Here is a 102,078-nt window from a genome sequence, read left to right on the forward strand (position 1 = left end):
AGACGCCGGTGTTGATCTGGCCGAGGCCCTCGCCGAGGTGGCTGCCGGGGAAGACAGCGACGCCAGCGGGGAGACTGAGGTTCTGCCGTGATTAGTCGGGCCGCAAGTGATAATCAGGGGGGAGTCCGCCAGGTTGCCAGCGAATTTCTGGACTACCTGCGGCAACCGGGGTTCAAGCGTTTCTGGGATGCTGTGCGCGCCAGGTATATCTCCCTGGGCCGGGTGGGAGGCCGTATTCAGCTGGCTGACCTGACTCCCACGGAGCAGGAAACCCTGGGAGGCTTCCTGGGCCGGGACCTGGCCGGCCATGACCGCCTGCAGGTAAGCCTGGCCACGGTAGAGGCGATTCTCCTGGCCAGCCGCTGGCAGGTCGACCTGGCGACCTGCTTGGCGGCCTATTATGGCGCTGCCGTCAACACCCGACCGGCGATGACCGCCGCCCGGGAGCGGGCCTGGGAGGATTTCTGTACCCGGGCCAGGGCACTGGCCGGGCAGGAGGTCAGCCGGCTGTGGCTGGAGGGATTACTAAACAGCCAGACAGCCGGTTACCGCACCTTGATCGGACTTTATCAGGAGGACCCGGAGGCGACCCTGGGCCTCCTGGCCGGCTGTTGCCGGGCCTTGGAGGCGATCGCCCGGGGCCTGCCCAACCAACCCCTGCCCGTCTTTGCCGCCTGGTTGACGGGCGACCCCCATGCCTTGGACCAGGACCAGCCCCTGGGGAGGCTTTTCTGGAACGCTCTCCTGTTTTACCTGGGAGTAAAGGATGCTGACGGCAGCGCTGAACAGCGGCGTGAATTTTTACGGCGGGTAGGCCTCCAGGATGACGACCTTTCCTCCAACGTCCTGGCGGCGGGCTTAAGGGTCAACGCCGGGGACCCCCTGGCCCCCCTCCTGGCGGCGGCTGGCAATAACCCCCTGATTTTACCCTTGCGTTATTTAAACCGGCCGGTAGCCTGGGAATCGGGCCCTGTCTATGTCATGGAAAACCCGGCGGTCTTCAGCGTCTTACTGGCGGCTGCCAGCCCGGACCGGGTGCCGGCCCTGGTCTGCCCGGCGGGGCAGCCCAGCGTGGCTGCCTGGACTCTTTTGGACCAGCTGGCGGTCGCCGGCTGCCGGCTTTACTACAGCGGCGACTTTGACCCGGAGGGCCTGGCCATTGGCCTGGCCTGCCAGCGCCGTTACGGCGCCGCTTTTAGCCCCTGGTTTTTTGATACGGCGGCCTACCGCCTGGCAACCCGGGGGTTGCCCCTGACAGCCCGGCAGCGCCGCCAGCTTGCCGGTATGGAAATCCCCTGGGATCAGGGGCTGGTACCGACCATCCTGGACCGGGGCCTGGCCATTTACCAGGAGACTCTGGTGTCGGCCATGGTAAACTTCATGAACCCGAAAGAGCAGCAGCCGGCCTAAGATAGCCTGCTGCTGCTATTTTCTTCCTCATCCCGGACGATCAGGCCGCCATCACCCGCCGGAACGCCGAAGGCCGCCGGATAAGCGGAAGAACCGGTCAAGGTCCGGTAGGGGAAGCGGGCCGGGATAACCCGCAGGTTCGGGCGGACCCGGTAGGGCTCCGCCAGGCTAAAAGTGTGGTGCTGGATTTTTTATTCCCCCTTGCGATGGTTTGTCTATAAATTCCTCAGCTGCGGGATGGCAGGTACAGGCGGAAGGCGACTTGGTTCGAGGTGTAAAGCAAACTCAGCGAAGCCGCATCGAAGCGGCGGTGAACGGGATGGGGATTATAACGTGGCTTCAGGAACGAGAAGTAGCACGCCCCATGTACCGCCATATCGCCCATCCTAAAGGGTTAAACCAGCTGCCGCCAGCCCTGGCGAGTAAAGATGACGTTGACGGGTGGGGCACCTTCCCGCGGCTCGTTTGCCCGGGTGATGGTGCCGTTAAAAACAAAGGCATCCAGGCAAGGAAGACTCTCGACAATCCCGGCAGCCGCTTCGAACTCCAGGGAATACTCCCGGGGTTGTAACATAACCGCCGGGTTAAAGGGTTCCAGGAGCTGAAGCTCGGCCTCGTAATCCAGGTAGAGCTGCCACATCAGGTCCTCCAGGCGCTCCGAAGGCGTCACCACCGGCAGCTTGATCTCCTCCCGGGCTTCCCGGCGGGAGATCATATGGTTATGAGCGTAGAGCCTCTCCGTCAGGTTTTGAATGATATCCTTCACCCGGTCCTGCTCCTGCGTCGGTAGGTGCATTTGCAGTAGTTTCCTGGCCAGGGAGCGGATGAGGGCGTAGTTGCGGTGGACGTTACCCAGGGCCAGGGGATGAACCCTGTTGACCAGCTGGTTAAAAATGGCCACCATGCTGCCTTCGCCCTCCAGGCCGGCGATTTCCCGGGCCAGGGCCAGGTAGGCGGTGACATCCTCGACGCTGACCGGCAGGCGGGCTGCCGGGTTGGCCGGGTCTTCCGGGTTAAAGGCGTTGGCCACGCTGGGGTCGATGGGCCCCAGCTCCCCCAGGCGGCCCATAACGACCTCGTCGGCCCCCAGGCAGAGGAGGGTGCCGGCGCTGGCGGCGCGAAAGGGCACCAGGACGCCCAACTGCGGGGTAAACTCCCGCAGCAGGTTGACCAGGCGCCAGGGAGTCAGGACATCACCGCCGCGGGTATAAAGGAAGAGATCCAGGCGCGGTCGCGGCCCCAGGGCCAGGAGGTGGCGGTAGAAGACCCGGATGACATCCGGGGCCACCCGCGTACCCAGGTTCTCCCGGTCACCGGTAAAATAGCAGATAACGGCAGATTGGCGTTCCGCTTCGATTTGCTGCAGTAAGGGCAAGCGTTCGGCCCTTCCCATGGTAGGCCCCCCTTCCGGCCGGGTTACAGTTATTATTTCCCGCCTGAAGGGGAAAAACACCGTATTGCTTATTGAGCAGGAATTTGTTATACTGTAAGTAATACAAAGAAGAGGTGATATATAATGGCCGGTGTTGCTGGCAGAGCTTCAAGAATGACCGCCATCAGGCTGCCTGTAAAGATTATTGATGAAATCGATACGATGGTTGGTAAAGGTAACCGCTCCCGGTTTATTGCCACGGCTATCGAAAAAGAACTGATGCGGCAAAAGCGCCTGGCCTATAGCCAGAATGCCGCCGGCCTATTTCCGGATGATCTGGTAGCCGCTAAAAAACCCGGCGAAGATGATACGCTGGCTTTTATAAATCACCTGCGGGCTTCAGATGTGAGGACGGAATAAATGGCTAGCAAAAAAACAAGCGGCGGTTTTTTACTTGATACAGATTTTTTAATTGATTTAAATCGCGGTAAAGGGAACAAATGGCGCAAACGTGCAAGTGAGCTGCTGATTGCAATTAATGCCCAGGATCTATTTATTTCCAGCGTTACCGTAATAGAATTTATGACTGGCATTCAGCCAGATGAGCAGGAGCAAGCCCAAAAAATGCTGCGCCAGTTATATTATTATACGGTGCCAACTTTTAATGAGGCCCTTTTAGCCGGACGACTGCGGCGGCAATGGTTAAACAAGGGCTACTCTTTGTCCCTTGCTGATGTCACCAATGCTGCTATTGTTATCTCCCGGCAGCTGGTTATGGTTACTAGAAACACGAAACATTATCCCTTTGAGCAGCTGACCATCAGGAGCTGGTAAACTCCCCCTCGCTGATCACCCTGTACCCCTGCTCCCGCAGTAAAGCCGCCGTGACGCCTGCACCGGGACGGGTGGTGCCGCTGAAGGTGCCGTCGTAGATTAGCCCGCTGCCGCAGGAAGGGCTTTTTTCTTTGAGAACGATTAAATCCGCATTTACCTCGCGCGCCTTCGCCAGGGTGGCCTGCGCCCCCCGCAGGAAAGCCGTCGTCACATCGCGGCCCTGGCGATCCACCACCCGTGCCTTACCGGCCAGGACATCATGGCCGTCGCCGCCCCGGATCTCCGCCGGCGGCCGGGGAATAGCCAGCCCCCCCAGGGTTTCCGGGCAGACCGGTACGGCCCGGCCCTGGCGTACCAGTTCGGCCAGGGCCGGTACCAGGTTATGGCCGCCGCTGTATTTGCAGTTAACCCCGGCCAGGCAGGCGCTAACGAGGATTTTTTCCATGTAAATTACCACCTCAATAGTTTTTAACTATTTAATTGCAAACTTGCCATTGATTATAATACCAAATCCTAGTATACTGTTCTACAACAGACCTGTATATCCTGAAAGTAACGCGCCTGACCATTTCGGGGAATAGATCTATGTAGAGCAAATTAATCAAGGATAAATTGAGTATAGGAGCAGGAAAGGAGTAACCAGAACGTGTATCTTGCCATCAATGAGCATCCCGGGGCCACTAACATCCTCCGGGATCTGGAGGCTACAGTAGATACAGGAAAACTCCTTGCTATGCAGGGCATGGAAAAAGGGCGCCGGTTGGACGCGCATATTACCGCAATGTATGATAACATCTGCCGGGAGGCTCGCACCCTGGCGGAACCCGCCTTTGCCTGGTCCTATCATGAAGTGACGGCAATTACCGGCCACGAACTCCACCTGGCCGGGGGGCAGACTATAAAAAGCCGTTTCCTGGCCCAGAAACTCGCCCCGGCGCAAGGGGTCATCGTCATGGCTGCCACCATTGGCCCGCGCCTGGAAGGGAGAATCAAAGAGTACCAGGCTACCGGTGATACCCTGGCCAGCTACCTCCTGGACCTGGCCGGCTCAGCCCTGGTAGAGAGTGCCTACTACAGCGGCTTTCAACAGGTGGAGATGGCGGCTGCGGCAGCCGGCCTGGAAGCTACTACACCCTTCGGTCCCGGCCACTCCTACTGGGATAACCTGGCCGACCAGGAGGTCCTCTTCTCCCTGGTGGATGCCGCCGGCCTGGAGATCATCCTGACCCCATCGTATTTAATGCTGCCGCGTAAGTCCGTTTCGGGTATCAGCGGCATTGGCAGGGGCTTTGCCACCGGTGAGTATCACTGCCAGTATTGCCACCTGCGCTGCACCTGCCCTTTAAGCCGGGCGAAAGAGGCGGCACCGGCATAGCACTGCCGCCAGGCTTGATTAACCAGGCCGCGGTATTGCAGCAAGCCTTCTCGCCAGGGTGGGTACACAAAGTTGACTAATGAGGTCACATAATGAAGCAAGTAACCATCTACACCGACGGCGCCTGTTCCGGCAACCCGGGCCCCGGGGGCTGGGGCGCCGTCCTCATTTACGGCGACAAACGCAAAGAAATCTCCGGAGGAGAGCCGCGTACGACCAACCAGCGCATGGAGATCACGGCGGCCATCGAGGCCCTGAAGGCCCTGAAAGAACCCTGCCAGGTGCGCCTCCATAGCGACAGCGCCTACCTGATCAACGCCTTTCGCCAGAGGTGGCTGGACCGCTGGCAAAGGAACGGCTGGCAGACCATCAACAAGAAACCCGTGGAGAACCAGGACCTCTGGCAGGAACTCCTGCAACTGACCACCTGCCACCGGGTAGAATGGGTGAAGGTCCGGGGCCACAGCGACAACGCTGAAAACAACCGCTGTGACGAGTTGGCCCGGGCCGCCATTACCCGGCTGCAAAGGTAGGAGTTTTTTTATCCTGTACCGGGCCAGGTCCAGGCATGAGCTTTGCTGCCTGGCGTCATATGGGTCCCAGCACAGTATCGTCCTGTACCCCGGCTACCCGCCGGGCACAGTATTACCTTTACGAAAGGAGGTTTACTTACATGGGTAAATGGTCCTGTACGGCCTGCGGTTATGTCTATGACCCCGCCGAAGGGGACCCCGAGGGTGGCATCGCCCCGGGGACGGCCTTTGAAGACCTGCCCGACGACTGGGTTTGCCCCAACTGTGGCCTGGGCAAAGAAAACTTCGAACCCCTGTAGGCAGTAAAGGGCGGCGCTACCCGGCGCCGCTTAAATTTTGCCCCCGGCACCTCTATTTACCCACTTTTACATAAATACTAGCAGGAAATGGGACATTTATGACGAAAAATTTAAGGCAATGTATTGAAAGGGGATTTCAGCTATGCTAATTGTAGGCATCAACGGTAGCCCTAAAAAGGAGGGCAACACCGCTTTTTTAGTCCGGGAGGGACTGGCGGCGGCTGCCGCAGCCGGGGCCGAGACGGCCCTGATCCAGGTAACTGAGGCCATGGCCGACCAGAAGATACCCTACTGCAACCAGTGCAGCAATCCCTGCCAGGGTGCCTGTTCCCGCCACAACCGTCTGGGGGAGGCCTATGACCTCCTGCGCCGGGCCGACGGCGTCCTCCTGGGCAGCCCCGTTTACTTCGGCAGCGTCGCGGCCCAGTTGAAGGCTTTCTGGGATAAAAGCCGCATCCTGCGTAAGGAAAAAGCCCTTTTAAACGTCGTCGGCGCCGGGGTTACCGTGGGCGGCGCCCGGTTTGGCGGCCAGGAGACGACCATTAAGGCCCTGTTCGATATGATGCTCATCCAGGGCATGATGATCGTGGGTGATGGTTTTATTGAGGCTGACTGTGGCCACCAGGGCGGTTGCGGCCAGGCCCCCGCAAATAGCGACGATTTCGCCATCCAGCGGGTGTGTCTCACCGGCCGGCGCCTGGCCGAAGTGGCGGCAGCCACTGCAACCTTGCGCCAGCACCGCGGTTAGCGTGTCGCCCTATCCTACGGTGCCTGTTATACGGGGTTATTGGACCACGTCCAGGTACAGCCCGTTTTTGGACCCAACCTGGCGTTCCATCAGTCTGTTACCCCCCGGGCAGACCCTGTCCGGGTAAAGCACTGCGCCGGTAACTATGGTCACGCCATTTGCTCAGAAGGAGGTCACTACGATGCTCCTGCGGGAGGAAGCGGAAAAGAAGGAAGAAATCCTCCTCAGCCCCCTGGCCAGTTTAAGCAGCCGCACCCGGGGCCGCCGGCAACCGGAGGAGCCTTGCCCCATTCGCACCGAATACCAGCGCGACCGTGACCGCATCATCCACTGCAAGGCCTTCCGGCGTTTAAAACATAAGACTCAGGTTTTCATCTCCCCTAGCGGGGATCACTACCGTACCCGCCTGACCCATACCCTGGAGGTGGCCCAGATCAGCCGGACCATCGCCCGGGCCCTGCGCCTCAATGAAGACCTAACGGAGGCCATCGCCCTGGGCCACGACCTGGGGCATACGCCCTTCGGCCATTCCGGCGAAGAGGCCCTGAACGAGGTCGTCCCCGGCGGCTTCAAACACAACCTCCAGAGCCTGCGGGTGGTAGAGATCCTGGAAGGCGGCACCGGCCTCAACCTCACCTGGGAAGTCCGGGACGGCATCGCCCATCATACCGGCCCGGAAAACCCCCAAACCCTGGAGGGCCGGATTATCCGCTTCGCCGACCGCATCGCCTATATCAACCATGATATCGACGACGCCCTGCGGGCCGGGATCATTGACCAGAAGGAGCTGCCGGAGTCCTGCCTGCGGGTCCTGGGGGACAGCCACCGCCAGCGCATCGATACCATGGTTACGGACATGATCTACTATAGCTGGCAAAAGGGCGAGATTGCCATGAGCCCGGAGGTCCAGCAGGCCACCGACACTTTGCGCAGCTTTCTCTTCGCAAAGGTATATATAGGTTCCCGGGCGAAAACGGAAGAAGGTAAAGCCAAAAAGCTCCTGCAGCAACTCTATCATTATTATATCGAACACCCGGAGGAACTGCCGCCGGCGCGCTGCGGCGACGACCTGGCCCGGCGGGCCTGCGACTACATCGCCGGCATGACCGACAGCTACGCATTGCTCCTCTATAACAGGCTCTTTGTTCCCTCCGGCTTTCCCACATAAAAATGGGAAGGTGGTGGAATCTCTTCGCCCGTCAAGCTATCCGCTCGCTGACGAAGCGGCGGCAGGATTCCTTCACCTTCCATTGCCTAGTATATCCGCTAGCCCTTAAACCTATACAACCAAATTTACCAGGCCGGAGCGTGAGCGTGCTCCAGGGGCAGGTATAGTGCGGCCTAGCGCCCCGGCAACCCGTTCCCGGCCAGAAAAAAGGGAGTACCGGGCGGTACTCCTTAAAAAATTAAAAAAGGGAGGTTTAAAAAGGATGAAGGTATTGCCCTTCAACATATAGTATAGCATAAGAATAAATAAAAGTCAGCCGGCCGGGGAAAAAACTTTAGGGTGCCAGCTGCGGCCGGTTACCCTGGTGCCGGTAGCTCCTAACGAAGTAGGGCTCGGGATTCACTGCCTGGTTTTAAAATAGGGCTGGAAAATCGGCAGGATAACCCCGCGGTAAAAAACGTAGAGGGTGCTGCCGCCAATGAGAGCAATGAGGATAAAAGCCAGGACCCTGGTCATCTTGCCACCTCCTGTACGCTAATTTTACCGCTTGCCAGGGCGTTATATGCAGCCCGGTGAAGGTATAATCTGGTAAAGCAGGACAAATAATAGGAAAAAGCGAAAATCAGGGCTGGAAAAGAGGATATTTCGTTCTGATAGCGAATTGTATATGAGCATCGGGTTAGATATCGAGGTGGTGTCCGTGACAACCGCCTGCAATCAGGATGTGGTCCATGAGGTCAAAGAGCGGGTAGACATAGTTGAAATTATCGGTGGCTACGTCCAGCTGAAAAAACGAGGTCATTCCTATGTCGGCCTGTGCCCTTTTCATAATGAAAAGACACCGTCCTTTACCGTCAGCCCCGATAAACAGGTTTTTTATTGCTTTGGCTGCGGTGCCGGTGGTGATGTCCTGACTTTCCTCATGAAGCGGGAAGGCCTTAGTTTTCCCGAAGCCCTGGCGGCCCTGGCGGCCAGGGCGGGCGTCGAGCTGGCGGTGAAAGAGGAAACCCCGGCGGCCCGGCGACAGCGGGAACAGCGGGAACGCTTGTACCGGCTGGGGGCAGTAGCTGCCAGCTTTTATTATCGCATCCTGGCCCGGCACCCGGCCGGGGCCCCGGCCCGGAGTTACCTCCAGGGGCGGGGTATAAAAGGAGCCACAGCCCGGCAGTTTGAGTTGGGCTACGCCCCGAACACCACCGGCGCCCTGGTGACCTACCTGCAGCGCCAGGGCTTCACACCGGAAGAGATCGCCCAGGCAGGTTTAAGCCTCAGCTGGCCGCCCCGAGGGTTGATGGACCGTTTCCGGGGGCGGCTCATGTTCCCCATTAAAGACAGCCGCAGCCGGGTTATCGGTTTCGGCGGCCGCGTTCTGGGGGAAGGCCAGCCCAAGTATCTCAACTCGCCGGAGACGCCGCTATTTCATAAAGGCCACCACCTCTTCGGCTTGCACCTCTCCTTGCCGGGCATCCGCAGGGAGGGCCGGGCCATCCTGGTCGAAGGTTATATGGATATGATCGCTGCCTGGCAATATGGCATCGACAACGTCGTCGCCTCCCTGGGTACAGCCCTGACGACTGAGCAGGCCCGGGAATTAAAAAAATACGCCCGGGAGGTGGTTATCGCCTATGACGCCGACACCGCCGGCCAGACAGCCACCCTGCGGGGCCTGGATATCCTCAGCGCTGCCGGCCTCCAGGTGCGGGTACTGCAGTTGCCTGCAGGTAAAGACCCTGACGAGTTTTTGGCTGCCCGGGGGCCGGAGGCCTTCCGGGAACTGGTATCCCGGAGTCTGGCCCTCATGGAATTCCGCATTTATCAAGCAATCCAGGAGCACGACCCGACCACGGCCGCCGGCAGGCAGGCCGTCATGGAGCTCCTTCTCCCGCATCTGCGCCAAGTAAAGGATGCTGTAGAACAGGAGAGTTACGCCCGGCTCCTTAACCGTTACACCGGTATTTCGGAGACAGCCATACTAAGGGATATACGCCACCAACCTGTAGCCCGGGTTAGGGTAGATAAAACCAGGTATACTAGGGACAGCCACACCAGGACTGTTACCGCCCCCCACCAGGCAGAATTCTTCCTCCTGCGGGCCTACCTGGCCAGCCCCGCCCTGGCGGCCCGGATCGACGCTCAGCTGGGTTCGGACTGGTGCCGGGATCAGGCCGCCCAGGGGCTGGTGGCCGCCGTCAGGGAACAACGCCAGGCAGTACCGGAACTGGCCGGTGCGGAACTAATCGCCAAACTGGATCTGCGGGCCGAACCGCAGCAGGAAGCCCTCTTGGCCGGGATGACCCTGGCCGAAGATCTAGGGCCAGTCGAAGAGCGGGCGGTAAATAAGGCTATCCGTCTGCTGAAACTCCAGCAGCTGCAAAGGCAAACAAAATCATTATGGCTGGAACTGGCCCGGGCGGAGGATGCCGGCCAGCCAGAACAGGCCCGGGAACTCCAGGGAAGAATCTTTCACCTCCAGCAAACCATAAACTCGTTAAAACTAGGAAGGGGGGAGTCATGGTGAAAGAAGAACAGCGCAAGCAGATGGTCAAAGAACTGATCGAAAAGGGCAAAAGCCAGGGATCCTTAACTTACGGCGATATTATGGATGCCCTGCAGGGAATCGAACTCTCCCCCGAACAGGTTGATGAGATCTACGAACAGTTGAATCACATGGGCATTGAAGTTGTGCCCGAAGCCGCCGAACTGGAGGCTCTGGAGAAGGAAGACGGCGAATCCGGGGAGGCAGATGCGGACCTCGACCTCTCCATCCCGGAGAATGTAGCCCTCGATGACCCGGTGCGGATGTACTTGAAGGAGATTGGCCGGGTGCCCCTGCTGACCCCGGAAGAAGAGATTGAACTGGCCAAGCGCATGGAGGCCGGCGATGAGGAAGCCAAGCGGCGCCTGGCCGAAGCCAATCTACGCCTGGTGGTCAGCATCGCCAAGCGCTACGTAGGCCGCGGCATGCTCTTCCTGGACCTCATCCAGGAGGGCAACCTGGGGCTTATCAAGGCGGTGGAGAAATTTAATTACCGTAAGGGATTTAAATTCAGCACCTATGCCACCTGGTGGATCCGCCAGGCCATTACCCGGGCCATCGCCGACCAGGCCCGGACCATCAGGATCCCGGTGCATATGGTCGAGACGATCAATAAATTAATCCGGGTCCAGCGCCAGCTACTCCAGGAACTGGGCCGGGATCCCTCCCCGGAAGAAATCGCCCACGAGATGGATATCCCCGTCGAGCGGGTACGGGAGATCATGAAGATCGCCCAGGAACCAGTATCTTTGGAAACACCCATCGGCGAAGAAGAAGATAGTCACCTGGGGGATTTTATCGAAGATGAAGACGCCCAGGCCCCGGCTGAGGCTGCTTCCTTTATGCTCCTGCGGGAGCAGCTGGAAGAAGTCCTGAATTCCCTCACCCCCAGGGAAAAACGGGTGTTGCGCCTGCGTTTCGGTCTCGACGACGGCCGTGCCCGGACCCTGGAGGAAGTAGGCCAGGAGTTCGGCGTCACCCGGGAACGGATCCGCCAGATCGAAGCCAAGGCCCTGCGCAAGCTCCGCCACCCCAGCCGCAGCAAAAAGCTGAAGGATTATCTGGAGTAATAGAGGTGTTAGCTACCTGGCCGGTTAGCCCGGCAGCGAAAGCCGGGTGGCCTACGTGGGTAGCGTGGTTGCGCAATAATGGCGGCAGGTAGCCCCGGAGCGTGTCAGGTAAGATAGGTTTAACTGGTTGTTGACCGGAGGGACATTCCGGAGTATAATATGAGAGGTGGTTTTCCTCGGTAGCTCAATGGTAGAGCGCCCGGCTGTTAACCGGGTGGTTGCAGGTTCGAGCCCTGCCCGGGGAGCCAGAAGGGGCCCATAGCTCAACGGTAGAGCTGCCGGCTCATAACCGGTTGGTTCCTGGTTCGAATCCGGGTGGGCCCACCAATATACGTCGGAGCAAGGTCAGAAGCTGGAGGTCAAAGAGGTGACCATAGCTTGCTGACCTTTTTCATTATCATGACAGGCAAACTTGTTTTTACCCTGCCGGTCCGCTTGCGGGCCGTGGCCGCCCTTGTCCCGGCAGGCAGTGCCGTAGCCGATATTGGCAGCGACCATGCCTTCCTGCCCCTATACCTGGCCGGCAGCGGTCGCTGCACCCGGGTCATTGCCGTTGAGGTGGCGCCGGGACCCTACCGCCGTGCTCTGGCTGCCGTCCAGGCTGCCGGCCTGGGTGACCGTATCGAGGTCCGCCGGGGTAACGGCCTGGCACCCCTGCAGCCGGGGGAGGTAGATACGGTGACCATGACTGGCCTGGGTGCCGTCACCCAGCAGGAGATCCTGGCCGCCGGGCCGGAGGTCCGGCGGCAGTTGCGCCACTTGGTCCTGCAGCCCCAGGGCAAAGCCGGACCCCTGCGCCGCTACCTGGCGGCCGGCGGCTGGCGCCTGGAGGACGAGGACCTGGTCCTGGCGGGCGGGCATTATTACTTTATCCTGGCCGCTGTCCCCGGAGAGAGCCCGGCGTATAGTGACCTGGAGTGGCAGTTAGGCCCCCTGCTGCTGCAAAAGCGGCATCCCCTGTTGGCTGGTTATATTCTGGATAAAATGGAAAAACTAACGGCAGCCGCCGGTCAACTCTCCCAGGCCCGGGGGGCGGTGGCCCGGACACGGCGGGGAGAATTAGACCGGCAACTGGCCCGGCTACAGGAGGTAGCAACATGGCTGCAAAATGTGGTGAAATCATAGCCATAATGGAAGCCCTGGCCCCACCGGAATTAGCGGCCGAATGGGATAATGTGGGCTTGATGCTGGGAACGCCGGAGGCCGACGTCCGGCGCGTACTGATCTGCCTGGACGTAACCCCGCCGGTGGTGGATGAAGCGGCTGCCCGGGGGGTCAACCTGATTATCAGCCATCATCCCCTCTTTTTCCGGCCGGTGAAGAGCCTGCGCTATGACGAGCCCCTGGGAGGGATGGTCCGGCGTCTCCTCCAGGAAAACCTCATGGTCTATTCCGCCCATACCAATTTAGACAGCGCCGACCTGGGGGTCAGCTACCACCTGGCCGCCAGGCTAGGGTTGGAGGACATCCGGGTCCTGGTCCCCACCTATCGAGAAAAGTATTACAAACTCGTCACCTTTGTCCCTGCCGACCACGAGAAGGTTGTCCGGGAAGCCCTCACCCGCGCCGGAGCGGGCTGGATCGGCAACTACTCCGACTGCACCTTCAGGGTGGCCGGCACCGGTACCTTTTTACCACTGACGGGAACCCAGCCTTACATCGGCGAGGAAGGCAAACTGGCGGAGGTAAAGGAATACCGCCTGGAGACCATTATTCCCACCAACCGCCTGCCGGAAGTCCTCAAGGCCCTCCTTAAGGCCCATCCCTACGAGGAAGTGGCCTATGACATCTATCCCCTGGCCAATGAAGGCCCGGCCCAGGGTCTCGGCCGTATCGGCGTCCTGCCCCAGGTCTTGGGCCTGGAGGAATTCAGCCTGCAGGTCAAAGAAACCCTGGGTGCCAGCCGGGTCAATGTAGTGGGCGCCAGGGAGCGCAGGATTAAAAAAGTAGCCGTCTGCGGCGGCGCCGGCAGTGATGTTATGAAAGCCGCCTGGGATGCCGGGGCCGACGTCCTGGTAACCGGTGACCTCAAATACCACGAAGCCCGCCAGGCGGAGAGCATCGGCCTGGCCGTTATCGACGCCGGTCATTTCGCCACCGAGAGGTTAATTGTCCCCGCCCTGGTAACCTATCTGCAAGAGCAATTGCAGGAGCGTGAGGTGATGGTCCTGGCCTCCCAGCAGGAGCAGGAACCCTGGTACCCATTATAAAGGGGGTATGAACATGGGCCTCAGTCAGCTGTGGGATTTGCAAGAGATGCATCTCCGCCGCCAGGAATTACAGCGCCAGATGCAGACGTCCGCCCTGGCCAGGGAACTCAAGAAGGAAAAGGAACACCTGGAAGCCATGCGGGAAACGCTGCGTACCAGGATGCAGGAACGGGAAGAGCTTTTACAGGAGGTCGCCGCCCGGGAGAAGATTTGTCACGAACTGCAGGCCAAAAGGAAGCATCTGGAGACCAGGCTCTATAGCGGGACGACCAATAACCCCAAGGAATTGAACAGCCTGCAGCAGCAGATGACAACCCTTGCCGCCGATTTACAGGCCGCAGAAGAAAAAACCCTGGCAGCCACCTCCCGCCATGAGGAACTGGACGACTGGCTGGCGACCAGCACCGCCGCGTTCCAGGCCGGTAGGGAAGCCTACCGGGAAAAACTGGCCGGCTACCGCACCTGGCTGGCGGGCCTGCAACAAGAGATTGACGTCCTGGCAGCCAATGCCGCCCAGCTGGAGGGAGAAATCGAGCCCCAGCTCCGGGACCTGTACTGCCAGCTACGGCGCCGCCTGGGGGGTAGGGCCCTGGCCCGGGTGATCAAAGGCAGCTGCAGCGGCTGCAACCTAATGCTTCCTTCCTTCACGCTGCGGGAGATTCGTTCCGGCAAAACGGTCTACTGCGAAAGCTGCGGCCGCCTGCTGCTGCCGTAGGGACGTAAAACAACCCCGCATCGTGACATTTTCTCAGTCCGCTTATAGGGTGACAATATCACTGTCCGGCGACAAGAGTGATCGCGAATAGTTGACAGCCGGGGTCCACGGTGTTATACTGAACATCCACAGAAAAAGTGCATATGGTGCTTTTGAGTAAACCGGATGGTCGCGGGCGTAAAGGCGCGCATAGCGCGCCGGCGCCTGAGGAAAGTCCGAGCTCCGCAGGGCAGGGTGCTGGATAACGTCCAGTGGAGGCGACTCCAAGGATAGTGCCACAGAAACAGACCGCCCGGCACCTTATGGTGCCGGGTAAGGGTGGAAAGGCGAGGTAAGAGCTCACCAGCGGTTAGGCGACTAACCGGCTCGGTAAACCCCACCTGGAGCAAGACCGAATAGGGGGACAAGAGGGGTGGCCCGCCCCGTCCCCGGGTAAGGTCGCTGGAGGCGCCAGGCAACTGGCGTCCAAGATAGATGACCATCTAAGACAGAACTCGGCTTACAGGTTTGCTCAAAAGACCTTTGGCTACACTTATAGGTTATCACCTCTTCTTATGGGCCACATTTTAGGACCTGGAGGAGGTGATAATCTTTTTCATTTAGGGATGGTTGCTTTTTTGCCCCTTTACCGGACCGCGAAACCATTGTTGATCACCGCAAGCACTCCTGTTATCATATTATTTAAGACCGGAAATAAGACTAAACTCTACTATAGGGCATTGTTTTACGGTTCAACGTGGGACTACTATCGAGTCAAATGGCTTGCGGGAGGCTTTTTGCAGTAGAAACATAAATAGATTTAGAAATAGTTCAAGTAGGAATAAGTACAAAAAAGAATGCTTGGGGGGAGGGTAACCGGTATTGGGCAGCCTGGCGGTGGCTTTGACGGGACATGAATTAGGCGAGTTTTTCCGGCAAAAGGGCAAAGTCTTTACTTTTCGCGCCGGTCAGGTGGTATTTATGGCCGGAGAGGAAAGTAATCGCGTGTTTTTTATTTTAAGAGGGCGCGTCAAAATATATCGCTTAACACCAAGCGGCAGCAGTGTTACGGTATCCATCAGGCATCCGGGAGAAATCTTTGGCCTGGCGGAGGTACTCGGCGGCAGCGAACGCGTTTGTTTCGCCGAAGCCTTAGAGGAACTAGAAGTAGCAGGGCTTAAAAATAAAGATTTTGAAACCATGTTATTAGATAACCCTGTCTTTGCCGGAACAATAGCCATTATCCTGGCGAAACGTTTAAGGGAAGCAGAAACGATTATTTACGAGATGGTTTGCTATCAAGCTCCCAGCAGGTTGGCCCATTTGCTTTTAAAACTGGCCGGCTGCTGCGGCCAGGCTGAACCCAACCCCGCGGTGTCCCAGCTAAAATCCCAGAGAATTAAGTTGGGAATACGGTTAAGTCACCGGGAAATAGCGGAAATGATTGGCTCTTCGCGCCAGACGGTGACATCTATACTTAATGCTATGGTGCGGGAAAAAGCCATTGATATGAGGTATAAGGAAATTATCGTTCTTGATCGTAAAAAGCTTGAGAGATGGCTAGTTGTTTAAAGGGGTGAGTTTTTACTGGCATAAAGGCGCGGCAGTGGCCGCTTTTATTTTTTTGTCGCGAAGAAGACAGTTTTTTTGACCTTGACCAGACAATTCCGTGAGATGTTAGTTGCTAAAATAAAAGCAGTGAAAAGTACCACAAACATTTAATTAAAGGAGGTTGAAAATCGAAAGTTAATGTTTTTTGAAGGGGGGTTGAAAGGCGGGATGAGTTTGTTTCGTTTTTGTTAACAGTTAACAAGTGATAATGAGCTTTTTTGTAAGCGAGAGGAGGGAAAAAATGAGTTATTTTATTGATAATGCCCGCCTGGCGGAAATTGATTTTAAAAAGTGTATGGGAAGTTTAATTATTGCTTGGCTGGCCTTTGCCGCTATTATAATTTTCGTCCCTACCGGCAAAGAACTGACGGCGGCGGGGAGAGCTACCCTGGCGGTACTTGTCTGGGCAGTAATTATATGGCTAACTGATGCCGTCCCTAAAGGTGTTTCCGGATTGGCAATCCCGCTCCTCCTCGTTCTTACCGGTGCCCTGAAAAAAATTCCGGAAGCCTTTGCGGGCTACACGAGCAATGAGGCCTTCTTGGTCCTGGGCGCCTTTCTTTTTGCGGCAGTGATCCAGCAAGTGGGGTTGGATCGCCGCATTGCCTTGACAATGGCAGCCCGCGCCACTTCCAAGGCCAGCGGCCTGCTAAAAGCTTTCTTTTCCGCCCACATCGCCTCAGCCCTTATTATACCTGCCACCATCGCCCGCGCCGCGACCTATTTTCCCCTTATCAAGGGGATGAATGCCCTTTTTCCAGCAGGCGAAGAGGGAGCGCGGGCGCGCAAGGCCCTTTCCATGGCGGGGATAGGCTTTGGGGCCACTCTGGCTGCACCCCTGTTCCTGACTGCCCACATGCCCAATGTCATCATGGCCACCCTTTTCAATACCAAATTTAATGCCGGGTTTACATGGTTCAAATGGTTCTGGCTGCACTGGCCGCTGATCGGGTTGATGCCGCTGGTGTACGGGTGGATGACCTGGCAGTTCCGGCTGGGCCGTATTGAGGTGCCGGGAGGAAAAGAGGAGCTCGTCGAGATGAAGGAAGCCCTCGGGCCAATGTCCCGGGCTGAAGGCTCGGTGCTGGCGTGCTTTGGCGTAGCCGTTCTGCTCTGGGCCACTGAACCTATCCACCACATCCAGACCGGGCCGGTAACCCTGATAGCCGTCTTGCTCCTTTTTACTCCTGGTTTAACTCCTGTCTCCTGGCGCAAGGCCCAGGAAAAAACTATCTGGGGAACATGGCTGATGCTGGTCGGCGCCCTTTCCCTGGCTGCGGCCGTGGGCAAGACCGGCCTTGATAAATGGGTTGCCGCCACGGTTTTCGGCTCTTTCCCTCACTGGCATTGGATTCCCTTGTTGTTAGTAGTCACTATAATCGTGCAAATACTGCGCCTCGGCATTTGTGCCAATGTGGCTGCAGTAGCCCTCATGGCGCCGATGTTGGTCGCTATCGGCCCGAAATTAGGCTTAAACCCCATTGCCTTTACCCTCGCCGTCGCAAATGTCGATACCTATGCTTTTTTGCTGCCCTATGAAGTAGCCGCCTGCCTGATAGCCTATGGTTCCGAAGAGTTTACCTTCCTTGAATTCTTTAAAGCGGGGGCACCTATAACCCTCTTGGCCCTTCTTTATATGACCTTCGTGATGGTTCCATGGTGGGCACTGAATGGCTACCCCATCTGGGTACCTTGATAGTTTAACAGTTTTTTGCTAAAAAATACTAAATTACGAAAGGGGAATAACAATGGCAGGGAAACTACCGGGCAAACTTGACGAGGTCGAGCAGTTAATATTTAAAACAGACGTCCTGGTAATCGGCGCCGGTAACGCGGGCTGTTTTGCCGCTATTGAGGCCAAAAAGCTGGAGCCGAATCTACAGGTAACCTTAATGGAGAAGGCCCATATCGATAGGAGCGGCTGCCTGGCCGCAGGGATGGACGCTATTAATACCTATATTAAGAAAGGGCGGACAATCGAGGAATTTGTGCGCTGGAGCCGTTCCCAGGCTGGCGGCCTTATTCGCGAAGACCTGACGCAGAGCTTGGCTGAGGTTCTCAATCAACCCGCTGAGGAGTGGGAAGAATGGGGGCTGCCTATCAAAAAGGACGAAGATGAAGAGTATCATACCCGGGGCAAATGGGATATAACCATTAGAGGCTCGGAGATGAAAGTTATCCTGGCAGAAAAGGTGCGGGAATATGGTTGCCAGATCCTTAACCGAGTAGTAGCGACGAATTTGTTGGTCGTAGACGGCAGGGTTATCGGGGCTGCCGGCTTTGGGGTGCGGGACGGCAAAATGTATATCGTCCTGGCGCGGGCCGTCATTGTCTCTACCGGGGGCTGCGCGGGGCTTTATAAGCCGTACACCAACGACGGCGTGGACAGCCACCACCATCTCTGGTATTGTCCCTTTAATACCGGCGCCGGTTACGCCATGGGCATCCGGGCCGGGGCGGAAATGACCACCTTTGAAATGCGTTGGTGCGCTACCCGGACCAAGGATTTTAACGGGCCCATTGACACCATTTCCGTAGGTTACGAGACACCGATGATCAATGCCAAAGGGGAAAAGGTTTTACAAGAACGCTACGCCCATTTAGGGGGCGAAGCGGCCCCGCGTTTTATCCGGGCCAATGTGCCTATGGAAGAATGGCTTAACGGTAGGGGGCCGTGCTTTGTCGATACCAGGAGCATGAATGATGAAGATATCAAAGACATGAAAACGGATTACCTTAATGAACGACCGGCTTTCGTCCTTTACCTGGCGGCTCGCGGGCAAAACCTTAAGGAAGAACCCATTGAACTATATGGCAATGACCCCTACATTGTGGGCGGGCACACGGCCAGCGGCTACTGGATTGATATAAAGCGGGCGACAACTTTGCCCGGCCTGTTTGCTGCCGGCGACGTGGCCGGCGGCACGCCCAACAAATTTGTGGGCGGCTGCGCTGCCGAGGGAATGCTGGCAGCGCGCGGCGCCGTGGAGTATCTCCAAACGCTTTCTACCTTGCCGGAAGTCAGCCAGGAGCAAATCATTAAAGAACGGGACCGGGTTTTTGCCCCGGCCATCCGCCAGGCAGAGACAGGAGACGGCATTACGCCACGGGAAATGGAAGAGCGCATGCAGCGGTTGATGGATGAATATGCCGGCGGTATTCACCAATTTTACCGTATGAATGGTACCCAACTCCAGTTTGCCTTGAAAAATATCCGCATCCTCAAAGACCAGACCAAATACCTGATTGCCCGTGACCTGCATGAGCTTATGGAAGCCCATGAGGTGATTGACCGTTTAGATGTGGCTGAGGCGCTGTTGCACCATCTACTTTTCCGGGAAGAGACGCGCTGGCCGGGCTGGCAGACGCGCACTGATTTTCCTGAGCGCAACGATGCAAAATTCGACTGCTTTGTAAACTCGCGGCGCAATCCGGATACAGGAGAGATTGAAGTATTCACCCGCCCCTATGAGCAAATAGTGCCAGGAGATCGTTACTTGCCCTAAAATGACTAAAATGACTAAAATGACTAAAATAAGGAAGCAAGGAGGAATGAGCAATGCCGCCCAGAGTAAACCTCGCCAAATGCGACGGCTGCAAGGCCGAAAAAGAACCCTTGTGCGAACAGATTTGTCCAGGGGACCTGATGACCCTAAATCCGGCAACCCAAAAAGCTTACTGCCGTTCTCCCAGGGACTGCTGGGACTGCATGTCCTGCGTGAAATCTTGCCCCCAGGGGGCGATAGAAACCAGGTTACCGTACCAGATCGGTTATTATGAAGCCAAACTAATACCCCTTATGGGCACGAACCGCATTACCTGGACCTGCATCGACATCAACGGCAAAGTAGAACGCTTTTCCTTTAAAACCCGCAACGACTAACCACTAAGGGTTGCCTGTAGGGGCGCCCCAAACCGGTGCCCTTGCAGGCTAGTGGAACAAAGAGAGGTTCACGCTATGTCGGGACCGCAAATCGGCCTTTACCTCTGCCAATGCTGGGGCGAGATCGGGCGCTGGGTAGATATGGAAGGCCTAGCCAAAACAATGGGCAAGAAAAAAGGAGTCAGTGTCTGCCGTGTTCACGAAGCCTGGTGCAGTAGAGACGGTCTAGAGGTCATCAGTCAAGACATCAGGGAAGGCAAGGTGGACAGGGTAGTCCTGGCCGGCTGCTCGCCGAGGGAAAAAGAGGGTATTTTCCGCCAGGCAATAGAAGCGGCCGGGTTAAACCCCTACCTCCTGGAGCGTTGTAACTTGCGCGAGCAATGCGCCTGGCCTCATCGCGACGACGTTAAGACGGCTTACCTGAAGGCGGTAAACCTGATCAATATGGCCCTGGCCCGCTCGCGCCGGGGGGAGCCATTAACACCCCTGGACTTCGCGGCCCGCAAGACCGTCCTGGTGGTGGGTGCCGGTATTGCCGGGTTGAGCGCCGCCCTGGATCTGGCGGCCGCCGGGGTAGAAGTAATGGTGGCCGAAAAGGAAGCCTTTATCGGCGGCAAAGTAGCCAAATTTTACCGTTATTTTCCCCGCCAGTGCCCGCCGTCCTGCGGTTTAGAATACCTGACGGCGGAGATCAAGAAAACCCCCCTGATTACTATTTACACCCTTACGGAAGTCAGCGACATCGCCGGCGGGCCGGGCAACTTCCAGGTACAACTGCGGCAGCGGCCCCGCTACGTTGACATAGGGGCCTGCACCGCCTGCGGCAAGTGCGCCGAGGTCTGCCCGGCAGAGGGCTCCTGGAACGGCCCGTTGCCGGCGGCGGGAAAAGCCATCAGCCTCCCGGGAGGCTTCGCCTATCCTCTGGCCTATGTTTTGGATAAAGAAGCCTGCCGCGGGGCGGATTGCAACCTGTGCGCGGCAGCCTGCCCGGCCGGGGCCATCAATTTAAACGCCGTCGAGCAGGAGTTCTCCTGGGAAGCGGGGGCTATTATTTGGAGTACCGGCTGGCGGCCCTATGATGCTAGGCTCCTGGATATATTTGGTTACGGTCGTTGGGCCAATGTAATCACCAACCTGGAATTTGAACGCCTGGCAGCGCCCGACGGCCCGACAAAAGGGAAATTATTGCGCCCTTCAGACGGCAGGCCGGTAAAGCGCGTGGCCTTTATCCAGTGCGCCGGCAGCCGTGACATCAACCACCTGCCGTACTGCTCCCAGGTTTGCTGTGCCGTAACCCTTAAACAGGTCCAGTACGTCCGCGAGCTGGCGCCGGAAGCCGAAAGTTATGTTTTTTATATGGACCTGCGGGCAACCGGCGAATATGAAGCCATGTACCGGCGTGTCCAGGAAGAAGGCATGGCCACCTTTATCAGGGGCAATCCGGCGGCGGTAGAGGAGGAACCTTCCAGCGGCCGCCTTACCATCTTGGCCGAAGACACCCTGGCCGGCGAGGCAGTACGCCTGGAAGATCTCGACTTGGTAGTACTGGCGGTAGGTATGCAACCTGAGGCGGGGCCGGAAAGATTTATTGAAAATATTGCCGGCTGGGAGTTTCCTTCCGGCCACGTCCAGTGTTTCCCCTTTGAGACCCAGCGCCGCGGTATTTATGTTGCCGGTTGCGCCCATAGTCCCATGGACGTTTCCGCCGCCGTCCGCAGTGCTGCCGGGGCGGCCATGAAGGCCATGACGGTAATAGGAGGCGATTTCACCGTAGCCCCTACCGTTCCAGTGGTCGATAAAAATAAATGCGATAAGTGTAAGCGCTGTATGGAAGAATGCCCCTTCGATGCCTGGGGTTGGGATGAAACCGAGTACCCTGCCCCCGATTTACGTAAGTGCCGCCAGTGCGGTATCTGTGAGGGCGGTTGCCCGTTAGGAGTTATTTCTTTACGCAACTTTACCATAAAGCAACTGACGGCCATGGTGGAAGCAATAGATATGGGTTTTCTCGGGCGGGAGGAACCAGTAGTTGTTGCTTTCCTATGCGCTAATGACGCCTACCCGGCGGCCGACCAGGCTGGGCGCAAAGGCCGGCGGTACCCCCCCAACATCCTGGCTATTCCGGTACCCTGCGCCGGGGCGGTTAATATGAAAGTGGTAGTGGAAGCCCTGACGGCCGGGGCCGACGGCGTGCTGGTGGGGGGCTGCCCTTCGGACCAGTGCCATTACCGGCAGGGCAGCGACCTGGCCGCAACGCGGCTGGCCAACGTGGGCGAGACGCTGCAGCGGATGGCCATTGAACCGGAGCGGGTACGTTTAGTGCGCCTGAAAGCAGATGACGACAGCTTGTTTGTAACGGAAGCGGAGCGGTTCGTGGCCGAGTTGCGGGCCTTAGGGCCCAGCCCTTTGAAGCCTTAAGGGGGCGGGAAGATGGCTATCAACATCTCGCAATCTGCCCCGCCGGAAGCCGGGGAACTTTGGCAGGCGGCAGCCGCCTGCTTTCAATGCGGTCGCTGTACGGGCGGCTGCCCGGTAATCTTTGCTGCCAGGGAAACGCCGCGGCAGGTAATCCGTTTCCTCCAGCTCGGCGCTTGGGAAAAGGCCCTGGCTTCTCCTACCATCTGGGTTTGCGCGGGGTGCCATTTTTGTACCGTCGAGTGTCCCCGGGGTGTGGATCTCCAGGGGCTGATGGTACGGTTGAAACAGCTTGCCCTCAGCCAGGGAAAACATAAAAAGGATGCTGCTTTTTACCAGGCCTTTCTGATGGGCATCAAACGAAAGGGCCGCATCTTTGAACCGGAACTGCTCCTGGCTTACGTTTGGCAGGCCGGGGTCAATGTTTTGCGGCCCCAGGTTAAGGCAGGGATCCAGATGCTCCGGCGGGGACAGGTTACGCTGCGCCCGTCGCTGGTAGAGGACAGGTTGAAACTACGCGCCTTACTGGAGACGCTAACGAGGGGAGGGAGGGAAGGATGAAATGGGCCTTTTTGCCCGGCTGCTCCCTCCACGGCACGGCGGCCCAATATCGCACCTCATTCTTGGGGGTGGTAAAGGCCCTTGGCATTGAAGTACAGGAGGTGCCGGACTGGAACTGCTGCGGGGCCACGGCGGCGAAACATTTTAACCGGCAGGTGGCGCTGGTATTGTCCGCCCGCAACCTGGCGCTGGCAGAAAAAGTGGCGCCGGTGCTGGCGGTTCCCTGTAATCTCTGCTATAATAATTTAGCCCTGGCGGCCCGTGCCTTGCAGGAGGAGGCCCAACGGGAGCAAATCAACAACCATCTCCGCCCCCTTGAACTTCGCTGGCGGGGCGAAGTGACCGTCTCTCATCCCCTCAAGCTCTTCCTGCAGGAAATAGGGGTGGAAAAAATCCGGCAGGCAGTTGTCCGGCCCTTAGAGGGGCTGAAAATAGTTGCCTACTATGGTTGCCTGCTTACGCGGCCCCAGGAAGCCAGTATTGGTGACAGCAACAGGTGGCCGGCCTGGCTGGATATGCTGGCCGTTGCGGCCGGTGCCGCCCCCTTGCCTTTTAACGCGGCCACCAGGTGTTGCGGCGGTACCCTGGCCCTCACCCACCCGGAAGTAGCCCTTCGGGCGGCAGGAGCAATACTGGCCGAGGCCCGCGCGCGGGGAGCGAAGGCGGTCCTGGTTACCTGTCCCATGTGCCAGCTCAACCTGGAGAGGGCCCAAATCGAAGCAAGGGGGAGAGAGGAACGTCTCCTGCCGGTACTTTATTTCACCCAGCTTCTTGGCCTGGCTTTGGGGTGCGATCCCGCAACCGTGGGGTTAAAGAAAAATTTGATTCCATTCTCTCAAGGGACCATACGGTGAAAAGATGGGCAGTGAATTCTACTACCAGCAGGCAGCCGCCGGGACCAAATAAGAAACTATGGGCGAATGCCGGAGCAACATCAACTCAGTTTTAAGGCCTACCTTAAAAGCATCCTGGGATCGTGTATCCAATCAGAGTCCCTCCCGGGCAATACTCATCAACTGCTTCAGATTCGCGCATTCCCGCACGGCATGGCAGAAGGGGGCATACAGGGCCATATTGCTATCCGCTGTATTCCAGGAGGCCTCCGGTTGCGGGTTCAGCCATACAACCTTTCCTGCTTGACGGCAAAGGGCGGCAAAACTCTCCACCTCGGGTTGCCGCCAGTTGTTACGCGCGTCGCCCAGTACTAAGATTGTAGTCTTAGGGGTGAGCAACTCCCCATAGCGTGCCAGAACCAGCTTGCAGACCCGCCCGAAGTCCGAATAACCGCTAACCGAGCAGCGGGCGAAACGGGATACCTGCTCCATGGCCCTGGCGGCCGGCGCTTCCCTGACGGCGCCGGTAACTTCAGCCAGGTCATCAACAAAAACAAAGGTCCGGACCTGGCGAAAAGCGTGTTGCATGGCGTAGATCAATTCCAGCATAAAGACGCTAAAGGGCGCCACCGAACCCGAGATGTCACCCAGGACCAAAAGGACCGGCTTCTCCCGGCGGCGGCCGCGGTAGCGGAGTGGCCAGGGTACGCCGCCGTGCCGGCAGGCCTCTTTAACGGTGCGGCGCAAGTCGATCTTCCCCCGGCGAGCGGGCCGGTAACGCCAGGAATACTTATTTCCCAGGTAGCGGCCCAGCTTTTTTAAATAGGGCCGCATAACGGCCAGATCCCCCTCGGCCAGCTCGCTCCATCCCTTTTCGGCCAGGTTGTAGGTACGGAGGACGGCCGGCATGGCTTCAGGACCAAACCCCTGTACCAGGCGCAGCTCCAGGTTCCGGCGAATAAGCGTTTCCAGCAGTTGCAAACTTTGCAGGGCTATCCGGGCCTCCTGCCGCCCCTCATTTTCCATGACCCTTAACCTGTAGCGGACCATATGCCAGTTTAAAGCCAGCCGGGCTTCCCTTACCTTGCCCTCTAGGTGGTCCATAACGCCGGCATCCAGCTCTCCCAGCAGGTCAATAGCCTGCTCAGCCAGGTCGTTGAGGCCCCCTTCTGAACCATTAAAAAGAGCTGCCAGCACGTCCAGGACCGGCAACCGCCCGCCCGCGTGCCGCGTAGCCTGCCCGGAAACCACACCCCTGTTCTTACAGGCCGCCTGTTCCGGCCGACCGTAACTGCCGGTGAGGGCAAGCAGGGCCGCCAGGGGCTTTAAATCCTCGTATCGCTTGACCAGGGTGACCTGCAAAACCTCGGGCCAGTAGGCCGGCGGGGTAGCCTGCCAGCCCCGTACGGCATCCATCATTTCCGCCAGGGTCACCTCTATGCCCCCGGCCCGCAATAAGTTAGCCATCTCCTGCAGGGCTTCCGGAATTGTAGCCATTAAGCTTGCCATCAAGCATACCACCCCGGCCGGGACTGGATGAGGGCCAGGTCTTCCTGTTTTTTAATCAAAACCGGCAGGGTGGAACTAATGACTTCCTGGTTTAAATCCTCCACCTTGAGGGCCTGCAACACCTGCGCCCATTCCAGGGTTTCCGCGATGCCGGGCGGCTTTTTTAAACCCCGGCCCCGCAGGCCCTGGATAAAACCAACGATGCGGGAGGCCAGGGAAGGCGGCAGGTGCGGTAGCTTCAAGCGCAAAATAGCCAGTTCCTCCTCGCGACCGGGGAAGTCTAGGTAGAGATAGAGGCAGCGCCGCCGCAGGGCATCGCTCAATTCGCGGGCACGATTGCTGGTAATAACCACCATGGGCACGGCCCGGGCTTTGACGGTACCGTATTCCGGTATCGAAACCTGGTAATCGGCCAGGGCCTCCAGGAGGAAGCTTTCAAACTCTTCATCGCTTTTATCCAGCTCATCAATGAGGAGGGTAACCGGTTCCGGGCTCAAGAAGGCCTTGAGGATGGGCCGGGGTAATAAAAACTCCTCGCCGAAGAGGTCCTTCTGGACTTCCGGCCAGGCACCGTGCTGCGCCTGCAAGTAGAGGAGTTGCTTCTGGTAGTTCCACTCATAAAGAGCCCGGCTTTCGTCCAGTCCTTCGTAACACTGCAGGCGGATTAAGCGGGTAGCGGTCGTCCGAGCCAGGGCCCGGGCCAGTTCCGTCTTACCCACCCCGGCTGGGCCTTCTACCAGCACCGGTTTCTGCAGGATATCCGCCAGGTAGATCGCCACCTCAACGTTCTTGCCGGCCAGGTAGCCGACCCGGGACAACCTTTCCCCAACTTCGCCGGGACCCTTAAAAAACAATGGCAACAACCCCCTGGTCTATGTTTTAAATACCTTCGGCAAACCATCGCCTGCCATAATTCTACCAATGCATTACAGTGATAACAAGGGTGTCTAGCCTGAACTACCACCTGGCTGTGATAGTGTCACCCCGTAAACGACTGGCAATATGCTATAATTTAATCAAAGGTGGTAAATATGTCCGGGTTGAAGTGTTCGGCTATCTTGCTGTTCCTCTCGTCATCAGAAGAATTCTCGGAGCAGCTAATCGTGGAACATCGGCTCCAAAAAGCGTAGGCCCATGCCGGGTTTTTTTCATGATATTTTTACCCGCAAATGGTCGATTGTCCGCTTACTCTCGTTAAGCATTGGATTTTTCGACACTATGAGTGTCTACCGTGGCGATGCGCTTTAACACTTGCCGTCCAATTAAAGCTCTTTCTAAAGCAGGTGATTAGCATGGGTATGCAGGGGGTTTCCCTCTTAAAAATCTTAACTAGTACGGAAATGCTTGGTGCGTCGGTGGTTGCCGGCTGGGAGGGTTTGGGCCGCCGGGTTACTTCCTTAGCTGTAGTTGAGGCGCCAGTAGCTATGGAATGGCTTAAAGGGGGTGAGTTAGTTTTAACTACCGGTTACTACTTACATGGGGATAAGGTAATATTTATTAACTTTATCAATAAACTGGTGGAAATAGGAGCCGCTGGGGTGGCGATACCGCCCCGGAGCTTTATTGGTATCATTCCCGACGAGGTTATTCATAAAGCTGATGAATTGATGTTCCCGGTTATCTCTTTGCCCATTAACTCCACCTTCTGGAAAGTGGCTCAGACATTAATAATGGAACTGGCTGTTAATGAGCCGCCGCGCGACTTGACCTGGAGCGGGACATACTGGATATCTTGGAGGACGGCCTGGGGATACCGGCCCTCATTAATTACTTGGCCGCCAGACTAGAAGCCATTATAATCCTGCAGGATAAGCACCTGGCTACCCTGATGGTAGCGGCCCACGAATGGGAATTATATGATGGGATAAAGAAATACCGGGAGCTCTTACGAGAAAAAATTGTTGCCGCTTGGAAGCAATCACCTGGACAACCCAAGAAGAGTTTTTCCTGGGAGCTAGATGGACGGCGCTGGCAGGAGCTGATTTTCGCAATCCCTGGGCAGGAAACTGAAGATTCTCTGTTACTTTCTTTTATTGTCCCTTTAGAGCAATCTGTGGCTGGTACTGTTTATGAGGAATTGCAAACAGTCATCGGTTTTATTGCCATATGCTACGGAAAACTGGCCGCCAGCGTTGATAACCTTAAGGGCAGGAAAAGGTTTGCCTTTCGCAATGTCCTGACCGGCGATAATCCCCACCGGATCGGAGAATTTGTTTCCATAGCGCCGGCCTTTGATCTGCCGGGCCGGTTGCTGGCAGTACAGGGTCAGGGGATCCTAAGGAGCTCGCAACAGTATAAAAGAATACTTGACATTATTGAAACCCACTGCCAGGCCCAGGACCCGCAGGTCCTGGTAACCGATCAAGAAGACACCATAGTCATCCTGTTCCATAACGAAAGCCAGGATCGTAGCGCCATAGAAGTACTAATCAAGGGTCTGGAGGCGTATCTTGAACCAATCACCAAGCCGGCTGTTCTTTACTGGGGGATAGGCAATAGCGCTCGTACCGTCATGGAGTATAAGCTGGCCCTGGATCAGGCCCGCCGTGCCCTTTTACTGGCGCAACGGGATGGGTCCACTAGCCGGATCAAGTTTTACGAGGATTTAGGCATCTACCAGCTGGTTAAGGATAGCCAGACCCTGGAGTTTTACCGGCAGTATACCAGGCAATTTTTAGCCCCCATCCAGGCCCTGGAGCCAGCTTCACGTCAGGATTTACTCCTTAGCCTGGTTACCTTCTTTAACTGCGGTTGCTCTTATGCCGATGCTGCCAGAAACCTTTTCATTCATGAGAATACCCTGCGCTACCGCCTGCAAAAAGTGGAGGAATTATTAAAGGTTGACCTGCGAGATCTAGAACAACGCTACCTTACTTTTTTCACCATCAAGATCTTGATGCTTGACCATTCCTGGCTCTAACCTCTTTTTGGACAAAACCACAAATTAGCCGGCGTCTTATTTCGGGGTAACCCCTAAAGGAGGTGGCCCCGTTTTTGTATAATCTTTTATTAAAATGAAGTGGAGGGGTATTGCTTTGGGTTACCTGCTAGTTCACGGAACCATCATTACCGTCGATGACCGGCGCCGGATCATTGACGACGGCGCCATTGCCATTGAGGGCCGGGAAATAGTGGACATCGGCAAAAGTGAAGATCTCCTGGGCCGGCACAAGGATAAAGAAATCATTGATGCCAGCAACAGCATTATCATGCCGGGTTTGATTGACTGCCACGTCCATCTAGCCCAGGCCTTAATCAGGGGCTGCGCCGACGACCTGGCCCTGGTCGACTGGCTGAGCAAAGGGTCTGGGTGCTGCAGGGTAACTATAGCGAATATGAGGGGCGGGTGAGCGCCGAACTCTGCATGCTGGAAATGCTCAAGTTAGGGAAAACGACCTTTGCCGAAACCCTGCTGGCTTCCCGTTACGGCTTTGATGGCATCGCCGCCGCTGTCTTGCAGTCGGGTATGCGCGCTGCCCTGGCCAAGTCGATTATGGATGTCTCCACCTACGCCGATCGGTAAAATGTCATGTACCCTGGCATGGTGGAAGATAAAAAAGCCTGCCTGGAGCAAGCCCTGGCCCTACATGCCCGCTGGGAAGGCAGCGGCGACGGCCGCCTGTCGGTATGGCTGGGCCCGCGCCCCCTGGGCAGCAGTAGTGCCGCTCTGCTCAAAGAAGTAGCCACCCTGGCTAGGGAAAAACAAATGGGTATCCACATCCATTTTGCCGAAGTGCAGGAGGATATCGCTTTTATCCAGCAGAACTTCGGCCAGCATCCGGCACAATTATTGGCGGAACTGGGCCTGCTGGGCCCTTGCACCCTGGTGGTCCACGGGGTGTGGTTAACGCCGGAGGACATAGACATAATCAAGCAGAGCGGGGCGACGGTGGTTCATAACCCTTCTTCTAACTCCAAGTGTGCTTCCGGTATTTGCCCGGTGCCTGAGCTGCTGGCGGCTGGCGTTGACGTGGCCCTAGGCTGTGATGGCGCTCCCAGCAACAACACCTACGACATGTTCTGGGAGATGAAACTGACGGCCTGCCTCCATAAGGTTAATAAACTCGACCCACGGTGGTGCCGGCTGAAAGGGTCATTGAAATGGCAACCATTAACGGCGCCAGGGCACTGGGCCTGAATCATCTGATAGGCTCCCTGGAACCCGGCAAAAGGGCTGACCTGATTGTTATTGATTGCAACAAGCCCCATATAGTTCCAAATTTTAATCCGGTATCGACGATGGTTTATGCTGCCCAGGGCCAGGACGTGGATACGGTCTTTATCGATGGTCGACCTGTCATGCGGCACCGCCAGGTGTTAAATATGGATGAAAACAAGATTTTGGCCGAAGCAACCAGGGCGGCCAGGGATCTGCGCGCCAGGGTAGGCCTGGACCTGGGACCGCGCTGGCCGGTATACTAAACTAAATTGTGAGGGAGGGCGATGGATGTGAGGAAATTAGGGTTAAAAGCATTAAAGGTGATAATGGTGCGGGCCGCACAAATGGTTCCCGGTCAGATTTCTACCAAAATGGTAAACCTTAGCCTGCCGGTCAGGAATCATTATATTGAACCAGATCCGCAGCAGGATATTAATAAACTCATCCTGGTAGAACGTCACCGGGCGAGCGGAAAAATTATCATAGGTTTTATTCAAGGTTTTGGATTAAGGAGAGGGGCAATAGCTTCGTCCGTAGCCCACGACCATCATCACCTGGTCGCTTTAGGCATAGATGATGAAGATCTTGCTTTGGCTCTAAAGACGTTAATAGATCTGGACGGTGGCCTGGTTGCAGTCGCCGGGGGCAAGGTTCTTGCCTACCTGAGCTTACCTATTGGCGGCCTGGTTTCTGATTTACCCCTGGAAATAGTTGTAGCCAAGTTAGAAGAGTTGAATCTGGCAGCCAAAAAGTTGGGCAACACCCTGGATAGCCCCTTCGCGACACTATCGTTAATTTGCCTCCCGGTTATACCCGAAGTTGGTTTTAGCGACCAGGGTATGATAGATGTATATAAGCAAAAAGTGGTAGATATAATTGTGGAATAAACATTTGTTCTAGCAGTCAAAACTGTTCCGCAGCGTCCACAATTAGGGGATGCTTTTGTTTCGACCTGGCAATATGGAAAATCCGTGTGTAAAACCAAGCCAAGTAGATCGTTAAAAATCAAGGTTTTCAGGTATTAAATCGGCGCTTTTGATGACTCCCTTCGGCTGTAGCCGAGCCAAGTAGGCCAGGGCTGCCTGGTGGGAATCCTGCTTCGCTCCAGCCACACAATCGGCAATAACATGAACATGGTAACCTAGCTGGTGGGCGTCGACGGCCGTGGCTCTGATGCAGCCATCGGTTGCCACTCCGGCTATAATTAAGGTATCAACTTGCATACCATGTAATAGTAAGTCCAGATCAGTACCCAAGAAGCCGCTGAAACGTCGCTTGATAACTATCAGATCCTCAGGTTCAACCTTGATCTCTTCAATAATGCGGGCACCGGTCGTGCCTTCAAGGCAATGGGGTGGTGAAACATCTAGTTCACGACCGAAATCTGCCATTTGACGCCGGTGCTCTTGAATTATATGGATTATCGGTATATCGGCTTGCCGTGCATTGGATATGAGCTCTAGGATTGACGGTATAATTTCTCGCCCCCCTTCACACTGCATAACAGGTTGGGGACCGACAAAGTCATTTTGCATATCAATTATTAAAAGAGCTTTTTTAGCCACGTCCCATCTTCCTCCTTCAAAGGTTAAAAATACATTTCGCTTTTTATTTAATAATTCCTGCTCTAATTTCATGATTTTTAAAGTTGAGTTAAACAGAGGTTTTTATTTATGAGTGGAGAATATTAAATAGAGCATAGTTAAAATAAAAGGGGAAGGAAAAATGGTTTTAGATTTTCCAGCCTACCCGGGCGATATATTGGCTGTGGAGGCTTTTAAACGGGTGCCTCAAGAAAGCCTCTACCTGTCTGAGCCGGAAGCCATCGCGGTTGTCTTGGGCCGGGGCACAAAGGCGGAAAAGGAGATAAATCTCCACGCCTGCCGGGATGATCATGTCCCGGTCTTACGCCGCCGGGGTGGTGGCGGAGCTGTAGTCTTAGCCCCGGGTATGATGGTTATTACCGCCGTTTTTTTACCTACCCCGCCATGGTTGGCGGAAACTTGGCTGTTGAATTTAGCCTGGGAATGGGTAGAGGTTTTAACCGCTTTGGGGATCAAGCAGGTACAGGTTCGGGGTTATGGCGATGTTTGTATCGGCGACCGGAAAATTTTAGGAGCCAGTTTGTATATTAGCAAAGAAATGGTGTTATATCAGGCCTCCCTGCTGGTAAATTGTGATTTAAATCTCTTGCCTAGGTACCTGGCCCATCCATTGCGGGAACCTATTTACCGTGCCGGTCGGGGACACCTTGATTTTGTTACTAATTTAACTGCCGCTGGTTATCAATTAAAGTGGGCTGATCTCGTGGAGGGATTAACCAGCTGGTGGGCAGAAAGAGATTATAAAGAAACATTAAATGGCTAGTTTAGTTATCTCCTGTTATTTACAAAGACGATAGGGGCTCTTAAAATCTGCCTAAATTGGCGAACAGTATTGTCAATGATAATTTGGTAAGAAAATTATAAAACTCAGCAGGAGTTTATTAATAAGCGTCGAATATATGTAACATGTAACATGGAAAAGGTGACGTGAATTTTATGGATTTTAACCTCGCCAATAAAGTAGCTATTATTACCGGATCTGGGCGTGGTGTAGGCCAGGTCCTGGCAGAATATTTTGCGGCTGCTGGTGCATTAGTTATTTTAGCTTCCCGTAGCAAGATGGATATTGAACGAAATGCTACTTTAATTAAGGAAAGTGGTGGTCAGGCTTGGGCCTGCCCTGTCGATATAAGTACAGAAACTGGGGTTAAATGTTTAATGGCAGAAACAAATAGATTATTTGGGAGGGTAGACATCTTAATCAATAATGCTGCCATCTATAAAGCGAGTCCTTGCTGGGAGACCAGTCTAGCAGACTGGGAGGAAATGATCCACATTAATCTGACAGGGACTTTTCTCTGTACCCGGGCTGTTTTACCGCAGATGATCGAAAGGCGTTCCGGTTGTATTTTAAATATTTCCTCGACCGCGGCCAGTCATTTTTTTCCTGGTTTCAGCGCTTATGGAGCCTCCAAAGCTGGTGTTTTAGCTTTTACTAAGATTGCCGCCGAGGAAGTGAAAGAATATGATGTTCGGATTAACGCTTTAAACCTGGGACTCATTAATACGGCTTCTACCCGGGCACGGATCCACGATAGTGATCCGGCTACCTGGGTTCAACCGGAAGAAGTAGCCACCGTCGCGCTTTTCCTGGCCAGTGACGTTGCCAGAGCTATCAACGGGGCCGTTATTGATGTGACCGGCAAGCGGTTGTAAGGGGGATTATACGTGCCAGGATTAAATGATTTAGCCCATAAGCTGTTTATCCATGGCAGGGAAAACGCCGCGGGGTTGGGTATTGAAGTTCATTCCTTGCCTAATGGCACCAACGTTCTCGATATGGGTCTGGCCTGTCAAGGCAGCCCAGAAGCTGGTTTGTTGTATGCTGCTATCACCATGGGGGGCTTAGGGAAATTAAGCCTGGGGGAAATGCGTATCAGCGGTTATAGCTTTACTAGAGTCGATGTTTTTACCGCGGAGCCAGTACTGGCCTGCCTGGGCTCCCAGGTAGCTGGTTGGCAATTATCTAGCGGGGGGAACAATGCCCTGGGTTCTGGCCCGGCCCGGCTTCTGGCGCGATTACCGAAAGATGAGTGTGTTAGTTATGTTGGCAGTTATCATGAAGAAGCCGATAGTGCCGTACTCTGTTTGCAAATGGTTACCATGCCGACGGTAGCCATCACGGAAGAAATTGCTGCCAGGTGCGGAATCAAACCCGAAACTCTCTATCTTTGTGTAGCTCCCAGCCAGAGCCTGGTCGGTGCGATCCAGGTAGCGGCCAGAAGTATTGAGGCCGCCATCTACCAGTTAAGCCGTAAGGGGTTTCCGGTCCAAAAGATCACCTTTGCCCGAGGTAGCGCCCCCCTGGCACCACTTATCAAGGATGAAATACAGGCCATGGGACGGATTAATGATAGCCTTCTTTATGGAGCTACAGTCGAATTCTGGGCGGATGTGGAAGATACCGTCCTGGAAAGGATAAGCCCGCAGGTGGTAACCTGCAACAGCCCGGCCTGTGGTAAAGGTTTTACCACCATTTACCGGGAAGCAGGCTGTAACTTTTATGCCATAGACCATAATGTCCATACCGTGGCTCGGGTGGAGATGCGCAACATCAATACGGGACGTACCTTCGCCGCTGGTGTACTGGATAGCGAAATGTTGTTAAAGAGCTTTTTAAGTTAAAGTAAAGTTCTAAGGAGGGAAGCATTATGGCGATTAAAGTTCTAGGTATCAGCGGCAGCCCCCGGCGCCAGGCAACCCTATTCCTGGTGGAAACAGCTTTGGAGGCCTGTCGCGAAGCAGGTGCAGAAACGGAGCTAATCGCCCTGGCCGGCAAAAAGATTAACCATTGTCTGCACTGCGATCGTTGCCTGCGTTCGGGAAACCTTTATTGCCCTGCCCATGAGGATGATATGCGCCAGTATTATGAGGCCATCCTGGCGGCCGATGCTTATCTGATCGGTACCCCTGTTTACCAGATGAATATCAGCGGTTTGCTGGCCAATTTTTTAAATCGCTGGCGGCCTTTGTGGGCAGCTATTAAAGAAGGGGCTTTATTAAACAAAACAGGCGGCGCCATTGCTGTTGGCGGCGAACGCAATGGCGGTCAGGAATTTGCCCTGGCGGCCTTGAATAACTTTTTCCTGCTCTACGGCATTACGCCGATAACCCCCGGCCAGCCAGCCTATAACGGCGTGGCGGCCTGGAACCACGACCGCGGCCGGGCCGGAGCGGAAGAAGATGCGGCGGGGGTGTCTTTAGCCAGCAAGATGGGTACCCGTCTGGTCGAGGTGACTGAAAAATTGCGTCGGGTTGATGAAAAAAAGCTGGGGGAATAGCCCTTTGCTGAGGAGCCCCTCATGGGGGGCTAACGCCCCCCTCCACGAACAATGAAATCGGTGGTAGCCCGGGAAGGGGGGCGGCCGCCCCCATTCCCGGGCTACCAAATAAGTGATAGCATAGATAAAACTCTGCCATGAAAAGGCTCGGCTTCGCTCTGGTGCCCACAAGGAGCCCGTGGAGGAGTCTGAGCCGGACACCTTTAGGAACCACGAACTGTAAAAGCAGACGTCAAAGTAGAGTACAACAATACTCAATTTGGAGTTGAGCACGTGGAGGAGATTCTTTAAACCATCGAGGTGTCCCATGGCAGTAGTTTAAATAAGACGAAAGAAGAAGGAAGGGAAGTAAAGAAACCGCAAGATGGAAGTAGCATACGAACGCTGTTGTGGACTGGATGTCCACAAGAAAAAGGTAGTGGCGTGCCTGCTTACGCCAGGAGGAAAACAACCAAAACAAGAAATAAGAACCTTTGGCACCATGACCGAAGACTTAAAAGGGTTACTGGAATGGCTATTAGAAAACGAAGTTACTGCTGTAGCCATGGAAAGCACGGGAGTGTACTGGAAACCGATATACAACATTCTTGAAGGCCAAATACCCGAATTAATCCTGATCAACCCTGAACACTTTAAAGCCTTAAAAGGGAAGAAGACGGACTGCAAAGACGCAGAATGGATAGCTGACTTTTTAAGGCATGGCCTTTTAGAAGGAAGCTTTATACCGCCAAAAGAAATAAGGGAATTAAGGGAGCTAACGCGGTATAGAGCGGCATTAGTAGCCGAACACAGCCGTGAGGTTCAAAGGGTCCAAAAACAGCTTGAAAACAGCAACATCAAATTAGCATCGGTAGCCACAGATATAATGGGCAAATCAGGGCGCGATATTTTAAAAGCGATGTTAGACGGGAACGAAGACCCCAAAGCACTGGCCCAGATGGCTAAAGGGAGATTACGCAATAAGATACCGGAACTAGAAAAAGCCCTGGAGGGGAGAATAGGAGAGCATACCCGGCTCTTGCTGAGACAACAACTCGAGCACCTGGAGTTTTTAGAGCACCAAATCGAAGAACTAAGTGGCGAAATCGAAAGAAGGATGGAGCCTTTTTTCGCCGAAGCGGGGAGACTGGCTAAGGTAACCGGTATAAAGAAGGAAGCAACCCAGGACATAATCGCCGAAATAGGCGTCGACATGACCCCCTTTCCCGATGCTGACCATATAGCATCGTGGACGGGGTTATGTCCCGGGAATAACGAAAGTGCCGGCAAACGAAAAAGCGGGAAAACCCGTAAAGGAGATCAATACCTACGGTCGACCTTAATCCAATGTTCCTGGGCCGCGATACGCACCAAAGATAGCTATCTCTCCGCAAAATATCATCGATTGGCGCCACGACTAGGTAAGAAAAAAGCCCTGATAGCCATCGCCCATAGTCTGATTAAAATCATCTACCATATTCTAAGAGATGCAACTGAATATCAGGATCCAGGACCAAACTACTATACCAAAGAAGAACGAGAACGTAGAGTAAGGCGGTTAAAAAAGCAAATAGAAGCCCAAGGTTATGTAGTAACTCTGGAAGAAAAGCCTTCTGTAGCCTAGCTAGTTTTAAAAAAGCCAAAGGAAAGATAGAGGTTAGGTGCAACTATATAGTGGTAGAAAGCAACATTTTAGTATATCTATACCGAAAGAGTCAGGTCTATACAGCAAATATGCATACTAAATGTTTCCAACAAAGTAAAGCGTGGGCAAAACTGTAAGCCCGCGTGATTTCGGAGGAGGAATTGTACCGTGGGGTTAAGTACAGAAGCACTTTTATCATTGTATTATGATATGGTCCTGGTGCGCCGTTTTGAAGAAACGGTAGATACTTATGCTAAAAAAGGCCTGATCCCGGGTTTTCTGCACCTGAGTATCGGTCAGGAAGCCTGCCAGGTAGGCGCCATTCGCGCCCTTAAGCAGGCGGACTATAAATTTCCTGACCATCGCAGCCACGGTATCTGCTTGCTGGCCGGCTCACCGCGGGAAAGGGTAATGGCCGAGATCTTCGGTAAAAAAACCGGTCTCTGCGGCGGCAAAGGTGGCAGCATGCATATTGCCGATGTCATGGTGGGGAATATGGGCAACAACGCTATCCAGGGCTCGATTATGGCGACCGGGTTGGGAACGGCCGTGGCGGCACAGATCAAGGGCACCGAACAGGTAACGGCGATTTTCATCGGTGATGGCACCGTAGGCCGGGGGGAATTTCACGAAAGTTTGAATCTGGCAGCTACCTGGAAGTTGCCCATTGTTTATATCTTGGTTAATAACCATTACGCTATTTCCACCCATACCGAGCGGGCCCACCCGGTTAAGGATCTGGTCGAAATGGCTGGGGGGTACCATATTCCTGGCGTAATTATCGATGGCAATGATGTAGAGGCCGTTTACGATGCCGTCACTGCAGCCGTGGCGCGGGCCCGCCAGGGAGAAGGGCCGACTTTACTGGAACTAAAAACTTACCGCTGGCAGGGCCATTTCTCCGGGGATCCGGCCGCTTATCGGCCCCAGGAGGAGGTAAAGACCTGGAAAGACAGATGTCCATTGAAACGCTGCCGGGAGAGACTTTTAAACACCCATCAAGTGGCGGAGGCTGAACTCCAGGCGCTGGAACGCAAAGCGGAAGAAGAAATCACAGCTATGTTAGCATTTACCCTCGCCAGCCCTGACCCGGCACCGGCAGACGCTGTACAGCATGTTTACGTGGGAAGGGAGGTTGCCGGCCGATGAGGACGCTCTCTTTTCGCCAGGCCATTAACGAAGCCCTACATGAGGAAATGGCTCGCGATGAACGGGTCTTTATCCTTGGTGAGGATGTGGCGCGTATGGGTGGCGACTTTGGTGTCACCCGGGGGTTGTGGGCAAAATTCGGCGACCGGCGGGTTAAAGATACCCCCCTTTCAGAAGCGGCTATCCTGGGGGTGGCCAACGGTGCCGCATTTGCAGGCCTTAGGCCCATCGCCGAAATCATGTTCGCCGATTTCATTACCGAGTGCTACGACCAGTTAGTTAACAATTCGGCTAAGGCCCACTATATGTACAACGGCCAGCTGCAGTGCCCCATAGTTGTCCGGACAGCCTGCGGCGCTGGATTCCGAGCGGCTTACCATCACTCCCAGGTCGTTGAAGCCTTTTTTATGAATGTTCCGGGACTGACCATCGTGGCCCCAGCCACGCCTTATGACGCTAAAGGTTTACTCAAAACCGCCATTCGTGATGATAACCCGGTGATCTTCCTGGAACATAAACTTCTTTACGACTTGAAAGGGGACGTACCGGCGGAGGATTATTGCCTCCCGATTGGGGAAGCAATAATCAGACGTCCAGGTCAGGATATTACAATTGTTAGCAGTATGAAAATGGTCCATGAAGCCCTGCGGGCGGCGGAACAACTGGCTGCCCGGGGAATCATAGCGGAAGTAATCGATCTCAGGACTTTAATTCCCTATGATCACGAAACCATCGCTGCTTCCGTGTCCAAAACCGGCCGGGTGATCCTGGCCTTTGAAGGGCCGCAAACCGGCAACTACGGGGCGGAAATTGCTGCGTTCCTGGCGGATAGCTGCTTTAATGACCTGAAGGCGCCCATTAAACGAGTATGTTCCCTGGATGTACCCGTGCCCTTTGCCCCGGTAATGGAAGATTATGTCTTGCCGGAAGCAGCTGACATTGTTTCGGCAGCCATGGCTTTAATTGGCGACTAAAACTTACTTCGGGGGTAACAACGTTGGAAATTGCCATCAGCATGCCTAAATTAGGCTTGACCATGACTGAAGGAACTGTAGGGGAGTGGTTAAAGGCAGAAGGAGATCGCGTGGCCAGGGGTGAACCGGTAGTGGAGGTGATGACGGAAAAAATAACCAATGTTGTTGAAGCTCCGGTGGATGGTATTTTGAGCAAGATTTTAGCAGCCAGCGGCGAGGTCTTGGCTGTCGGGGCGCAATTAGGTACAATTAATACAGCTATGGGGGCACAGGAAAACATTCGGGATAATGCGGTGCCGGTGCCCTCGGAAACGGCACCGCCAGGCAGCCTCCTCACTCCCATGCGCCAGGCTATAAGCCGGCGGATGCTGGCGAGCTGGCAGGTGCCCCAGGTTACTATTTTTGCCGAGGCGGAAGTAGCGTCCCTGGAGGCTGCATACCGGGCGCAAAAAGCAGAGATACCGCAGCTTACCTTCACGTCCGTACTACTAAAAATCTTGGCTTCCGTCTTGAAAGAGCAGTCGTTATTTCGTAGCTATCTTCAGGAAGACAGGGTTTACATTGCCGAACACATTAATATCGGTGTGGCCATAGCCTTACCTGAAGGTCTGGTCGTACCGGTGCTGGCGGATGCCGATCAACTGTCCCTGGCGGAGATAAATGATGCCTTGCGGCAGTTAGTGAGTCGGGCGCGGGGAAAACAATTGACTGAAGCCGATTTAAGCGGTAGTGTTTTTACGTTAAGCAACTTGGGCGGGTATGAAATCACCTATTTCACCCCCCTCCTCAACCCGCCGGAAGCAGCCATCCTGGGAGTAGGCCGGATTAAGACCATGCCGAACCTGGAAGCGGGGAAACTGGTAACCAAAAGGATATTGCCGCTGAGTCTCACCCACGATCATCGCCTTATTGATGGAGCTACGGCGGCGCAATTTTTGCAGCGGTTACAGGAATTGTTGGCCGATAAGGAAACTATAACTATTGAATAGCAGGAGCTGGATATAATTGCCGTCAGCAAACAGCAAAGGACAGATCAACTTTTATACCAAAGGTCAACTTGTTTACGAAACCCTTAAGGAGCAAATTACCTCGGGAGAATTAAAACCGGGCCAGCGTTTCAGTGCTGCGGAAATAGCAGCCCAACTGGGAGTTAGTCGTACACCGGTTAATGAGGCGGTCAAACTCCTGGTGGAGCAAGGTCTGGTAACTTTACTGCCCAACGTAGGGTTTGAAATTAAAACCTTGTCCTGGCCCGAAATCAAGGAGCTGATGTACATCCGGCGGGAGCTGGAAAAACTGGCGGTTACCTGGGCTATTGCCCGAGCGCCGCAGGAGAAAATCACTGCCCTGCGGCGATTGTCCAGGGAGATCCGCCGCGTCGTTAAAGAAAAAGACAAAGAGTGCTATTACACCCTGAATAAAGAGTTTCATTTCAACCTTTACGAAGCTGCCGCAGCACCGCGCTTGTTAGATTTACATTTGCGTATTTGGGACTATGAAGGCTGGTATGCGGCTCAACTGCGCAATGTACCGGAAAAGTTAATCCTACTTTGCGATGACCATGATCGTTTAGTTGATGCACTAGGCCAGCGCGATAAAGTTAAAGCTCGGCAAATACTTTACGAACATGTAGAACATTGCCTGCAGGTCCTGGCAGAGAATCTGCAGGTCGCCGGTTACCCGGTAGAACCAGGGGGCATGGAGGTCGATAATTAATTTAAATTGGCAGGAGGTAAGGGCATGGGGAAATCAAAGATAAGGAGTATCTTTGTCATCGTTTTTATCTCAATGCTTTTCGTTTTCAGTGGTTGTGGGCAGAAAACGGATAAAAACGTATCGGCAAACCAAACTGCTCCACAGGAAAATAAACCGGTTTTAAAGGTGGCCTTACTACTATCCGGCCCTATTAATGATAATGGTTGGAATGCTATTGCCTATGAAAGTTTGCAAAAGGTAAAAGAAGGTGGGGCACAAACCTCTTACCGGGAAAATGTAGCCCAGTCGGATCAACTTGAAGCCTTCCGGGCCTATGCTACCCAGGGCTATAATATTATCTTTGCTCATGGTTATGAATTTACAGACGCCGCTAAAAAGGTAGCCCCGGAATTCCCGCAAATAAAATTTGTAGTAACTAGTAATAACTTTAGCCAGGAACCGAATGTTGCTTCGATTTACGCTAACACCTACCAGGCTGGTTTTTTTGCCGGTATGGTAGCGGGAGCAATAACTAAAACTCACCAACTGGCTTATATTGGCGCCATGGATATCCCGGCAGTAACCGAACCACGGGACGGTTTTATCGCCGGTGCCAAGTATATCGATTCCGAGGCTAAAGTTACGACTGCTTTCATTGGTAGCTGGGATGATTCGGCCAAGGCTAAGGAAATAGCTAATGCCTTAATTCAGAAGGGCGTTGATGTTATTCTACCAAACGCCGATCAGGCCGGCCTGGGAGCAATTCAGGCAGCCGCCGAGAAAAAAGTTTATGCCATCGGTATCTCCCGGGATCAAAGTCAGTCCGCTCCGGAAACGGTGGTTGCCAGCAGCAAATACTATTACCCTTTGGAATATGTTGCTAATTTAGTGAAAGAGGGAAAATTTGAAGCCAGGTGTTACCGTGTCGGCATTAAAGAAGATGCTACCGGCTTGATTTGGAACAACAAATTAAAAGATAAAGTTTCAGCTGAGGCCATGTCTAAAATAAATCAGGCTATTGAAGATGTCAAAAGCGGCAAATTGGATGTTGCTAAACTTGTAGAAGAGAGTAAAAAATAACATATATTTAGCGTGGCTAATATACTAGCTTGAATAAGGATTTAAAGCTAACCAATTTCGGAGGTGAAAGGAATAATGAAAAAGGTAAAAATTTATGCTTTTATTTTGGCATTGATGTTGATAGTGGTTTTTACAATAAGCGGTTGCGGTTCCAAAACTTCCAATGATCAAGTAAAACAAAATGGGGATTCCAAACCTAATACCAGTCAGGCAACAAAACTAAGGGTTGCTTTAATACTACCTGGACCAATAAACGATAACGGGTGGGATGCTATTGCATATAATAGTTTAATGAAAGTCAAGGAAATGGGGGTTGATGTCTCTTACCGGGAGAATGTTGGTCAATCGGACCAGTTAGAAGCATTTCGTGCTTATGCCACCCAGGGATATGACATTATATTTGCCCATGGTTATCAATATAAAGATGATGCTAAAAAAGTAGCCCGGGATTTTCCCAAGGTTAAATTTGTGGTCACCAGTAATACCGATAGCCAACCGCCTAATATGGCTTCCATTTTTGCCTCGACGCACCAAGCAGGCTTCTTTGCTGGCTTGGTGGCTGCTGCAGCAAGTAAAACCGGGAAAATAGCTTATATCGGAGGTTTTGATATCCCGGCAGTTAGTGAACCACGGGATGGTTTTGTTGCTGGTGCTAAATATTTCAATCCTAAAATTGAGGTAACTACGGCTTATATCGGCTCCTGGGATGATGTGGCTAAAGCTAAAGAAACAGCCATGGCAATGATCCAGAATGGTGTCGATGTTATTTTACCCAATGCCAATCAGGCTGGTTTAGGAGCTTTCCAGGCAACCAAAGAGAAGGGTGTTTACGGGATCGGCATAGCAACTGATCAAAGCCAGTATGCTCCAGAAACAGTAATTGCCAGTAGTAAATACTATTATCCTATGGAATATGTCACCCAGGAGATACAGACAGGGAAATTTGAAGCCAAATGTTATAGTGTAGGCATTAAAGAAGATGCTACCGGATTGATTTGGAACAACAAACTAAAAGATAAAGTATCAGCAGATTCCACAGCTAAAATAAACCAGATTATCGCAGATGTTAAAGCGGGTAAAATCGATGTTGATAAACTAGCCGAACAAGCCAAGGCAAATAAATAAGAATCCTTGATGTGAGCAGTTCCTGGAGAAGGCCCCAAAAAAATTTCTCCCCGAATAGTGACATTTTTGCAGTCCGCTTACAGGGTGACAATATCACAGTCCGGTAACACAGTTCACTATACTGCTGTTGACAACGACCACCTTATACTATATACTAAACTTAATTGAAATAAGCCAAGCAAGGTTGTTGCGAAGAAGGCAAAGAAGCCATCTTTTCTCGCAGAAGGGAAGATGGCTTCTTTATTTAAAAGTTATGTTACGGCAATGTAAATTTTTTAAGAAGACGAGAAGGATTTTTTAATAATGTGTAGAACTATATTGATAAAAATATAACCCTCAATAATATTGGGTAATAGGGGCGTCATGATTGAATAACTTTCTTGGCGAGAATCTGAAGAAGCTGCGCAAGCAAAAAAACATCACTATGGTTGAATTAGCCCAAAAAAGTGGGCACTCCCAGAGTTATATTAGCCAATTGGAACGGGGCCTGATTAACCCCACAGTAGGGGCGTTGCAAAAAATCGCCTCTGTTTTGGGGGTACCAACCGCCTTTTTTTTCCATGATGAGGAGCATATGGTGGGTTCTAATAATCAAATGACTGACCCTGATGAGCCAAGGGTAAAAATAGTTCATCCCAATAGGCGAAAAGAGTTAGTTTATCCTAGCTCTAATATACGTTATCAATTATTATCTCCGGACCTAAAAGGCCCGGTCGAATTCATGTTAATTACTGCCCCCCCCAAGGCATCAACAGGAGACGAGAACTTTATTCACGACGGTTTCGAATACGGCTTTATCTTAAAAGGTTCAATGCAAGTTTGCATTAATGATAACGAAGTTTATTTATTAAATAAAGGGGATTCCATTCTGTTTAGCAGTTCAACACCCCATAAATGGTGTAACCCAAGCGATACCGAAGAACTTCAGGCTGTATGGGCCGTTTCACCACCCTCATTCTAGAGCAAAGGGAGGGATAGGATTTAATTATCGGGGGTTGCAACGGTACCATATAAATAAAAAGCAAAGGAGCAAGGATATTATGGAGTTATGTGATCTCACCTGGGTAGAAGCCCGCGAATGGCTCCAAAGGGATCCGGTAGTCATTGTCCCCCTGGGCTCGACGGAACAACACGGTCCTCACTTGCCACTAAAAGTTGATATTGCAGCTGCCGATTATATTGCCCGCAAAGTGGCGGAAAAAACTAATATGTTGGTGACTCCTCCCCTCAACTTTGGTTTTTCAGAGCTTTGGCATACGTACCCCGGGACAATAAGTTTTTCAGCAGAAACGTTTCGTAGGGCGGTCCATGATATTTGCTATAGTTTAATCAGATGCGGATTTAAAAAGTTCTTCCTGTTAAATGGTCATAACCCTAACTTGCATTTAATGCAGTCGGTTGCCAATGATTTAGTGGATCGTTATGAAAAGGAAGGAATTGCAGTCGCAGCGGCAACATATATTTTCATGGCGCCTGAGGAATGCAATCAGATAGGGGAAAACTTCAGGGATGGGACCCATGCCAATGAAATGGAAACTTCCATTATGCTGGCCCTCGATCAGGAACATGTAAAAATGGATTTAGCCCAAGAAGTATCCAAACGTTATCGCCCTCGACGGGTAATAGCCTTTGAACAAAGTGCAATGATTTTAAACCGGTGGCCAGATTCTAATCTTTATGATGGCACGTATGGTAATCCAGGGTTGGCGACGGTGGAAAAAGGTAGGGCCTATCTAGAGGTATTAATCGAAAAGATTTCCAGGTTTGTAATAGAATTTAATAATGGCCAATTTAACCCCAGCCAAAATAATGGCAGTCCAAAAGAATAGAGCAAGGATGGTGAATCATCGATGCCATTCAATGAGAATGACAAGATCAAATTAACTAAAGGGTTGGACTTCATTCTTTTACCGCGTCCGGTAGTTCTCGTAACCTGTCTGGATGATAATGATAACCCCAATATTATTACTTTAGCCTGGGCTACCCCGGTGTCCCATCAACCTTTAATTGTAGCAATTGCCGTGTCACCTAAAAGGTACTCCCATGAATTAATAAATAAGCGCCGGGAATTCGTGGTCAATTTTCCGGATATTAGCCTGGCAGAAGGAGCTAATTGGTGTGGTCGCAAGTCAGGAAAAAAATATAACAAGTTTCATGAAACCGGCTGGACCTCTGTTCCGGGCAAAACCTTAAAAACCCCCCATATAGCTGAATGCTACGCTTATCTGGAATGTAAAGTAACCCAACAGATTGTTTCCGGAGATCATACGACGTTTTTTGGAGAAGTTGTGGATGCTTACGCGATTGAGGAAGCAGTAAAGAAAGTAAAGCAGGGAGGTCCACCACCTTATTACTTTGATCCTGTAAAAATAAAAACCCTACAGCATTTAGGTGGCGATATGTATCTTAGTAATGATGAAAGTTATGTCGAGTTTGAAGTTAGTGGGGTCATCGATGTATAGAAAAAGGGCCCTAATTTTAGCCTGCACTTACTCCGCCCAGAGTAAAGACTATTTTAGGACCCTCAGCTAAATTATAACAAGTATTTAGCGAAAAGAAAACTGGTTTCTGGCGCGAACGGCTGTGACATGAGCCTCACCAACGTGTTTCTAATGGTTTAGGGGGGAGGCCAGCTAATCGCTAGCTTTCCCCGTCGAAACCGGTTTACACAAGTTGTCGATGCTCAAGGGCTGCTTTTGTTTAAGAAGGATAGTCAAAAAATGTAAACCCACGAAACGGTGAAAACCATAAAACAGTAATAATAAAGGAGGGCAAATTAATGACCGGTACGCGGTATCGCTACGTTATATTGGTGACAGTTTGGCTTTTGTATGTAATAAATTATTTTGATAAAATAGCGGTCCTAAATTTATTGCCTTTTATCCGGAATGATTTAGGGCTATCCCACGAGGTAATAGGTTTAGCTGCCTCCCTTTTTTTCCTGGCCTATGCCATCATGCAGATTCCCGCTGGCATAGCTGCCGATAAATGGGGACCGAAGATCGTTATGGGCGTGTCAATTGTGGCCTTTACCTGTTTTAGTTTCTTGACGGGAGTGATTAAATCCTTAACCCAATTTATCATTGTACGCCTTGGACTGGGGGTAGGTGAGGGGTTACACTTCTCCCCCAGTATTCGAGCCATTGGTGACTGGTTTCCACCTCAGGAAAAGGGCCGGGCCACCGCCTTTTTTACTACTTCCTGGACGATAGCCCCGGCTATTATCCCGGTTGTTGTCGCTTTTATTACCGCAGCTTGGGGTTGGCGGATGGTATTTTACCTGTTGGCTATACCCGGCATAGTAGGAGTCCTGGTATTGAAGTTCTATATGTACAATAAACCCGAAGAAGCTTTACAGGCCGGAAGGATCAATCAAGAGGAATATAATTATATTAAGAAACAGGACATGGTTAAAGCTAATACAAATACCGCGGTCAAAGTGAAACCAGATTTTAAAGAAGTGGCGGGTGATCCTTATTTATGGGTCATTACAGCTATAGTTTTCTGTAAAACTAGTGTTTATTGGGGAACAACCACCTGGCTTACTTCTTACCTGGTTGAGCAACATGGATTTAATATTAAGGCTATGGGTTTCCTGGCAGCTATTCCCTTCCTGGTAGGTTTATTGGGACAGATGTTGGGCGGGACTTTAATGGATAAAGTATTTAATTCCAAAGCACGCCCAGTACTATCCCTTGCCTTTTTCGCTTTGGCAGTGGTTCTGTATGCTGTTAACCTTATTCCTAAAGGGAACATCCCCATCCTGATCATTGTTTTTGGCTTATTAGGGATGTTTGTTGTTATGTATGATGGCCCAATTTATGCTTTTGTCCAATTGCGTTATCCTAATGAAATGGTAGGCACAGTTACCGGGATAACCCAGGGTATTGGGCAATTCGGGGGGTTTGTGGCCCCGATCATTGCTGGCTTTCTTATTGTTACCAAAGCTACCGGTATCAGTTATCATAATGTATTTCTATATTTTGCAGGCATGGCTATTATTGGCACGTTACTCTCCCTTTCTTTAAATGAAAAGCCGATTATAGTCAGGCCGGCTAAAAATTCTTCCATGGAGGGGTAATAAATGCTTATTAATCCTGAACAAAACAAGACCAGTTGGGGCAAAGAGGTAATATTTATTAACAAGGAACTACCGGCTAGAACCCCGATAGAAGCAGGTATTTTCGAATGTGAACCGGGAGCCTCCCTGGAGCTGCATGTCCACGAAAATGGTGATGAGTACTGCTATCTGTTTGCAGGGCAAGGTGTTTTTGTTATTGCCGGCCAGGAATATAAAGTGGAAACGGGGCAGGCGATTAAAATCCCGCGCGGTATCAAACACCTGTCTTATAACAACGGTGACCAGACCTTCAGGAGTTTCTTTATAGTTTGCCCCTAGGTTATGGCTTACCATAAGGCGTGGGCCTTAGCCCACGCCTTAAAATAAGAAGAAGGAGATTTCTATGGCGGGAATTCAGGAAAGGCTGCTTCGAATCGATTTAAATCAGAGCAATGTTAGTGAGGAAAGACTACCACGGAAATGGTATTCGCAATACTTAGGCGGCTTAGGATTAGGTTTACGTTATTTACTCGAAGATCTTCAAAGTACCAGTTCCTTAGATGAACCTCTGTTAATCATGGCCGGTCCCTTCGCCGGTACCCCTATCCCCGGCAGCGCTCCAGCGGTATTAATATCTGTTTCTAAGAAAGGCTTACATTATGATATGTTATATGGTAATGTAGCTGCTGCCATAAGGCTGGCCGGGTTTGATGGTATGGTGTTGAATGGCAAGTCTCTGGCGCCGGTATGGGTGGCTATAGCCAGCCAGGGCATCGCTCTTAAAGCTGTACCCGATTTAGAACCAGAAAATGCTTTGGATACAGAAGCCAAAATAAGGGACCTTACGCCGGAAGCCCTTACCGTCCTGGCAGTAGAGGAAGACAAGAGCCGCAGTAATGAATATTTAGAAGTAGATATGGGTGGGCAATTGCTTTCAAAAGGGGTAAAGGCAATATCAATAGTAGCTGACGGCAAATTTGATAGCGAAAGAAATGTTAAAGATCTTTTACGGGATGTAAATCTCTACCTTTTTAACAGTATAAAGCAGAAAAGCGAACGGGTAAATCAAACCGCAATGCCGGGAAGAAAATCGTGCTTTGGTTGCCCGGGAGGATGCATTGATTATCAACGGGATGGTCAAGAAGCCAACTTTGTACTAACACCATCGTTTAGTTCTAAGCAATTGTCAGTTGAGGCTCTGGTTAGGGAAGAAAATAATCGGTCCCTAAAATACTGCTTGCCTTCCTGCCCTAAATGGACGCTGCCACAAAAGAAGATACTGGAATGGCTCGAGGCTATTACCGGCTTTGTAATTACTGCGGATGAGCTAGAAATTACCGGGGCGAGGGTGTTTACGCTTTATAAAATATTAGATATGTACTATGGAGCCAAACCAATTTCACCTGCACAACCGGAGTATCTTAGACAAAGGGGTTTTAACGAACGGGGAGCTCTTATCATAGATAAGCTGGAGCAATTATCCCTTCCAGCCTCAATTACAAATTTATTTAACCCTAAATAGTATGGAGGAAAGATTATGCGTCTCCAGGTGCGTGTGAAAAAGTGCACTGGTTGCCAGAACTGTGCCATTGTGTGTGCGGCTGAACATAAGGGGATTTTTACTTTAAATGGGTCAAGGTTAAAGATAACCTCTGAAGCCGGGAGTGCTCAGCAGCAGATCGGTGTTTGTAGACTATGTAGAAATTGCCTTTGTGTAACTTCTTGCACCTATAAAGCTTTTAAAATTGATACCCGGACCGGGGTCCGTTATATTGATTATGACCTCTGTCAAAATTGCCAGGTCTGTGTCCAGGTCTGCCCCTTCAAGGCTGTTCACTTGGATTACACCCTGGATTTTCCGGTTGTTTGCGATTTATGCTCCGGTGAACCCAAGTGTGTACAATTTTGTTATTTTGGGGCCTTGCAGTTAACCACTGATTAATGATTCGGGAGGGCATAAAAAAGAATGGCTGTATTTCCCGACGCGAAGATCCTTGAGGTAGATCTAAACAATTTGGCGATTCATAAAAAGATTATTCCCGGCGAAACTTATAAACTTTATCCCGGAGGGTCGGCCCTGGCCCTGTATTTAATTCTCCGAGATATGCCACCTGGTATTAACCCTCTGGGCCCGGAAAACATGTTGGTATTTGCCGTATCGCCCTTGACCGGGCTCCCGGTAAGTGGTCAAAGCCGGATGGTGGTGGCAGCCAAAAGTCCCTTAACCGGGACGATTGGTGATAGCCAGGGAGGAGGTTTTTTACCGGCCGAATTAAAGGCTAATGGCTGGGACGCCCTCGTTTTTAAAGGTAGGGCGGTAGAGCCGGTATATCTTTATATTGAAGGAGAAAAAGTAGAACTACGCCCGGCACGACATCTCTGGGGGAAAGTTACCGGGATAGTGGAAGATTTAATAAGAGAAGAGTTAGGCTCTAAAGATCTCGAGATTGCTCAGATAGGTCCGGCGGGTGAAAATTTGGTACGTTTTGCCTGCATTATTAATAAATGCAGCCGCGCCAATGGACGTACAGGTTTAGGGGCCGTAATGGGCTCGAAAAATTTAAAGGCCGTGGTGGTGCATAAAGGTAAACCGAGGTTACCGATGGACCCGGAGGGCTTTCGTTCTTTAACTCAAGGGATTACCCAAAGGATAACTGCCAACAGTACTCTCACTTCTTTAGGGGAGTATGGTACCGACGGGGATTTAATTGGCAATCACGAAGCGGGATTTTTGCCTACCAGAAATTTTTCTTCCGGTTGGTTTCCGGAAGGAGCAGAAAATCTTAGCGGCGCAACAATGAAGGCCACTATTCTGAAGAAAAGGGATACCTGTTACGCCTGTGCCATAAGATGCAAGCGGGTTGTCAACATACCAGGTAAAGTGGAAGGCCGTTATGGTGGCCCTGAATACGAAACCTGCGCTGCGATGGGATCTTATTGCGGAGTTACCAGTCTGGAACCGGTGGCTATCGCCAACCAACTCTGCAATATGTATGGCCTGGACACCATATCGTGTGGGGCAACTATTGCCTTTGCCATGGAGTGTTATACCAGAGGACTAATAAACAACACTGATACCGGCGGTTTGGATCTCAATTTTGGCAACGAAGAAGCGGTAATACGATTAATAGAGATGATTGCTAAAAGAGAAGGTCTTGGTGATTTATTGGCGGAAGGAAGTCTCCGGGCTGCTCTTAAATTGGGGGGGGGAGCACCAGATTTAGTAATGGCCGTGAAAGGTTCAGAGATGCCAGCGCATATGCCGCAGTTTAAACCGGCGGTTGGTATAATTTATGCTGTTAATCCTTTCGGTGCTGATCATCAATCAAGTGAACATGATCCGCTCTTAGTCTTGCCCCCCGATAGTATCGAGGGACAGCGTCTGGCTCAAATTGGTGCCTGGAGGGGTTATGATAATCCCTGGGATTTAGATGAGGAAAAGGCACGTTTTGCCTTTCGGACACAATGTTTTTATTCAGTTACTGATATACTCTGCCTTTGTCAATTCGCCTGGGGGCCCTCCTGGCAACTTTACGGGCCGGATGATTTATTAACCCTCTGTCGTAGCGGTATTGGCTGGGCAACATCTTTGCCTGAATTAATGCGTATTGGGGAAAGACGCATTAATATGATGCGCTATTTTAACGCCCGGGAAGGATTTAATAAAGGCCAGGATCGCTTACCCCTACGCTTCTTTGAACCCTTGCCTGATGGTCCATCAAAGGGAATGAGTATTAATGAAGAGAAATTTAGCAAAGCCCTTGCCCAATACTACCGTTTGGCCGGTTGGGATCCGGTAGATGGCAACCCGACTGTTACCAAATTAAAGGAACTATCCCTTGACTGGCTTTTAGAATGACGTCATTTGTCGGCCCTTCATTGCGATCAATAAGGTGGGTGCACGAATGGAAATAGATATTAACAATAAGAAATACACAGTAGCCCCTAATTCTACCATCGAGGATGTATTAAGGGAAATAAAACTTCCTCTCCAGGTCGCCGTTTGGGTTAACGGGCGGAAACTTTTGCAACAAGAATATCTAACTTATAGATTGCAACCCGGAGACCAACTTAAGATTATTAAGCCTCTGGCGGGAGGTTAGAACCAGGATAAAAGGTTATTAACCAGGGGACGGCCCGGGGCCACGATCCAGTTGGTGCTGTCAGTCCAGCCCTCTTTGTTAACAGTCCCTATCTACTATGGAAGCCTGGCAGCAATTGGACTCTTCAAGGCAGCACTGGCCTGATAGCCATTTGTTGGCCCTTAAAGGCCCAGCAATATCTTCAATCACATTTCCACGGCGGCCATAGATTCTGGTAAAATAGCGCCCCACGCCAGGGCCAGCAGCTTAAAATGGGCATAAGAAAAAGTGGGCTACCAAAGCCGGAAGGTACGTATTTGTCGCAATAGACACGACGGCCATTGCCGCGGGGAAGAGAATATATAGCGGCTAATATTGTCGACTTATTCCAAAGATAGTTTAAAGATTTTTTTAAATCAACCTGGCTAAGCAAGCAGGAATCTTCGACGCCGTGGCGAATAGAATTAAATATTTCAAGACACACAACCGGCGACCTTGGGATTGCCCAAGGAAGGGCCCGGGGCGCAAGGAAGGTCTGTCACGCGTACATAAGTACGTTGAAGCCCCACTTTACCCACTACTTAATAAAACCACTGCAAAAAGTATGGAGAATAGGTTATGAAAACGAACCGGGGACCGGCAGACTTAAAATTGTTGCAAGAAATGAACCGGGCGAAGGTGCTGGAAACCATTCGCGCCTCCGGCCCCATTGCCCGGGTGGACATCGCCCGCCAGACCCACCTCAGCCCGACTACGGTTGCCTCCCTGGTGAGTGACCTGATTACCGATGGCTGGGTCCGCAGTGTAGGAGAAGGCCGGTCGCGGGGTGGGCGCAAGCCGACCCTGCTGGAATTCAACGCCCGGGCTGGGTACATCGTAGCGGTCGATGTCACCGATTCTTATCTCACCATCGCCCTTACGGATTTGAATGCCCAAGAATTGGAGCAGGAACGAACCATTCCCCACCAGCTGGCCGGCGATGCCCTGGCGGAGTTCATCGGTGCGGAGGTGGGCCGTGTATTGAGCACTGGAGGGGCGCGGGAATTGCCGGTGGTCGGCATCGGGATATCGACCCCCGGTTTGGTGGACGCTGGCGCCGGGGTAATCCGCTACTCCTTGAAGCTCAACTGGATGGACCTGCCCCTGGGGCCGACGCTGGCGCAACGCTTTCATAATCTAGTATATGTGGAAAACGACACCAATGCTGCGGCCATCGGCGAGAAGTGGTTCGGGGCCGGGCGTCCCTTTGCTAACATGGTTTACGTGTCTATAGGCAGCGGCGTGGGGGCGGGGTTGATTTTAAACGGTGAGGTTTTTCGCGGTTTTACCGGCAGCGCCGGCGAACTGGGCCATATGAGCATCGACAAGGGTGGGGAAAGGTGCGAGTGCGGCAATATCGGCTGCCTGGAAAACCTGGTGGCCTGGCCGGCCATCTGGGCGCGGGTGACCAAAGCGGTAAAGCGGGGCGTTCCCACGGTAATTACGGAGATTGTTGACAATATCGACCAGGTGACGCCGGAAATCTTGAACAAAGCCGCCCTGGCTGGTGATCAGCTGGCGGTCAATGCCCTGACGGAAGCCGGGGTCAGCCTGGGGATCGGCCTGGCCAACCTTATTAACCTTCTGAACCCCGAAGCCATTATCCTGGGGGGCAGCCTCCTCGGCGAAAAGAGTTTTATGCTCCAGCATGTCCGCAAAACCATGGCCACCCACGGGCTGAAGGTACCCGGCGCCGCCGTGCGCCTGATCCCCAACCAGCTGGGCGAGAAGGCCCGCTTGTTCGGGGTGGCCAGTATCGTGCTGCATAACCTTCTGGCTACCAAGTTCTGGCCCTCCTTTGCGGAACAAAGCGCCGAACCCTCCTTGGCGGGTGAAAACCAGCGCGCCGGCAGCATTGCCGCCCCAGATAGTACGCCGCCACCGGCGAACTAGAGAAGACCAGGAGCCTCTCATGGGGCCTCACTCCCCAGCTTTACCAGAACCCTTTTCCAGGAGGTGATTTTTAATATAGATGGTAAAACACGCCATTTTTGGTCTTAGGTAGAAAGTATAACCGAAAGAGGAATTAAGTGGAGGTCGTACATTTTTTACTTATTTGGCGTTAATGCCACTAAAGGGAGAGATGGATCAATGGCCAATTTTCCCAACCTGTTCAAACCAATTCGCATCGGCGATCTGGAGTTAGCCAACCGCATTGTCCACGTACCCACCGATATCAGTTCCTCCCATGCCGACGGTTCCGTCAGCGAGCGGGATATCCTGCATCACGCCGAAATCGCCAGAGGCGGCACCGGTTTTATCATCGTCGGCGCCACCAGCCCGGACGGCAAGACCGGCCGGCCGACGGTAACCTCTCTGGTTGCCGACGGCGACAACCACATCCCCGGCCTGGCCCGCCTGGCGGAAGCCATGCACCGTTACGGGGCCAAATGCGCCGTCCAGCTGCAGCACCCCGGCCGCCAGGCCGCCATCCCGCGTTACAACACCATGTCCACCAACGACATGGTCATCAAGGTCCCCTGGTCGGCGGGCCATGAGGTCATTTACGCCAATGCCGAAGAGAAGGGCAAACAGGCCCGGGCCATGACGGTCGAAGAGGTCCTGGACATGATCGAACTCTTCTCCGAGGCCGCCTGGCGGGTTCAGCAGGCTGGCTTTGACGCTGTGGAACTCCACGCCGCCCACGGCTACCTCCTGGCCCAGTTTATGAGTCCCTACACCAACCGCCGCAACGACCGCTTCGGCGGCTCCCTGGAGAACCGCCTGCGCTTCCCCCTGGCCATCATCGACCAGATTCACAAGAAGTGCGGCCGCGATTTTCCCGTCCTTGTCCGTTACTCGGTAGACGAGTGGATCCCCGGCGGCCGTGACCTGGAAGAAAGCAAAGCGGTGGCTCGCATGTTCGAGGAAGCCGGGGTGGCCGCCCTGGACCTCAGCCAGTGCATCACCGAAACCCCGGGGGCCGGTTTCGACCCCATGTATTATGAGCAGGGCTGGACCATTTACGCCTCCGAAGCTATCAAAAAAGTTGTCAACATCCCGGTCATCAACAGCCACACCCTGCGCGATCCCGAATACTGCGAGCAGATCCTGGCCGCAGGTAAGACCGACCTGGTCGGCCTCTCCCGCCAGCTCCTTGCCGACCCTTACTGGCCGGTCAAAGCCCGCCAGGGTAAAACCCAGGAGATCCGCCGCTGCATCTCCTGCCTGGTAGGTTGCTGGCAGGAATCCATGCTGGCCAAGAAAGAGATCCGCTGCGCCATCAACCCGGCGGTGGGCGATGCCCGCTACGCCCGCATGCAAAAAGCAAAACAGAGCCTGAACATCGCCGTCGTGGGCGGCGGGCCGGCCGGCATGGAGGCCGCGCGGGTAGCCGCCATTCGCGGCCATAAAGTGACCATCTTCGAAAAGACCGGCGAACTGGGCGGGGCCATCCTCGGCTGCTGCCTGGTACCGGGCAAAGAAAAGATGAAGTGGTACGCCGACTGGATTCGCCACCAGATCAAATCCCTGGGGGTGGCGGTCCGCTACCGCACCCAGCCCACGGTGGACGACCTGCGTACTTACGATGTCGTCGTCAACGCCACCGGCGCCAGTTCCTATGTCCCCGACCTGCCCGGGGCCAACGGTAGCAATGTAGTAAGGTTTGAAGAAGTCATGGCCTGCCCGAAACGGACCTGCGAGCATTACCCGGGCGACCGCCAGATGACCCGGGTCGGCGAGCGGGTAATCGTGTGGGGCGACCATTTCCAGGCCGTCGATACGGCCCAGTTCCTGGCCTCCATCGGCAAGCAGGTGACTATCATAACACCGAACCGGGAACTGGGGGCCACCATCGAGCCGGTGCACATGTACGTAGTACGCAAGCGCTTTAACCAGACCGATGCCGAAGCCTTAACCTCGAAGCCGTACAAGCACCCGGTCCGGGTCATCACCAGCGCCACGCTACTGGAGATTCGTGCCGACGCAGCCGTCATCATGGACCGGGAGTTCAACCGTATCACCATGCCCGCCGATACTGTCGTCCTGTGCCAGGTGCAGCCAAATAGCGGGCTGTTCAATGAACTGCTGGCCGCCGGCCTGAAAGTAGTCAATGTCGGCGACGCCGTCCGCGCCCGCAATTTAAAGGCGGCCGTAGCCGAGGGCGCCAACTTCGGCCTTATGATTGACCGCGACACCCCCTTCAACACCAACGGCGCCCTCATGGACGACATCCCCCTGGATGTCCGGTTGGAACTCGGATTGTAGAGGAGGTGAGCAAACCGCCTTTAATGTTGTTGTCCTGAATGAGGTTAGAGGCAGGAAAGGAGTGAGGGCGCCCACCCATAGAAATAGCTGGCCGGGACTGACACGTCCGGCCCCAGGCAAGTCACCTTCAGGTAGTAGATCACTCATCATCCTTTAACCTTAATGGAGGGAGGACCATCAATGTTCAGTAAAGGCAGCAAGAAAACCAGGCTCACCAGGGGTTTGTTCCTCATCCTGGCGTTAATCCTGGCAGTATCCCTATCCCTGGCCGGGTGCGGCGGCAGCAAGAGCGCATCTTCGGAGGCCGGTAAAAGCGGCCAGAGCGGCCAGGCGGAAAAAACAGCGAAGAAATCAGGTTTCAACATTGCCCTCCTGGACGGCACCAACAGTAACGCCTGGCGCATCCAGATGGAGCAGAACATGCAGCAAGTGGCCGATAAGCTGAAATCCCAGGGGCTAATCAGTAACTACTCCGTCTATGAGGGCAACAACGACGCCACCACCCAGGCCCAACAGATGGACCAACTGATTAATTCCGGCGTGGACGCCATCCTGATCAACCCAGTATCGGCCACGGCCTTGGCCCCGGCCATCGATAAAGCGGTTAGCAAAGGCATCCTCGTCATAGCCATTGACCAGCATATCAGTCATCCCAAGGTCATCAGCGTCACCACGGACCAGTACGAATGGGCCCGTATCCAGGCCGAATGGCTGGCCAAGCAGTTGAACGGCAAGGGCGACATCCTGCAGTTCGACGCCATGGCCGGCGCGCCGGCCAACGAAGTCCGCCACCAGGCCTTCGCCGATGTCCTGGCCAAATACCCCGGCATCAAGGTCCTGAAGCAGGTCAACATGGACTGGGACGAAGGCAAAGCCAAGCAATTGATGACCAGCCTGCTGGCTACCTACCCGAAGTTTGACGCCATTTTAAACCAGGACGGCGCGGCAGTAGGGATTATCAATGCCCTGCAAGAAGCCAAGCACCCGTTACCCAAGGCCATGACCAGCGACGAATGGATAGCTTACTTGCGCCTATGGTATGACATCAACCAGAAGAACCCCAACAATCCCCTGAACGCCATCATCGTGGAGAATCCTCCCGGTATCGGCGCTGATGGCCTGATGATCGCCGTCAACCTGCTCCAGGGTAAAAAGCTGAAGGATGGCGTCCTGACCTCCGATCCTCTGGATAAGGAAAATAAGAATGCCATCATGATCAAACCCACCCTGATCATCACCAATGATAATCTCAAAGAATGGTATGATAAGACTAAGGATAAGCCCGATACCTATTATATCGACAGCGTCCTGTCCCAAGCAGACATCGATAAAATGTTCCAGTAGGGGTTGAGCCCTTGTTACAAGCACAACAGATCAGCAAGCATTTCGGTGGCGTGACCGCCCTGAAGGATGCTGCCCTGAGCCTGGCGCCCGGAGAAATCCGGGCGCTCCTCGGGGCCAATGGTTCGGGGAAGAGTACCCTGGTCAAGGTCCTGGGGGGCCTGGTGGCACCCGACAGCGGCACGATCCTGCTGGACGGGAAGCCCCTGGTCATTAATTCCCCTACCGACGCCCGCCGCCACGGTATTGCCGTCGCCTACCAGGACCTGAGCCTGGTGCCCAGGCTGTCCGTGGCCGAAAACCTCCTCCTCGGCCGGGAGCCCTGTCGGCCCCTGGGCTTTGTGGACACCCGGAAGGTTCGGGCGCGGGCGCTGGCATTACTGGAACGCCTGCAGGTAGACGCCGGCCCTGACGCCCTGGCGGGCGACCTGGAACCGGCAGCCCAGAGCCTGGTGGAAGTGGCCAAAGCCCTGGCCTGGGAACCCCGCATCCTCATCCTGGACGAAGTGACGGCCTCCCTGCATCATGATCAGGTACAGCATCTCTTTACCATCCTCCGGGAGATGAGCCGGAAAGGCCTCGCCATTCTCTTCGTCTCCCATCGCTTCGACGAAGTCTTTGCCCTGTGCCGGACGGCCGTAATCCTGCGCGGCGGGGAAAGCGTGGCCTCCGTCCAGTTGGACCAGGTGGATGAGGCGGAGGTAGTCTACCATATGACCGGCACCAGGCCCGAGAAGTGCCAAATTGCAACCGCCGGAGCAGGGGAACAGGAGCAGCGAGAGGTAGTCCTGTCCGTTACCGACCTCCAGGTGCCACCCCGGGTGCGGGGCGTCACCCTGACGGCCCGGGCCGGCGAGATTATCGGCCTGGCCGGCTTGCAGGGGCAGGGGCAGGCGGAATTTTTGCGGGCCGTTTACGGCCTCCTTCCTTTTACCAGCGGCCGGGTGAAGTACAGCGGGGCAGCGGTTGCCTTTCACTCGCCGCGGGAGGCGGTACGCCGGGGTATCGGCTTTATCTCCGGGGACCGGGAGCGGGAGGGCCTCCTGCCGGTACGCTCCGTGACGGAGAACCTGTTCCTGGCGCGGCTGGCCAAAAAACGGTTGGTTAAGGCCATCAACCCTCGGGTGCTGCAGGACGAAGCCCGCCGGCAGATAAAAGAGCTGCGTATTGTCGCCGCCAGCCCCGGGCACCCGGCCAACAGCCTTAGCGGCGGCAACCAGCAGAAGCTGATTATCGGCCGCTGGCTGGCGGTAAAGCCCAGGCTGCTGTTGCTTGATGACCCGACGAAGGGCGTTGATGTCAACGCCCGCCGGGAAATTCACGACCTGCTGCGCAGCATGGCCGCGGCCGGAACGGCGGTACTTATCTCCTCCAGCGATAACGAAGAACTCCTGGCCATCGCCGAGCGCATTTACGTTTTTTATGAAGGGGAAATAGTGGCCGTGATCCAGGAACACGAAAAAACGGAAGAATGCCTGGTGGCGGCCATGCTTGGCATGGAGCGGGCCAAGCCGAAGGAGGGAGCGTAAATGATGCACTTGTGGCGCCGGCTGCGCGCTACGCCGGCTGCTCCGGGCTACCTGCTCTTACTTTTAGGAATCATCATCAACATCCTGGTGCAGGGTCCCGGCTTTTTCAGCAGTTCCAATTTCAATTCCCTCCTGGCGGTAAATGCGCCCCTGGTGCTGGCGGCCATTGCCCAGACGGTAGTGGTGTTGACGGGGGGCATTGACCTCTCCATCGGTAGCAACATGACCCTGGTTAACACCCTGGCCATCGCCCTGGCCAACCAGGGGCACTGGCCGGTCGGGGTGAGCTGGACCGTAGCCCTAGTGGCCGCCACCCTGGTAGGGATGGGTAACGGCCTGATGGTGGCCTACCTCCGCATTCCGCCGTTGCTGGCTACCTTTGCTTCCATGTCCGTGGTCGGCGGTGTAGCCCTGTGGGTATGGCCCAAGCCGGGCGGCATGGTCCCATCCGCCCTTTATACCGCTTACGGCTCCTCCTTCCTGGGCATTCCTGTGGCCGGTTGGATTATCGTGGCGATGGGGTTGCTGTGGCTGGTAGTCTCCCGGCAGCGAGTAGGAATCTACCTTCGCGCCGTCGGCGGCCGTGAGCGCAGCGCCTACGCCTCAGGGATCAACACAGCCGGAGTGAAGTTCTTCGCCTATACCTTCAGCGGCTGCATCACCGGCGTAGCCGGCCTGTGCCTGACGGCCCTGACCGCTTCCGGCGACCCCAAGATCGGCCTCCTCTTCGGCCTCAATTCCATTGCCGCCGTGATCCTGGGGGGCTGCAGCCTTTCCGGGGGCTGGGGCAGCGTCGGCGGTTCCATAGCCGGGGCCCTCTTCCTGGGGCTCATCAATAATATCGTCTTTTTCCTCTTCCGCAATTTCGTCAACAATATTCCTGGCCTGACGAGCCTGGCCTCCTTCTACCAGCAACTCCTGGCCAATCTGATCGTAATCCTGGGCCTGGCCAGCGCCGCCCTGACCCAGCGGAGCGAGACCGGCGTCGGCGGGCGCCGGCGTCGCCGGGGAGGTACCCAGCATGCCTAAAGTCAGTCAGAACTTGCGGCAAAACCAGCTTTTCATGGCCGGCCTTATCGCCATCGCCCTCTTTGTCGGCGGCGGCCTGGTCAACGCCAGCTTCTTATCGCCGGCCAATATCGGCAGCATCCTCGCCATGGCGGTCCTCCTGGGCTTCGCCGCCGCCGGCCAGACCTTGGTGGTCATTGCCGGCGGGGAAGGCATTGACCTCTCCGTAGGGGCGGTCATGTCCCTGGGCGCCGTTTTGGCGGCCCAGACCATGGCCGGTCAAAACAGCAATATCGCCCCGGCCCTGGTGTTGGTAATCCTCGCCGGGGCGACCATCGGCCTGTTTAACGCCGCCGGCATCCTCTACGCCCGGGTGCCGCCCCTGGTAATGACCATGGCCATGGCCAACGTGGTGACCACCATCCAGCTCATCTACACCCACGGTTCGCCGGTGGGCATGCCGGCCCCTATCATCGCCTACTTGGGCTCGCGCCGGCTGTTTCCCTTCCTGCCCTGGCTGGTGGTCCTGGGCCTCATCATGATTATCCTGATGCAGTTTATCCTGCGCCGGACTGTCTACGGCCAGCAGGTCTACGCCATCGGCAGCAACTACAACGCCGCCTACCTGGCCGGGGTGCGGGCCGCCACGGTCAAGGGCATCGCCTATATCTTGAGCGGCATATTAAGCAGCCTGGCCGGCTTCTGGCTTATCGCCTACAATAACTTTGTTTTCGTCAACATGGGCGCCGCCTACGTCTTGCCGTCAGTGGCGGCGGTGGTCATCGGCGGCACTTCCCTGGCCGGGGGTGAAGGCTCTTACACCGGCACAGTGCTCGGCTCGATCATCCTTACCGCCCTGGCAAGCCTGCTGGTGGTGCTGCATACCGACGAAGCCGGGCGGCAGATCATCAACGGCCTGGTCCTGATCCTGCTCCTGGCCCTGTACACCCGGCAGCCGGCCATCCGGCAGTAGCACCTTTTATCTCTCTTGACGGAGGCTAAGTAAGATGAGCAGAACAGAAGTAATAAATATCGGTATTGTCGGCGCCGGGTTTATCGGGGAGATCCACGCCGCCGGCTACGCCCATAATCCCCGGGCGCGGCTGGCGGCCGTAGCGGATATTCGGACGGAAAAGGCCGGCGCCCTGGCGGCGCAATATGGCCTTAAATCCTATGCCACCCTGGACGAGATGCTGGCTGCAGAAAAGCTGGACGCCGTCGATGTCTGCTTGCCATCCCCCTTCCATCGTGAAGCAGTAGTCAAAGCCGCTGCCGCCGGGAAGCACATCCTGGTAGAAAAGCCCTTCGCTATCAGCCTGGACGACATCGACGCCATGATGGCGGCCGTCGCGGCCGCCGGCGTCCGTTTGATGGTCGCCCACGTCTGCCGGTTCATGCCCGAATACATGGTGGTGAAGTCCCTGGTGGCGGCAGGGAAGCTGGGCCGGCCCCTTTTCTTCGGCGCCTGGCGGGAATCCGCCACCCCGGGTTGGAGCTGGAACAACTGGCTCCTGGACCGCAATCAGAGCGGCGGCACCATTATGGATCTGCAGATCCACGACATCGACATTAGCAACTGGCTGCTGGGAACGCCAACCTCCTTTTCCAAGCACGAAATCATGGCTCCCGGGCGGCCGGGTCCGGCCCACGTGGTATCCAACCTGGTCTATACTAACGGCGCCCTGGCCAGCCTGGAGGCCGGGCACTTGATGCCGGCCTCCTACCCCTTTACCACCGGCTACCGCCTGGTATGCGAGGAAGGGGCCGTTGAGTTCCTGAGCCCCAGGGAGGGCGAAAAACAGGTCCTGGTCTACAACGGGGATGGAATGACGACCCTAAAGGGCGCCGACCTGCCGCCGGTGTTGGCCGGCGATCCCTACGCCGAAGAACTGGCCCATTTCGTCGACTGCCTCTTGACGGGCGCCCCCTTCCGGGTCAGCCCGGCTGAAGCGCGGCTGGCAGTGGCTACAGTGTTAAAATGTACGTAAACATCATTGTAAACATCAACTTATGGCGGGCCATAATCTAACTTCCACTGCTGGAAGGTGAAAAAGCATGACTCTACGGATAGGTCTCATCGGCTGCGGCGCCGCCGGCCAGGCCCATGCCGCCGTCTACCGGGGCATCGAGGGAGTAGAACTCCGGGCTGTGGCCGATACCGACGTCGCGGCCGCCACCCGGCTGGCTGCAGCTGCCGGCTGTCCGGCCCTGTCCCCGGAAGAACTCCTGGCTGCCGATTTAGACGTAGTTGCTATCGCGACCCCGACCCCTACCCACGCCGCCCTGGTGCAGGAAGCCGCCCGCCGGGGTAAGGATATCCTCTGCGAAACCCCCCTGGCCCGCACCCTAGATCAGGCCCGGGAGGCCGTGGCCGCCTGTCGGGAGGCGGAGGTCCGTCTGATCCCTTTACACCTCAACGCCTTTATGCCCCCCCTGCGCCGGGCCGGAGAGCTCCTGGCCGGCGGCAGTTTGGGCCGGGTCGGGGTGGTGCGGATCACCAGGCGCCGGCCCGGCGTCCCGGCCGGCGCCTGGCACCGCAGCCTACCAGCGAGCGGCGGCGTCATCCTCGACCTCCTCGCCCAGGATATAGCTTTCCTGATTGGCTGCTGCGGCCGGGTTGAGCGGGTTTACGCCGCTTCCACCGCCTACCGGGAGCTCCTGGACGGTGAGTACGCCCAGGTTTCCCTTCGCCTGCAGAACGGGGTTATCGCCCACCTGGACGGGAACTGGCTGCCGGGGGACCAGGGCGGCGACGAGCTGGAGATCGCGGCCGCCAACGGCCTGATCGCCTGGTCCACCGAAAACACGGCGCCCCTCAGGTTAACCCTCAACGCCGAACCGGGGAAACGTATCCTGACAAGCCCGGTGGACGAGGATATGTATATTGCCGGCTTAAGGGCAGCCTTGCGGGCCCTGGAGGATGATGCCGCCTCTCTAGCCGCCGCACCTTCAGCTAGTGTTACATCTCCAGCCGGTGACGCACCGCTTCCCAATGTTACACCTCCGACCGGTGTCGAGGTGGCCCTCCATACCCTGGAGGTGGCCCTGGCGGCCCTGGAATCGGCGGCCACCGGCCGGGTTTTCACAATAGCGTAGTCAGGAGAGATGACGGGTATGAAAATTGGCATTTTAAGTTTCGCCCACATGCACGCCTACAGCTACGCCGCCGCTCTTACCCGCCTGCCCGGGGTGGAATTCACCGGCCTGGCCGACGACGACGCCGAGCGGGGCCAGGCCGCGGCCGCAGAGTTTGCCACCAGGTACTTCCCCACGGCGGCAGACCTGTTAGCTACCGACATCGACGGGGTCATTATCTGCTCCGCCAATGTCGAACATGAAGAACTGGCCCTGGCCGCCGCGGCCCGGGGTAAACATATATTATGTGAAAAACCCATCGCCACTACCATCGCCGCCGCCAACCGCATGATCGCCGCCTGCCGGGAGAACAACGTCCAGCTGGGCGTCGCCTTTCCCTGCCGCTTGCACCCGGCGGCGCGCCGGTTGCGGGAGGAGATCCAGGCCGGCAAGCTGGGCCGGGTCATGGCCATCCGCGCCACCAACCACGGCTCGCTGCCGCCCGGTTGGTTTTTAGACCGGGAAAAGGCCGGCGGCGGCGCCGTCATGGACCATACCGTCCACGTCGTCGACCTCCTGCGCTGGTTTTTGGGCCAGGAAGTGACCCGGGTCTACGCCGAGGCCGGCACCCTCCTCCACGATATCGCCATCGACGACTGCGGCCTCCTTTCCCTGGAACTGAGCGGCGGCGCCTACGCCACCCTGGATACCAGCTGGTCACGGCCCGAGGGGTTCCCCACCTGGGGGGACGTGACCATGGAGATCGTGGGCACCGGCGGTACCGCCTACCTGGACTTGTTTTCCCAGAACCTGGCGGTTTACGGCCCGGGTGAACTGACCACCCGCTACGAAAACTGGGGCAGCGACGCCGATTACCTCCTGGTGCAGGATTTCGTAACCAGCATCGCCGCCGGCCGCCAGCCCCTCGTTTCCGGCCAGGACGGGCTGAAGGCCCTGGAAGTGGCCCTGGCCGCCTACCGCGCGGCCGCAACCCAGGAACCAGTTGCGGTGGGAAACTGACATGGGGGAAGAACGTGATTGCAAAACCAACCAAGGGGCCTTGATAACCAGCAAAGGAGGAACCAATATTAGTGAGAAAGGCAGTTATGTCCTGGGAGTAGATCTCGGCGGCACTAAAATCGCCTTTGGCCTGGTGGATCAGGCCGGTCAGGTCGTCAAAGATCTTATTATACCTACCTGTCCCGGGGATGGCGCTATGGGAGTCATCCAGCGAATCATCGCCGGGCTGCGCCAGGTGGCGGCGGCCGCCGGCGACCGGCAGGGGATCAAGGGCATCGGCATAGTCGTGCCCGGTGTCCTCGATATTGACAGTGGCAGGGTCGTCCTGGCTTCCAACTTGAACTGGCGGGACGTCCCCATCAGCGCCATCCTGGAAAAGGAACTCAACCTCCCCCTCTTCCTGGAGAACGACGCCCGGGCGGCGGCCTGGGGGGAGAAGTGTTTCGGCCAGGGGCGGCGGGTCGAAGACCTGTTGTATATCGCCATTGGCACCGGTATCGGCGGCGGCCTGATCCTGGGCGGCCGGATCTATCGCGGCCATCACGGCAACGCCGGCGAAATCGGCCACATGGTCATCGACCCGGAAGGGCCCCTCTGCGGCTGCGGTAACCGTGGCTGCTGGGAGGCCCTGGCCTCGGGCCGGGCCATCGCCAATCGGGCGGCGGCCCTCCTCGCCGCCGGCCGGCCCTCGAGCCTGGGGGCCCTGGCGGGCCGGGGCGAGGAAGTCACCGCCCTCCACGTCGCCACTGCCGCCGCAGCCGGCGATGAGCTGGCCCTGGAGGTTATGGGGGAAGCGGCCCGGTATATCGGCCTGGGCATCGCCTCCCTGGTGACCATCTTCGACCCGGAGCTGGTGGTCCTGGGCGGCGGCGTCAGCCGTAACGGCAGCCTGCTGCTTGCCACGGTAACGCGAGTGGTGCGCCAGCGCGCCCTGCCCCCGGCCGCCGGGGACGTGCCAATAGTGCTATCCACCTGGCCGGAAATGGCGGGGGTCGTCGGCGCCGCCGCCGTAGCCTTTTCCCGGCTGGGCCTGCTGGACGAAGGAGGTAGGGCCTTATGTCGCGCATGTTAACGGAAATCCGGGAACAACCCGGGGTTTTACGCCGGTTGCTCCAGGAGGAAGCAGAAAACATCCGCTCCCTGGCCGCCCGCATCCGGGAGCGGCAGTGCCGCTACGCGGTCATCGCCGCCCGGGGCACCTCCGACCATGCCGCCACCTTCGCCAAATACGCCCTGGAGGTCTACACCGGCCTGCCGGTGGCCCTGGCCGCCCCTTCGGTAATTACCCTCTACCAGGGCCGCCTGCGGCTGCAGGACGCCCTGGTAATTGGCATCTCCCAGTCCGGTGAGGCGGCCGACGTGGGGGAGATCCTGCGCCAGGGCCGGGAGAGCGGCGCGGTGGTGGTCACCATCACCAACGAACCGGAATCCACCATGGCCCGGGAAGCCGACCACCTGCTCCTCTGCCGGGCCGGCAAGGAGACGGCCCTGGCGGCAACCAAGACCTATACCAGCGAGCTGGCCCTCCTGGGGCTGCTGGTGGCGGCCCTGGCCGGACGTGACGACCTGGCCGCCGCCATGGCCGGGGTGCCGGACGCCCTGGAGGCCTGCCTGGCCCTGGCGCCCCGCATCAAGCAGGCCGTGGAGCGGTACGCTTATATGGGTGAATGCGTGGTCCTGGGCCGGGGGCTGAACTACCCCACCGCCCTGGAGGCGGCCCTGAAACTGCAGGAAACCTCCTACGTCCAGGCCCAGGGCTTCTCTGCCGCCGACTTTCTCCACGGTCCCATCGCCATTGTCGACCGGGGCTTCCCGGCCATGATCGTAGCCCCGGCCGGCAGGAGCTACCAGCAGATGCAGGCCCTAGCCGGCCAGCTCCTGGCCCGGGGGGCGGAACTGATTATCCTCTCCGACCAGCAGGAGCTCCTGGGCCTGGCCCGCACCGGCCTGGAGCTGCCCGCCGTGGACGAGTTCGCCTCGCCCCTCACCAGCATCGTCGCTCTGCAGCTCTTCGCCTGCTTCCTGGCGGAAGCGAAGGGGCTGGACCCAGACCTACCGCGGGGATTGCGCAAAGTAACCGTGACCCGTTAGAGGATGTGCTGACTGACGCTATGACAGCCACTAATTTTTCCCTGCAGGGCGGTACCATCGTCCTGCCGGACCGGCTGCTGCTCGGGGGAACCCTCACCATCAGCGGCAGTAAAATCGCCACCCTGGCCGGCCCCGGCGCCGTTAGGGAGGGTGCGACCAGCGGCACGCCCGGCAACGCAGCCGGTAATGGTGACCTGGCCGGCCCTGCTGGGGTGCCCCCGGGCGTAACCATCGATGTTGCCGGCCGTTATATCTGCCCGGGGTTCATCGACCTCCACGCCCACGGCGGTGGTGGCCACGGTTTTGACTGGCAGCAGCCGTGGGCGGAATGGGAGCAGGTGGCCTGCCTTCACGCCCGTCACGGCGTCACCGGCCTCCTGGCCACCGTCCCGGCCCCCCACGGTGAGTGGCACCTCCTCGAGGCCTTTCGCCGGGAGGTGGCCAGTAGGGCCTGGAGGGGGAGTACTATCCTCGGCCTGCACCTGGAAGGACCATACTTAAGCCCGGCGCGCCGCGGCTGCTGGCCGGAATCCTCCCTGCGGCTTCTCCGACCTGACCAATGTCGCACCCTCACCGAAGCCGCCGGTCCCGCCCTGAAAATCATCACCCTGGCCCCGGAACTGCCCGGAGCCCTGGAGTGCATCAACCTGCTGGCCGCCGCCGGGGTAGCGGTCGCCGTCGGCCACACGGACGCCACCTACGACCAGGCCGTCAAGGCGGCCCGCGCCGGCGCCCGGCGGGTCACCCACCTCTACAACGCCATGCGGGGGCTGCACCACCGGGAACCAGGGGTAGTAGGGGCCGCCCTGGACCTCCCGGAGGTCACGGTAGAAATAATCGCCGACGGCGTCCACGTCCACCCGGCGGCCCTGCGCCTGGCCCTGCGGGCCAAAGGCAGCGATGGCATCAACCTGGTCACCGACGCCAGCCCCCTGGCCGGGTCTACCGGCCGGCAGCCCAAGGTGCAGTTCGGCCAGTTCCCGGTGCAGATTATTGACGGCGCCTGCCGCACCCCCGACGGCGCCCTGGCTGGCAGCCTCCTCACCCTGGACCGGGCCGTGGCCAACGCCGTCCGGTTGCTGGATGTCCCCGTCTGGGAGGCGGTACGCATGGCCAGCCTGGTCCCCGCCCGCTCCCTGGGCATCGATGACCGCAAAGGGACCCTTGCCTCCGGCAAAGACGCGGATATCGCCGTCCTGGACGGCGATATCCAGGTCGAAGCCACCTTCATCGCCGGCCGCCCGGCCTATGTCGCCCCCGGGGCCGCCGCGAGGTATAAAGATTTGCTACGCTAATGACTGTCATAGTACAAATACCCATTACCAGCTAAACGATAGCCGTTCCATATGAGTAAGGCGCCCCATTTCAGGGCGCCTTACTCATAGATGCTGTCATTTCTTTGTTTCTCGGAGAAACGGCGGGTTATCTGGTATACAACAAATACTAATTTTGGATACTTCGCTTGACGCTTTTTTTTATTGTTTGACCTTTATTCTCGTGTACAATACCCTTATTATACCATACCACTCCTAGCAAGGCTTCCTTGATTTTTAGAAATACTGCAGCCTTAATACAGCCCCTCCAGGTGCAGGCCGAAGGCGGTCTTGCACCTAATCACCGGCGCCAGCCTCCTGGCCGGGTCTACCGGCCGGTAGCATAACGGCGGCGTATGCAGGGCGCCTACCGCAGCGGGGCAACTCACCTACCCCTCCCGGTAGGCGTAATCCAGCAGGAAGCGGACTATTTCCTGGTGGCTGAAACCCTGGGGAAAATTGCCCCACTGCTTGCCCGTCCGCGGGTCGAAGTGTTCCGCCATCAGGAAAAGGTCGGTAGCATTATCCAGGCAGACCCGCAGCAATTCCTGGGCGCGCTCGTAGTTGCCGGCGTGGAGGTAATAGCGCCCCAGCCAGAGGGTAGGCAGGTAAAAGGGAATGGCCGCCTGCTCGAAGCGGGCGATGCCGCCCCACATATTGAGGCCGCCCCGGCCGCCCGGTTCACCTTTAGCCACCGGCGAAGGCTTCTCCATGGCGGCCACCGTCTTCAGCAGGCGGGGATGGTTGGCTGCCAGCAAGCCGTAAAACTCCAGGGCCAGCACGGAAATATCCAGGGGTGCGCCGGCACCATAATGCTGCAGGTAAGCCTGGCGCTCTTGGGACCAGCCTTGGAGCAACAGCTGGCGCCGTACCCGGACGGCGGCCCGGTGCCAGCGCCCCGCCCACTGCAGCCGCCCGATTTCGATCGATAGATGGGAGGCGGCCGTCAGGCCGGCGTAGCAGAGGATCTTGCCGTAGAGCCAGTGATCCTTGCGCTCGCGGATTTCCCAGATGCCGTTTTCCGGCTGTTCCCAGTATTTCTCCAGCCAGATAGCCGCCCGGCGGATGGCGTCCCACCGCGAGCGGATATACTCCCGGTCGCGGGTGGCCAGGTAATGGTTCCACAGGCCGTCCAGGATATTGCCGGCATTGTCCAGCTGGATCTGGTGCATGGCGGCATTGCCGAAGCGAATGGGTTTTTCCCCGTCCGGTCCGGCCAGGTCGTCGGCGATGTATTCCGCACCGCCCCGGCCTTCCACCGGTACCAGGGGCATATACCAGCCGCCGTCGGGCTGCTGCAGGGAAAGGGCGAATTCATAGAAACCGCGCGCTTCCTCATGGTAACCGGCGGCATCAAAGGCCAGGGCGGTAAAATAGCCGTCCCGCAGCCAGCAGTAGCGGTAATCCCAGTTGTCGTTACCACCGGGGACGGCCGGGAAAGAAGTGGTCGGCGCCGCAATAACGGCCCCGGTGCGCTCGTAGGTGAGGAGCTTCAACACCATCAGGCTGCGCTCATACGCGGCCCGGACCTCCGCGCTGGTCGTGTTGGGCCGGCGCGCTTTTTTAAACCACCGGCGCCACCAGGTGAGGTTTTCCTCCAGGGAACTGTAAAAGCCCGCCGTCCAGTGCTGGCGGGCCAGGGTTAAGCTGGCGCCATAGGCCAGGACCAGCCAGAGGCGGTATTTTTCCCCCGGTTTCAAGGTCAGGGACGCAGTGGATCCCGGGGAGCCGGCCATGCCAATGCAGGCCGCGCCTTCGCGGCCGTAAATAAACTGGAAAGAAGCGCGGGAGCGGGTTTTAAAAGGATGGACGGCGGTAGTGATGGGGCTGGCCTGCCAGCGCACCACGGGCTTTAAAGTCTCCACCCCGGTATTCTCCAGGATGATGAGGCGGCTTAAATGATGGTAGCCCCAGGGCATAAAGTCCAGTACCGTCACCTGCAGGCCCGGGCCCCTGGCGACAGTCTCTAGGACATTGCTCTCCGGCAGGTAGCTCTGGCTGACCGGCGTCACCGCCGGCTCAATATTCAGGTGCAGGCCGCCGCCGCACTGCGGGCATAAAGCGGCGGCAAAAAGGGGGAAGCTGTCAAAACGGGGCACGCACAGCCAGGCGATGGTAAAGTCCGGGGCCACCAGGGCGGCCGTTTCGCCGTTACCGATAAAACCGTAATAAGGCCGGCGCTGCAAAGCACTTCTCAACCCCTTTAAATCTCAATAAGATGTTGTGAAAGGCTGTAATATTATATTACATAAAAAGTAACAGGGCAAAGCCCGCTATATAAGTAGAGCCAACCGATCAACCATTTCCTAAATTAAGCACCGCGGTCTTATTTCTGTCTCATAACTAGCGCATTATAGGCCCAACAATATCTTGAGCCGCATTTCCACGGCGGCTATAGATTCCGGTAAAATAGCGCCCCATTTCTCAATGAGCCTCTCCTTACCTATTGATCGTAAATCTTCACATTTGATAAAGCTGGTGGATTTGACCCCACCTTCAGGCGGCACTATTTTTACATGAAAAGGGATACCTTTATCCCTGGTAGTCAAAGGTATAGCAACTACCAGACCGGCCGGGCCGTAATTAAACAGATCCACGGAAATAATCAGGGCCGGCCGACTACCATGGAAGCCTGGCAGCAGTGGGGTTATTAAGGTCGACTGATCGCGCCAGATTGTAGCGTACGCGGATAAATGATATACTATAACTAGCAGGGAAGAGAGCCGGATTAGTTTCGTCTCCTGGAGTAGAATATAAAAACAATCGACATGGTCCAGGTTGCAAGGTTGTAACCAATAATCGCCAAAGAAGGCACCGGAGATACAAATTTCCAGGTGCTTTTCTTTTATCCGGCTGAACAGGTACATAACCAATGTCGCCTTTTTTAAGAAGGATTCCAATACCTATTGGCGAATTATACCTCCGAAGTAATTTCGGGCCAGATTCACCTCGCGCCGGCGCTTACCCTTCCTTGCCCCATTATATCTTCACAGTAAGTTCTGGCCACGCACCAGCATTATTTTTGGAAGCCATAACGCTTCAAATAAATTCAAGGGGGTTTTTCTATGCCCAAAAAGTTTCTTGCCATCCTTTTAGCCCTGCTTTTATTTTTAAGCCTGAGTGCGCCCGGCGCCATGGCCGCGAGTCCTCGGCCCGTCGTCGTCCAGGGGGCCATGAATTTAGAGATGCAGAACCTGGTAGCGGCCCTGGAGGACCCGGTAGAAGTTACATATGGGGGCTGGACCTTCTGGCAGGGGAGTATTAATGGTTTACCCGTGGTTGTTTCTCGTACCGAGGTCGGCATGACCAACGCCGCTGCTGCCACCCTTCTGGCTATCGAAAAGTTTCATCCCCGGGCCATTATTAACCAGGGGACGTCCGGGGGGCACGATCCGTCCCTACATCGCTTTGACATTGTCTTGGGACAGAAAGCCATTAACTTTGGTAAATTTAAATCCAACCATCGCGACTACGGCCAGGGGATTGCCCCGGAAAGCTGGGTACCAGAGGACGTAAAGCTTCGTTTAGATGGCAAAGAGGTGAGCTTCCACGGTTTTCCCGGAGACCCCGAACTGATTAAAATCGCCCAGAGCGTGGCCGGCACCTACCAGCATGGGCGCATAGTTGCCGGGGTTATCGGTACGGCAGACGAGTGGAACCGGGAACTTGACCGCATAAAATGGGTCCATGAAAAGTTTGGCACATCAGTGGAGGAAATGGAGACAGCTTCAGCGGCTCAAGTAGCCAGGGCTTATAATATCCCCTTCTTAGGCATCCGCATCCTCTCCAACAGCGAACCCCAGAATGAGGGATGGGATCCTAAAGCGGGGGCCTACTGCCAGGAGTACGTCCTGCAAGTTATCAAAGCCCTGGCAGCTGCCGATACCTTTGGTGCTGTCAGTCCAGCCCTCTTTGTTAACGGCTCGCAGGTTGCCTTAAAGCATACCCCCCTATCTATCTCCGGTTTCATCTATTTACCAGTAAGAGAGGTGTTCGAAAACCTGGGCGGAGTAGTTGCCTGGGATAATGACAGGGGAGCAGCTCTAGTAAAAATAGACGGTAGAGATTTAACAATCAAAGGGGATGGGGAAGGGTTACTAAAGGACGATACCCTGTATATCCCGGCCCAGAGTTTATCCCAGATGCTCAATTATCACGTAGTCCTAAATGACGGCCAGGCGGTGCGCCTCTACCAGTAACCGGTCTGAAAGCAGAATCTAATTGACGACCCTTATAGCAATAAATCCGGGCTTACGCCCGGATTTATTGCTAATATTGGTTCGGGTGTGAGCGCCTTGGCAGGACCAGTCCCAATTTAGCATGGAGGTGGCGAAATTTACGGTATTCATCAAGGAAAAACCCCGGACCAGCAGATCGATATCCGAACGGCTATGAAAGCCGCCCCAGGCCAGGGAACCAAATAGATAGACCCTATCTACGCCGTATTTTTCCTTTAACCAGACAGCCACCTTTTGAGCTTTTGCACGGGCTTCGTCCTGCCGCCGCCTGGCTAGTATCCGGTCTTCAGCCATAACCTCCCGGCGCATGGCCATAAAGTCCCTGGTGGACAACTTTTGTCACCGTCCCGCTGATCCATTTCCTTCATACTTTAATTCTAACATACCCTGAATCCGGTAAACAACAAGAAAACTGGACGATAGGCATAATCAGGCACCGCAGCTGATCACACCAGATTGTGGCGTACGCGGATAAATAGTATACTATAACCAGTAGGGAAGAAAACCTAATTCTAATTAATTCTGCCTGGGAGGTGGCCCTGGTGACCCGGTTTGACGATGGCGAACTCAAAGAAACTGCCTTCCGGTATACCCCGGAAGGCAGCCTCTCCGTGTCACCCGGCAAGATGAGCTTTGCCGAGTTCCTGGCCTGGTGTAATGAGGACACTTGGGCCGAGTGGGAGGACGGGGAGGTATTATTATTGACGCCGGCAGCCACCAAACATCAGCGCGTTAGCTTGTTTTTAAGCAGTTATATCGCTAATTACGTATTATTGAAGAAGCAAGGCCAGGTTTTTACCGCTCCCTTCCTCGTTCGCCTGCCCGAACCGGTCCGGCGGGGGAGAGAACCGGATATTATTTTTATCAAGCAGGAGCATGTAGGCCGGCTGCAAGACACTTACCTGGATGGGGCGCCGGACCTGATAATAGAGATTACCTCACCGGAGAGCCTGTCCCGGGATCGCGGTGAGAAGTTTAAAGAATACGAAGCAGCCGGTGTGCCGGAGTATTGGCTGGTCGACCCCGATCGCCGGCAGGCCGAATTTTACCGCCTGGAGGCGGATGGTCGCTATCAGGTAAACACCGCCGGTACAGCAGGGGTCTATCAATCCAGCGTTATTCCGGGTCTGGAACTGAAAATCGAGTGGCTGTGGCAGGACCCGCCTCTATCCGCCCTGGAAGCCCTGCAGCAAATGGGTTACAAAAGGATGTGGCACCGGTGGGGTGTAAAACTATAATAACCGGAGCGATATTATACTTTGGTTTAACAACTCTTTACTAAACGGGTTTCCAGACGTATCATAAAGATGCCTGAAGATTTTTGGGCTTGAACAGTATCTTGCTTAAAGGGGGCTTGCGAAGATGTCTACCGTGGAAAGATTGAAGCGCTTAGAGGAATTAGTTCAGGTCTTCGGTAGCGATAGATTAGTCGACACAACTATTAATAAACTGATGAAGGCTAAGAAGCAAGAGTTAGTTAAAAGGCTAAATAATATCAAAGTGGAAATAAAGAAGTTGGAACAGACTTACCAAATAGATTCTGGTGTATTTAAGGATAAATATAATGCTGGCCTTTTGGGTGATGATGTTGATTATATAAAATGGGCCAGCCTTATCGATATGGAGGAGCGTTTAAGAAAGCAAATGAGGTACCTTGAAGGTGACGCCTGAAAAGTATTTTTGGCAATTACATTCACTAATAGTTACGCTGGATATCATCCAGGATTTTCAGATTCGTGATGAATTAATTACAGAAGATGTTGGTTACATACGTATACGCCTCAATCTTATAAATGGCGATGTCGCGGAGATGTTTGAATATGTTGTTAGGGAGGACGACCGGCTAAAGACTATTAACTACAGCTTCCATATACAAAATGCTAAAGGCACTTTGCTAAAGCGATGGGATAATGCTCCACACCACCGATCACTCAGCAACTTTCCCCATCATTGCCATGATGGCAAATCGGGTAAGGTCTTCTCCACAAGGGCAATGACAGGTAAATTCTTTTTAAGGGAACTCGAGAAGTTCTATACTAAACTAAATGACCATAACACAAACTAACGAGCTTTTGTTATCTTTTTTATACTTTAATTCTATAACCGAGCCGGCAAGCCGGGCGAAAAGCCCGGCTTTAATGTTGCCTGTCCGGCAGGGCACCCGCCTTTACGCAAAAATAACCTCGTAACTATTGCTGCAATTAGCGCTTACTGCCCGTTGCAAAATAAATTGGCTCGGTTACGACATAACCCGGCAGGATTTCCTTTCCTGGTGTAGAAAAACATCCCTGTAAAGAACTGCTTGCAAAGCGAGGATCATACCAGCAGGTTTGGTAAAAGCTGAATACCATACTTTCCCCCAAACGGCGTAACAAGGAGGCTCTTTAATGGAACCAGTAATGGGCGAAACCGCAAAAGCAGGCTTCTCTATGACCTGGGCAGTAAAACTATCCGGACCTATATCCGCGCCACCCTGGAAGCTCTTGACATCCGGTACCTGTACCAGGAGGAAGTAATCCCGGCAGCGAAAGATTAAGTGGCCTCCACCCTGGAGGAGGATAATAATTTTTTTAATATCGAAGACGAGGACGGTATTTCCTGAATTTGCGCCACTATTTTACACAAAATTAACCCTGTTATCTATTGACGCCCTTAGCATATGCTGGTATTATTGTTCATAAAGTAAGCGTAAGATATGTCGAAATAAATATAATGGAGCAGCCGTATGGATAGCCAATACGCAGTCCTGGACTGCCTGCAAAGGAATAACAACCTCACCCAGCGCGATATCGCCCGGTATACCGGCCTATCAGTCGGCGGGGTCAACCTATTGCTCAAAAAAATGGTGCGTAAAGGCCTGGTCAAGCTGGAAAAGGTCAACGGCAGAAGCTTGCGCTATATCCTCACCCCTCAGGGCCTGGCGGAGAAAACCCGCCTCGCCTACCAGTATATACAGAGTTCCTATCAGCAGATCGTCAAGACCGGCCGGGCGCTGGCAGAGGTAGTGGCGGCGAGGCCGGAACCGGTGGCAAGAATAATCTTCTACGGCCCCAGCGACGAAGTGCTGGAGATCCTGAAAATCGCCGCCGGGAATTTGCATATCCAGCACACCACCGTTGCGGCTGCTGCCGACCTGGCGGGTATAGACGGCCATGGCACCCTGGTGATCACCTGGCAGGCCGGGGAAGAGTACCAGCAGCCGCAGGGGATAGAAGTGGTGAATATAATCAACCGGTTGTAGGAATTAGGGAATAGGAAAAAAATAATAGGCACCCATAGTTACATATAATGGCGCTAATGACTGGTTGCGGGAGGAATAAGCACAATGACATTTACTAAAGTTAAGTTTTCAGTGCAAGCACTAGCCAAACGGAATGTAGAACTTTATGAAAAATACGGGCGGCCTTTGGAAAAAGAACACAAAGGTAAGTTCGTTGCTATTTCCGAAGAAGGAAAGGTCATAGTTGATCCCAATGATGTCCGGGTAGCCCAGAGAGCAATAGAAGAATTCGGTCCCGGTCGTTTTGCGTTTTATAAGATTGGCTTTAAGGCGATTGGCAAATGGAGGAGCATCTGTGCATAGCTATGAATATCCCTACATAGACTTATCAATTTCTGTTGATAAATATAAAGCAAACGTTCATGCTTATATAGATACCGGCTTTGAGGGTTATATCGTCTTACCAGAAGATTATGTTGACAAAATCGGCAAACCTTCTTTTATCAGTAATTGGGAAGTTGCTGATGGGACCATAGTTGCAGCAGCTGAATATATTGGCACCATTATAATACCAGACTTAGAATTTACCCTCATGGCACGTTTTACCTGCCTGGGTAATGAAATTTTGGTCGGCAGAGGGGTAATCGATCATCTGCTCCTCATATTTGACCGGGGCCAGCAAGTTACTGTTGATAATATCTAAGAATTAGGAGAACTCAACATGAAATCCCTCATCCTCTCCGGGGGCAAGGGCACCCGCCTGCGGCCCCTGACTTACACTACCACCAAGCAGCTCATCCCCGTGGCCAACCGGCCCATTTTATTTTTTGTCCTGGAACAGGTCGTCCAGGCCGGGATAACCGACATCGGCATCATCGTTTCCCCGGAGACGGGGGAGAGCGTCCGCCGGGCCGTAGGGGACGGCAGCAGTTTCGGCGCCCGGGTAACGTACATACTCCAGGAGCAGCCCTTAGGCTTGGCCCACGCCGTCTTGACGGCCCGGGACTTCCTTAAGGACGAGCCCTTCCACATGTTCCTGGGCGTCATCACCGGCGCCGGGGGTATGCTCGGCCGGGCCGTGACCAGGGAGTTTACCAAACACAACCATACAGTTACGGCTTTAAATCACGCCCGGCTGGACATAAGCGACCTGGCAGCCGTCAAACAGGCCCTGGCAGAATACACCCCGGAAGTCATCATCAACTGCGCCGCCTACACCAAAGTCGACCAGGCCGAAACCGATTATGATGCAGCAGTAAAGGTCAACGCCCTGGGCGCCAGGAACCTGGCCCTGGCCTGTAAAGAGACAAGTGCCGTGCTGGTCCACATCAGCACCGATTAGTCTTCGACGGGGGGCAAAAGGAGCCGTGGGGCATCTACGCGGCCAAAAACCCCCTCAACGCCTATGGCCGCAGCAAGTACCTGGGGGAGCGCTTCCTGGAAACCATCGCCCCGCGCTACTACCTGGTCCGCACCTCCTGGCTCTTCGGCCCCGGCGGTCCCAACTTTGTCGAAACCATGCTGCAATTAGCAAGGGAAAGGGACACCCTCAAGGTCGTCGACGACCAGTGGGGCTGTCCCACCTATACCGTAGATTTAGCCGGCGCCCTGGTAGATCTAATCGCGAGCGGCTGTTACGGCGTCTATCACCTCACCAACCAGGGCGCAACTACCTGGTGCCGCTTCGCCCGGGAGATATTAGCCGCAGCCGGCTGCTGCAACGAAATTAAACCGGTTACCACCGCCGCATTCCCGCGCCCGGCCCGGCGCCCGGCCTATTCAGTGCTGGACCCCTTCCCGTTAAAGGAAACCATCGGCTACCTCCTGCCATCCTGGCCGGACGCCATAAAGCGTTACCTGGGCAGGAAGAGCCGCCACAGCAGCGAAAACGACATGATAAAGAACAAATAAGGTATTCTTGACGCCCAGAAGGGAGCAAGCCAATCCGTGAAGATCCTGGTCACCGGCGGCGCCGGCTTTATCGGCTCCAAATTCATCCACTACCTATTAAAAGAACATCGTGACTGGTACATAGTCAATCTGGACAAGCTCACCTACGCCGGCAACCTGGAAAACCTGAAGGACGTAGAGGCTAACCCCCGCTACCGCTTTGTCCGCGGCGATATCGCCGACCGGGGGCTGGTCGACCATCTCTTCCGGGAGGAAAAATTCGACCTCGTCGCCAACCTGGCCGCCGAGTCTCACGTGGACCGTAGCATCCTGGACCCGGCGCCCTTCATCGAGACCAACGTCAAAGGCACCCAGGTACTGTTAGAGGCCGCCCGGCAGCACGGCGTCCGGAGATTCCTCCAGGTATCCACCGACGAGGTCTACGGCTCGCTGCAGCCGGACGACCCGCCCTTCACCGAAGAAAGCCCATTAAAGCCCAATAGCCCCTACTCGGCCAGCAAAGCCGTCGCCGACCTCATGGGCCGGGCCTACTTCGTCACCTACGGCCTGCCGGTGGTCATTACCCGCTGTAGCAACAACTACGGCCCCTACCAGCACCCGGAGAAGTTCATCCCGACCATCATCCTGAACGCCCTGGCCGATAAACCTATCCCGGTCTACGGCGACGGCCTGAACTTCCGGGACCGGATCCACGTTGAAGACCACTGCCGCTCCCTGGACCTGGTGTTGCAAAAAGGGCAGGCGGGGGAGGTTTATAACGTCGGCGCCAATAACGAACACACCAACCTGGACATCGTGAAAGCTATTCTCCGGCTCATGAATAAACCCGAGAGCCTCATCACCTTCGTTAAAGACCGGCCGGGGCATGATCGAAGGTATGTTATTAAGCCGGCGAAAAGCGAGAGGGAATTAGGCTGGTGCCCTCTATGGGATTTTACCACTGGCCTCCCGGAAATGATTAATTGGTATATTAATCATAATCCCCTACACCCTTCCTGAAGGCGATCGTTGTTTTTTGCATTAATTATTTACATATAATTTTGGCTTTGGTTGTCTAAAGAAGTGTTCAAATTTTAGGCTCGAGAGAGAAAGGTTAGCATATTCGCTTAGGTTGTCTTGGGTGAAAGGACGGTGCCTATGAAAGTCGTCATTCTTGCCGGGGGGTTTGGTACCCGTATTTCGGAAGAGACTCATTTAAAACCCAAGCCAATGGTCGAAATTGGGGACAAACCCATTCTGTGGCACATCATGAAGATTTATAGCCATTATGGTTTTAATGAATTTGTCATTTGCCTCGGGTTTAAGGGCTATGTAATCAAGGAATACTTCTACAATTATTTTCTTCATAATTGTGATGTCACTTTTGACGTTCGTACTCAAGGCATGGAGATCCATCAGAATTCAGTCGAACCGTGGCGCGTAACACTAATCGATACTGGCTTGAATACCATGACGGGTGGTCGCGTTAAACGAATCCAGCCTTATATCGGGGACAAGACATTTATGCTTACTTACGGAGACGGCGTTGCAGATATTCACATTCCTTCTTTGTTGGAATTCCATCGCCGTCATGGCAAACTGGCTACCGTGACCGCTGTACAACCTTCGGGGCGCTTCGGTGCTATGCAAATTGATGATGAGCAAAGGGTTCAAACCTTTCAAGAGAAGCCCGATGGAGACGGAGGGTGGGTCAACGGAGGCTTTTTTGTGTTTGAGCCCGGGGTATTCAATTACATACAAGGAGATCAAACTATTCTAGAACGTGATCCGCTGGAAAGATTAGCTTCTAATGGAGAACTCAAAGCCTATAAGCACTCGGGCTTTTGGCAACCAATGGATACTTTGCGGGACAAGGTTCGTTTGGAGGAACTGTGGCAGGCCAATCAGGCTCCATGGAAGGTTTGGTGAAAAGTTTGACAGACCATTATATACTCTTTGATAATACTTACGCCGGCAAAACGGTTTTGGTAACAGGGCATACAGGATTCAAAGGTTCCTGGTTGGCCTTGTGGCTTCATGTGCTCGGTGCCAAGGTAATCGGCTACGCGTTGGAACCACCTACTGATCCTAGCATGTTTGATTCTATTAATCTTTCCTCTAAAATTACCCATATTGTAGGAGACGTACGTGATTTTGATTACGTGTCCACTATACTGGAAACATACCAGCCAGAGATTATATTTCACCTGGCAGCACAACCGTTGGTAAGGTTATCCTATTACGAGCCGCGGTTAACATATGAGACAAATGTCATGGGGACAGTTAACCTCCTAGAGGCTGTACGTCATACACCAAGTGTTCGGGTTGTGGTTAATATTACAAGTGATAAATGCTATGACAATAAAGAATGGGATTATAGTTACCGAGAAAATGATTCCTTAGGGGGCTTTGACCCGTATAGTTCCAGCAAGGGTTGTGCCGAATTAGTCACGTCTTCATACCGTAATTCATTCTTTAGTAAACCGGATGGAGTCCGGGTTGCGTCGGCGCGAGCCGGTAATGTTGTCGGAGGTGGAGATTGGGCGGTTGATCGGATTGTGCCAGATTGCATCCGTTCTTTGCAAGCTAATTTGCCCGTGAGTATAAGGAACCCGCACGCGATTCGCCCATGGCAGCATGTACTTGAGCCACTTTCAGGCTATCTGTGGCTGGGAAGCCTACTTTGGACAAAGGGTCAAACTTACGCTGGCGCGTGGAACTTCGGTCCCGATTCACGCAGCAATATTACAGTTCAAGAAGTTGTTGAGAAGATAATTAAAACTTGGGGGAGTGGCACATGGCAGGCCTCTTCTGAAACAGGTGTTAAACTTCACGAGGCCAGGTTTTTAAAACTGGATTGTACAAAGGCGAACAACCTATTAAGGTGGTACCCTGTTTATAATATTGATCAAACGTTAAAAGTCACGACTTCATGGTATCGTGAATATTACCGGCGTACAGTTGATATGTACGATTATTCAATAAGAGATATTGAGAATTATGTACGAGCGGCTTTGATGCAGGGGGTTGCATGGGCCAGCTCAGCGGACGGCGAGGGGGAAGTATAGTTGCAAACACAGAGCGCCGAACAATTGAAGCAAGAGATCCTTGACAAAGTGGCTCTCTACTATGAATTGGCGTTCGCACAAAAAAAAGAGTTTATCCCCGGGAAGTCACGGATTGCCTATGCGGGAAGGGTTTTTGATGCCACCGAAATGGTGCAGCTAGTAGATGCTGCGCTAGAGTTTTGGTTAACCTATGGACGATTCTCCAAAGAATTTGAAGAAAAGCTGGCCGCCTTCTTAGGCGTGCGGTACTGCTATCTTGTTAACTCCGGCTCTTCAGCCAACCTTCTTGCGTTTATGGCATTAACATCGGACAGACTCGGCGAGCGGAAAATCCAACGTGGAGACGAAGTGATCACGGTCGCAGCCGGTTTTCCGACCACGGTGGCGCCGATAATTCAATATGGTGCGGTTTCTGTATTTGTCGATGTCGATCTGGTAACAGCAAATATTGATGTATCTCTGCTTGAATTAGCCTTGAGCGAAAAAACGAAGGCTGTAATGATTGCCCACACTCTGGGGAACCCGTTTGACGTAAGACCGGTTTTGGAATTCTGCCGGAAGCACAATCTCTGGCTTATAGAAGACAACTGTGATGCTCTAGGATCGAAATACGAGGGACAATATACGGGAACGTTTGGCGATATCGGGACTAGTAGTTTTTATCCCCCGCATCATATGACTATGGGGGAAGGTGGAGCAGTTTATACGAACAACCCTGCACTGGCCAAAATTATGTTATCGATGCGCGACTGGGGAAGGGACTGCATTTGCCCATCAGGTGTAGACAATATGTGCGGGCATCGTTTCGACCGCAAGTTTGGGGAACTTCCCTTTGGTTATGATCACAAGTACGTTTACTCACATTTTGGTTATAATCTGAAGGCAACAGATATGCAGGCCGCAGTAGGATATGCCCAGTTGGCCAAGTTACCATCTTTTATAGCAGCCCGTAAAAAAAATTGGAGACTACTGAAAGACGGCTTGGCTGACATGTCTAATGTATTTATACTACCTGAACCAACCAAAGGCGCAGATCCAAGTTGGTTTGGGTTTTTACTGACTGTAAGAGAAAACGTTGGCTTTACGAGAGATCAAATTGTGAGACACCTTGAAGCAAATGGCATACAGACTCGGATGCTCTTTGCAGGGAATCTTACGAAGCATCCATGCTTTGATAGGATGAGAGCAACAGGTGAAGGCTTTAGAGTTGTTGGCGAACTGAAAAATACAGACACAATAATGAATCAAGCATTTTGGGTTGGAGTATATCCGGGGATGTCGCACAAGATGATAGACTACATAGTTAAAACCATTTCTGATTTTGTGGGGTACGAAACAATCGAGGAGCGTGGGTATTGATAGATTATGATTGTTAATAAGACTGAAATTCCTGGTTGTTATGAAATACGGCCCGTGATATTTAAAGATGAACGAGGCATCTTTGTTAAGACATTTCATCAGGAAGTTTTTGCCAAAAACCAACTGGCAACGTATTTCGCTGAGGAGTACTATTCGTTTTCTCATCACGGTGTTTTGAGAGGTTTGCATTTTCAAATGCCTCCAAAGGACCACATTAAGTTAGTTTATTGCGTTTCAGGCGAAGTAATAGATACAGTGGTGGATTTAAGAAGAGGGTCTCCAACTTATGGTAAATTCCAAATATTTACACTAAATGCGGAAAAGAGTAATATACTCTACATCCCTTCTGGATTGGCCCATGGTTTTTATGTAATAAGCGAGAATGCCATTTTAGTCTATAAGACCACTACTGTTTATTCACCAGAGCACGATGCTGGTATTCTATGGAATTCGGTTGGCATTCCATGGCCAAATGAAAAACCCATTATTTCGAAAAGAGATAGCGAATTTGTTGCCTTTGAGGATTTTGTTACTCCGTTCATTTATCAAGAAGGTTGTGTCGATGAAAAGCAATAAGAAGCAATGGAAAGTCGTTATCACGGGTGCTACAGGCTTTGTTGGATCAAATGTGGCACGACGATTAGTTACAGATGGATGGGATGTACATTTAATTGCGCGTACGGAATCTAATTTTTCCCTGGTCCAAGATATCTTAAAAGCTGTTACAATACATCAGCATGACGGCACAACTGAAAATATGCTGGACATTTTTGAAAGGGTAAAGCCTAATATTGTTTTTCATTTAGCAGCATTATTTCTGGCTCAACATGAGCCGAAAGATATTGGGCCAATGATTAAAAGCAATGTGCTTTTTGCAACACAGTTGGTAGAAGCGATGATAGCAAATGGAGTTTATTGCTTAATTAATACCGGGACATCCTGGCAGCACTTTGAAAATAAAGAGTATAACCCTGTATGTCTATATGCTGCTACCAAACAGGCATTTGAATCTATTTTAGAATTCTATGTAGAAACAACTCCGTTAAAAGTAATTACCTTAAAACTTTTTGATACTTATGGTCCTAACGATCCCCGAAACAAGCTTTTTACTTTACTCCGTAATGTTGCAAAAGAAGAAAAGTCTTTACCAATGTCTCCTGGAGAACAGTTGATAAACCTTGTCTATATTGATGATGTTGTGGATGCTTTTGTTTTAGCAGCCGAGCGCCTCCAAAAAGGGAAAGTTGAAAAACATGAAGCTTATGCGGTATCCTCCGGGACCCCAATTAGGTTAAGAGATATAGTTGACATATATAGCCGCATAATAGGAAAGGATTTACCTATTGAATGGGGTGGCCGTCCTTACCGAAACCGTGAGGTAATGGTTCCCTGGAATAATGGAATGCAATTACCAGACTGGCAGCCTAAAATTAGCATTGAGGAAGGAATTAGAAGAATGGAGCTATCCAATGATTAAATTTGCCATTTCTTATACCATGATATAAGGAGCGGAAAAGTTGAATCAAAAACCCGCAGTCAGCTTAAAAATATTTTATGGAGTGGTAAGCGGGACTGGTCGCATGATCGTCTCGATAATTGTTGCTTTCATCCAGGTTCGCTTAATTCTTAACTTCTTCCCAAAAGATTTGGCCGGTATATGGTTTTTGTTTCTAAGTATTGCGTTTTATATATCGTTTTTTGATTTAGGGATCAGTCCCACAATTACTCGAGAGATTAGTTTTGCTCTTGGGAAGCAAAACCTAGAGGAAGAATTGAGGCATAAAGAAATAGCAGATTTAATAGCAACTTGCTTGCGCATTTTTCAAATATTAGCATTCGTTGTGTTCATTCTAAGTTTTGTTTTTGGAGGACTATTCCTGTGGCAGGTCGCTCCTAGCGGTACTAACAAAGAGATTATAATGGCATGGTTTCTGTTCAGTTTTGGGGCCTCGGTTAATTTATTGGGCGGGGCAGGGTTCGCTGCACTTTACGGTTTTGGTGATGTGGCTGTAGAACGAATAATACGTTCTATAACGCCGTTATTAGGATTAAGTCTTAGCGCTATAAGCCTCAACGTGGGACTAGGTATTAAGGGACTAGCTATTGCATGGGTAGTTCAAGGCTTAGTAGAACGCTCTATTGGGTGGATAGCTTTTTATAAGCTCCACCCAGTATTTAAGTGTATACGAGGTAAAGCGAGCATAGCAATTGCACGGAAGATTGCGATTCCAAGCTTGAAGTGGGCCGCAATTGGATTAGGCGCTATTCTTATTTTGCAGACAGATAATATTATAATCGCGACGATGATCGGTCCATCTTTTATCCCGCCTTATGAAGCGGCAGTAAAAATTGTTACAACCCTTGCGACACTTTCTTTGCTCATAGTAAACAGCTCAACACCGTTTTTATCAAAGATTTATGCTTCGGGGGATACTCATGCATTCGAAAGCCTGTTAATAAGGAATATCCGTTATGGCATGACCTTAATGATTACCCTGGTTGCGTTTTTAGCAATCTATGGTGATGAAGTAATTGACCTCTGGCTTGGACCCGGAAATTTTGTGGGTTTTCCCGTGTTATGGACCTTGCTAGTAATGCTTACTTTAGAAGTTCATCATGTTATATTTGCAACGGCAACAATGGCTACTGGACGTATTATATTTGTTTGGGTTGCCTTTATAGCCGCGGCGTTTAAAATAGCTATCTCTGTATTATTGGTTCCTCACTTGGGACTATGGGGAACTGCGTTAGGTACAACGATCGCGCAAATGCTTACTAACAACTGGTATGTGCCTTATGTAACACTAAAACTGTTAAATGTGTCTGTAAAACAATACTTAATCTCTGTTTTGTCACCAATTTTGGTTTTGTTAATAGTAATGATGGCTTTTAATATTGTTCAAAGACATTTATTGAATAGTTCCCTAGCCTTAGGGGGTATTGTACTTTCTTTTCTAATTTCTGTTATAGTTAGTGGCATTATTACCATCAAAATGATTATGAAAAAAGAAGAACGACAGGAATTGTTCCAAAAGTTGCATGGAAGGATGGAATACAATTGAATGTTGGTAGTCCTTTAGTAACTATCGCTATTCCTACGTTTAATAGGGCTCACTATATCGCCGAAACAGTTGAAAGTGCCCTGAATCAAACTTATGAAAATATAGAGATAATTATTTCTGATAATTGCTCGACGGACAATACTGAGGAAATAGTCAAGCAGTTTAAGGAAGGGAAAATACGGTATTATAGACAAAATACCAATATTGGAATGGTCGGTAACTGGAACTTTTGTCTACAACAAGCAACAGGAGACTTTTTTCTATTACTTTCTGACGATGACCTCCTGGAAAAAGAGGCAATCGAAAGACTTCTTTCTCAATTTAATGATACTTCAATTACCTTGGCATACAGCAGGGTAACATATATAGACGAGTATTCGAATTCAATCGGAAAGAGCTTAGCAGCACCGTGCTTAGAATCTGGCCATGAGTTTATTATTAACTCTCTCAAAAGAAAAAGAGAGGTTTACCCTGCTGCAACCATCCATCGGACAGAAACTGCAAAAAGACTTGGAGGTTATCTCGATATAGGGAGCGCTACGGATCTTGCACTACGCTTATCTTTGGCAGTAGGGGGTACAGTTGCGTTTTTGCCTGAGCAGCTAGTGAAATACCGGATTCACAGGCACCGCATTTCATCCTCATTTGATAAAGTAATATCGTCTCATGAAGCATTAGCAAATTGGGCAGGGGAACCAAAGTGTTTGCTAAAGCCATACGAAAAGAATATAAAGGAGTATTGCTCTCATGTAGTATACTTCATGACTATTTCAGCGATGATGCGAGGACAAAAAAAAGCGGCATCAACCGCTTTAACAGCCGCGCGGAAGTTGAGATTTAACTGGTCTTTCGAAGTTCTGATTTGTTTAGCCAATTTAGGCGTTCTCAAGGTGTTGCGTCAGATATTAAGTCGTATTGCAGTAGTCTCGAGGAATAAATTAAACAATTGATACCCAATTATGGGTTTTTCAGGAATTCGAAGTGGGGAAAAAATCTATTACGAAGAGTTCTGGAAGCTCCGGGAAATTTACCAGACGGTACGGACCTATATTGACGAATACAACTGCGAGAGGCTGCAAGAGGCTCTTAGGGATTAAAAACCGGTAGATTTACATCGGTAGCTTAAGCCGTTAGAGATTACTTAACCACGACTATGAAGTCAATGAGTGCAAAGTAATTTGGTAATTAATGGCAATATGGGAGTCAACAATGAAGTAGAAGGAGGAGCACTTAGATTAATTTTGTTGAAAAATCTTTTGACAATGGATTGCGGGTTAGACTGGAGGGCGAAAGTGCCGAGCAAAGTAATTAAAAGAATTGGCTATGGAATATTTCTAAAATTGTACATTACCCTTTCTAATAACTATGTAAACACCTAAAAAATGAGTCGAATATGGAAGAGGTGGGAAATAATTTGCATGACGTTAACGTAGTACTAATGGCTGGGGGTTCCGGGGAGCGATTTTGGCCATACAGCCGGCAAGAAAAGCCAAAGCAATTTCTTCAGGTTGCCGGAAAGGGAACATTGCTGCAGCAGGCAGTCGAACGGGCAAAGTTATTGTGCCCAGTTGGAGGCATTTATATAGTTACGGGTCAGCGTTACCTTAATCTGGTTAAGGAGCAAGTACCTGAAATTGCACCTATGAACCTTATTGTGGAGCCGGTGGGAAGGGATACGGCCCCATGTATCGCCTTGGCAGCTACCTATTTAGAGGCCATGGGATTTCACGGTGTAATGGTGGTCCTTCCTTCAGACCATATGGTAACAGATTATACGCGATTTGCTCATACATTGAAAACCGCCATTGCACTGGCGGGAGAACGAGAGGCATTAGTTACTATTGGTATCCGACCTACCCGCCCTGAGACGGGTTACGGCTACATAAGGATAGGTGACAAAGAGCTAGCTAAGGAAATATTTAAGGTAGCGGACTTCACAGAAAAACCTGATGCAAAGTGCGCCATGGCCTTTCTTTCTTCAGGAAAGTACCTCTGGAATAGCGGTATATTTGTATGGCAACTCCCTGTAATTAAAACCGCTCTAGAAAAATATTTGCCTGAATTGATGACAGCGCTCGCCCCTATCTGTAAAGCCATTGGCACGCCAGATTTCGAATCCATATTGGCGGAGTGTTTTCCTGCTTTACCCAGGATTTCGATTGATTATGGCGTCATGGAAAAAGCGGACAATGTTTGGGTTGTACCAGGTGACTTTGGTTGGGATGACCTGGGAACTTGGACTGCACTAGAAAGAGTAGGAGAGCGAGACGAAAACAAAAACCTGGTTCACGGCAGCGCTGTAATGGTAGATACGGAAACGAGTATCGTCCATAATGATAATCCGAACAAGATGGTGGTCACGTTTGGTCTCCGGGATGCTCTCGTGGTGGATACAGAGGACGTGCTGCTTGTGGCTGACAAAAATCGGGCACCGGAGTTAAAAAGGCTGTTGGACGAACTGCGGCGACAAGGACTGGACAGATACCTGCAGCGGCTTGCTGCTAGGGGTGGGCAGAAGTTATCAAACGAAAACATAGCTGGACTGGAATACTTAATGCGAGACCATAATGTGCACAAAAAACCCTGGGGTTATGAGATCTGGTGGGCGGTAAATGAGCGTTATGCAGGAAAGGTCCTCTACATCCGGTCTGGAGAGGCTTTAAGCAGGCAGTATCACCGGGAAAAGAGTGAGACTATGCTCTTCTTAAAAGGAGAAGGAATATTGGAGCTTGGAGAAGAAACAATTAGCATATCACCGCCTATGGCAGTAGACATCCCGGCCGGGACCGTACACCGGATCCGGGCGTGCAAAGATGTGGTGCTTATTGAGGTCTCTACCCCTGAACTAGACGATGTAGTACGTCTTGCTGACAATTACGGCCGTCTGGCAGGAGCTCGGTAAAGGTTGGGAAATACAATATGAATGCCAAGGTATTCAAGTCCTACGATATTCGTGGTGTAGCAAATACAGATTTCTCCGACAGTGACGTAATGCTTCTCGGATGCGCTCTAGGCACTTACTTTTACGAGCGTGGAGAACAAAAAGTCATTATTGGACGCGATAACCGCCGTCACTCGCTGCGTATCCGGAACGCCCTGGTTCAGGGATTGCTTCGCACAGGATGTGAGGTTCTTGATATTGGCGAAACTGTGACACCGGTTTTTTATTTTTCTCATTTCAATTATGATATTGGAGCAGGCGTGATGATTACTGCCAGTCACAACCCGCCGGAGGATAATGGATTTAAGATCTTCTCCGGCGGGAGCACTATTTATGGACCTGAAATTCAAAAGGTCCGCCTGATCCTGGAAAAGGGAGAGTTCAGGCTGGGTCAGGGCCACTTGCGGGAAGCGGCCCCCGAGGATGCGTATGTGGATTACATTAAATCACGCATCCAATTAAATAAAAAATTAAGGATTGGGATTGATGCCGGTAACGGAACTGCCGGGCCCCTGGCAACTAGGCTTTTTACAACTTTGGGTTGCGAAGTTATTCCTTTGTATTGTGAATCTGATCCCGACTTTCCCCATCACCACCCGGACCCAACTGTTCCCAAAAACCTAACCGACCTTCAAGATCTAGTTTTGAGGAGTAAGGCAGATGTTGGCCTGAGTTTTGATGGGGACGGAGACAGGCTGGGCGTTATTGACAACGAAGGCCGAATTCTGTGGGGTGATATCCTACAGATTCTTTTTTGGCGGGAAATATTGCCCAAACACCCGAGTGCCCCAGCCATTATTGAGGTGAAGTGCAGCCAAGCGTTGGTGGAAGAAGTTGAGCGTCTAGGCGGTCGCCCGTTCTTTTATAAGACAGGACACTCCCTTATCAAGGCCAAGATGAAAGAGGTTAAGGCCCCTTTTACCGGTGAAATGTCTGGGCATTTCTTCTTTGCCGACGAGTATTTTGGTTATGATGATGCCTTATATGCTGGCGCCAGGTTGCTCCGCATTTTGGCCGGGGAGAACCGGCCGCTTTCTCAACTTCTTGGCAACGCTCCGCGATATTATTCGACTCCTGAAACTCGTATTCCCTGTCTGGATGAGGAAAAGGCGCGGGTTGTGGCTGAGGTTTTGGACTTCTTTCGCGGCCATGGATATGAGGTAATCGATGTGGACGGCGTCAGGGTAGTTTTGCCGGATGGTTGGGCCTTGCTCAGGGCATCTAATACCCAGCCTGTTCTGGTGGTCAGGTGTGAAGCAAAAACATCGGAGGGCCTGGCCAGGATTGTAAGCAGGCTGATGGAACTAGTAGACTGTGTTCTTTACGAAAAAGCCTGAAAAAAGTCATTACAGCTATCTTACTTTGCTAGCCCCAAGATTGTAGAGGGTTTATAGTGATTTAGATACGGGCAGGGAATGAAACGATAGGTTTTATTGAAGCTTATTGGCGTCGGGTCCAATAAGTAGTATAGGAATTTCTTAATCAGCCATGAGGATTGGGTGGTTTGATTTATGGACGGTAACAGGTGTCACTTAGCAATGATTCCCCAATGGTATGATATATATCAGGGTGAGTTTCTGATCGGAGGAGTATTAGATGAAGTTTACCATTGCCGTCATCAATTACGGTACGGAGGACCTTGTAAATCGTTTCCTTGATTTGTTGGCGGACACTAAAACTCGCTTGACAAGAAGCAGTCTAGTCCTTAAGGAAGTGCTGGTAGTTGATTCGGGTTTTCCCGAAGTCGCGGATGCCGAGCGTTTTGTTAATGGCGTTAAGGACTATTCTCCTGCCATATGTCTTGTAGGGGAACACGGTAACAGGGGTTTTGAAGCTGTATGAATAGAATAGAAAAGGCTTATTGCCAGGGGTTCAACCTTATGTAGAATGGGATGGGTAGGGCACTGGCAAACTGAATGGCTTTTAATAATCGGACAAGGATGGTTTAGGAAAGATATTGTCTAGAATGAAGATAAAACGACATGGGAACCTCTAGCTGGCAGTAGGGAAGCGCGATATATATTTCGGGAGTGGGTTTTATGGGTGTTATATTAGAAGATCAAGTGAGAAGCGCCCGAACTTATCCTCCGGTAACTTCTGGCAAATTGCACCATAGCTACGTCCTAGCAGTATGGTTCTTGATGACTTCACTAATTCTCACATATGGCTTTTATAGGGGACAGCCGCTGCTTTACATGCTTATTGCCTTGATTTTCCTTGTAGCAGTATTCCCACTGGTTCGGAATGGTCTTTTAGGGAGACCAAATGATATTGGAGAACCCATATTGTTCATAGCATTTCTTTATCTACTACACTTTGGAGTGAGAGCTATCTATTTAGACCATATACCAGGAGATGCTTTTGGGGCTTATTGGGGCGTTGCACCTTCATATTCGCCAGATGTTGCCATTGCGACGTTGTCATATGTAATCGTTGGAATTACGGCAATGATGTTTGGGTACTATTCCTCCGTTAGTAAATCTATTGCACGGATGTTACCCAAAAGCCGTAAGGTCTTTGCTCCGTTAGGTAGAATTTGGCCAATATATGTCATCCTCATCTTGGGTTCTGTAGGTCAAACTGTGCTTTTCTTGAGTGGCTATGGTACAGCAACCACAGGTAAGATTGTTATCCCTGTCTATCTGAACTTTCTTCAAACACTTGCTTCATTATTACCGATTGGTATAGTGTTGCATCTGGCAATGACGGTCTCTTCGGGAAAGCGTCTGGAGAGAGCTGCGAGTGCTATATTAGTCCTGTTATACATAATAACATCCCTATTACAAGGGTGGAGAGGATTTTTACTAAGCCTAATCTGGATGGTCATCTTACCCATCCATTATCTGCAAAAGCGCGTCAGTTTGGCTCGGTTTGCTATCATAGGCATGATTTGCCTTTTGATCACTATGATTATCCTAATTCCGGTGTTAAGCTATTATCGAGCTCAACTTGTTCAACCAGAAGCCTCCCTAACCGATTCTTTAAGGCTTGCCTTCAGGAGTAATAGTTCTGACTTTGGGGATAGTCTTCGGTTTGTATTCAATCGTATGTTAGGCTTTGACTCGCTTATGCTTCTTACCGAGAGCCATGAGCGATTATGGGGGCAGACATTGGGATACGCTATCCTCGCATTTATTCCGCGTGCGCTTTGGCCTGGCAAACCCAATCTAGATGTGGGGCGCCTTTTTGCTGTTAGGTTTTGGGAACAACCTGTTGACGTTCAGAATTCTATTAGCGTTATGAACATAGGAGATCTATTATGGAACTTCGATCTTTTAGGAGTGGCCATTGGCATGTTATTGTTCGGATTACTGTACCGGGTCATATACGACTATCTTCTAACAAGGCCGACTACTAGTAGTGTATTTATTTATACAATCTTATTTACGCGGTTGATTAATATTGAGAGCGGGGTGGGGATATTTCTAACCGGCATAGTTATAACCATTTTCACCCTATTGCTAACTGTCGGCATTGTACGCGGCCTTGGGAGAGTACGGATGAGGTATTCCCAAGGGGGGCAAATCTATCCAGGATACAAAAGCATCAGTGGAGGCTAGCTTGGAATAGGGGTATTCCCGACGATTCATTGCTCGAGAGCGCCAAACAACATGGAGGAGAAATTTCATGCGGGTTATCATTCCCATGATACAATACTACCCAGATCATCCCAGCGGGTCTGCTCGCCTGGCCTTTGATGAGGCAGTGTTTCTGGCGAAGGCAGGTCATGAGGTATGGGTAATTACGCAAGATACATCTGGGAGTAAGCCTGAATATTGCTTTCAAGATGGGCTCCATGTCTTGCGGTACCCAGCGCCCCATTTTGCGCAGTTCAACCCTCGACGGATTTGGGCGCATCAAAAGAGGACGAGGGAGTTGTTGGCCCGCTATGTTGGTTTCCAAGTAGACCTTGTGCATGGGCATTCGCTACTTCATTACGACGGCGTTCTATCTCTTTATGGTGGGAAGGTTAGAACCTGTTATTCAGTTCATTCGCCTGTTCGCTTAGAGATGGTAGCTACTGGAAGGGGAGCCCGCCTGCCCCGGCGGTTAGGGCTTGTGATAGCTGCGTACTTGAATCACGAGATCGAGGGTCGATGCCTTGAACGTTCCGATTGTATCACGGCCTTCTCAGAGTATACAAAAGCCATGCTGGGGCGCCTCCATGGCGATGATATACGGCGTAGGACCCAGGTTATTCCTGGATGGGTTGACTTAGATAGGTTTAAGATCATTCAAGATCGCGAAGCAGCGAAATCTCAACTAGGGTGGCCGAGGGATGTTCCGGTATTTTTCACGCTACGTCGCTTGGTACCACGCATGGGACTTGACAGGCTCCTTTACGCCCTGAGGGAGGTCAAGTCCGCCGGGCGGGAGTTCTATTTAGTCATAGGAGGAGGGGGGCCGCTACAGGTACAGTTGGAAACCCTGGCGGAGGAGCTAGGGCTAAAAGGGTATGTTAATTTTACCGGTTTTGTGCCTGAAGATATACTACCTGCGATGTACGCGGCGGCAGATGCCTTCATATTGCCAACTGTAGAGATGGAGTGTTTTGGCTTGATAGCTCTAGAGGCTTTGGCTTGTGGCAGACCAGTGCTTGTAACGCCTGTTGGAGCGATCCCTGAGGTGGTGGGGCGGTTTGAAAGGAGATGGCTGGCTGAGGACACCAGCGTTCGTGCTATCTCACATTTACTTTCTGACTTTCTTAGGGGTGTTTTGCCATCCCATGATCCCACGGCGTTACGCGAAACGGTGGCCAGATATTATTCGCGTGAACGCGTCCTGGGGCAGTTAATTGCAACAGCACAGGGTGCTCGAAATATAGATTCATGTGGCGGTGAATAAAGTTGAGGCCCAGGATCCTTGTAGTGTTGGATTATTATCTTCCTGGCTATAAAGCCGGAGGGCCGATTCGGACCATCGCTAATATGATAGAACGGCTTGGGGACGATTTTGAGTTCCATATTATCACTTCTGACCGGGATTTGGGAGATGGGCACCCATATCCTAGTATTGCTGTTGGCTCTTGGCAGCAGGTGGGTAAGGCACAAGTTCTTTACCTACCACGCTCGGAAATAGGCTTATCCGTCTTGCATCGGCTTTTAAGAGATACCCCATATGACCTGATCTATCTGAACAGCTTTTTTTCACGGTTAAGCATCAAGACAATCATATTGCGATGGATGCGGTTACTTCCTAAGAAACCTATAATTTTAGCGCCTCGGGGAGAGTTTTCTCCAGGTGCTCTGTCGATAAAGAGCCTTAAGAAGCACCTTTATATTGCTTTCGCTAAGGCCTTAGGCTTGTATGGTGGCGTTATCTGGCAGGCATCGAGCGAATATGAAATGAAAGACATCGTCTCAGTCTTTGGCAGCAGGGCGATGAGCGGAACTTCATCAATCCAAATAGCCTCAGATTTACCCCCTTCTCCTCCTTGGGATTCCGAGCTAGGGGAAAGGCCTATTAAACAGGCGGGCTCGGCACGGATAGTGTTCCTGTCCCGTATTGCGCGCAACAAGAATCTGGACTTTGCTATTAAGTTGCTAACGGAGGTCAATGGAAAGGTAGAATTCGATATTTACGGGCCTATTGAAGACCAAGTGTATTGGGGAGAATGTCAGCGTCTGATCAAGCTTTTGCCGGATAATATTAGAGTAAGCTATGGCGGGACGATAACTCCAGACCGCGCTTTATTTACTTTCTCCCAATATCATTTGTTTCTGTTCCCTACACGTGGGGAGAATTTCGGACACGTAATTCTGGAAGCATTGAACACAGGATGCCCTGTTTTAACCAGCGATCAGACCCCGTGGAGCCAACTGGCTGCAAGACAGGCTGGGTGGTGCCTGCCGTTGTCAGAGCCCGTGCAATTCCATACAGCGTTAAACGAGCTGGTCTCCATGGACCAGACTGCATTTAGTGAAATGTCCTGGCGGGCACGGGACTACGGAAGGAGCTTCTCAGAAGATCCTGATCTGGTTCGGGCCTGTCGAGTCTTGCTTCTATTAGCATTGGAGATGTAAAGAATCGAATTCTACTTTTGTCTCGGTGATATGTCTGTGAACCGGGCATCAAGGTTCGCCTGCTGGGCCGGGACCGGGGCTTAGTGGTGCCCGGCAATCAGGTGATTCTCACGATATTACTACACTAACTATACTTAACGAACTGATTAGGAGTTGTTGAGGCCTATGTTTACGAACAAGGTTCTTCTCATCACAGGCGGGACGGGGTCATTCGGTAACGCAGTCCTAAAGAGATTCCTCAATACCGATATAGGCGAAATTCGCGTTTTCTCGAGGGACGAAAAGAAACAAGATGATATGCGGAGAGAGCTTAAAAGCAACAAAGTTAAGTTTATCATCGGTGACGTGCGTGACTATAATAGCGTAGCTGTTGCCATGCATGGTGTGGATTATGTCTTCCACGCGGCAGCCCTTAAACAAGTGCCTTCATGTGAATTCTTCCCGATGGAAGCCGTGAAGACTAACATTATAGGCACAGACAATGTGCTGAATGCCGCTATAGCTTACGGGGTGAAAAAGGTTGTATGTCTTTCTACTGATAAGGCGGTATACCCGATAAACGCCATGGGCATATCAAAAGCGATGATGGAAAAGGTAATGGTGGCAAAATCCCGCACAGTGGATCCCGAGAGAACTACAATATGCGGTACACGTTATGGTAACGTGATGGCTTCTCGTGGCTCGGTTATCCCTCTGTTTGTCCAGCAGATAAAGGCCGGCCAGCCACTGACTGTAACTGACCCCAGGATGACACGCTTCCTGATGCGCCTTGGTGAGGCGGTTGAATTGGTTCTGTTTGCTTACAAAAATGGGGCTCCTGGGGACATTTTCATCCAGAAAGCCCCAGCCTGTACTATCGGCGACCTTGCTCAAGCCATAAAGGAGATCTTCAACGCCGATAATGAGATTAGGATAATCGGCACCCGTCATGGCGAGAAACTTTACGAGACTCTGCTGACCCACGAGGAGATGGCTCATGCAGAAGACCTTGGGAGATATTACCGTATCCCCGCAGATACACGAGACTTAAACTACGACATGTATTTCATAAAAGGGGAAGAACAAATAAGTTATGGGTCAGAGTACACTTCTCACAATACCGAAAGGCTCAATATTGAGCAAGTTAAGGACAAGCTCCTAACCCTCGATTTCATCCAGCAGGAGTTGGAAGATTGGAGGAAGTGATGCGTGAAAACCATACTTGTTACGGGCGCTGGTGGCTTCATCGGGAAGAACCTCTGTGCGACCCTGGAACAACATAAAGATATAGAGATACTACGTTACGATCTCGGTAATACCCCAGAGGAATTGGCTGCTTTCATTGCTCGTGCCGATTTTGTATTTCATTTGGCTGGTGTCAATCGACCGCAGTATCAGGAAGAATTTGAGAAGGGTAATCGCGATTTTACCATAAGACTGCTTGAGATGCTTGAGAACACTGGGCGGGCGGTACCCATCGCTATGACCTCGTCAATACAAGCGGTACTGGATAATCCATATGGTAGAAGCAAAAAAGCTGCTGAGGACGCCGTTTTCGAATGGTCAAACCGTACCGGTATACCTGCCTATGTTTACCGTTTGCCTAATGTATTCGGCAAGTGGTGCAGGCCAAATTACAATTCTGTAGTGGCCACATTCTGCCATAACATTGCCCGGGGACTTCCTATTCAGATAAATAACCCTGCTACCAAGCTTACGCTTGTCTATATAGACGATGTGGTGGCGGAGCTGATAGCTGCAATGAATGGCATGGCTCATATAGGTAACGATGGTTTCTGCCATGTACCGCGCACTTTCACTGTTACACTTCAAGGGCTGGCCGATATCTTGTACTCCTTTGCCGAAAGCCGATCCAACCTGATGATGCCTAATTTTGGAGACGATTTGGAGCGGTACCTTTATGCTACATATGTGTCTTATTTACCGGAGGATGGTTTTAGTTACTTGTTGGAGAAGAAACAGGATGACCGTGGGTGGCTTGCAGAGTTCATAAAGTCAAAGCAGTTTGGCCAAATATTTATTTCTCGCACCAAGCCCGGTATTACTCGCGGTAATCACTGGCATCATACCAAGGTCGAAAAGTTTCTTGTCATTGAGGGCGAGGCTGTCATAAGGTTTAGAAAGATAGGCTCCGAGAAGGTTATTGAATACCGGGTGTCGGGCGACTCGCCCGAAGTCGTCGACATTCCTGCAGGGTATACCCATTCGATAACTAACATTGGTAATTCTGATGTCATCACAATTTTTTGGGCTGATGAGGTTTTCAATCCGGAAAGAGCTGATACATATTACCTGGAGGTATGATATTGTGAGCAAACTTAAAGTAATGACCGTGGTAGGCACGAGGCCGGAGATAATACGTTTGTCCGAGGTTATCAAGGCATGCGATAGATATTTCGAGCACATCCTTGTTCATACCGGCCAGAATTGGGATTATACCCTGAACCAAGTTTTCTTTGAAGAACTAGGGATAAGAGAACCGAACTATTATCTCGAAGCGGCAGGTAAGAATCTTGGCGAGACTATAGGAAACATAATCGCGCGTTCATATGAGGTTATCTTAAAAGAGAAGCCGGATGCCCTTCTAATTCTTGGTGATACCAATAGCTGCTTATCCGCTATTTCGGCCAAGAGGCTTAAGATACCCGTTTTTCATATGGAGGCGGGTAACCGCTGCTTTGACGAAAATGTGCCGGAAGAGATAAATCGCAGGATTGTTGATCATATCAGTGACATAAACTTGCCGTATACTGAGCACAGCCGCAGATATCTACTTTCCGAGGGTATAAGGAAGGAACACATATTCGTCACTGGATCGCCCATGACAGAGGTAATCCATAAGAACATGGGGAAGATCCAGAACAGCAAGGTGCTGGACGAACTGGGTCTTAAGCCCGGTAAATACATAGTTGTCTCTGCGCATCGTGAGGAGAATATTGATGACGAAGGGAACTTCTTTTCTCTTATGCAAGCGCTCAACTGTGTGGCTGAACGATACCAAATGCCTCTAGTCTACTCCACGCACCCGCGGTCATGGAAACGCATAGAGGAGAGAGGTTTCAAATTCCATCCGTTGATAAGGCAACTAAAGCCATTCGGTTTCTTCGATTACAACAAGCTGCAGCTAAATTCCTATTGCGTAGTGTCAGATAGCGGGACGCTGTCAGAGGAAGCGGCTATACTCGGTTTCCCCGCAGTGCTGATAAGGACTTCAACCGAACGACCTGAGGCTTTAGATAAAGGTACAATCGTCGTGGGCGGTATCAGTGAACAGGACATTGTGCAATCAGTTGAGCTATGCCGTGCTATGTGGGAAAATGGAGAGAAAGCCATACTCCCTCCTGACTACCGTGATGAGAATGTATCGGTTAAGGTGGTTAAATTGATCCAGAGTTACACGAAGATCGTTGATGAATTTGTATGGCGGAAGTCCCGGGTTAAATAAATGATGAGAATTGGGCCAGGGTAGGCGATAGCGTAAAGGACTGGTGGTTATGCAATGCGAGTGCTCTTTTTGACGATAGCTAAACTAGGAAGTATCTCGGAACATGGCATCTATACAGACCTCCTGCGCGAGTTTCGAGATCGTGGGGATGAGGTCTACGTTGTATGCCCTGCAGAGCGACGTACCAATGAAGCCACCAGGTTTGCTTTAGAGGACGGAATTGGCGTACTTCGCGTGAGAACAGGCAATCTTACCCAATCGACTGTGGTCGAAAAGGGGATCTCCATGCTCCTCCTAGAACTTCAGTTTATCCGTGCCATTAATGCATGGTTACACAATGTGAAATTTGACCTGGTAGTTTACTCGACGCCCCCAGTTACCTTCGAGAAAGTAGTCAGGTATGTAAAGCGCCGGGATGGCTGTATGTCTTATCTCTTATTGAAAGATATTTTCCCGCAAAATGCAGTTGATTTAGGTATGCTGAGAAAAGGGTCCTTAATCTGGCGCTACTTTCGATATAAGGAAAAGAAACTTTACGCGGCATCCGATTTTATAGGTTGTATGTCCGCCGCAAATGTTAAGTACGTCTTGACGCATAACCCAGACGTTCCCTCCAGCAAGGTAGAGGAATGTCCGAACAGTATCAAACCCTATCCTTTAGATAGGCGGGCTGGGAGGGCTGCCACAGTCCGCAATAGCCTGGGCATTCCAGAGGAGGTTGTTCTTTTCATATTCGGCGGTAATCTTGGTCGCCCCCAGGGGATTGGGTTTTTGCTTGAGATTCTCGATAGGGGCCAAAACAGAAATGATATTTTCTTCCTAATTGTCGGTTCAGGCACGGAATACAATCGCATTGAACAGCATCTAAAATCAAGAGCGTATCGGAACGTAAAACTGCTCAGAACCTTGCCCAAGGATGATTTTTATACACTGCTACTGGAGTGTGACGTCGGGCTGGTGTTCCTCGACCCGAGGTTCACAATCCCCAATTTCCCGTCGAGGGTAACTGCGTATATGGAGGAGGCGATCCCGATAATAGCAGCAACCGATCCGAATACTGACCTGAAGGATGTCTTGCGTGAATCAGGTAGCGGGATCTGGGTTCGGAGCGGCGATCTGGATGCGTATATGTCAGCAATTGACCGTCTCGCCTCCAACCCGACCTTACGGCGGGAGATGGGTAAGGCAGGCCGGAGATATTTGGAGGCAAACTATACCGTTTCAAGAACCTACGAGATTATTACTGCCCATTTGAAGAAAAATCAGAGGTCGGGATCGATGTTTGAAGGTTGCTCGAAAAACTTTTGTTGAGCAGGAAGATGTAATGCGGATGTAGAAAATCAGGGCGAGGTGGGGGTGCCTTGGGTGGAGGGTTTCGACGAGTCGTCATATCATCAAAATATGGTAAGGGACTGTGTACACGGATTTATCCATTTCTCTGATACTGAGAAAAAGATTAATTATTAGTCTGATTCAAACGCCAGGGGTACTATTCACAAGTTTGTCTTTCCTGACGAAAAACTACATCCACATGCCCTGGAGTCAAACGAAATTTGACCATAGAGCTTACAGGAGAGCCGGAGACCAAAAATTATGCGTTCATTATGGCTTAAACGCCTGCTTGATTTTCTGGGGGCTTTCATTGGGCTGGTAGTTTTGTCGCCCTTTATAATAGTTATAGCTCTAGCGGTGCGGGTGAATATGGGTGGACCTGTATTATTCCGCCAGGAAAGACCGGGCCTGCGTGGCCATCCTTTTTTTCTTTATAAGTTCCGCACTATGCGGGACCTGCGGGACGCTGAGGGCCTTTTACTTCCTGATGAAATGCGGTTGACCCGCTTGGGCCGTTTCTTGCGTTCCACCAGCCTGGATGAACTGCCGGAGCTGTTTAATGTTCTAAAAGGGGAAATGAGCCTGGTAGGGCCGCGGCCGTTATTGATGGAATACCTTGACCGCTATACCCCGGAACAGGCGCGGCGGCATGAAGTGAAGCCGGGGATTACCGGCTGGGCTCAGGTGAACGGGAGAAATGCCATTACCTGGGAGGAGAAGTTTAAGCTGGATGTCTGGTACGTGGATAACTGGAGCCTGGGATTGGACCTCAAGATCTTGGGGTTGACTCTTATAAAAGTGTTGAAGCGTGAAGGCATCAGCGCCGGCGGTCATGCCACCATGCCCGAGTTCCGGGGTTCGCAGGGGCCAGGGCAGATGTGTGGCTGAAAGGCTGTTTTTGAAGCTATTCATGCGGGCTGGAGGAATACCTCAACATGAACATACTTTTAACCTCTGCCGGAAGGCGTGTTTCCCTTCTCAGGGCTTTTCGGCGTGCTGTAGAGAATTTAAAAGGCAGCAAAATAATGGCGGCAGATTGTGATTCCACAGCTCCTACCTTAATTGAAGCTGACGAATCATTTATTTTGCCCCGCGTCTCATCTGACAGGTATATAGAAGAATTAATTAATATCTGCGAACAAAAAAAGATCGATTTAGTTATACCTTTAATTGATCCGGAGTTGCCTTTGCTGGCCAGTAGTAAAGATATTTTTTATAAAATAGGTTGTATCGTAGCCATCTCTTCTCCAGAAACAGTTAATATTGGAAATGACAAATTGGCTACATGGGAATTTTTTACTTCTAATAATATTCCTGCTGCCCAAACTTTTATGGAGGAGGAAGTGCAAGAAAAGCTAATAAGACATGAGCTTAGCTTTCCGGTTATTATAAAACCTCGTTGTGGATCGAGTAGTCAAGGGATAATAAAATGTGATACTAGAGATCAATTATCTTTCTATATTTCAAAGGAAAACGATATTATCATTCAAGAATTGCTTCTTGGCCCGGAAGTAACTCTTGATATTATGGGTGACGGACAGGGAGGACTCTTATCATTAGTTCCACGAAAACGTTTAAAAATACGGGGCGGAGAAGTGGAAAGGGGTATTACGGTTGATGATGGACTATTTTATGATTATGTGGCAAAAATAGTTCAGATATTGAAGCCATTTGGAGCAATAAACATTCAATGTTTTATTACTGGAGGAGGTCCTGTCTTTACGGAAATAAACCCGCGCTTTGGTGGAGGTTATCCTCTGGCTGATACAGCAGGAGCCCAGTTCCCTGAAATGCTTATTGCATTGGCAAGGGGTGAAAAAGTAAAGCCCAGGATTGGCCAGTATCAGAGAGGTTTATTAATGAGTCGTTTTGACGAAGCCTTTTTTATTGCTTTAGAAAATGATCCTTTGGGATATTCTTTAATGGAGCTATAGACGGGTGGAAAAAATGAGTGAGTTAAAAGTTTTTATCTTTGATTTGGACGATACTTTATATCCGGAGATAGAATATGTATGGAGCGGTTTTAGAGCAGTCAGCCGGATGCTTGCTGATACCGAAGAGATGCAGGACAGGATTTTTAATGCTATGCAGGAGCTTTTTAAATATGATAAAAAAAAGGTTTTTGATCGGTTTATTGAAGGATTATTATTACACCCGGAGAAATATCCAGAGGAGCTTATCCAAAAGATTTCGCGATTGGCACCAAAGGATATAATAAATGAAATGATATTATGTTATCGCCTGCACAACCCTCAAATTTCGTTATACGAAGAAGTGTCTTGTATATTAGAACGATTAAAAGCTATAGGTATTCGCTTAGGACTTATAACTGATGGTTTCTGGGAAGCACAAAAACGTAAGGTAAAAAGCCTGGGATTAGAAAAATGGATGGAGTTAATTTTATATACCGATGAGCTGGGATCGGATCGTAAGTATTGGAAACCTTCACCATATGCTTTTAGAAAAGCCTTGGATTATTATAGTGTAGAAGCTGGCAATGTGTGTTATATTGGTGATAACCCTGCAAAGGATTTTATTGGTCCTTCTAGCCTTGGTATCAAAACTGCCTGGATTAGGCGTTTTGAAGGATTATATAAGGAAACGAAGCCTGAAGAAGGTTTTATTAACGTTAATTATAAAATAGAGACTTTGTATGACCTGCTTACGCTTGTTTAGGACACAGATGGAGGCGCTTTCTAAATGCAGGTTCCCCTTTCCCGGCCAGATATAACTAGCAAAGAGATAGATCTGGTTAACAAGGTTCTCTGCTCGCCATTTCTGGCCTTGGGGCCTAAGATGATGGCGTTTGAAGAGGTTGTAGCAAGCTATGTGGGGCGCAAATATGGTATCGCGGTAAACAGTGGCACCAGCGGGTTGCACTTGCTCATCAAGGCTTATGGCATCAGCGAGGGCGATGAGGTTATTACCACGCCCTTCAGTTTTATCGCGTCCAGCAATTGTATCCTTTATGAGCGGGCTAGGCCGGTCTTTGTCGATATTGAGTCGGAAACCGGAAATATAGATCCGAATCTTATTGAAGAGGCCATTACTCCCCGGACGAAAGCCATTTTACCGGTTGACGCCTTCGGCCAGCCGGCACGACTGGAAGTCATCCGGGACATTGGCCGGCGCCATGGCTTGGTGGTAATCGAAGACGCCTGCGAAGCCCTGGGCTCGGAGTACAAGGACGAAAAAACGGGCAGCGGCATTTTTGCCGACGCTGCTGTCTTTGCCTTCTACCCCAACAAGCAGATTACTACTGGTGAGGGTGGTATGGTTGTCACCGATGACGAGCAAGTGGCCGGGCTGTGCCGCAGCCTGCGTAACCAGGGCCGGGGTGAAGGGGGCGTCTGGTTAAACCACGAGCGCCTGGGTTACAACTACCGCCTGGACGAGCTTTCGGCGGCCTTAGGATTAGCGCAGATGGGCAGGATTGAGGAGATTATCGCCAAAAGGCAGCAGGTGGCGGAGCTTTATAACCGGAAACTGGCGCAGATACCCGGCATCCGCTTGCCTTACATAGCGCCGGAAGTAACCCGTATGAGCTGGTTCGTCTACGTGATCCGGGTCGGCGTTGATGTGCTAACTCCGGATAAACAGGCGGCGGTGCGCGATCGTGTTATGCAGCACTTGCAGGATGCTGGCATCGGCTGCCGTCCCTATTTCACCCCCATCCACCTGCAGCCCTTCTACCGTTCCCAGTTCGGTTATCGCGAAGGCGATTTTCCGGTAACGGAGGCTTTCGGCCGGACGAGTATTGCCATTCCCTTTCATAATAATTTAACGGCGGCAGAGGTTGATTATGTAGCGTCAACCCTAGCCGAGGCCTTAATCTAAACAGCCGGGGAGGGAGAGGCCGTGAACAGGATTGTCCGCAACCTGGCCTTGATGGCGATAGATGCCGTAGCTGTCAATTTGGCTTTATTTCTGGCCCTGTGGCTGCGTTTCGACGGCGTTATCAAACCTGCCTACATAAACGACGCTTTAAGAATAGCTCCCTTTGCCACCTGTATTTACATAGCTTCCTTTTATTTTTTCCGTCTTTACAATCGCCTCTGGCAGTATGCCAGCATCAACGAGCTGGTGGCCATTGTCACAGCCACCCTGGCTGGCTCCATGGCCAGCGTTTCCCTGGCCTATTTCCGCATGGTCGGCGGTACCTTTCCCCTGCCGCGCAGTATTTTTGTGCTGTGGACGATCTTAATTATCGCCCTGGTGGGTCTTTCCCGCCTTTCCTGGCGCCTTTTCCGCGAGTATCGCTTCCCGGTAGCGCGTAATTGTGGACGAGCCGTGCTGATCGTCGGTGCTGGTGATGCCGGCGCCATGGTGGCCCGTGAATACCGCAACCATAGTAGTAACGGCAATGACAATGGTAGCGGGGCGAAACCGGTCGGTTTTGTTGATGATGACCCGGCCAAGCAGGGACGCAGCCTGCTGGGGCTGCCTGTCCTGGGGAAGCGGGAAGATATTCCCCGGTTGGTGGAAGAATTAAATGTCGGGGAAATCGTCATCGCTATGCCCTCCGTCCGGGGCAAGGTGATCCGTGAGATCGTGGAAATCTGTCACGGCACCGGCGCCGCTTTACGTATCGTGCCGGGGATGTATGACCTTCTGGATGGCACGGTTAAGGTGGACCCCATCCGCGAGGTAAGGATCGAAGATATCTTGGGCCGGGAGCCGGTCCAGGTGGACCTGGCGGCCATGGCCGGCTATCTGGCCGGGGAAGTGGTCCTGGTGACCGGCGCCGGCGGCTCCATTGGCTCGGAACTTTGCCGCCAGGTGGCCTCCTTTGGCCCGGCGCGGTTGATTTTGCTGGGCCACGGTGAGAACAGTATCTATGAAATCCACCAAGAATTAAGCCGTACCTGCCCGGACCTCAGCCTCACCCAGGCCGTTATCGATGTCAAAGATGAGGCGGCAATAGATCAGCTTTTCCGTATATATAAACCGGCGGTGGTCTTTCACGCCGCCGCCCACAAGCATGTGCCGTTGATGGAGATGAACCCCCCGGAGGCCATCAAGAATAACGTCCTGGGTACGAGGGTGGTCGCCCGGGCCGCGGACCGGTACGGGAGCCAGGCTTTTATCCTCATTTCCACGGATAAAGCCGTTAACCCGACGAGCATCATGGGCGCCTCTAAGCGGGTGGCGGAAATGGTGGTCCAGGAGATAGCCCGGCGCAGTAAAACCCGCTTCGCCGCTGTGCGTTTCGGCAATGTCCTAGGCAGCCGGGGCAGTGTGGTGCCCCTGTTCCAGCGCCAGATCGCCGCCGGCGGCCCGGTGACGGTGACCCACCCGGAGATGACCCGCTACTTTATGACCATTCCCGAGGCGGTGCAGCTGGTCATCCAGGCCGGGGCCTTGTCCCGGGGCGGAGAGATCTTCGTCCTGGATATGGGCGAGCCGGTAAAGATCGTCGACCTGGCGCGGAGTATGATTATCTTGTCCGGTTATGAGCCAGGGCGGGATATTGAGATCGCCTTCACCGGCATCCGGCCCGGGGAGAAGCTCTATGAAGAAATCCTGACGGCCGGGGAGGGAGTTAATGCTACTTCCCATGAGCGGATCTTTATCGCCCGGCCGGAGGAAATCGACGCCGCCCGGCTGGAGCGTTTCCTGTGGCTGGTCTCCCAGCCCGGCTGGCGCGCCGACGTGAAAGGTGTAGCCGAAGCCCTGCGCCTGGTCCTGCCGGACTTCAGGGTAGAAAAGGGGCAGGTAATGGTGCAGGTGGGGTAGGTTGTATACTGTTCACCACAATATGAAAGCACTAAAACATAAAGGCCTGGGTCTGTTAATTATTATCGCAGGTCTCTTTTTATTTTTGTTGGCAACGAAAAGTCTCTGGTTACCGTTTGTAGCCCGCGGGCGGGGCATACCGAACTGGAGGACATCATTGCTACAGCCTGGCAGTGGCACCGCCGCAGGCCGCGGGGATTTAACGGTTGAGTTATACCAGGGTCATAGGGGAGCAGATGCGGCTG

At 52.7% G+C, this 102,078-nt stretch carries 102 protein-coding genes, 2 tRNA genes, 1 other RNA gene and 1 pseudogene (1 of these 106 cut by a window edge); 97 read left to right on the top strand and 9 right to left on the bottom strand.

The window, feature by feature from the left end; genetic code table 11:
* Together SDD30_RS05490 and SDD30_RS05495 are read left to right on the top strand one after the other, a co-directional pair.
* On the top strand, positions 1-91 hold the 3' portion of the coding sequence (locus SDD30_RS05490; protein ID WP_434073926.1) for a TIGR02680 family protein. Its footprint begins 4,055 nt before the window's first position; 91 of the gene's 4,146 nt are visible here — the last part of the coding sequence; its start codon lies beyond the left edge, outside the window; it ends in the stop codon at positions 89-91.
* Entirely contained in the window at positions 88-1,410 is a 1,323-nt protein-coding gene (locus tag SDD30_RS05495) for a TIGR02679 family protein (protein WP_434073927.1), read from the top strand. The genes SDD30_RS05490 and SDD30_RS05495 overlap by 4 nt, the downstream gene beginning before the upstream one ends.
* A gap of 394 nt (positions 1,411-1,804) precedes the next feature.
* On the opposite strand, the gene SDD30_RS05500 is transcribed toward SDD30_RS05495, so the two are convergent.
* Positions 1,805-2,803, bottom strand: a complete 999-nt coding sequence (locus tag SDD30_RS05500; protein WP_434073928.1) for an SDH family Clp fold serine proteinase — start codon at positions 2,801-2,803, stop codon at positions 1,805-1,807.
* 123 nt (positions 2,804-2,926) lie between these two features.
* On the opposite strand from SDD30_RS05500, the gene SDD30_RS05505 reads away from it, so the two are divergent.
* The gene (locus SDD30_RS05505; RefSeq protein ID WP_434073929.1) at positions 2,927-3,202 is read left to right on the top strand and encodes a hypothetical protein; all 276 of its coding nucleotides are present in this window, start codon (positions 2,927-2,929) and stop codon (positions 3,200-3,202) included.
* Entirely contained in the window at positions 3,203-3,616 is a 414-nt protein-coding gene (locus SDD30_RS05510) for a type II toxin-antitoxin system VapC family toxin (RefSeq protein WP_434073930.1), read from the top strand.
* Here the strand turns inward: SDD30_RS05510 and SDD30_RS05515 are convergent.
* The gene (locus SDD30_RS05515; protein ID WP_434073931.1) at positions 3,603-4,061 is read right to left on the bottom strand and encodes a 2-thiouracil desulfurase family protein; all 459 of its coding nucleotides are present in this window, start codon (positions 4,059-4,061) and stop codon (positions 3,603-3,605) included. The two genes, SDD30_RS05510 and SDD30_RS05515, sit on opposite strands and share 14 nt — an antisense overlap.
* A gap of 201 nt (positions 4,062-4,262) precedes the next feature.
* On the opposite strand from SDD30_RS05515, the gene SDD30_RS05520 reads away from it, so the two are divergent.
* From SDD30_RS05520 to SDD30_RS05615, 20 genes are all read left to right on the top strand, one after another.
* Positions 4,263-4,991, top strand: a complete 729-nt coding sequence (locus SDD30_RS05520) for a hypothetical protein (RefSeq protein ID WP_434073932.1) — start codon at positions 4,263-4,265, stop codon at positions 4,989-4,991.
* A gap of 92 nt (positions 4,992-5,083) precedes the next feature.
* Entirely contained in the window at positions 5,084-5,524 is a 441-nt protein-coding gene (gene rnhA, locus SDD30_RS05525; RefSeq protein WP_434073933.1) for a ribonuclease HI, read from the top strand.
* Positions 5,525-5,664: 140 nt separating this feature from the next.
* Entirely contained in the window at positions 5,665-5,823 is a 159-nt protein-coding gene (rd, locus tag SDD30_RS05530; protein ID WP_434073934.1) for a rubredoxin, read from the top strand.
* A gap of 142 nt (positions 5,824-5,965) precedes the next feature.
* Positions 5,966-6,571 carry a flavodoxin family protein gene (locus SDD30_RS05535; RefSeq protein WP_434073935.1) on the top strand — a complete coding sequence of 202 codons (606 nt, stop codon included), beginning with the start codon at positions 5,966-5,968 and terminating at the stop codon, positions 6,569-6,571.
* A 181-nt stretch (positions 6,572-6,752) separates the two neighbouring features.
* Positions 6,753-7,739 carry a deoxyguanosinetriphosphate triphosphohydrolase gene (locus SDD30_RS05540; RefSeq protein ID WP_434073936.1) on the top strand — a complete coding sequence of 329 codons (987 nt, stop codon included), beginning with the start codon at positions 6,753-6,755 and terminating at the stop codon, positions 7,737-7,739.
* Between the two features lie 667 nt (positions 7,740-8,406).
* On the top strand, positions 8,407-10,257 hold the full coding sequence (dnaG, locus tag SDD30_RS05545) for a DNA primase (RefSeq protein WP_434073937.1): 1,851 nt from the start codon (positions 8,407-8,409) through the stop codon (positions 10,255-10,257).
* Positions 10,251-11,345: an RNA polymerase sigma factor RpoD gene (rpoD, locus tag SDD30_RS05550; protein WP_434073938.1), complete on the top strand. Its 1,095-nt coding sequence runs from the start codon at positions 10,251-10,253 to the stop codon at positions 11,343-11,345. Before dnaG ends, rpoD begins: the two co-directional genes overlap by 7 nt.
* A gap of 173 nt (positions 11,346-11,518) precedes the next feature.
* Positions 11,519-11,593, top strand: a tRNA-Asn gene (locus SDD30_RS05555).
* A 4-nt stretch (positions 11,594-11,597) separates the two neighbouring features.
* Positions 11,598-11,672: transfer RNA gene (locus SDD30_RS05560), tRNA-Ile, on the top strand.
* A gap of 51 nt (positions 11,673-11,723) precedes the next feature.
* The gene (locus tag SDD30_RS05565; RefSeq protein WP_434073939.1) at positions 11,724-12,470 is read left to right on the top strand and encodes a tRNA (adenine(22)-N(1))-methyltransferase; all 747 of its coding nucleotides are present in this window, start codon (positions 11,724-11,726) and stop codon (positions 12,468-12,470) included.
* Positions 12,443-13,555 (top strand): Nif3-like dinuclear metal center hexameric protein, encoded by a 1,113-nt coding sequence (locus SDD30_RS05570; RefSeq protein ID WP_434073940.1) that lies wholly within the window; start codon positions 12,443-12,445, stop codon positions 13,553-13,555. The genes SDD30_RS05565 and SDD30_RS05570 overlap by 28 nt, the downstream gene beginning before the upstream one ends.
* A 13-nt stretch (positions 13,556-13,568) precedes the next feature.
* On the top strand, positions 13,569-14,270 hold the full coding sequence (locus SDD30_RS05575; RefSeq protein WP_434073941.1) for a zinc ribbon domain-containing protein: 702 nt from the start codon (positions 13,569-13,571) through the stop codon (positions 14,268-14,270).
* A gap of 153 nt (positions 14,271-14,423) precedes the next feature.
* An RNA gene (gene rnpB, locus SDD30_RS05580) (RNase P RNA component class A) lies at positions 14,424-14,788 on the top strand.
* 343 nt (positions 14,789-15,131) lie between these two features.
* Positions 15,132-15,821 carry a Crp/Fnr family transcriptional regulator gene (locus tag SDD30_RS05585; protein ID WP_434073942.1) on the top strand — a complete coding sequence of 230 codons (690 nt, stop codon included), beginning with the start codon at positions 15,132-15,134 and terminating at the stop codon, positions 15,819-15,821.
* 280 nt (positions 15,822-16,101) lie between these two features.
* On the top strand, positions 16,102-17,556 hold the full coding sequence (locus SDD30_RS05590) for an SLC13 family permease (RefSeq protein WP_434073943.1): 1,455 nt from the start codon (positions 16,102-16,104) through the stop codon (positions 17,554-17,556).
* Between the two features lie 52 nt (positions 17,557-17,608).
* Entirely contained in the window at positions 17,609-19,366 is a 1,758-nt protein-coding gene (locus SDD30_RS05595) for an adenylyl-sulfate reductase subunit alpha (RefSeq protein ID WP_434073944.1), read from the top strand.
* 53 nt (positions 19,367-19,419) lie between these two features.
* Positions 19,420-19,743 (top strand): 4Fe-4S dicluster domain-containing protein, encoded by a 324-nt coding sequence (locus SDD30_RS05600; protein WP_434073945.1) that lies wholly within the window; start codon positions 19,420-19,422, stop codon positions 19,741-19,743.
* Positions 19,744-19,818: 75 nt separating this feature from the next.
* Positions 19,819-22,161 (top strand): FAD-dependent oxidoreductase, encoded by a 2,343-nt coding sequence (locus SDD30_RS05605; RefSeq protein ID WP_434073946.1) that lies wholly within the window; start codon positions 19,819-19,821, stop codon positions 22,159-22,161.
* A gap of 12 nt (positions 22,162-22,173) precedes the next feature.
* The gene (locus tag SDD30_RS05610) at positions 22,174-22,719 is read left to right on the top strand and encodes a 4Fe-4S dicluster domain-containing protein (RefSeq protein ID WP_434073947.1); all 546 of its coding nucleotides are present in this window, start codon (positions 22,174-22,176) and stop codon (positions 22,717-22,719) included.
* A complete protein-coding gene (locus tag SDD30_RS05615; RefSeq protein ID WP_434073948.1) occupies positions 22,716-23,573 on the top strand; it encodes a CoB--CoM heterodisulfide reductase iron-sulfur subunit B family protein in 858 nt (285 codons plus the stop codon). The genes SDD30_RS05610 and SDD30_RS05615 overlap by 4 nt, the downstream gene beginning before the upstream one ends.
* Before the next feature lie 132 nt (positions 23,574-23,705).
* Here the strand turns inward: SDD30_RS05615 and SDD30_RS05620 are convergent, their stop codons facing one another.
* Both SDD30_RS05620 and SDD30_RS05625 read right to left on the bottom strand, forming a co-directional pair.
* On the bottom strand, positions 23,706-25,061 hold the full coding sequence (locus SDD30_RS05620; protein WP_434073949.1) for a VWA domain-containing protein: 1,356 nt from the start codon (positions 25,059-25,061) through the stop codon (positions 23,706-23,708).
* Positions 25,061-25,915, bottom strand: coding sequence for an AAA family ATPase (locus SDD30_RS05625; RefSeq protein WP_434073950.1), 855 nt, complete (start codon positions 25,913-25,915; stop codon positions 25,061-25,063). The genes SDD30_RS05620 and SDD30_RS05625 overlap by 1 nt, the downstream gene beginning before the upstream one ends.
* Positions 25,916-26,353: 438 nt before the next feature.
* On the opposite strand from SDD30_RS05625, the gene SDD30_RS05630 reads away from it, so the two are divergent.
* From SDD30_RS05630 to SDD30_RS05660, 7 genes are all read left to right on the top strand, one after another.
* Entirely contained in the window at positions 26,354-26,848 is a 495-nt protein-coding gene (locus tag SDD30_RS05630; RefSeq protein WP_434073951.1) for a PucR family transcriptional regulator ligand-binding domain-containing protein, read from the top strand.
* Complete coding sequence (locus tag SDD30_RS05635) at positions 26,794-27,981, top strand: PucR family transcriptional regulator (protein WP_434073952.1); 1,188 nt, start codon at positions 26,794-26,796, stop codon at positions 27,979-27,981. The genes SDD30_RS05630 and SDD30_RS05635 overlap by 55 nt, the downstream gene beginning before the upstream one ends.
* A 115-nt stretch (positions 27,982-28,096) precedes the next feature.
* Positions 28,097-28,411, top strand: a complete 315-nt coding sequence (locus tag SDD30_RS05640; RefSeq protein ID WP_434073953.1) for an amidohydrolase family protein — start codon at positions 28,097-28,099, stop codon at positions 28,409-28,411.
* Positions 28,408-28,584 carry a hypothetical protein gene (locus SDD30_RS05645; protein ID WP_434073954.1) on the top strand — a complete coding sequence of 59 codons (177 nt, stop codon included), beginning with the start codon at positions 28,408-28,410 and terminating at the stop codon, positions 28,582-28,584. Before SDD30_RS05640 ends, SDD30_RS05645 begins: the two co-directional genes overlap by 4 nt.
* A gap of 6 nt (positions 28,585-28,590) precedes the next feature.
* On the top strand, positions 28,591-29,199 hold the full coding sequence (locus tag SDD30_RS05650; protein WP_434073955.1) for an amidohydrolase family protein: 609 nt from the start codon (positions 28,591-28,593) through the stop codon (positions 29,197-29,199).
* A complete protein-coding gene (locus SDD30_RS05655; RefSeq protein ID WP_434073956.1) occupies positions 29,163-29,483 on the top strand; it encodes an amidohydrolase family protein in 321 nt (106 codons plus the stop codon). Before SDD30_RS05650 ends, SDD30_RS05655 begins: the two co-directional genes overlap by 37 nt.
* A 27-nt stretch (positions 29,484-29,510) precedes the next feature.
* Complete coding sequence (locus SDD30_RS05660) at positions 29,511-30,107, top strand: adenine deaminase C-terminal domain-containing protein (RefSeq protein ID WP_434073957.1); 597 nt, start codon at positions 29,511-29,513, stop codon at positions 30,105-30,107.
* A 111-nt stretch (positions 30,108-30,218) separates the two neighbouring features.
* Here SDD30_RS05660 and SDD30_RS05665 read toward each other — a convergent pair whose 3' ends face one another.
* Positions 30,219-30,785 (bottom strand): cysteine hydrolase family protein, encoded by a 567-nt coding sequence (locus tag SDD30_RS05665; protein WP_434073958.1) that lies wholly within the window; start codon positions 30,783-30,785, stop codon positions 30,219-30,221.
* 160 nt (positions 30,786-30,945) lie between these two features.
* Between SDD30_RS05665 and SDD30_RS05670 the strand changes: the two genes are divergently transcribed.
* The 32 genes from SDD30_RS05670 (at position 30,946) to nagA (ending at position 65,501) form a co-directional block, all read left to right on the top strand.
* Positions 30,946-31,587, top strand: a complete 642-nt coding sequence (locus SDD30_RS05670; protein ID WP_434073959.1) for a lipoate--protein ligase family protein — start codon at positions 30,946-30,948, stop codon at positions 31,585-31,587.
* A gap of 173 nt (positions 31,588-31,760) precedes the next feature.
* Positions 31,761-32,480: an SDR family NAD(P)-dependent oxidoreductase gene (locus SDD30_RS05675; protein WP_434073960.1), complete on the top strand. Its 720-nt coding sequence runs from the start codon at positions 31,761-31,763 to the stop codon at positions 32,478-32,480.
* Between the two features lie 12 nt (positions 32,481-32,492).
* On the top strand, positions 32,493-33,449 hold the full coding sequence (gene mch / locus SDD30_RS05680) for a methenyltetrahydromethanopterin cyclohydrolase (RefSeq protein WP_434073961.1): 957 nt from the start codon (positions 32,493-32,495) through the stop codon (positions 33,447-33,449).
* Positions 33,450-33,475: 26 nt separating this feature from the next.
* Positions 33,476-34,105, top strand: a complete 630-nt coding sequence (locus SDD30_RS05685) for a flavodoxin family protein (RefSeq protein ID WP_434073962.1) — start codon at positions 33,476-33,478, stop codon at positions 34,103-34,105.
* Between the two features lie 364 nt (positions 34,106-34,469).
* Positions 34,470-35,708, top strand: coding sequence for an IS110 family RNA-guided transposase (locus SDD30_RS05690; RefSeq protein WP_434073963.1), 1,239 nt, complete (start codon positions 34,470-34,472; stop codon positions 35,706-35,708).
* 189 nt (positions 35,709-35,897) lie between these two features.
* Entirely contained in the window at positions 35,898-36,878 is a 981-nt protein-coding gene (locus SDD30_RS05695) for a thiamine pyrophosphate-dependent dehydrogenase E1 component subunit alpha (protein ID WP_434073964.1), read from the top strand.
* On the top strand, positions 36,875-37,852 hold the full coding sequence (locus SDD30_RS05700; RefSeq protein WP_434073965.1) for an alpha-ketoacid dehydrogenase subunit beta: 978 nt from the start codon (positions 36,875-36,877) through the stop codon (positions 37,850-37,852). The genes SDD30_RS05695 and SDD30_RS05700 overlap by 4 nt, the downstream gene beginning before the upstream one ends.
* 23 nt (positions 37,853-37,875) lie before the next feature.
* Positions 37,876-38,841 carry a dihydrolipoamide acetyltransferase family protein gene (locus tag SDD30_RS05705; RefSeq protein WP_434073966.1) on the top strand — a complete coding sequence of 322 codons (966 nt, stop codon included), beginning with the start codon at positions 37,876-37,878 and terminating at the stop codon, positions 38,839-38,841.
* A 16-nt stretch (positions 38,842-38,857) separates the two neighbouring features.
* Positions 38,858-39,568: a GntR family transcriptional regulator gene (locus SDD30_RS05710; RefSeq protein ID WP_434073967.1), complete on the top strand. Its 711-nt coding sequence runs from the start codon at positions 38,858-38,860 to the stop codon at positions 39,566-39,568.
* A 24-nt stretch (positions 39,569-39,592) separates the two neighbouring features.
* Positions 39,593-40,627, top strand: a complete 1,035-nt coding sequence (locus SDD30_RS05715) for a BMP family protein (RefSeq protein ID WP_434073968.1) — start codon at positions 39,593-39,595, stop codon at positions 40,625-40,627.
* A gap of 75 nt (positions 40,628-40,702) precedes the next feature.
* Complete coding sequence (locus tag SDD30_RS05720) at positions 40,703-41,752, top strand: BMP family protein (protein ID WP_434073969.1); 1,050 nt, start codon at positions 40,703-40,705, stop codon at positions 41,750-41,752.
* Positions 41,753-42,119: 367 nt separating this feature from the next.
* Positions 42,120-42,713: a helix-turn-helix domain-containing protein gene (locus SDD30_RS05725; RefSeq protein WP_434073970.1), complete on the top strand. Its 594-nt coding sequence runs from the start codon at positions 42,120-42,122 to the stop codon at positions 42,711-42,713.
* 79 nt (positions 42,714-42,792) lie between these two features.
* On the top strand, positions 42,793-43,581 hold the full coding sequence (locus SDD30_RS05730) for a creatininase family protein (protein ID WP_434073971.1): 789 nt from the start codon (positions 42,793-42,795) through the stop codon (positions 43,579-43,581).
* Positions 43,582-43,602: 21 nt separating this feature from the next.
* Positions 43,603-44,214, top strand: coding sequence for a flavin reductase family protein (locus SDD30_RS05735; RefSeq protein ID WP_434073972.1), 612 nt, complete (start codon positions 43,603-43,605; stop codon positions 44,212-44,214).
* 317 nt (positions 44,215-44,531) lie between these two features.
* Entirely contained in the window at positions 44,532-45,833 is a 1,302-nt protein-coding gene (locus tag SDD30_RS05740; RefSeq protein WP_434073973.1) for an MFS transporter, read from the top strand.
* Between the two features lie 3 nt (positions 45,834-45,836).
* Positions 45,837-46,151 (top strand): cupin domain-containing protein, encoded by a 315-nt coding sequence (locus SDD30_RS05745; protein ID WP_434073974.1) that lies wholly within the window; start codon positions 45,837-45,839, stop codon positions 46,149-46,151.
* A gap of 64 nt (positions 46,152-46,215) precedes the next feature.
* Entirely contained in the window at positions 46,216-47,334 is a 1,119-nt protein-coding gene (locus SDD30_RS05750) for an aldehyde ferredoxin oxidoreductase N-terminal domain-containing protein (protein ID WP_434073975.1), read from the top strand.
* Positions 47,335-47,349: 15 nt separating this feature from the next.
* On the top strand, positions 47,350-47,754 hold the full coding sequence (locus SDD30_RS05755; protein ID WP_434073976.1) for a 4Fe-4S dicluster domain-containing protein: 405 nt from the start codon (positions 47,350-47,352) through the stop codon (positions 47,752-47,754).
* Positions 47,755-47,778: 24 nt separating this feature from the next.
* Positions 47,779-49,671, top strand: coding sequence for an aldehyde ferredoxin oxidoreductase family protein (locus SDD30_RS05760; RefSeq protein WP_434073977.1), 1,893 nt, complete (start codon positions 47,779-47,781; stop codon positions 49,669-49,671).
* 46 nt (positions 49,672-49,717) lie between these two features.
* Entirely contained in the window at positions 49,718-49,915 is a 198-nt protein-coding gene (gene thiS, locus SDD30_RS05765) for a sulfur carrier protein ThiS (protein ID WP_434073978.1), read from the top strand.
* A 597-nt stretch (positions 49,916-50,512) separates the two neighbouring features.
* Positions 50,513-51,826: an ROK family protein gene (locus tag SDD30_RS05770; protein ID WP_434073979.1), complete on the top strand. Its 1,314-nt coding sequence runs from the start codon at positions 50,513-50,515 to the stop codon at positions 51,824-51,826.
* Positions 51,827-52,024: 198 nt separating this feature from the next.
* Positions 52,025-54,142: an oxidoreductase gene (locus SDD30_RS05775; protein ID WP_434073980.1), complete on the top strand. Its 2,118-nt coding sequence runs from the start codon at positions 52,025-52,027 to the stop codon at positions 54,140-54,142.
* A gap of 180 nt (positions 54,143-54,322) precedes the next feature.
* On the top strand, positions 54,323-55,486 hold the full coding sequence (locus SDD30_RS05780) for a substrate-binding domain-containing protein (RefSeq protein ID WP_434073981.1): 1,164 nt from the start codon (positions 54,323-54,325) through the stop codon (positions 55,484-55,486).
* An 11-nt stretch (positions 55,487-55,497) separates the two neighbouring features.
* Positions 55,498-57,012 carry a sugar ABC transporter ATP-binding protein gene (locus tag SDD30_RS05785; RefSeq protein ID WP_434073982.1) on the top strand — a complete coding sequence of 505 codons (1,515 nt, stop codon included), beginning with the start codon at positions 55,498-55,500 and terminating at the stop codon, positions 57,010-57,012.
* Positions 57,013-58,041, top strand: a complete 1,029-nt coding sequence (locus SDD30_RS05790; protein ID WP_434073983.1) for an ABC transporter permease — start codon at positions 57,013-57,015, stop codon at positions 58,039-58,041. It begins immediately after the preceding gene.
* Positions 58,034-58,993, top strand: a complete 960-nt coding sequence (locus SDD30_RS05795) for an ABC transporter permease (RefSeq protein ID WP_434073984.1) — start codon at positions 58,034-58,036, stop codon at positions 58,991-58,993. The genes SDD30_RS05790 and SDD30_RS05795 overlap by 8 nt, the downstream gene beginning before the upstream one ends.
* Positions 58,994-59,027: 34 nt before the next feature.
* On the top strand, positions 59,028-60,008 hold the full coding sequence (locus SDD30_RS05800) for a Gfo/Idh/MocA family protein (RefSeq protein WP_434073985.1): 981 nt from the start codon (positions 59,028-59,030) through the stop codon (positions 60,006-60,008).
* 67 nt (positions 60,009-60,075) lie between these two features.
* Complete coding sequence (locus tag SDD30_RS05805; RefSeq protein ID WP_434073986.1) at positions 60,076-61,116, top strand: Gfo/Idh/MocA family protein; 1,041 nt, start codon at positions 60,076-60,078, stop codon at positions 61,114-61,116.
* A gap of 18 nt (positions 61,117-61,134) precedes the next feature.
* On the top strand, positions 61,135-62,115 hold the full coding sequence (locus tag SDD30_RS05810) for a Gfo/Idh/MocA family protein (RefSeq protein WP_434073987.1): 981 nt from the start codon (positions 61,135-61,137) through the stop codon (positions 62,113-62,115).
* A gap of 1 nt (position 62,116) precedes the next feature.
* Positions 62,117-63,187: an ROK family protein gene (locus SDD30_RS05815; protein WP_434073988.1), complete on the top strand. Its 1,071-nt coding sequence runs from the start codon at positions 62,117-62,119 to the stop codon at positions 63,185-63,187.
* Complete coding sequence (locus SDD30_RS05820; RefSeq protein WP_434073989.1) at positions 63,172-64,206, top strand: SIS domain-containing protein; 1,035 nt, start codon at positions 63,172-63,174, stop codon at positions 64,204-64,206. Before SDD30_RS05815 ends, SDD30_RS05820 begins: the two co-directional genes overlap by 16 nt.
* Positions 64,207-64,226: 20 nt before the next feature.
* On the top strand, positions 64,227-65,501 hold the full coding sequence (nagA, locus tag SDD30_RS05825; protein WP_434073990.1) for an N-acetylglucosamine-6-phosphate deacetylase: 1,275 nt from the start codon (positions 64,227-64,229) through the stop codon (positions 65,499-65,501).
* A 272-nt stretch (positions 65,502-65,773) separates the two neighbouring features.
* Here the strand turns inward: nagA and SDD30_RS05830 are convergent, their stop codons facing one another.
* The 3 genes from SDD30_RS05830 to SDD30_RS05840 form a co-directional block, all read right to left on the bottom strand.
* A complete protein-coding gene (locus tag SDD30_RS05830) occupies positions 65,774-65,908 on the bottom strand; it encodes a hypothetical protein (RefSeq protein ID WP_434073991.1) in 135 nt (44 codons plus the stop codon).
* Positions 65,909-67,705, bottom strand: coding sequence for a glycoside hydrolase family 15 protein (locus SDD30_RS05835; RefSeq protein ID WP_434073992.1), 1,797 nt, complete (start codon positions 67,703-67,705; stop codon positions 65,909-65,911).
* 165 nt (positions 67,706-67,870) lie between these two features.
* The gene (locus SDD30_RS05840; RefSeq protein WP_434073993.1) at positions 67,871-68,386 is read right to left on the bottom strand and encodes a type II toxin-antitoxin system PemK/MazF family toxin; all 516 of its coding nucleotides are present in this window, start codon (positions 68,384-68,386) and stop codon (positions 67,871-67,873) included.
* Positions 68,387-68,584: 198 nt separating this feature from the next.
* Here SDD30_RS05840 and SDD30_RS05845 point away from each other — a divergent pair.
* Both SDD30_RS05845 and SDD30_RS05850 read left to right on the top strand, forming a co-directional pair.
* Positions 68,585-69,391, top strand: a pseudogene (locus tag SDD30_RS05845) (5'-methylthioadenosine/S-adenosylhomocysteine nucleosidase); the annotation flags it as partial.
* Positions 69,389-69,718, top strand: a complete 330-nt coding sequence (locus SDD30_RS05850; RefSeq protein ID WP_434074026.1) for a stalk domain-containing protein — start codon at positions 69,389-69,391, stop codon at positions 69,716-69,718. The pseudogene SDD30_RS05845 and the gene SDD30_RS05850, both read left to right, overlap by 3 nt.
* Positions 69,719-69,736: 18 nt before the next feature.
* On the opposite strand, the gene SDD30_RS05855 is transcribed toward SDD30_RS05850, so the two are convergent.
* Positions 69,737-70,090 carry a nucleotidyltransferase family protein gene (locus SDD30_RS05855; protein ID WP_434073994.1) on the bottom strand — a complete coding sequence of 118 codons (354 nt, stop codon included), beginning with the start codon at positions 70,088-70,090 and terminating at the stop codon, positions 69,737-69,739.
* A gap of 209 nt (positions 70,091-70,299) precedes the next feature.
* Here SDD30_RS05855 and SDD30_RS05860 point away from each other — a divergent pair, with 209 nt between their 5' ends.
* The 32 genes from SDD30_RS05860 to SDD30_RS06015 all read left to right on the top strand — a co-directional run.
* Positions 70,300-70,995: a Uma2 family endonuclease gene (locus tag SDD30_RS05860; protein ID WP_434073995.1), complete on the top strand. Its 696-nt coding sequence runs from the start codon at positions 70,300-70,302 to the stop codon at positions 70,993-70,995.
* 124 nt (positions 70,996-71,119) lie between these two features.
* Complete coding sequence (locus tag SDD30_RS05865) at positions 71,120-71,428, top strand: hypothetical protein (protein ID WP_434073996.1); 309 nt, start codon at positions 71,120-71,122, stop codon at positions 71,426-71,428.
* Complete coding sequence (locus SDD30_RS05870; RefSeq protein ID WP_434073997.1) at positions 71,418-71,822, top strand: toxin-antitoxin system TumE family protein; 405 nt, start codon at positions 71,418-71,420, stop codon at positions 71,820-71,822. Before SDD30_RS05865 ends, SDD30_RS05870 begins: the two co-directional genes overlap by 11 nt.
* Positions 71,823-72,482: 660 nt before the next feature.
* Positions 72,483-72,998 (top strand): MarR family transcriptional regulator, encoded by a 516-nt coding sequence (locus tag SDD30_RS05875; RefSeq protein ID WP_434073998.1) that lies wholly within the window; start codon positions 72,483-72,485, stop codon positions 72,996-72,998.
* Positions 72,999-73,082: 84 nt separating this feature from the next.
* The gene (locus tag SDD30_RS05880; protein ID WP_434073999.1) at positions 73,083-73,340 is read left to right on the top strand and encodes a hypothetical protein; all 258 of its coding nucleotides are present in this window, start codon (positions 73,083-73,085) and stop codon (positions 73,338-73,340) included.
* The gene (locus SDD30_RS05885) at positions 73,333-73,680 is read left to right on the top strand and encodes a pepsin/retropepsin-like aspartic protease family protein (protein ID WP_434074000.1); all 348 of its coding nucleotides are present in this window, start codon (positions 73,333-73,335) and stop codon (positions 73,678-73,680) included. The genes SDD30_RS05880 and SDD30_RS05885 overlap by 8 nt, the downstream gene beginning before the upstream one ends.
* Positions 73,681-73,698: 18 nt before the next feature.
* Positions 73,699-74,319, top strand: a complete 621-nt coding sequence (locus tag SDD30_RS05890) for a sugar nucleotide-binding protein (RefSeq protein WP_434074001.1) — start codon at positions 73,699-73,701, stop codon at positions 74,317-74,319.
* Between the two features lie 32 nt (positions 74,320-74,351).
* The gene (locus tag SDD30_RS05895) at positions 74,352-74,888 is read left to right on the top strand and encodes an SDR family oxidoreductase (RefSeq protein ID WP_434074027.1); all 537 of its coding nucleotides are present in this window, start codon (positions 74,352-74,354) and stop codon (positions 74,886-74,888) included.
* A 36-nt stretch (positions 74,889-74,924) separates the two neighbouring features.
* Positions 74,925-75,887 carry a dTDP-glucose 4,6-dehydratase gene (gene rfbB / locus SDD30_RS05900; protein ID WP_434074002.1) on the top strand — a complete coding sequence of 321 codons (963 nt, stop codon included), beginning with the start codon at positions 74,925-74,927 and terminating at the stop codon, positions 75,885-75,887.
* A 138-nt stretch (positions 75,888-76,025) separates the two neighbouring features.
* On the top strand, positions 76,026-76,796 hold the full coding sequence (rfbF, locus tag SDD30_RS05905; protein ID WP_434074003.1) for a glucose-1-phosphate cytidylyltransferase: 771 nt from the start codon (positions 76,026-76,028) through the stop codon (positions 76,794-76,796).
* Positions 76,781-77,935, top strand: a complete 1,155-nt coding sequence (gene rfbG, locus SDD30_RS05910) for a CDP-glucose 4,6-dehydratase (protein WP_434074004.1) — start codon at positions 76,781-76,783, stop codon at positions 77,933-77,935. The genes rfbF and rfbG overlap by 16 nt, the downstream gene beginning before the upstream one ends.
* On the top strand, positions 77,936-79,294 hold the full coding sequence (gene rfbH, locus SDD30_RS05915) for a lipopolysaccharide biosynthesis protein RfbH (RefSeq protein ID WP_434074005.1): 1,359 nt from the start codon (positions 77,936-77,938) through the stop codon (positions 79,292-79,294).
* A gap of 6 nt (positions 79,295-79,300) precedes the next feature.
* Positions 79,301-79,870: a dTDP-4-dehydrorhamnose 3,5-epimerase gene (rfbC, locus tag SDD30_RS05920; protein WP_434074006.1), complete on the top strand. Its 570-nt coding sequence runs from the start codon at positions 79,301-79,303 to the stop codon at positions 79,868-79,870.
* Positions 79,857-80,771, top strand: coding sequence for an NAD-dependent epimerase/dehydratase family protein (locus SDD30_RS05925; protein WP_434074007.1), 915 nt, complete (start codon positions 79,857-79,859; stop codon positions 80,769-80,771). The genes rfbC and SDD30_RS05925 overlap by 14 nt, the downstream gene beginning before the upstream one ends.
* A gap of 40 nt (positions 80,772-80,811) precedes the next feature.
* Positions 80,812-82,356 carry a hypothetical protein gene (locus SDD30_RS05930; RefSeq protein WP_434074008.1) on the top strand — a complete coding sequence of 515 codons (1,545 nt, stop codon included), beginning with the start codon at positions 80,812-80,814 and terminating at the stop codon, positions 82,354-82,356.
* The gene (locus tag SDD30_RS05935) at positions 82,353-83,306 is read left to right on the top strand and encodes a glycosyltransferase family 2 protein (protein WP_434074009.1); all 954 of its coding nucleotides are present in this window, start codon (positions 82,353-82,355) and stop codon (positions 83,304-83,306) included. The genes SDD30_RS05930 and SDD30_RS05935 overlap by 4 nt, the downstream gene beginning before the upstream one ends.
* Before the next feature lie 464 nt (positions 83,307-83,770).
* The gene (locus tag SDD30_RS05940) at positions 83,771-85,258 is read left to right on the top strand and encodes a mannose-1-phosphate guanylyltransferase (RefSeq protein ID WP_434074010.1); all 1,488 of its coding nucleotides are present in this window, start codon (positions 83,771-83,773) and stop codon (positions 85,256-85,258) included.
* Positions 85,259-85,275: 17 nt separating this feature from the next.
* Positions 85,276-86,634: a phosphomannomutase/phosphoglucomutase gene (locus SDD30_RS05945; protein WP_434074011.1), complete on the top strand. Its 1,359-nt coding sequence runs from the start codon at positions 85,276-85,278 to the stop codon at positions 86,632-86,634.
* 259 nt (positions 86,635-86,893) lie between these two features.
* A complete protein-coding gene (locus SDD30_RS05950; RefSeq protein WP_434074012.1) occupies positions 86,894-87,139 on the top strand; it encodes a hypothetical protein in 246 nt (81 codons plus the stop codon).
* Between the two features lie 197 nt (positions 87,140-87,336).
* Positions 87,337-88,857, top strand: coding sequence for a hypothetical protein (locus SDD30_RS05955; protein ID WP_434074013.1), 1,521 nt, complete (start codon positions 87,337-87,339; stop codon positions 88,855-88,857).
* An 85-nt stretch (positions 88,858-88,942) separates the two neighbouring features.
* Positions 88,943-90,142: a glycosyltransferase family 4 protein gene (locus SDD30_RS05960; RefSeq protein ID WP_434074028.1), complete on the top strand. Its 1,200-nt coding sequence runs from the start codon at positions 88,943-88,945 to the stop codon at positions 90,140-90,142.
* Positions 90,143-90,165: 23 nt separating this feature from the next.
* Positions 90,166-91,320, top strand: a complete 1,155-nt coding sequence (locus SDD30_RS05965; protein WP_434074014.1) for a glycosyltransferase — start codon at positions 90,166-90,168, stop codon at positions 91,318-91,320.
* 165 nt (positions 91,321-91,485) lie between these two features.
* Positions 91,486-92,505, top strand: a complete 1,020-nt coding sequence (locus tag SDD30_RS05970; protein WP_434074015.1) for a polysaccharide biosynthesis protein — start codon at positions 91,486-91,488, stop codon at positions 92,503-92,505.
* Positions 92,506-92,508: 3 nt separating this feature from the next.
* Positions 92,509-93,624, top strand: a complete 1,116-nt coding sequence (locus SDD30_RS05975; RefSeq protein ID WP_434074016.1) for a capsular polysaccharide biosynthesis protein CapF — start codon at positions 92,509-92,511, stop codon at positions 93,622-93,624.
* A 4-nt stretch (positions 93,625-93,628) separates the two neighbouring features.
* Complete coding sequence (gene wecB, locus SDD30_RS05980; RefSeq protein WP_434074017.1) at positions 93,629-94,765, top strand: non-hydrolyzing UDP-N-acetylglucosamine 2-epimerase; 1,137 nt, start codon at positions 93,629-93,631, stop codon at positions 94,763-94,765.
* A 60-nt stretch (positions 94,766-94,825) separates the two neighbouring features.
* Entirely contained in the window at positions 94,826-96,076 is a 1,251-nt protein-coding gene (locus tag SDD30_RS05985) for a glycosyltransferase family 4 protein (RefSeq protein ID WP_434074029.1), read from the top strand.
* Positions 96,077-96,358: 282 nt separating this feature from the next.
* The gene (locus tag SDD30_RS05990; protein WP_434074018.1) at positions 96,359-96,985 is read left to right on the top strand and encodes a sugar transferase; all 627 of its coding nucleotides are present in this window, start codon (positions 96,359-96,361) and stop codon (positions 96,983-96,985) included.
* Positions 96,986-97,032: 47 nt separating this feature from the next.
* Positions 97,033-98,031, top strand: coding sequence for an ATP-grasp domain-containing protein (locus SDD30_RS05995; protein WP_434074019.1), 999 nt, complete (start codon positions 97,033-97,035; stop codon positions 98,029-98,031).
* A gap of 13 nt (positions 98,032-98,044) precedes the next feature.
* Positions 98,045-98,773, top strand: a complete 729-nt coding sequence (locus tag SDD30_RS06000) for an HAD family hydrolase (RefSeq protein WP_434074030.1) — start codon at positions 98,045-98,047, stop codon at positions 98,771-98,773.
* Positions 98,774-98,797: 24 nt separating this feature from the next.
* Positions 98,798-99,934, top strand: coding sequence for a DegT/DnrJ/EryC1/StrS family aminotransferase (locus SDD30_RS06005; protein ID WP_434074020.1), 1,137 nt, complete (start codon positions 98,798-98,800; stop codon positions 99,932-99,934).
* Between the two features lie 51 nt (positions 99,935-99,985).
* A complete protein-coding gene (locus tag SDD30_RS06010; RefSeq protein WP_434074031.1) occupies positions 99,986-101,833 on the top strand; it encodes a polysaccharide biosynthesis protein in 1,848 nt (615 codons plus the stop codon).
* Position 101,834: 1 nt separating this feature from the next.
* The coding region (locus SDD30_RS06015) for a hypothetical protein (protein WP_434074021.1) at positions 101,835-102,078 on the top strand (244 nt) is incomplete at its 3' end.

The sequence above is a fragment of the Moorella naiadis (nom. illeg.) genome (assembly GCF_051020825.1).
GTDB classification, from domain to species: domain Bacteria; phylum Bacillota; class DSM-521; order Neomoorellales; family Neomoorellaceae; genus Neomoorella; species Neomoorella naiadis.

Excerpts from the sequence above, each read along its gene's own strand:
- SDD30_RS05730 (WP_434073971.1), top strand. The coding sequence starts at position 42,793 with ATGGAGTTATGTGATCTCACCTGGGTAGAAGCCCGCGAATGGCTCCAA.
- SDD30_RS05790 (WP_434073983.1), top strand. The coding sequence starts at position 57,013 with ATGATGCACTTGTGGCGCCGGCTGCGCGCTACGCCGGCTGCTCCGGGC.
- SDD30_RS05760 (WP_434073977.1), top strand. The coding sequence starts at position 47,779 with ATGGCTGTATTTCCCGACGCGAAGATCCTTGAGGTAGATCTAAACAAT.
- SDD30_RS05510 (WP_434073930.1), top strand. The coding sequence starts at position 3,203 with ATGGCTAGCAAAAAAACAAGCGGCGGTTTTTTACTTGATACAGATTTT.
- SDD30_RS05755 (WP_434073976.1), top strand. The coding sequence starts at position 47,350 with ATGCGTCTCCAGGTGCGTGTGAAAAAGTGCACTGGTTGCCAGAACTGT.
- SDD30_RS05960 (WP_434074028.1), top strand. The coding sequence starts at position 88,943 with ATGATACAATACTACCCAGATCATCCCAGCGGGTCTGCTCGCCTGGCC.
- SDD30_RS05685 (WP_434073962.1), top strand. The coding sequence starts at position 33,476 with ATGGCGATTAAAGTTCTAGGTATCAGCGGCAGCCCCCGGCGCCAGGCA.
- SDD30_RS05865 (WP_434073996.1), top strand. The coding sequence starts at position 71,120 with ATGTCTACCGTGGAAAGATTGAAGCGCTTAGAGGAATTAGTTCAGGTC.
- SDD30_RS05600 (WP_434073945.1), top strand. The coding sequence starts at position 19,420 with ATGCCGCCCAGAGTAAACCTCGCCAAATGCGACGGCTGCAAGGCCGAA.
- rpoD (WP_434073938.1), top strand. The coding sequence starts at position 10,251 with ATGGTGAAAGAAGAACAGCGCAAGCAGATGGTCAAAGAACTGATCGAA.
- SDD30_RS05630 (WP_434073951.1), top strand. The coding sequence starts at position 26,354 with ATGGGTATGCAGGGGGTTTCCCTCTTAAAAATCTTAACTAGTACGGAA.
- SDD30_RS05740 (WP_434073973.1), top strand. The coding sequence starts at position 44,532 with ATGACCGGTACGCGGTATCGCTACGTTATATTGGTGACAGTTTGGCTT.
- SDD30_RS05775 (WP_434073980.1), top strand. The coding sequence starts at position 52,025 with ATGGCCAATTTTCCCAACCTGTTCAAACCAATTCGCATCGGCGATCTG.
- SDD30_RS05690 (WP_434073963.1), top strand. The coding sequence starts at position 34,470 with ATGGAAGTAGCATACGAACGCTGTTGTGGACTGGATGTCCACAAGAAA.
- SDD30_RS05945 (WP_434074011.1), top strand. The coding sequence starts at position 85,276 with ATGAATGCCAAGGTATTCAAGTCCTACGATATTCGTGGTGTAGCAAAT.
- SDD30_RS05880 (WP_434073999.1), top strand. The coding sequence starts at position 73,083 with ATGACATTTACTAAAGTTAAGTTTTCAGTGCAAGCACTAGCCAAACGG.
- SDD30_RS05770 (WP_434073979.1), top strand. The coding sequence starts at position 50,513 with ATGAAAACGAACCGGGGACCGGCAGACTTAAAATTGTTGCAAGAAATG.
- SDD30_RS05500 (WP_434073928.1), bottom strand. The coding sequence starts at position 2,803 with ATGGGAAGGGCCGAACGCTTGCCCTTACTGCAGCAAATCGAAGCGGAA.
- SDD30_RS05955 (WP_434074013.1), top strand. The coding sequence starts at position 87,337 with ATGGGTGTTATATTAGAAGATCAAGTGAGAAGCGCCCGAACTTATCCT.
- SDD30_RS05810 (WP_434073987.1), top strand. The coding sequence starts at position 61,135 with ATGAAAATTGGCATTTTAAGTTTCGCCCACATGCACGCCTACAGCTAC.
- SDD30_RS05950 (WP_434074012.1), top strand. The coding sequence starts at position 86,894 with ATGAAGTTTACCATTGCCGTCATCAATTACGGTACGGAGGACCTTGTA.
- SDD30_RS05875 (WP_434073998.1), top strand. The coding sequence starts at position 72,483 with ATGGATAGCCAATACGCAGTCCTGGACTGCCTGCAAAGGAATAACAAC.
- SDD30_RS05970 (WP_434074015.1), top strand. The coding sequence starts at position 91,486 with ATGTTTACGAACAAGGTTCTTCTCATCACAGGCGGGACGGGGTCATTC.
- SDD30_RS05735 (WP_434073972.1), top strand. The coding sequence starts at position 43,603 with ATGCCATTCAATGAGAATGACAAGATCAAATTAACTAAAGGGTTGGAC.
- SDD30_RS05570 (WP_434073940.1), top strand. The coding sequence starts at position 12,443 with ATGGCTGCAAAATGTGGTGAAATCATAGCCATAATGGAAGCCCTGGCC.
- SDD30_RS05670 (WP_434073959.1), top strand. The coding sequence starts at position 30,946 with ATGGTTTTAGATTTTCCAGCCTACCCGGGCGATATATTGGCTGTGGAG.
- SDD30_RS05590 (WP_434073943.1), top strand. The coding sequence starts at position 16,102 with ATGAGTTATTTTATTGATAATGCCCGCCTGGCGGAAATTGATTTTAAA.
- SDD30_RS05795 (WP_434073984.1), top strand. The coding sequence starts at position 58,034 with ATGCCTAAAGTCAGTCAGAACTTGCGGCAAAACCAGCTTTTCATGGCC.
- nagA (WP_434073990.1), top strand. The coding sequence starts at position 64,227 with ATGACAGCCACTAATTTTTCCCTGCAGGGCGGTACCATCGTCCTGCCG.
- rfbC (WP_434074006.1), top strand. The coding sequence starts at position 79,301 with ATGATTGTTAATAAGACTGAAATTCCTGGTTGTTATGAAATACGGCCC.
- SDD30_RS05720 (WP_434073969.1), top strand. The coding sequence starts at position 40,703 with ATGAAAAAGGTAAAAATTTATGCTTTTATTTTGGCATTGATGTTGATA.
- SDD30_RS05505 (WP_434073929.1), top strand. The coding sequence starts at position 2,927 with ATGGCCGGTGTTGCTGGCAGAGCTTCAAGAATGACCGCCATCAGGCTG.
- SDD30_RS05650 (WP_434073955.1), top strand. The coding sequence starts at position 28,591 with ATGTACCCTGGCATGGTGGAAGATAAAAAAGCCTGCCTGGAGCAAGCC.
- SDD30_RS05595 (WP_434073944.1), top strand. The coding sequence starts at position 17,609 with ATGGCAGGGAAACTACCGGGCAAACTTGACGAGGTCGAGCAGTTAATA.
- SDD30_RS05890 (WP_434074001.1), top strand. The coding sequence starts at position 73,699 with ATGAAATCCCTCATCCTCTCCGGGGGCAAGGGCACCCGCCTGCGGCCC.
- SDD30_RS05780 (WP_434073981.1), top strand. The coding sequence starts at position 54,323 with ATGTTCAGTAAAGGCAGCAAGAAAACCAGGCTCACCAGGGGTTTGTTC.
- SDD30_RS06010 (WP_434074031.1), top strand. The coding sequence starts at position 99,986 with ATGGCGATAGATGCCGTAGCTGTCAATTTGGCTTTATTTCTGGCCCTG.
- SDD30_RS05815 (WP_434073988.1), top strand. The coding sequence starts at position 62,117 with ATGGGGGAAGAACGTGATTGCAAAACCAACCAAGGGGCCTTGATAACC.
- SDD30_RS05655 (WP_434073956.1), top strand. The coding sequence starts at position 29,163 with ATGGCAACCATTAACGGCGCCAGGGCACTGGGCCTGAATCATCTGATA.
- SDD30_RS05805 (WP_434073986.1), top strand. The coding sequence starts at position 60,076 with ATGACTCTACGGATAGGTCTCATCGGCTGCGGCGCCGCCGGCCAGGCC.
- SDD30_RS05820 (WP_434073989.1), top strand. The coding sequence starts at position 63,172 with ATGTCGCGCATGTTAACGGAAATCCGGGAACAACCCGGGGTTTTACGC.
- SDD30_RS05615 (WP_434073948.1), top strand. The coding sequence starts at position 22,716 with ATGAAATGGGCCTTTTTGCCCGGCTGCTCCCTCCACGGCACGGCGGCC.
- SDD30_RS05745 (WP_434073974.1), top strand. The coding sequence starts at position 45,837 with ATGCTTATTAATCCTGAACAAAACAAGACCAGTTGGGGCAAAGAGGTA.
- SDD30_RS05800 (WP_434073985.1), top strand. The coding sequence starts at position 59,028 with ATGAGCAGAACAGAAGTAATAAATATCGGTATTGTCGGCGCCGGGTTT.
- rnhA (WP_434073933.1), top strand. The coding sequence starts at position 5,084 with ATGAAGCAAGTAACCATCTACACCGACGGCGCCTGTTCCGGCAACCCG.
- SDD30_RS05540 (WP_434073936.1), top strand. The coding sequence starts at position 6,753 with ATGCTCCTGCGGGAGGAAGCGGAAAAGAAGGAAGAAATCCTCCTCAGC.
- SDD30_RS05840 (WP_434073993.1), bottom strand. The coding sequence starts at position 68,386 with ATGTACCTGTTCAGCCGGATAAAAGAAAAGCACCTGGAAATTTGTATC.
- SDD30_RS05715 (WP_434073968.1), top strand. The coding sequence starts at position 39,593 with ATGGGGAAATCAAAGATAAGGAGTATCTTTGTCATCGTTTTTATCTCA.
- SDD30_RS05515 (WP_434073931.1), bottom strand. The coding sequence starts at position 4,061 with ATGGAAAAAATCCTCGTTAGCGCCTGCCTGGCCGGGGTTAACTGCAAA.
- SDD30_RS06000 (WP_434074030.1), top strand. The coding sequence starts at position 98,045 with ATGAGTGAGTTAAAAGTTTTTATCTTTGATTTGGACGATACTTTATAT.
- SDD30_RS05925 (WP_434074007.1), top strand. The coding sequence starts at position 79,857 with ATGAAAAGCAATAAGAAGCAATGGAAAGTCGTTATCACGGGTGCTACA.
- SDD30_RS05675 (WP_434073960.1), top strand. The coding sequence starts at position 31,761 with ATGGATTTTAACCTCGCCAATAAAGTAGCTATTATTACCGGATCTGGG.
- SDD30_RS05605 (WP_434073946.1), top strand. The coding sequence starts at position 19,819 with ATGTCGGGACCGCAAATCGGCCTTTACCTCTGCCAATGCTGGGGCGAG.
- dnaG (WP_434073937.1), top strand. The coding sequence starts at position 8,407 with ATGAGCATCGGGTTAGATATCGAGGTGGTGTCCGTGACAACCGCCTGC.
- rd (WP_434073934.1), top strand. The coding sequence starts at position 5,665 with ATGGGTAAATGGTCCTGTACGGCCTGCGGTTATGTCTATGACCCCGCC.
- SDD30_RS05750 (WP_434073975.1), top strand. The coding sequence starts at position 46,216 with ATGGCGGGAATTCAGGAAAGGCTGCTTCGAATCGATTTAAATCAGAGC.
- thiS (WP_434073978.1), top strand. The coding sequence starts at position 49,718 with ATGGAAATAGATATTAACAATAAGAAATACACAGTAGCCCCTAATTCT.
- SDD30_RS06005 (WP_434074020.1), top strand. The coding sequence starts at position 98,798 with ATGCAGGTTCCCCTTTCCCGGCCAGATATAACTAGCAAAGAGATAGAT.
- SDD30_RS05575 (WP_434073941.1), top strand. The coding sequence starts at position 13,569 with ATGGGCCTCAGTCAGCTGTGGGATTTGCAAGAGATGCATCTCCGCCGC.
- SDD30_RS05620 (WP_434073949.1), bottom strand. The coding sequence starts at position 25,061 with ATGGCAAGCTTAATGGCTACAATTCCGGAAGCCCTGCAGGAGATGGCT.
- SDD30_RS05610 (WP_434073947.1), top strand. The coding sequence starts at position 22,174 with ATGGCTATCAACATCTCGCAATCTGCCCCGCCGGAAGCCGGGGAACTT.
- SDD30_RS05700 (WP_434073965.1), top strand. The coding sequence starts at position 36,875 with ATGAGGACGCTCTCTTTTCGCCAGGCCATTAACGAAGCCCTACATGAG.
- SDD30_RS05990 (WP_434074018.1), top strand. The coding sequence starts at position 96,359 with ATGCGTTCATTATGGCTTAAACGCCTGCTTGATTTTCTGGGGGCTTTC.
- rfbF (WP_434074003.1), top strand. The coding sequence starts at position 76,026 with ATGAAAGTCGTCATTCTTGCCGGGGGGTTTGGTACCCGTATTTCGGAA.
- SDD30_RS05535 (WP_434073935.1), top strand. The coding sequence starts at position 5,966 with ATGCTAATTGTAGGCATCAACGGTAGCCCTAAAAAGGAGGGCAACACC.
- SDD30_RS05995 (WP_434074019.1), top strand. The coding sequence starts at position 97,033 with ATGAACATACTTTTAACCTCTGCCGGAAGGCGTGTTTCCCTTCTCAGG.
- rfbG (WP_434074004.1), top strand. The coding sequence starts at position 76,781 with ATGGAAGGTTTGGTGAAAAGTTTGACAGACCATTATATACTCTTTGAT.